The organism is Bradyrhizobium sp. F1.13.3, from assembly GCF_040548265.1.
GTDB lineage: Bacteria > Pseudomonadota > Alphaproteobacteria > Rhizobiales > Xanthobacteraceae > Bradyrhizobium.
The window spans coordinates 849,803-960,694 of sequence record NZ_JBEPRI010000002.1 but is presented as its reverse complement, the minus strand read 5'-3'; the positions used below and the strand labels follow the sequence as shown (position 1 = coordinate 960,694).

Annotated in this window: 110 protein-coding genes, 2 tRNA genes and 2 pseudogenes (1 of these 114 running past the window's edge); 60 read left to right on the top strand and 54 right to left on the bottom strand. The window is 64.6% G+C overall.

What is annotated here, in order from left to right; all coding sequences use genetic code 11:
* Positions 1–106: 106 nt before the first annotated feature.
* The gene (locus ABIB66_RS09365; protein ID WP_354209660.1) at positions 107–637 is read left to right on the top strand and encodes a GNAT family N-acetyltransferase; all 531 of its coding nucleotides are present in this window, start codon (positions 107–109) and stop codon (positions 635–637) included.
* A gap of 116 nt (positions 638–753) precedes the next feature.
* Here the strand turns inward: ABIB66_RS09365 and ABIB66_RS09360 are convergent, their stop codons facing one another.
* The 3 genes from ABIB66_RS09360 to acnA form a co-directional block, all read right to left on the bottom strand.
* Complete coding sequence (locus ABIB66_RS09360; RefSeq protein WP_007598853.1) at positions 754–1,122, bottom strand: DUF2794 domain-containing protein; 369 nt, start codon at positions 1,120–1,122, stop codon at positions 754–756.
* A 531-nt stretch (positions 1,123–1,653) separates the two neighbouring features.
* The gene (locus tag ABIB66_RS09355; RefSeq protein ID WP_354209661.1) at positions 1,654–2,430 is read right to left on the bottom strand and encodes a DUF1223 domain-containing protein; all 777 of its coding nucleotides are present in this window, start codon (positions 2,428–2,430) and stop codon (positions 1,654–1,656) included.
* A 233-nt stretch (positions 2,431–2,663) separates the two neighbouring features.
* Positions 2,664–5,384: an aconitate hydratase AcnA gene (gene acnA / locus ABIB66_RS09350; protein ID WP_354209662.1), complete on the bottom strand. Its 2,721-nt coding sequence runs from the start codon at positions 5,382–5,384 to the stop codon at positions 2,664–2,666.
* A 243-nt stretch (positions 5,385–5,627) separates the two neighbouring features.
* Here acnA and ccmA point away from each other — a divergent pair, with 243 nt between their 5' ends.
* The 5 genes from ccmA to ABIB66_RS09325 all read left to right on the top strand — a co-directional run bounded on the left by ccmA (position 5,628) and on the right by ABIB66_RS09325 (position 8,774).
* The gene (gene ccmA, locus ABIB66_RS09345) at positions 5,628–6,230 is read left to right on the top strand and encodes a heme ABC exporter ATP-binding protein CcmA (protein ID WP_354209663.1); all 603 of its coding nucleotides are present in this window, start codon (positions 5,628–5,630) and stop codon (positions 6,228–6,230) included.
* Positions 6,231–6,462: 232 nt separating this feature from the next.
* The gene (gene ccmB / locus ABIB66_RS09340) at positions 6,463–7,131 is read left to right on the top strand and encodes a heme exporter protein CcmB (protein ID WP_106945554.1); all 669 of its coding nucleotides are present in this window, start codon (positions 6,463–6,465) and stop codon (positions 7,129–7,131) included.
* Between the two features lie 91 nt (positions 7,132–7,222).
* Positions 7,223–8,011 (top strand): heme ABC transporter permease, encoded by a 789-nt coding sequence (locus tag ABIB66_RS09335; RefSeq protein WP_354254717.1) that lies wholly within the window; start codon positions 7,223–7,225, stop codon positions 8,009–8,011.
* Positions 8,008–8,193 (top strand): heme exporter protein CcmD, encoded by a 186-nt coding sequence (gene ccmD / locus ABIB66_RS09330; RefSeq protein ID WP_354209665.1) that lies wholly within the window; start codon positions 8,008–8,010, stop codon positions 8,191–8,193. The genes ABIB66_RS09335 and ccmD overlap by 4 nt, the downstream gene beginning before the upstream one ends.
* Entirely contained in the window at positions 8,190–8,774 is a 585-nt protein-coding gene (locus ABIB66_RS09325; protein ID WP_354209666.1) for a DsbE family thiol:disulfide interchange protein, read from the top strand. The genes ccmD and ABIB66_RS09325 overlap by 4 nt, the downstream gene beginning before the upstream one ends.
* Positions 8,775–8,878: 104 nt before the next feature.
* Here ABIB66_RS09325 and ABIB66_RS09320 read toward each other — a convergent pair whose 3' ends face one another.
* Together ABIB66_RS09320 and ftsY are read right to left on the bottom strand one after the other, a co-directional pair.
* Positions 8,879–9,481, bottom strand: a complete 603-nt coding sequence (locus ABIB66_RS09320; RefSeq protein ID WP_007598838.1) for a septation protein A — start codon at positions 9,479–9,481, stop codon at positions 8,879–8,881.
* A 3-nt stretch (positions 9,482–9,484) separates the two neighbouring features.
* Positions 9,485–10,432, bottom strand: coding sequence for a signal recognition particle-docking protein FtsY (ftsY, locus tag ABIB66_RS09315; protein ID WP_247284929.1), 948 nt, complete (start codon positions 10,430–10,432; stop codon positions 9,485–9,487).
* Between the two features lie 60 nt (positions 10,433–10,492).
* Between ftsY and ABIB66_RS09310 the strand changes: the two genes are divergently transcribed.
* Together ABIB66_RS09310 and ABIB66_RS09305 are read left to right on the top strand one after the other, a co-directional pair.
* Positions 10,493–11,194, top strand: a complete 702-nt coding sequence (locus ABIB66_RS09310) for an RluA family pseudouridine synthase (protein ID WP_275174219.1) — start codon at positions 10,493–10,495, stop codon at positions 11,192–11,194.
* Positions 11,195–11,413: 219 nt separating this feature from the next.
* Positions 11,414–12,523 (top strand): DUF2336 domain-containing protein, encoded by a 1,110-nt coding sequence (locus tag ABIB66_RS09305; RefSeq protein WP_354209667.1) that lies wholly within the window; start codon positions 11,414–11,416, stop codon positions 12,521–12,523.
* Positions 12,524–12,657: 134 nt separating this feature from the next.
* Here the strand turns inward: ABIB66_RS09305 and mtaB are convergent, their stop codons facing one another.
* Positions 12,658–13,911 (bottom strand): tRNA (N(6)-L-threonylcarbamoyladenosine(37)-C(2))-methylthiotransferase MtaB, encoded by a 1,254-nt coding sequence (mtaB, locus tag ABIB66_RS09300; RefSeq protein WP_354209668.1) that lies wholly within the window; start codon positions 13,909–13,911, stop codon positions 12,658–12,660.
* Entirely contained in the window at positions 13,911–14,786 is an 876-nt protein-coding gene (gene dapF / locus ABIB66_RS09295) for a diaminopimelate epimerase (protein ID WP_354209669.1), read from the bottom strand. Before dapF ends, mtaB begins: the two co-directional genes overlap by 1 nt.
* A 221-nt stretch (positions 14,787–15,007) precedes the next feature.
* Here dapF and ABIB66_RS09290 point away from each other — a divergent pair, with 221 nt between their 5' ends.
* Together ABIB66_RS09290 and ABIB66_RS09285 are read left to right on the top strand one after the other, a co-directional pair.
* Positions 15,008–15,799, top strand: coding sequence for a GyrI-like domain-containing protein (locus ABIB66_RS09290; RefSeq protein WP_354209670.1), 792 nt, complete (start codon positions 15,008–15,010; stop codon positions 15,797–15,799).
* Positions 15,800–15,804: 5 nt separating this feature from the next.
* Positions 15,805–16,521: an SIMPL domain-containing protein gene (locus ABIB66_RS09285; protein ID WP_354209671.1), complete on the top strand. Its 717-nt coding sequence runs from the start codon at positions 15,805–15,807 to the stop codon at positions 16,519–16,521.
* 193 nt (positions 16,522–16,714) lie between these two features.
* Here the strand turns inward: ABIB66_RS09285 and ABIB66_RS09280 are convergent, their stop codons facing one another.
* Entirely contained in the window at positions 16,715–17,779 is a 1,065-nt protein-coding gene (locus tag ABIB66_RS09280; protein WP_354209672.1) for an MBL fold metallo-hydrolase, read from the bottom strand.
* Between the two features lie 444 nt (positions 17,780–18,223).
* Here ABIB66_RS09280 and ffh point away from each other — a divergent pair, with 444 nt between their 5' ends.
* From ffh to ABIB66_RS09245, 7 genes are all read left to right on the top strand, one after another.
* Positions 18,224–19,771 (top strand): signal recognition particle protein, encoded by a 1,548-nt coding sequence (ffh, locus tag ABIB66_RS09275; RefSeq protein WP_354254716.1) that lies wholly within the window; start codon positions 18,224–18,226, stop codon positions 19,769–19,771.
* An 86-nt stretch (positions 19,772–19,857) separates the two neighbouring features.
* Positions 19,858–20,190 (top strand): 30S ribosomal protein S16, encoded by a 333-nt coding sequence (gene rpsP / locus ABIB66_RS09270; RefSeq protein WP_007598827.1) that lies wholly within the window; start codon positions 19,858–19,860, stop codon positions 20,188–20,190.
* 9 nt (positions 20,191–20,199) lie between these two features.
* Positions 20,200–20,778: a ribosome maturation factor RimM gene (gene rimM / locus ABIB66_RS09265; protein ID WP_354209673.1), complete on the top strand. Its 579-nt coding sequence runs from the start codon at positions 20,200–20,202 to the stop codon at positions 20,776–20,778.
* 117 nt (positions 20,779–20,895) lie between these two features.
* Positions 20,896–21,651, top strand: a complete 756-nt coding sequence (trmD, locus tag ABIB66_RS09260; protein WP_354209674.1) for a tRNA (guanosine(37)-N1)-methyltransferase TrmD — start codon at positions 20,896–20,898, stop codon at positions 21,649–21,651.
* A gap of 110 nt (positions 21,652–21,761) precedes the next feature.
* Positions 21,762–22,148, top strand: a complete 387-nt coding sequence (rplS, locus tag ABIB66_RS09255) for a 50S ribosomal protein L19 (protein WP_354209675.1) — start codon at positions 21,762–21,764, stop codon at positions 22,146–22,148.
* A 325-nt stretch (positions 22,149–22,473) separates the two neighbouring features.
* A complete protein-coding gene (leuC, locus tag ABIB66_RS09250; RefSeq protein ID WP_275174624.1) occupies positions 22,474–23,880 on the top strand; it encodes a 3-isopropylmalate dehydratase large subunit in 1,407 nt (468 codons plus the stop codon).
* Between the two features lie 95 nt (positions 23,881–23,975).
* On the top strand, positions 23,976–24,185 hold the full coding sequence (locus tag ABIB66_RS09245; protein ID WP_275174623.1) for a hypothetical protein: 210 nt from the start codon (positions 23,976–23,978) through the stop codon (positions 24,183–24,185).
* 123 nt (positions 24,186–24,308) lie between these two features.
* Here ABIB66_RS09245 and ABIB66_RS09240 read toward each other — a convergent pair whose 3' ends face one another.
* The 3 genes from ABIB66_RS09240 to ABIB66_RS09230 form a co-directional block, all read right to left on the bottom strand.
* Positions 24,309–24,860, bottom strand: coding sequence for a hypothetical protein (locus tag ABIB66_RS09240; protein ID WP_354209676.1), 552 nt, complete (start codon positions 24,858–24,860; stop codon positions 24,309–24,311).
* Between the two features lie 152 nt (positions 24,861–25,012).
* On the bottom strand, positions 25,013–25,273 hold the full coding sequence (locus ABIB66_RS09235) for a hypothetical protein (RefSeq protein WP_354209677.1): 261 nt from the start codon (positions 25,271–25,273) through the stop codon (positions 25,013–25,015).
* Positions 25,274–25,315: 42 nt separating this feature from the next.
* Positions 25,316–25,597, bottom strand: a complete 282-nt coding sequence (locus ABIB66_RS09230) for a hypothetical protein (RefSeq protein ID WP_354065026.1) — start codon at positions 25,595–25,597, stop codon at positions 25,316–25,318.
* A gap of 155 nt (positions 25,598–25,752) precedes the next feature.
* Between ABIB66_RS09230 and ABIB66_RS09225 the strand changes: the two genes are divergently transcribed.
* The 4 genes from ABIB66_RS09225 (at position 25,753) to ABIB66_RS09210 (ending at position 28,427) form a co-directional block, all read left to right on the top strand.
* Positions 25,753–26,154 carry a metallopeptidase family protein gene (locus tag ABIB66_RS09225; RefSeq protein ID WP_275174620.1) on the top strand — a complete coding sequence of 134 codons (402 nt, stop codon included), beginning with the start codon at positions 25,753–25,755 and terminating at the stop codon, positions 26,152–26,154.
* 88 nt (positions 26,155–26,242) lie between these two features.
* Positions 26,243–26,848 carry a 3-isopropylmalate dehydratase small subunit gene (leuD, locus tag ABIB66_RS09220; protein WP_018459795.1) on the top strand — a complete coding sequence of 202 codons (606 nt, stop codon included), beginning with the start codon at positions 26,243–26,245 and terminating at the stop codon, positions 26,846–26,848.
* 80 nt (positions 26,849–26,928) lie between these two features.
* Positions 26,929–27,714 carry a glycosyltransferase family 32 protein gene (locus tag ABIB66_RS09215; protein ID WP_354209678.1) on the top strand — a complete coding sequence of 262 codons (786 nt, stop codon included), beginning with the start codon at positions 26,929–26,931 and terminating at the stop codon, positions 27,712–27,714.
* Positions 27,715–28,007: 293 nt separating this feature from the next.
* Positions 28,008–28,427, top strand: coding sequence for a hypothetical protein (locus ABIB66_RS09210; RefSeq protein ID WP_354209679.1), 420 nt, complete (start codon positions 28,008–28,010; stop codon positions 28,425–28,427).
* Positions 28,428–28,434: 7 nt separating this feature from the next.
* On the opposite strand, the gene ABIB66_RS09205 is transcribed toward ABIB66_RS09210, so the two are convergent.
* Both ABIB66_RS09205 and ABIB66_RS09200 read right to left on the bottom strand, forming a co-directional pair.
* Positions 28,435–29,208 carry an N-acyl homoserine lactonase family protein gene (locus ABIB66_RS09205; RefSeq protein WP_354209680.1) on the bottom strand — a complete coding sequence of 258 codons (774 nt, stop codon included), beginning with the start codon at positions 29,206–29,208 and terminating at the stop codon, positions 28,435–28,437.
* A gap of 11 nt (positions 29,209–29,219) precedes the next feature.
* Positions 29,220–30,113, bottom strand: a complete 894-nt coding sequence (locus ABIB66_RS09200) for an AraC family transcriptional regulator (RefSeq protein ID WP_354209681.1) — start codon at positions 30,111–30,113, stop codon at positions 29,220–29,222.
* Positions 30,114–30,304: 191 nt separating this feature from the next.
* On the opposite strand from ABIB66_RS09200, the pseudogene ABIB66_RS09195 reads away from it, so the two are divergent.
* Positions 30,305–31,061 (top strand): annotated as a pseudogene (locus ABIB66_RS09195) (SDR family NAD(P)-dependent oxidoreductase).
* 180 nt (positions 31,062–31,241) lie between these two features.
* Here ABIB66_RS09195 and ABIB66_RS09190 read toward each other — a convergent pair.
* Complete coding sequence (locus ABIB66_RS09190) at positions 31,242–32,918, bottom strand: methyl-accepting chemotaxis protein (protein WP_354254714.1); 1,677 nt, start codon at positions 32,916–32,918, stop codon at positions 31,242–31,244.
* Positions 32,919–33,418: 500 nt separating this feature from the next.
* Between ABIB66_RS09190 and ABIB66_RS09185 the strand changes: the two genes are divergently transcribed.
* Positions 33,419–34,390: a helix-turn-helix transcriptional regulator gene (locus ABIB66_RS09185; RefSeq protein ID WP_354209683.1), complete on the top strand. Its 972-nt coding sequence runs from the start codon at positions 33,419–33,421 to the stop codon at positions 34,388–34,390.
* A 54-nt stretch (positions 34,391–34,444) separates the two neighbouring features.
* Here ABIB66_RS09185 and ABIB66_RS09180 read toward each other — a convergent pair whose 3' ends face one another.
* Positions 34,445–35,326 (bottom strand): HpcH/HpaI aldolase/citrate lyase family protein, encoded by an 882-nt coding sequence (locus ABIB66_RS09180; RefSeq protein ID WP_354254712.1) that lies wholly within the window; start codon positions 35,324–35,326, stop codon positions 34,445–34,447.
* A gap of 110 nt (positions 35,327–35,436) precedes the next feature.
* On the opposite strand from ABIB66_RS09180, the gene ABIB66_RS09175 reads away from it, so the two are divergent.
* Positions 35,437–36,096 carry a carbonic anhydrase gene (locus tag ABIB66_RS09175; protein WP_354209685.1) on the top strand — a complete coding sequence of 220 codons (660 nt, stop codon included), beginning with the start codon at positions 35,437–35,439 and terminating at the stop codon, positions 36,094–36,096.
* A 96-nt stretch (positions 36,097–36,192) separates the two neighbouring features.
* Here ABIB66_RS09175 and ABIB66_RS09170 read toward each other — a convergent pair whose 3' ends face one another.
* A complete protein-coding gene (locus ABIB66_RS09170) occupies positions 36,193–37,227 on the bottom strand; it encodes an aspartate-semialdehyde dehydrogenase (RefSeq protein WP_275174609.1) in 1,035 nt (344 codons plus the stop codon).
* Between the two features lie 116 nt (positions 37,228–37,343).
* Here ABIB66_RS09170 and ABIB66_RS09165 point away from each other — a divergent pair, with 116 nt between their 5' ends.
* A complete protein-coding gene (locus tag ABIB66_RS09165; protein ID WP_354064737.1) occupies positions 37,344–38,132 on the top strand; it encodes a hypothetical protein in 789 nt (262 codons plus the stop codon).
* Between the two features lie 156 nt (positions 38,133–38,288).
* A complete protein-coding gene (locus ABIB66_RS09160; protein WP_199198455.1) occupies positions 38,289–38,675 on the top strand; it encodes a hypothetical protein in 387 nt (128 codons plus the stop codon).
* A gap of 179 nt (positions 38,676–38,854) precedes the next feature.
* On the opposite strand, the gene leuB is transcribed toward ABIB66_RS09160, so the two are convergent.
* On the bottom strand, positions 38,855–39,967 hold the full coding sequence (gene leuB / locus ABIB66_RS09155; RefSeq protein ID WP_085348446.1) for a 3-isopropylmalate dehydrogenase: 1,113 nt from the start codon (positions 39,965–39,967) through the stop codon (positions 38,855–38,857).
* A gap of 264 nt (positions 39,968–40,231) precedes the next feature.
* On the opposite strand from leuB, the gene ABIB66_RS09150 reads away from it, so the two are divergent.
* Complete coding sequence (locus ABIB66_RS09150) at positions 40,232–41,431, top strand: YbfB/YjiJ family MFS transporter (protein WP_354254710.1); 1,200 nt, start codon at positions 40,232–40,234, stop codon at positions 41,429–41,431.
* A 132-nt stretch (positions 41,432–41,563) separates the two neighbouring features.
* Here the strand turns inward: ABIB66_RS09150 and ABIB66_RS09145 are convergent, their stop codons facing one another.
* From ABIB66_RS09145 to ABIB66_RS09130, 4 genes are all read right to left on the bottom strand, one after another.
* On the bottom strand, positions 41,564–42,346 hold the full coding sequence (locus ABIB66_RS09145) for a molybdopterin-dependent oxidoreductase (RefSeq protein ID WP_354209687.1): 783 nt from the start codon (positions 42,344–42,346) through the stop codon (positions 41,564–41,566).
* 15 nt (positions 42,347–42,361) lie between these two features.
* Complete coding sequence (locus tag ABIB66_RS09140; RefSeq protein ID WP_354209688.1) at positions 42,362–42,991, bottom strand: cytochrome b/b6 domain-containing protein; 630 nt, start codon at positions 42,989–42,991, stop codon at positions 42,362–42,364.
* A gap of 182 nt (positions 42,992–43,173) precedes the next feature.
* Positions 43,174–43,728 (bottom strand): fasciclin domain-containing protein, encoded by a 555-nt coding sequence (locus ABIB66_RS09135; RefSeq protein WP_354209689.1) that lies wholly within the window; start codon positions 43,726–43,728, stop codon positions 43,174–43,176.
* 388 nt (positions 43,729–44,116) lie between these two features.
* Complete coding sequence (locus ABIB66_RS09130; protein WP_027514954.1) at positions 44,117–44,878, bottom strand: SDR family oxidoreductase; 762 nt, start codon at positions 44,876–44,878, stop codon at positions 44,117–44,119.
* A 126-nt stretch (positions 44,879–45,004) separates the two neighbouring features.
* Between ABIB66_RS09130 and ABIB66_RS09125 the strand changes: the two genes are divergently transcribed.
* Positions 45,005–46,534 (top strand): malonate--CoA ligase, encoded by a 1,530-nt coding sequence (locus ABIB66_RS09125; RefSeq protein WP_354209690.1) that lies wholly within the window; start codon positions 45,005–45,007, stop codon positions 46,532–46,534.
* 126 nt (positions 46,535–46,660) lie between these two features.
* Here the strand turns inward: ABIB66_RS09125 and ABIB66_RS09120 are convergent, their stop codons facing one another.
* Positions 46,661–47,521, bottom strand: coding sequence for a sulfite exporter TauE/SafE family protein (locus ABIB66_RS09120; protein ID WP_354209692.1), 861 nt, complete (start codon positions 47,519–47,521; stop codon positions 46,661–46,663).
* Positions 47,522–48,039: 518 nt separating this feature from the next.
* Here ABIB66_RS09120 and sdhC point away from each other — a divergent pair.
* The 11 genes from sdhC to ABIB66_RS09065 all read left to right on the top strand — a co-directional run bounded on the left by sdhC (position 48,040) and on the right by ABIB66_RS09065 (position 60,550).
* On the top strand, positions 48,040–48,438 hold the full coding sequence (gene sdhC, locus ABIB66_RS09115; RefSeq protein ID WP_354209693.1) for a succinate dehydrogenase, cytochrome b556 subunit: 399 nt from the start codon (positions 48,040–48,042) through the stop codon (positions 48,436–48,438).
* Positions 48,435–48,851 (top strand): succinate dehydrogenase, hydrophobic membrane anchor protein, encoded by a 417-nt coding sequence (gene sdhD / locus ABIB66_RS09110; RefSeq protein ID WP_275174734.1) that lies wholly within the window; start codon positions 48,435–48,437, stop codon positions 48,849–48,851. The genes sdhC and sdhD overlap by 4 nt, the downstream gene beginning before the upstream one ends.
* Before the next feature lie 3 nt (positions 48,852–48,854).
* Entirely contained in the window at positions 48,855–50,690 is a 1,836-nt protein-coding gene (sdhA, locus tag ABIB66_RS09105) for a succinate dehydrogenase flavoprotein subunit (protein WP_354209694.1), read from the top strand.
* 42 nt (positions 50,691–50,732) lie between these two features.
* Complete coding sequence (locus tag ABIB66_RS09100) at positions 50,733–51,515, top strand: succinate dehydrogenase iron-sulfur subunit (protein WP_354209695.1); 783 nt, start codon at positions 50,733–50,735, stop codon at positions 51,513–51,515.
* Positions 51,516–51,704: 189 nt separating this feature from the next.
* Positions 51,705–53,897, top strand: a complete 2,193-nt coding sequence (locus ABIB66_RS09095) for an ATP-binding protein (protein ID WP_354209696.1) — start codon at positions 51,705–51,707, stop codon at positions 53,895–53,897.
* A 53-nt stretch (positions 53,898–53,950) separates the two neighbouring features.
* Entirely contained in the window at positions 53,951–55,906 is a 1,956-nt protein-coding gene (locus ABIB66_RS09090) for an ABC transporter ATP-binding protein/permease (protein WP_354209697.1), read from the top strand.
* A 212-nt stretch (positions 55,907–56,118) separates the two neighbouring features.
* On the top strand, positions 56,119–56,943 hold the full coding sequence (locus ABIB66_RS09085) for an FkbM family methyltransferase (protein ID WP_354209698.1): 825 nt from the start codon (positions 56,119–56,121) through the stop codon (positions 56,941–56,943).
* Positions 56,944–56,963: 20 nt separating this feature from the next.
* The gene (locus ABIB66_RS09080) at positions 56,964–57,350 is read left to right on the top strand and encodes a VOC family protein (RefSeq protein ID WP_354209699.1); all 387 of its coding nucleotides are present in this window, start codon (positions 56,964–56,966) and stop codon (positions 57,348–57,350) included.
* A gap of 72 nt (positions 57,351–57,422) precedes the next feature.
* A complete protein-coding gene (locus tag ABIB66_RS09075; RefSeq protein WP_354209700.1) occupies positions 57,423–57,908 on the top strand; it encodes a pyridoxamine 5'-phosphate oxidase family protein in 486 nt (161 codons plus the stop codon).
* The gene (locus ABIB66_RS09070) at positions 57,908–58,150 is read left to right on the top strand and encodes a hypothetical protein (RefSeq protein WP_007604217.1); all 243 of its coding nucleotides are present in this window, start codon (positions 57,908–57,910) and stop codon (positions 58,148–58,150) included. The genes ABIB66_RS09075 and ABIB66_RS09070 overlap by 1 nt, the downstream gene beginning before the upstream one ends.
* A 186-nt stretch (positions 58,151–58,336) precedes the next feature.
* Positions 58,337–60,550, top strand: coding sequence for an OmpA family protein (locus ABIB66_RS09065; protein ID WP_354209701.1), 2,214 nt, complete (start codon positions 58,337–58,339; stop codon positions 60,548–60,550).
* 162 nt (positions 60,551–60,712) lie between these two features.
* On the opposite strand, the gene argG is transcribed toward ABIB66_RS09065, so the two are convergent.
* The 6 genes from argG to ABIB66_RS09035 all read right to left on the bottom strand — a co-directional run bounded on the left by argG (position 60,713) and on the right by ABIB66_RS09035 (position 66,691).
* Entirely contained in the window at positions 60,713–62,050 is a 1,338-nt protein-coding gene (gene argG / locus ABIB66_RS09060; protein WP_354209702.1) for an argininosuccinate synthase, read from the bottom strand.
* Positions 62,051–62,143: 93 nt separating this feature from the next.
* Entirely contained in the window at positions 62,144–62,920 is a 777-nt protein-coding gene (locus ABIB66_RS09055; protein ID WP_275169131.1) for a phosphatase PAP2 family protein, read from the bottom strand.
* A gap of 157 nt (positions 62,921–63,077) precedes the next feature.
* The gene (locus ABIB66_RS09050) at positions 63,078–63,572 is read right to left on the bottom strand and encodes a hypothetical protein (protein WP_275169157.1); all 495 of its coding nucleotides are present in this window, start codon (positions 63,570–63,572) and stop codon (positions 63,078–63,080) included.
* Between the two features lie 123 nt (positions 63,573–63,695).
* Positions 63,696–64,889, bottom strand: a complete 1,194-nt coding sequence (gene rlmN / locus ABIB66_RS09045; RefSeq protein WP_354209703.1) for a dual-specificity RNA methyltransferase RlmN — start codon at positions 64,887–64,889, stop codon at positions 63,696–63,698.
* A 182-nt stretch (positions 64,890–65,071) separates the two neighbouring features.
* A complete protein-coding gene (locus ABIB66_RS09040) occupies positions 65,072–65,734 on the bottom strand; it encodes an invasion associated locus B family protein (RefSeq protein ID WP_275169127.1) in 663 nt (220 codons plus the stop codon).
* Between the two features lie 117 nt (positions 65,735–65,851).
* On the bottom strand, positions 65,852–66,691 hold the full coding sequence (locus ABIB66_RS09035; RefSeq protein WP_354209704.1) for an SDR family oxidoreductase: 840 nt from the start codon (positions 66,689–66,691) through the stop codon (positions 65,852–65,854).
* A 267-nt stretch (positions 66,692–66,958) separates the two neighbouring features.
* Here ABIB66_RS09035 and ABIB66_RS09030 point away from each other — a divergent pair, with 267 nt between their 5' ends.
* Positions 66,959–67,933, top strand: a complete 975-nt coding sequence (locus ABIB66_RS09030; protein WP_354209705.1) for an NADPH:quinone oxidoreductase family protein — start codon at positions 66,959–66,961, stop codon at positions 67,931–67,933.
* Between the two features lie 157 nt (positions 67,934–68,090).
* Here ABIB66_RS09030 and ABIB66_RS09025 read toward each other — a convergent pair whose 3' ends face one another.
* Both ABIB66_RS09025 and ABIB66_RS09020 read right to left on the bottom strand, forming a co-directional pair.
* Complete coding sequence (locus ABIB66_RS09025; protein ID WP_354209706.1) at positions 68,091–68,480, bottom strand: YkvA family protein; 390 nt, start codon at positions 68,478–68,480, stop codon at positions 68,091–68,093.
* 89 nt (positions 68,481–68,569) lie between these two features.
* Entirely contained in the window at positions 68,570–68,872 is a 303-nt protein-coding gene (locus ABIB66_RS09020; protein ID WP_354209707.1) for a 4a-hydroxytetrahydrobiopterin dehydratase, read from the bottom strand.
* A gap of 151 nt (positions 68,873–69,023) precedes the next feature.
* On the opposite strand from ABIB66_RS09020, the gene ABIB66_RS09015 reads away from it, so the two are divergent.
* Positions 69,024–70,469, top strand: coding sequence for a TAXI family TRAP transporter solute-binding subunit (locus ABIB66_RS09015; RefSeq protein ID WP_354209708.1), 1,446 nt, complete (start codon positions 69,024–69,026; stop codon positions 70,467–70,469).
* Between the two features lie 97 nt (positions 70,470–70,566).
* Positions 70,567–72,108: an alkaline phosphatase D family protein gene (locus ABIB66_RS09010; protein ID WP_354209709.1), complete on the top strand. Its 1,542-nt coding sequence runs from the start codon at positions 70,567–70,569 to the stop codon at positions 72,106–72,108.
* Between the two features lie 10 nt (positions 72,109–72,118).
* Here ABIB66_RS09010 and ABIB66_RS09005 read toward each other — a convergent pair whose 3' ends face one another.
* Complete coding sequence (locus ABIB66_RS09005) at positions 72,119–72,520, bottom strand: response regulator (protein WP_354209786.1); 402 nt, start codon at positions 72,518–72,520, stop codon at positions 72,119–72,121.
* A gap of 157 nt (positions 72,521–72,677) precedes the next feature.
* Between ABIB66_RS09005 and ABIB66_RS09000 the strand changes: the two genes are divergently transcribed.
* The 7 genes and pseudogenes from ABIB66_RS09000 to ABIB66_RS08970 form a co-directional block, all read left to right on the top strand.
* A complete protein-coding gene (locus tag ABIB66_RS09000; protein WP_354209710.1) occupies positions 72,678–73,442 on the top strand; it encodes a Crp/Fnr family transcriptional regulator in 765 nt (254 codons plus the stop codon).
* A 79-nt stretch (positions 73,443–73,521) separates the two neighbouring features.
* The gene (locus tag ABIB66_RS08995; RefSeq protein WP_354209711.1) at positions 73,522–74,238 is read left to right on the top strand and encodes a prolipoprotein diacylglyceryl transferase; all 717 of its coding nucleotides are present in this window, start codon (positions 73,522–73,524) and stop codon (positions 74,236–74,238) included.
* Complete coding sequence (locus tag ABIB66_RS08990; protein ID WP_354209712.1) at positions 74,219–75,649, top strand: radical SAM protein; 1,431 nt, start codon at positions 74,219–74,221, stop codon at positions 75,647–75,649. Before ABIB66_RS08995 ends, ABIB66_RS08990 begins: the two co-directional genes overlap by 20 nt.
* A complete protein-coding gene (locus ABIB66_RS08985; protein WP_275169109.1) occupies positions 75,646–75,915 on the top strand; it encodes a hypothetical protein in 270 nt (89 codons plus the stop codon). Before ABIB66_RS08990 ends, ABIB66_RS08985 begins: the two co-directional genes overlap by 4 nt.
* 256 nt (positions 75,916–76,171) lie before the next feature.
* On the top strand, positions 76,172–77,998 hold the full coding sequence (gene typA / locus ABIB66_RS08980; RefSeq protein ID WP_354254707.1) for a translational GTPase TypA: 1,827 nt from the start codon (positions 76,172–76,174) through the stop codon (positions 77,996–77,998).
* 173 nt (positions 77,999–78,171) lie between these two features.
* Positions 78,172–79,419 carry a flavin monoamine oxidase family protein gene (locus tag ABIB66_RS08975; protein ID WP_354209714.1) on the top strand — a complete coding sequence of 416 codons (1,248 nt, stop codon included), beginning with the start codon at positions 78,172–78,174 and terminating at the stop codon, positions 79,417–79,419.
* 90 nt (positions 79,420–79,509) lie between these two features.
* Positions 79,510–79,917, top strand: a pseudogene (locus ABIB66_RS08970) (DNA cytosine methyltransferase); the annotation flags it as partial.
* Here the strand turns inward: ABIB66_RS08970 and ABIB66_RS08965 are convergent.
* From ABIB66_RS08965 to ABIB66_RS08955, 3 genes are all read right to left on the bottom strand, one after another.
* Positions 79,871–80,293 carry an ATP-binding protein gene (locus ABIB66_RS08965; RefSeq protein WP_354213988.1) on the bottom strand — a complete coding sequence of 141 codons (423 nt, stop codon included), beginning with the start codon at positions 80,291–80,293 and terminating at the stop codon, positions 79,871–79,873. The pseudogene ABIB66_RS08970 and the gene ABIB66_RS08965 overlap by 47 nt on opposite strands.
* Before the next feature lie 101 nt (positions 80,294–80,394).
* Positions 80,395–80,802, bottom strand: a complete 408-nt coding sequence (locus tag ABIB66_RS08960; RefSeq protein ID WP_354209716.1) for a thiol-disulfide oxidoreductase DCC family protein — start codon at positions 80,800–80,802, stop codon at positions 80,395–80,397.
* 31 nt (positions 80,803–80,833) lie between these two features.
* Complete coding sequence (locus tag ABIB66_RS08955) at positions 80,834–81,721, bottom strand: alpha/beta hydrolase family protein (protein ID WP_354209718.1); 888 nt, start codon at positions 81,719–81,721, stop codon at positions 80,834–80,836.
* Between the two features lie 262 nt (positions 81,722–81,983).
* Here ABIB66_RS08955 and ABIB66_RS08950 point away from each other — a divergent pair, with 262 nt between their 5' ends.
* Entirely contained in the window at positions 81,984–82,493 is a 510-nt protein-coding gene (locus ABIB66_RS08950) for a GNAT family N-acetyltransferase (protein ID WP_007598725.1), read from the top strand.
* A gap of 177 nt (positions 82,494–82,670) precedes the next feature.
* Positions 82,671–83,213: an inorganic diphosphatase gene (gene ppa, locus ABIB66_RS08945; RefSeq protein ID WP_354209719.1), complete on the top strand. Its 543-nt coding sequence runs from the start codon at positions 82,671–82,673 to the stop codon at positions 83,211–83,213.
* Positions 83,214–83,250: 37 nt separating this feature from the next.
* On the opposite strand, the gene folD is transcribed toward ppa, so the two are convergent.
* The 3 genes from folD to ABIB66_RS08930 are packed head-to-tail and all read right to left on the bottom strand — an operon-like array spanning position 83,251 to position 84,801.
* Positions 83,251–84,135: a bifunctional methylenetetrahydrofolate dehydrogenase/methenyltetrahydrofolate cyclohydrolase FolD gene (gene folD / locus ABIB66_RS08940; RefSeq protein WP_354209720.1), complete on the bottom strand. Its 885-nt coding sequence runs from the start codon at positions 84,133–84,135 to the stop codon at positions 83,251–83,253.
* 10 nt (positions 84,136–84,145) lie between these two features.
* Complete coding sequence (locus ABIB66_RS08935; protein WP_027566322.1) at positions 84,146–84,490, bottom strand: DUF167 domain-containing protein; 345 nt, start codon at positions 84,488–84,490, stop codon at positions 84,146–84,148.
* 20 nt (positions 84,491–84,510) lie between these two features.
* Positions 84,511–84,801 carry a YggT family protein gene (locus ABIB66_RS08930; RefSeq protein WP_007598721.1) on the bottom strand — a complete coding sequence of 97 codons (291 nt, stop codon included), beginning with the start codon at positions 84,799–84,801 and terminating at the stop codon, positions 84,511–84,513.
* 188 nt (positions 84,802–84,989) lie between these two features.
* On the opposite strand from ABIB66_RS08930, the gene ABIB66_RS08925 reads away from it, so the two are divergent.
* A tRNA-Ala gene (locus ABIB66_RS08925) sits at positions 84,990–85,065 on the top strand.
* A gap of 122 nt (positions 85,066–85,187) precedes the next feature.
* On the opposite strand, the gene ABIB66_RS08920 is transcribed toward ABIB66_RS08925, so the two are convergent.
* The 7 genes from ABIB66_RS08920 to ABIB66_RS08890 all read right to left on the bottom strand — a co-directional run bounded on the left by ABIB66_RS08920 (position 85,188) and on the right by ABIB66_RS08890 (position 92,966).
* Positions 85,188–86,000: an enoyl-CoA hydratase gene (locus ABIB66_RS08920; RefSeq protein ID WP_354209722.1), complete on the bottom strand. Its 813-nt coding sequence runs from the start codon at positions 85,998–86,000 to the stop codon at positions 85,188–85,190.
* A 123-nt stretch (positions 86,001–86,123) separates the two neighbouring features.
* The gene (locus ABIB66_RS08915) at positions 86,124–86,918 is read right to left on the bottom strand and encodes a glutamine amidotransferase (RefSeq protein ID WP_354209724.1); all 795 of its coding nucleotides are present in this window, start codon (positions 86,916–86,918) and stop codon (positions 86,124–86,126) included.
* A 127-nt stretch (positions 86,919–87,045) separates the two neighbouring features.
* Positions 87,046–87,825, bottom strand: a complete 780-nt coding sequence (locus tag ABIB66_RS08910; protein WP_354209725.1) for an SDR family NAD(P)-dependent oxidoreductase — start codon at positions 87,823–87,825, stop codon at positions 87,046–87,048.
* Positions 87,826–88,053: 228 nt separating this feature from the next.
* Complete coding sequence (locus ABIB66_RS08905) at positions 88,054–88,542, bottom strand: tellurite resistance TerB family protein (protein ID WP_275169090.1); 489 nt, start codon at positions 88,540–88,542, stop codon at positions 88,054–88,056.
* A gap of 194 nt (positions 88,543–88,736) precedes the next feature.
* On the bottom strand, positions 88,737–90,146 hold the full coding sequence (locus tag ABIB66_RS08900) for an adenylate/guanylate cyclase domain-containing protein (RefSeq protein ID WP_354209727.1): 1,410 nt from the start codon (positions 90,144–90,146) through the stop codon (positions 88,737–88,739).
* Between the two features lie 50 nt (positions 90,147–90,196).
* On the bottom strand, positions 90,197–91,564 hold the full coding sequence (locus ABIB66_RS08895; protein ID WP_354209728.1) for a cytochrome P450: 1,368 nt from the start codon (positions 91,562–91,564) through the stop codon (positions 90,197–90,199).
* A gap of 34 nt (positions 91,565–91,598) precedes the next feature.
* Entirely contained in the window at positions 91,599–92,966 is a 1,368-nt protein-coding gene (locus tag ABIB66_RS08890) for a hydrolase (protein WP_275169085.1), read from the bottom strand.
* Between the two features lie 162 nt (positions 92,967–93,128).
* On the opposite strand from ABIB66_RS08890, the gene ABIB66_RS08885 reads away from it, so the two are divergent.
* Positions 93,129–94,817, top strand: coding sequence for an MFS transporter (locus ABIB66_RS08885; RefSeq protein WP_275169083.1), 1,689 nt, complete (start codon positions 93,129–93,131; stop codon positions 94,815–94,817).
* Between the two features lie 71 nt (positions 94,818–94,888).
* Here ABIB66_RS08885 and ABIB66_RS08880 read toward each other — a convergent pair whose 3' ends face one another.
* Positions 94,889–95,101, bottom strand: coding sequence for a hypothetical protein (locus ABIB66_RS08880; RefSeq protein ID WP_275169082.1), 213 nt, complete (start codon positions 95,099–95,101; stop codon positions 94,889–94,891).
* 196 nt (positions 95,102–95,297) lie between these two features.
* Positions 95,298–95,609, bottom strand: a complete 312-nt coding sequence (locus tag ABIB66_RS08875; RefSeq protein WP_354209787.1) for a hypothetical protein — start codon at positions 95,607–95,609, stop codon at positions 95,298–95,300.
* 253 nt (positions 95,610–95,862) lie between these two features.
* On the opposite strand from ABIB66_RS08875, the gene ABIB66_RS08870 reads away from it, so the two are divergent.
* On the top strand, positions 95,863–96,909 hold the full coding sequence (locus ABIB66_RS08870) for a polysaccharide deacetylase family protein (protein ID WP_354209729.1): 1,047 nt from the start codon (positions 95,863–95,865) through the stop codon (positions 96,907–96,909).
* Between the two features lie 76 nt (positions 96,910–96,985).
* On the opposite strand, the gene ABIB66_RS08865 is transcribed toward ABIB66_RS08870, so the two are convergent.
* The 5 genes from ABIB66_RS08865 to ABIB66_RS08845 all read right to left on the bottom strand — a co-directional run bounded on the left by ABIB66_RS08865 (position 96,986) and on the right by ABIB66_RS08845 (position 101,675).
* Positions 96,986–97,381, bottom strand: a complete 396-nt coding sequence (locus ABIB66_RS08865; RefSeq protein WP_354209730.1) for a hypothetical protein — start codon at positions 97,379–97,381, stop codon at positions 96,986–96,988.
* A gap of 218 nt (positions 97,382–97,599) precedes the next feature.
* Positions 97,600–97,675 (bottom strand) — tRNA-Thr (locus ABIB66_RS08860).
* Between the two features lie 100 nt (positions 97,676–97,775).
* On the bottom strand, positions 97,776–99,575 hold the full coding sequence (locus ABIB66_RS08855) for a heme biosynthesis HemY N-terminal domain-containing protein (protein ID WP_354209731.1): 1,800 nt from the start codon (positions 99,573–99,575) through the stop codon (positions 97,776–97,778).
* A gap of 36 nt (positions 99,576–99,611) precedes the next feature.
* On the bottom strand, positions 99,612–100,859 hold the full coding sequence (locus ABIB66_RS08850; protein WP_354209732.1) for a COG4223 family protein: 1,248 nt from the start codon (positions 100,857–100,859) through the stop codon (positions 99,612–99,614).
* A 69-nt stretch (positions 100,860–100,928) separates the two neighbouring features.
* Complete coding sequence (locus ABIB66_RS08845) at positions 100,929–101,675, bottom strand: uroporphyrinogen-III synthase (RefSeq protein WP_354209733.1); 747 nt, start codon at positions 101,673–101,675, stop codon at positions 100,929–100,931.
* A gap of 164 nt (positions 101,676–101,839) precedes the next feature.
* On the opposite strand from ABIB66_RS08845, the gene tsaD reads away from it, so the two are divergent.
* From tsaD to ABIB66_RS08830, 3 genes are read left to right on the top strand one after another with little or no spacing between them, the layout of a single operon-like run.
* Positions 101,840–102,913: a tRNA (adenosine(37)-N6)-threonylcarbamoyltransferase complex transferase subunit TsaD gene (gene tsaD, locus ABIB66_RS08840; RefSeq protein ID WP_275169071.1), complete on the top strand. Its 1,074-nt coding sequence runs from the start codon at positions 101,840–101,842 to the stop codon at positions 102,911–102,913.
* Positions 102,914–102,915: 2 nt separating this feature from the next.
* Complete coding sequence (locus ABIB66_RS08835) at positions 102,916–103,896, top strand: NAD(P)H-dependent glycerol-3-phosphate dehydrogenase (RefSeq protein WP_354209734.1); 981 nt, start codon at positions 102,916–102,918, stop codon at positions 103,894–103,896.
* Positions 103,897–103,898: 2 nt separating this feature from the next.
* Positions 103,899–104,312 carry an EVE domain-containing protein gene (locus ABIB66_RS08830; RefSeq protein WP_354209735.1) on the top strand — a complete coding sequence of 138 codons (414 nt, stop codon included), beginning with the start codon at positions 103,899–103,901 and terminating at the stop codon, positions 104,310–104,312.
* An 88-nt stretch (positions 104,313–104,400) separates the two neighbouring features.
* Here the strand turns inward: ABIB66_RS08830 and ABIB66_RS08825 are convergent, their stop codons facing one another.
* Positions 104,401–105,495, bottom strand: coding sequence for an adenylate/guanylate cyclase domain-containing protein (locus ABIB66_RS08825; RefSeq protein ID WP_354254705.1), 1,095 nt, complete (start codon positions 105,493–105,495; stop codon positions 104,401–104,403).
* A gap of 101 nt (positions 105,496–105,596) precedes the next feature.
* On the opposite strand from ABIB66_RS08825, the gene ABIB66_RS08820 reads away from it, so the two are divergent.
* Positions 105,597–106,052 carry an SRPBCC family protein gene (locus tag ABIB66_RS08820; protein ID WP_354209736.1) on the top strand — a complete coding sequence of 152 codons (456 nt, stop codon included), beginning with the start codon at positions 105,597–105,599 and terminating at the stop codon, positions 106,050–106,052.
* Positions 106,053–106,065: 13 nt separating this feature from the next.
* Here ABIB66_RS08820 and ABIB66_RS08815 read toward each other — a convergent pair whose 3' ends face one another.
* Positions 106,066–107,235 (bottom strand): DNA topoisomerase IB, encoded by a 1,170-nt coding sequence (locus ABIB66_RS08815; protein WP_354209737.1) that lies wholly within the window; start codon positions 107,233–107,235, stop codon positions 106,066–106,068.
* 400 nt (positions 107,236–107,635) lie between these two features.
* On the opposite strand from ABIB66_RS08815, the gene acs reads away from it, so the two are divergent.
* Positions 107,636–109,582: an acetate--CoA ligase gene (gene acs, locus ABIB66_RS08810; RefSeq protein WP_354254703.1), complete on the top strand. Its 1,947-nt coding sequence runs from the start codon at positions 107,636–107,638 to the stop codon at positions 109,580–109,582.
* A gap of 437 nt (positions 109,583–110,019) precedes the next feature.
* Entirely contained in the window at positions 110,020–110,535 is a 516-nt protein-coding gene (locus ABIB66_RS08805; protein WP_275169062.1) for a L,D-transpeptidase, read from the top strand.
* A 55-nt stretch (positions 110,536–110,590) separates the two neighbouring features.
* Here the strand turns inward: ABIB66_RS08805 and ABIB66_RS08800 are convergent, their stop codons facing one another.
* Positions 110,591–110,892 carry the 3' portion of a thermonuclease family protein gene (locus ABIB66_RS08800; RefSeq protein ID WP_275169060.1) on the bottom strand. Its footprint extends 286 nt past the window's final position, so the window shows 302 of its 588 coding nt (coding positions 287–588); its start codon lies beyond the right edge, outside the window — the gene reads right to left on this strand; the stop codon is at positions 110,591–110,593.

The window sequence follows — 110,892 nt, the reverse complement described above, 5'->3', positions numbered from 1 at the left end:
TCCCTCCACGGACGCATTTCTGGATTGCTTCGCTTCGCTCGCAATGACGACGTGGGAAGGCCGTTCGCCTCTTCCAGCCGTCCCGGGAAGGCTCTAATCTTGGCCCATGTCCGCACCCGATATCAGGCCTACTCTTGAGGCCGACCTTCCCGCCATCACCGCCATCTACCAGCAGGCTGTCCGCGAGGGCACCGCGACGTTCGAGCTGGAGCCGCCCGACCTCGCCGAGATGACGCGCCGCTACCGCACGCTGATCGACGGCGGCTATCCCTATTTCGTCGCCATCCTCGACGGGCGCGTCGCCGGATACGCCTATGCCGGCGCCTACCGGCCGCGGCCGGCCTACCGCTTCACGGTCGAGAACTCGATCTATCTCGATCCAGCATTCCACCGCCGCGGCATCGGGGCGCTCCTGCTGGAGCGGCTGATCGTCGAATGCGAGGCGCGCGGCTTCCGCCAGATGATCGCCGTGATCGGCGATTCCGCCAATGCGGGTTCGGTCGGCGTGCACACCAGGGCCGGCTTCAAGATGATCGGCACGCATCCCAGCGTCGGGCTGAAATTCGGCCGCTGGCTCGACACGGTGATGATGCAGCGGGATCTTGGTGAGGGCGCCAAGAGCGTGCCGGAGAAGTAATCGTCGCCGTCATTCCGGGGCGATGCGCAGCATCGAACCCGGAATCCAGAAGTTGTCAGCGGCTCGAGATTCCGGGTTCGCGACTTCGTCGCGCCCCGGAATGACGACCAAGGTCGTCACACCACCGCCAGCTTGCGATCGATCACCAGGAGCACGCGCTCGAGCTCGTGGCCACGGCGCAGGATCAGACCCGTCGCCGAGATCACGCTGTACATGCCCTGCTTGCGCGCGAGGCGCGGATCCTTCTCGATACGATAGATCGGCACTTCCGAGGCGCGGCGAAAGACCGAGAACACGGCGCGATCCCTGAGGAAGTCGATGGCGTAGTCGCGCCACTCGCCGTCCGCGACCATCCGGCCGTAGAGATTGAGAATACGGTGCAGCTCGAGCCGGTTGAACGTCACGCGGCTCAGCTGCGCATTTGAAGCGGCGGGGCGCGCCGCCGCGCGCTGTTCGCTCGGATCGGCATCCTCCGACAGACTCATAGGCCGCCTCCTGTCGCATCAGCATGACCGCGTCCGCGAAGACCGTCCCCGGAACCGCGGATCATGACAGTTGCATGATCGCGCCAACTGTTCCCCACTGCAAGGCCCCTCGAATCAGAAGCAATCCGCCCACACGCCGCGGTGGAACTCTCTCGCGGCAAACCGTCACGGGATCGTTAGCAGGAATCATAGTGTCGCCGCTTTTCCGCCAAGCGACTGCCGCCCTGCATTGCGAAAAGAAGGATGTGCGTTGACCCGGTCCTTTCGGTTCCGGATTCCTCAGCCCCCAGCCCCCCGGGGCCGTCAGGATCGGGTCTGTTCGCATACAAGGAGGGCCAACGCGAGTTGGTCCTTTTTTGTTGGGTCGGGATGTTTCTCACTCGCTGTCATTCCGGGGCGCGCCTCTTGGCGCGAGCCCGGAATCCATTTCTCAGCTCGGATGGTGGATCGATGGATTCCGGGTTCGCGCTTCGCGCGCCCCGGAATGACGAGAGACAAGTTGTCTTGAGATGATCTTGAGCGCGCTGCGAATCAGTGCAGCGACGTGTACGCCGCGCCCAGCATCGGCCCCGGCTTTTCCCGGCTGCCGTCCTGGACATAGACCACGGCACCGTCGACGCCGTCGCGCGTGAGGTTCTCGATCGGGACCGTCCAGCTTTCCGGACGGCCGGTCCAGTCGCCGACCTTGAGCAGGTTGCGCACCACGTTGTGATAGATGACCTGCTGTCCGCGATTTTCGCCGCGGCTGATCGCGATCGGCACAGACTTCGCAATCGAGCAGATCCAGACCTCGCCGTGGGACGCCGTGGGCTCCTTGCTCGCGGCCACCGAGACGTTGATCTGCTTGCCCGCGAGCGACATCGTCACCGGCACGCTCATCACGCCCGTGCCCTTGTCGTTCCTGCCGATGGCGCTTTCGATGCCGGTGCGGTCGCTTCCGACGACATGCGTGGAGCCGTTGACCACGACCTGCGGCGTGTAGACTTCGCGGTCGCCGCGCATGCGCGAATAGGCACGCTGCCGTGCAGAGAAGCGCGAATCGGCCAATGTGTCCTTCCAGCCGAGATAGTCCCAATAATCGATCGGCATGCTCAGCGCGATGATCGAGGGATCGCGGGAGAGATCGCCGATGATCTTGTCGGCCGGCGGGCAGGAGGAGCAGCCCTGCGAGGTAAACAATTCGACAACGGCGCGGGGATCAGCCTCGGCAGGACGAATGACGGCGACGATCGCACAGAGACCAAGAGCTCCCGACCAGAGGGCGCCGGACCAGCGTGAAACCAGATGAGAAGCCGTCATTGTTGTCATGTCGAACGCCGCACACCATTGCTCGTGAGAGGGAAATCTTACCGCCGGATGGTCACCGTAGTCTTACGGGCCTCGCACATTCGTCCGCCAAAACACCGTCCAAAGCGTGAGCTTCTCCGCAGGGCGGGGCCCATCTGAAGCCTACCGCGAACGCACGAAGGCGGCCTGTGATAGGCCGCCTTCGTGTAACCTACTACTCACTTCGCAGTGAGCCACCGTTCACAAATCCGCGCTTACGCCGCGAGCTTGCGCAGCACGTAGTGCAGGATGCCGCCGTTGCGGTAATATTCGAGCTCGTCCAGCGTATCGATGCGGCAGAGCAGCGAAACCCGCTGCAGCGAACCGTCGCCGGAGACGATCTCCGCGGTCAGCTTCTGGCGCGGCTTGAGGTCGCCGACGAGGCCGCGCAGCGTGACCTTCTCGTCGCCCTTCAAACCGAGCGACGACCAGGAGGTGCCGTCCTCGAAGGTCAGCGGCAGCACGCCCATGCCAACCAGGTTGGAGCGGTGGATGCGCTCGAAGCTCTGGCAGATCACGGCGCGCACGCCGAGCAGACGCGTGCCCTTCGCGGCCCAGTCGCGCGAGGAGCCGTTGCCGTATTCGGCGCCGGCGAACACCACCAGCGGCACCTGCTCCTGCTGGTACTTCATCGCGGCGTCGTAGATCGACATCTGCTCGCCGTCGGGCCAGTGCTTGGTGAGGCCGCCTTCCGGAATATTGCCGTCGGCGCCCTTCAACATGAAGTTCTTGATGCGGATATTGGCGAAGGTGCCGCGCATCATGACTTCATGGTTGCCGCGCCGCGTGCCGTACTGGTTGAAGTCGGCCGGACGCACCTGGTGCTCGCTGAGATATTTGCCCGCGGGCGAGGTGAGCTTGATCGAACCGGCCGGCGAGATGTGGTCGGTCGTGATCTTGTCGCCGAACATGGCGAGAATACGTGCCTCGACGATGTCGGTGACCGGCTCCGGCTCCTTCTTCATGCCTTCGAAATAGGGCGGGTTCTGCACATAGGTCGAGCTCATGTTCCAGCGATAGGTCTCGCTCTCGACCGTCTTGATCTTGCGCCAGTTGGTGTCGCCCTTGAACACGTCGGCATATTTCTTCTTGAAGATCGCCGCGGTCACGAACTTCTTCATGAAGGCGTTGATCTCCTTGGTCGTCGGCCAGATGTCCTTCAGATAGACCGGCTTGCCGTCCTTGCCTTCACCGAGCGGTTCGACCGCGAGATTCTTGGTGACGCTGCCTGCGAGCGCGTGGGCGACCACGAGCGGCGGCGAGGCCAGATAGTTCGCCTGCACGTCCGGCGAGACGCGGCCTTCGAAGTTGCGGTTACCGGAGAGCACGGCAGCCGCGACGATGCCGTTGTCGTTGATCGACTTCGAGATCTCCTCGGGCAGCGGACCGGAATTACCGATGCAGGTGGTGCAGCCGAAGCCGACCAGGTTGAAGCCGACCTTGTCGAGATCGGCCTGCAGGCCGGAATCGGCGAGATAGGCCGCCACCACCTGGCTGCCCGGAGCGAGCGAGGTCTTCACCCACGGCTTTGCCTTGAGGCCCTTCGCCGCGGCGTTGCGCGCCAGCAGACCGGCACCGATCAGCACGCTCGGGTTCGAGGTGTTGGTGCAGGAGGTGATCGCGGCGATGACGACGTCGCCATGGCCGATGTCGAAGTTCTTGCCGTCCACGGCAAAGCGCTTCGCCGGCTCCTCGGCCTTCTTGTATTCGGTGGCGAGGGCGAGCGAGAAGCCTTCGGCCACGGACGGCAGCGCAATGCGGCCTTCGGGGCGCTTCGGGCCGGCCATCGACGGCACGACGTCACCGAGGTCGAGCGTCAGCGTCTCCGTGAACACCGGATCGGGCGACTTGGCGGTACGGAACAGCCCTTGCGCCTTCGCATAGGCCTGCACCAGCGCGACGCGCGCCGAGGCGCGGCCGGAGGTCTTGAGATAATCGAGCGCGGCGGCGTCGACCGGGAAGAAGCCGCAGGTCGCGCCGTATTCGGGAGCCATGTTGGCGATGGTCGCCTTGTCGGCGACCGAGAGATGGTCGAGCCCGGGGCCGAAGAACTCGACGAACTTGCCGACCACGCCGAGCTTGCGCAGCATCTGCGTCACCGTCAGCACGAGGTCGGTCGCGGTGACGCCTTCCTTCATCGCGCCCTTCAGCTTGAAGCCGACGACGTTGGGCAGCAGCATCGACAGCGGCTGGCCGAGCATGCAGGCTTCCGCCTCGATGCCGCCGACGCCCCAGCCGAGCACGGCGAGACCGTTGACCATGGTGGTGTGGGAATCGGTGCCGACCAGCGAGTCGGGATAGGCGACCTCGAAGGTGCCGGTCTTCTTGCCGACCGTCATCTTCTCCTTCTTGGTCCAGACCGTCTGGGAGAGATATTCGAGATTGACCTGGTGGCAGATGCCGGTGCCCGGCGGCACGACGGAGAAGTTCGAGAACGCCTTCTGGCCCCATTTCAGGAACTCGTAGCGCTCCTGGTTCTGCTTGTATTCCTCGGTGACGTTCTTGCCGAAGGCCTTGTTGTCACCGAAGAAGTTCACGATCACGGAGTGGTCGATGACGAGATCGACCGGCACCAGCGGATTGATCTTCTCGGCATCGCCGCCGAGCTTCTGCATCGCATTGCGCATCGCGGCGAGATCGACCACGGCGGGCACGCCGGTGAAGTCCTGCATCAGCACGCGCGCCGGGCGGAAGGCGATCTCATGCTCCAGCGACTTCTTGCGCAGCCACTTCGACACCGCGACGATGTCTTGCTTCTTGACCGAGCGGCCGTCCTCGTTGCGGAGCAGGTTCTCGAGCAAAACCTTCATCGAATAGGGGAGTTTCGAAATTCCCTTCAGACCATTCTTCTCGGCCGTGGGCAGGCTGTAATAGACATAGGTCTTGGCGCCGACCTTGAGGGTCTTTTTGCATTTGAAGCTGTCGAGCGAGGTCATGTAGGAAATCCCAATTGTCAGTTATACCCGGCAGGGTATTTTAACACCGTCAGCGTAGGCAGGCTGAGTCGCTTGCGGGGGGCAGGTTGAGTTGCTGCATCAAGTAGTTCCGGGCTTATAGAAGCTTTCTAACCGCGCCGCCACAGCCACAATCGCGCCGCGGCAATCCGCGAGCCAAAAATTCCCATGCGCTACCCCAAGATTTCCTGAGGCCTGGCTTTGAGCGGATCGATACGAGGCAAGATGCAGCTTTCCGGACGCGGGGTCATTTGCGTGCGGGGCGGGCGCGAGGTGTTTTCCGGGCTCGATTTCGAGGCCGGCTCCGGCGAAGCCGTGGCAGTCGTCGGCCGCAACGGATCGGGCAAGACGTCGCTGCTGCGGCTGATCGCGGGCCTGCTCATTCCGGCGGGCGGCACGATCGCGCTGGACGGAGGCGACGCCGAGCTGACTTTGCCAGAGCAATGCCACTATCTCGGCCATCGCGACGCCCTGAAGCCGGCCCTGAGCGTGGCGGAGAATCTGACATTCTGGGCCGATTTTCTCGGCGGCGAGCGTTTTGAGGCCGGCGAGAGCCTCGCCACCGTCGGGCTCGACCATGCCGCCGATTTGCCAGCGGCCTTCCTGTCCGCCGGCCAGCGCCGCCGGCTCTCGCTGGCCCGGCTATTGACCGTGCGCCGCCCGGTCTGGCTGTTGGACGAGCCGACCAACGCGCTGGATGTCGCCGGACAGGACATGTTTTCCGGATTGATGCGCGAGCACTTGGCGCGCGGCGGCCTGATCGTCGCTGCCACCCACGCCCCGCTCGGGATCGATTCGCGGGAGCTGCGGATCGGGGGGATGGCGTGATTCCGATGGACCATCAGTTTTCCAAGCGGCCGGGTGCCGCTCTCGCACCCGGGACGCAGTCGTCGCCGCGGGCTCCCTCGCCTCTCCCGCTTGCGGGAGAGGTCGGCGCGCAGCGCCGGGTGAGGGTTCTCTCCTCTGGGGGAATCTTCGTTATCGAGACACCCTCTCCCCAACCCTCCCCCGCAAGCGGGGGAGGGAGCGCACCGTGCCTGAGGCACAATGGGAGCCCCCCATGACCGCCCTGTCCGCCCTCATTCGCCGGGACATCCGGATCGCGCTCCGCGTCGGCGGCGGGGCGTTGATTGGCGTGCTGTTCTTCCTGACCGTGGTGGTGCTGATGCCGTTTGCGGTGGGGCCGGATCTGGCGCTGCTGTCGCGGCTCGGGCCGGCGATCCTGTGGCTGGGGGCGCTGCTGGCGAGCCTGCTGACCCTGGACCGGCTGTTCATGGCCGACCACGAGGACGGCTCGCTCGACCTGATCACAATGAGCCGGACCCCGCTGGAACTCGCCTGCGCGGCGAAAGCGCTGGCGCATTGGCTGGCGGCGGGCCTGCCGCTGATCGTCGCAACCCCAGTGCTCGGCCTCCTGCTCAACCTCGACATGGTCGCAACCGGCGCCGTGGCGCTGACGCTGCTCGCCGGCACCCCGGCGCTGACGTTTACCGGGATGATCGGTGCGGCGCTGGCGGTGACGCTGCATCGTGGCGGCCTGTTGATGGCGGTCCTGGTGCTGCCGCTGTCGATCCCGGTGCTGATTTTCGGCGTCGCGGCCTCGCAGGCGGCGATCGTCGGACCCATGACCTTCGGCGCGCCATTCTCGATCCTCTGCGCGCTGTCGCTGGTCAGCCTCGTGATCGGCCCCTTCGCGGCTGCGGCGAGCCTGAAGCATGGACTGGACTGAGATGGACTGGATTGACCTTGACCCCGATCAATTTTCGCTGCGGACTTTCGTGCTGATTGCGTGAGCGCTTACCTGTGATTATCAGGATACCATGACGCTGATCGACCTCGCCAATCCCACACGGTTCCTCGCGCTGACGGCGCGGCTGTTGCCATGGCTTGCGGCCGCGACAATCATCCTGCTCGCGATCGGGCTCTATCAGTCCGCCACCGCGCCCGACGACTATCAGCAGGGCGCGACGGTGAAGATCATGTTCATCCACGTACCCAATGCATGGCTGTCGATGTTCGTGTGGGGCGTGATGAGCATCGCCTCGCTGGGCACGCTGGTGTGGCGGCATCCGCTCGCCGACGTCGCCGCCAAAGCCGCAGCGCCGATCGGCGCCGCGTTCACCTTCCTTGCGCTGCTGACGGGCTCGCTGTGGGGCCGGCCGATGTGGGGCACCTATTGGGAATGGGACGCACGGCTGACCTCGGTGCTGATCCTGTTCCTGATGTATGTCGGCCTGATGGCGCTGTGGCGCGCGGTCGACGAGCCCTCGCGCGCGGCGCGCGCCGCCGCCGTGCTGACCCTGGTCGGCGCGATCAACCTGCCCATCATCAAGTTCTCGGTCGATTGGTGGAACACGCTGCACCAGCCGGCCTCGGTGATGCGGATGGGCGGCTCGTCGCTCGACAGATCGTTCCTGATTCCGCTGCTGGTGATGGCGGTCGGATTCACCCTGCTGTTCGTCACGCTGCATATCGCGGCGATGCGCAACGAAATTTTGCGCCGGCGCGTGCGATCTCTGCAGATGATGCAGGCGAGCCGTGTGGCGTTTTCAGAAGCCGGTATCAGTTCGCGTGAAGACAGCACGTCAAAAGAAGTTGGGGCTGCATGATCATGTCGCTCGGCCCCTACGCGTCTTTCATCGTGACATCCTATGCCGCGGCCGCGCTCGTGGTCGTGATCCTGATCGGCTGGATCGTGCTCGATTATCGCAGCCAGACACAGCGCCTGCGCGAGCTCGAGCGCAGCGGCGTGACCCGCCGCTCCGGCCGTAGCGCGACGGACACACCATGAGCGATCAATCGACCTCAGCTCCGCCGCAGCGCCGCACCTTCCTGATGGTGCTGCCGCTGATCGCCTTCATCGGCCTGGCGCTGCTGTTCTGGTTCCGGCTCGGCAGCGGCGATCCCTCGCGAATTCCTTCCGCGCTGATCGGACGCCCCGCGCCGCAAACCATGCTGCCGCCGCTCGAGGGATTGCAGGCCGACAACGCGCAGATCCCCGGCCTCGATCCCGCTGCGTTCAAGGGCAAGGTCAGCCTCGTCAATGTCTGGGCGTCCTGGTGCGTGCCATGCCACGACGAGGCGCCGCTCCTGACCGAATTGGCAAAAGACAAGCGCTTCCAGCTCGTCGGCATCAACTACAAGGATGCCGCCGACAATGCGCGGCGCTTCCTGGGGCGCTACGGCAACCCGTTCGGCCGCGTCGGCGTCGATGCCAACGGCCGCGCCTCGATCGAATGGGGCGTCTATGGCGTGCCGGAGACTTTCGTCGTTGGCCGCGAAGGCACCATCGTCTACAAGCTGGTGGGACCGATCACGCCGGACAATTTGCGGACGGTGTTGTTGCCGCAGATGGAGAAGGCGTTGAAATAGCCACCGTCATTGCGAGGAGCCCTTGCGACGAAGCAATCCAGCATCCCTCCGCGGAGACATTCTGGATTGCTTCGCTTCGCTCGCAATGACGAGTTGAGAGAGCGTTACCCCTTCCGCACGTCGCCCGCCTCGGCCTCGCTCGCTTCCAGCGACGCCGGCTCGAGGTGATAACGCTTGGTCAGCGGCATCTGGGCGATGGCGAAGATCATGGTGATCGGCGTGACGCCGAACACCTTGAAGTTGACCCAGAAGTCCGTGCTCTGGGTGCGCCAGACGATCTCGTTCAACACCGCCATGCCGGCGAAGAACAGCGCCCAGCGCAGCGTCAGGATGCGCCAGCCCTGCGGCGTCAGATTGAACATCTGGTCGAACATGACCGCGATGAAGGAGCGGCCGAACAACAGGCCGCCGCCGAGGATCGCGGCGAACAAAGCGTAGATGATGGTCGGCTTGAGCTTGATGAAGGTCTCGTCGTGCAGCACCAAGGTCAGCGTGCCGAACACCAGCACGATGACGCCTGTCACGATCGCCATGATCGGAATGTGGCGCGTCACCACATAGGAGGCGATCATCGCCGCGACGATCGCGACCATGAAGGCGCCGGTCGCGGCGAACAGGTTGAACTTGGCATTGACGAAGAAGAACACGAGCAGCGGCCCGAGCTCGGTCGCAAGCTTGAACAGCGGGTGCGGCTGGGTCTTGTCCATTCTTCAGCTTTCGATTCCGGCGATGGCGCGGGCGAAATCACGCGCAGTGAACGGCGCGAGATCGTCGACGCCTTCGCCGACGCCGATGAAATGCACCGGCAATTTGAATTTTTCGGCAAGCGCCACCAGGATGCCGCCGCGTGCAGTGCCGTCGAGCTTCGTCATCACGAGACCGGTGACCCCGGCGGTGCGATGGAACGCCTCGACCTGCGACAGCGCGTTCTGGCCGACGGTGGCGTCCAGCACGAGCAGCACCGCATGCGGCGCTGTCGCGTCCACCTTGCGGATCACGCGCACGACCTTTTCGAGCTCGTTCATCAGCTCGGCCTTGTTCTGAAGCCGCCCGGCGGTGTCGATCAGGAGCACGTCGATGGCCTGCTCCTTCGCCGCCGTCAGCGCGTTGAAGGCGAGGCTCGCTGAATCCGAGCCCTGCGCGCCTGATATGACGGGGGTCCTGGTGCGCTCGCCCCAGACCTTGAGCTGCTCGATCGCTGCGGCGCGAAACGTGTCGCCGGCCGCCAGCATCACCTTGCGGCCTTCGGACGCGAATTTTTGCGAGAGTTTCCCGATGGTGGTGGTCTTGCCGGAGCCGTTGACGCCGACCACGAGGATGACGAACGGCTTCTTGCCGGCGTCGATCTCGAGCGGCTTCGCCACCGCCGCCAGCACCTTCTCGACCTCGGTCGCGACGACGTCCTTGACCTCGTCCGCCGAGATCGCCTTGTCGTAGCGCCCGGTGCCGACGGCGTCCGCGATCCGCACCGCGACCGAGGTGCCGAGGTCGGCGCGCAGCAGCACGTCCTCGATGTCGTCGAGCATGGCGCGGTCGAGCTTGCGCTTGGTGACGAGGTCGGCAACCGCGGTCCCGAGCGAGGACGAGGTGCGCTTCAGCCCGTCGGACAGGCGGCGCCACCAGCTCAGCTTGGGGGTCTCGGGGGTGGTATCGTTCATGATGGCGGTGTGTTAGCCGTTCCGGCTCCCAAACGAAAGTCTTGACCGAAAGTCCTGCAATTGCTCGATGTTCCCGAATTGACCGCCGACGAAATCCTGGCGCGCGTGCTCCATCGCGACGGATTGATGCTGGTCATCGACAAGCCGGCCGGGCTGCCGGTGCATCGCGGACCCAAGGGCGGCGCCAATCTGGAAACCTCCTTCGACGCGCTCCGTTTCGGCCTGCCGCGGCCGCCGGTGCTGGCCCACCGGCTGGACAAGGACACCTCCGGTTGCCTCGTGCTCGGCCGCCATCGCAAGGCGACGGCCTCGCTCGGCCTGCTGTTCAAGCATGGCAAGATCGGCAAGACCTACTGGACCATCGTCGAGGGCGGCCCCACCGAGGACGAAGGCACCATCGACATGCCGCTCGGGCGGCTGAACGCCGAGCGCGGCTGGTGGCAGAAGCCCGATCCCGAGGGCCAGAAGGCCATCACCAACTGGAAGGTGATGGGCCGGGGCCATGGCCTGACCTGGCTCGCCATGGAACCGGTGACCGGGCGGACCCATCAATTGCGGGTGCATTCGTCCGCGACCGGCTGGCCGATCTTTGGCGATAACATTTACGGCAACGGCCCGCGCTTCGGCGAGCCGAAGCTGCACCTGCATTCCCGCGAGATCGTGGTGCCGATCTCCCGCAACAAGGAGCCGGTCCGCGTGGTGGCGCCGGCGCCGCCCCACATGCACGAGCGGCTCCGCGCCTGCGGGTGGAATGGAGAATAATCCTGTCAGTCCCTCATGGTGAGGAGGCCGCGTAGCGGCCGTCTCGAACCATGCAGGGCCGCATCTCGCTTGCGGCCATTCTTCGAGACGCCCGCTTTGCGGGCTCCTCAGGATGAGGGTCATCGCTCGATGGTTTACGAAACGTTCAGTGCTCGTCGCTAATGATAATTGTTGCTTAGAACAAGCTTCCGTCAATCTGCTCAGGACGAGCTGCGCGTCATGTCCACGGCCGAATTATCGATCATCGACGAGGTCGAGTCCGCGCTTCGGACAGGCTCCGCGGAAAAGGGCCTGGCAACCGCCCGCCGCGTCACCGACCTGTTCCTGTCCTCCGCCGGCAGTTTCGACGACGAGCAGATCGCACTGTTCGACGACGTGCTCGATCGCCTGATCGGCACCATCGAGCTCCGGGCCATCGCCGACCTGGGGGCGCGCGTAGCGCTCGCCGAGATCAGCGCGCAGCTCGCGCCGATCGCGCAGGCGCCGCCCTCGGTCATCCGCCGCCTCGCCAACAATGACGAGATCCGCATCGCCGGTCCCGTGCTGCAGGAATCCGCGCGCCTCGACGACGGCGCGCTGGTGCAGATCGCCTCGAGCAAGGGCGAGCCGCATCTGCTCGCGGTCGCAGGACGCTGGTGGCTGAAGGAGATCGTCACCGATGCATTGCTGGCGCGACGTTATCCCAGCGTCAGCCGGCGGCTCGCCGCCAATCCCGGCGCGCGCGTGTCCGGAAACGGATTTGCCGTCATCGTGGGACAGGCCGAGGCCGACCCCGAGCTCGCGGTCAGCGTCGGCGTCCGCGTCGATCTGCCGTCAGACCTGCGCCGTCAATTGCTGCGCTCGGCGAGCGATGCCGTGCGGACCCGCCTGTTGTCGCGCGCGCCGCCGCATCTGTTCGAGGAGATCCAGACCGCGATCGCCGCCGTCACCGTCGGTGTGGAGCGCGAGATGTCGGGCGTCCGCGATTTCGAAGGTGCCAAGCGCGCCGTCGCAGGCCTCAAGGCGACCGGCCAGCTCAGCGAGGCGACGTTGCTCGGCTTCGCCACGCAGCGGCGCTATGAAGAAGCGGTTGCCGCATTGGCCGCCTTGTCGGGATCGACCGTCGAAGTGATCCGCCCGCTGATGCAAAGCCTGCGCGAGGACGGCCTGCTGGTGCCGTGCAAGGCGGCGCAGCTCAGCTGGGAGACCACCGCCGCCGTGCTTCAGAGCCGCTTTGCGACCGGCGCGATGAAGCCGGCCGATATCGCAAGGGCTCAAAGCCATTACGCGCGCATGACCCCGGAGAATGCGCGGCGGACGCTGCGGTTCTGGCAGGTGCGGGCGTTGTAGGCGCTTGCTGCGCACCACACGCACCGGTGTCATCACCCGCGAAAGCGGGTGATCCAGTATTCCAGAGACGTTAGTGGGACACGGAGTAGCCGCGGCGTACTGGGTCGCCCGGTCAAGCCGGGCGACGACACTGGTTATGTGGTGAGACGCTCGCCATCATTGCCGACGATCCTGACCGGCACCACACTCCCCATACGCTCGCCCGCAATCGCCACCGGCAGATAATGCTCCGTCCGCCCCTGCTCCTCGCTCTCGATCAGCACCTCACGCGTGGCGCCGATGTCGGCTTGCAGCCGCCGCAGAAGCGCAGCCTCACCGGCCGCACGTAGCCGTTTCGCCCGCTCCTTGATCGCAACGCCCGCGACCTGCGGCATCCGCGCGGCCGGCGTGCCGGGGCGTGGCGAATAGGGGAAGACGTGGAGGAACGTCAGGCCGCATTCCCCGACCAGATCGAGCGAACGCGAGAACATCTCCTCGGTCTCGGTCGGAAAGCCCGCAATGATGTCGGCCCCCAGCGCGATATCCGGGCGCAGGCGACGGACCTGGTCGCAGAACGCGATTGCGTCGCCACGCGTATGCCGCCGCTTCATGCGCTTCAAGATCATGTCGTCGCCGGACTGCAGCGACAGGTGCAGATGCGGCATCAACCGCGAATCCTCGGCGATGGCATCCAAGAGATCGCTGTCTGCCTCGATCGAATCGATCGATGAGATGCGCAGGCGCTTCAACTCCGGCACATGCCGCAAGATCTGCTTCGTCAGCATGCCAAGCTTGGGCGCGCCCGGCAGGTCCGAGCCGTAACTGGTGAGGTCGACGCCGGTCAGCACGATCTCGGCATGGCCGCGCTCGACCAATTCCCGCACCTGATCGACCACCGCGCCCATCGGTACCGAGCGCGAATTGCCGCGCCCGAACGGAATGATGCAAAAGGTGCAGCGATGGTCGCAGCCGTTCTGCACCTGCACGAACACCCGCGGCAGGCCGCTCGCAAAGCCGGCGATGAGATGCGGCGCCATCTCCTTCACCGCCATGATGTCGCTGACGGCGATTTTTTCGCTGGCACCGAGATCGAACGCCGCACGCGCCTCGCGCCATGCGGACGACCGCATCTTGTCGTCATTGCCGACGACGCGATCGACTTCGGCCATGTCGCCAAACATGCCGCTTTGCGTCTGCGCCGCGCAACCGGTGACGACGATGCGCGCTCCCGGCCGCTCGCGCTTCAATTTGCGGATCGACTGGCGCGCCTGCGCCACCGCTTCGTTGGTGACGGCGCAGCTGTTGATGACGATGGTATCTGAAAGGCCCGCGCCCTCGGCCTCGCGGCGGATCACCTCGGCCTCGAAGGCATTGAGGCGGCAGCCGAAGGTGACGACGTCGACGGTCATTAGCCGACCGGCGCGAACAGCGCCGGATCGAAACTGCCTTCATATTCGAAGGTTGCCGTGCCCGTCATCAGCACGTGATCGTCGCGCTCGCGCCATTCGATCCCGAGCTTGCCGCCAGGCAGCGTGATCTCGACATTGCGCTCGGCGCGCTTCAGCCGCGCGGCCGCAACCGCCGTGGCACATGCGGCCGAGCCGCAGGCCCTGGTCAGGCCGGCGCCGCGCTCCCAAGTGCGGATCGTGATGTGCTGGGGATCGACGATATGGGCGAGCGTGATGTTGGCGCGCTCCGGGAAGATCGGGTGATTTTCCAGCAGCGGACCGAAACGCTCGAGGTCGTAGGCATTGACGTCGTCGACCCAGAAGATCGCATGCGGATTGCCCATGCTGACCACCGAGGGCGAATGCAGGATCGGATTGTCGATCGGGCCGATCTGCAATTCGATGTAGCGGGTGTCGCGGAATTCCTGGTCGAGCGGAATGTCTTGCCAGGCGAATTTTGGCGCGCCCATGTCCACCGTATAAAGATCCGGCGCCGGACCCTGCCAGGCATTGAGCAGGCCCGCGGCCGTCTCGAACGTCGCATTGGTCTGGCCGGTCTTCTCGAAGATGCGGCGCACGACGCAGCGCATGCCGTTGCCGCAGGCGCCTGCCTCGGAGCCGTCACTGTTGTAGATGCTGATGAACGCTTCGGTGCCGTCGAAGCGCGGCTTCTGCAGCACCATGAGCTGGTCGTAGGGCACGCCGCCTCGCGCCGATGCCACCGCACGGGCATCGTCCGGGGTGACCTTTGAGGTGGAATCGCGCATGTCGACAACGACGATTTCGTTGCCGATGCCGTTCATCTTGGCAAATGCGTGGTTGGCCAGCGCGCTCATGAAAATTCCCGAATTTCGCCTGCCTTATATGGCGATCCTTGGCCCTCTTGGCCAGTGATTTGCCGACAAGAGCCAGGACGCTGCCATGACGCATCTGTCATGGGACGAATTCGGCGCTCGCGTGTTAGAACGGCGAAATTCGCGCGATCCGGGACATGCGGCCGGGGTTGAGGCTTCGGGGACGTAAGGCCTTGGCGGATAAGCTATTGGGGAGAATAAAAATGTTCAGGTTTCGTCGTCTCGCTTTGGCCGCGCTGATCCCGGCAGCGGCCTTGTCGTTTACTCTGTCCGCCACGCTGGCCCAAACGCCGAGCCCGGCGCCGGCCGCATCGGCGAGCCCCTCGCCGGCCCCGTCTGCTTCGCCCGCCCCCGCGGCAAGTGCCTCACCCGCACCCGTGGCTACGCCCTCGCCGGCGGCAAGCGCCTCACCAAGCCCCGCAACGTCCCCTGCCACGTCCCCTGCAACCTCGCCATCGCCCGCTGCCAGTGCCTCACCCAGCCCCGCCGCCCCGCCGCCCGCTGCGGCCGCGACGCCGGCTCCCGTGCAGAGCGCCGATCCCTTCGGCCAGGAGACCACGCTCGAGCCCAAGAAGGTCGTGATGGTCAAGGGCACTGCCAATTGGGACTCGGCCTTCGACACGCTGATCGACGCCTTCAAGGCGCTGAACACGCTTCTGGACAAGCAGGGCATCAAGCCCGCCGGCAATGCGATGATCGTCTACACCTCGACCGACGATACCGGCTTCACCTTCCTTGCCGAGATCCCGGTCGAGCAGGACCCGAAGAACCTGCCCAAGGACATGAGCGTCGGTAAATCGCCCGAGGGCAAGGCGCTGAAATTCGTCCATCGCGGCTCCTACGACAACATGGACAACACCTACGAGGCGATCACCAATCACCTCGACGACAAGAAGCTGGAAGCCAAGGACACCTTCATCGAGGAATACCTCACCGATCCTCTGAAGACGGCCGAGGACAAGCTCGTGATCAATGTTTTCGTGCCGCTGAAGTGAGACCCATGAACAAGCCTGCCATCCTTTTGACCTCCCTCGTTACGTCCTTTGCCGCCGCGCTGCTGGCAACGCCTGCGCTCGCCGACGATTTTCCGTCGGCGATTTCGGTGAGCGGCGAAGCCACGGTCTCCGCCGCGCCTGATCTCGCGCAGATCGACGCCGGCGTCGCCAACGACGCCAAGTCTGCGAAGGAAGCTTCCGACGCCAACAACGCCGCCATGGGCAAGGTGCTGCTGGCGCTGAAGGGCGCAGGCATTGACGAGAAGGATTACCAGACCTCGCGGCTGTCGCTGCAGCCGCAATACGGCCAGAACAAATCCACCGGCGCCTCGCCGGTGGTCGGCTTCCGCGCCTCTAACCGCGTCACCGTAAAGATCCGCGACGTGACCAAGGTCGCTGCCATCATCGACACGCTGGTCGGCGCCGGCGCCAACGACATCGGCAACATCTCCTTCGAGGTGACGCAGGCCTCGAAACTGCTCGACGATGCCCGCGAGAAGGCTGTCGCAGACGCCCGCCGCAAAGCGGAGATCTACGCCAAGGCCACCGGCGTCACGCTCGGCGCGCCGCTCAGCGTGTCCGAAGGCGGCGCCCCGATGCCGCTGTTCAAGGGACGCATGGCCGCAGCTCCCATGGCCGCACCGCAGGCCGCGGTCGCGCCGGGCGAAGAGACGCTGGCAGTGACGGTGAATCTGAGCTGGGCGATCAAGGCGGGGCCCTAGGCCGTACGAGGCACACTGCCGGCCACCACAACGGTGTCGTCCCGGCGCAGGCCGGGACCCATAACCACAGGGAGTGGTTGTGACGCGACACAGGTAACTCAGAATCTTCGCCAAACTTCTCCCTGCGGCTATGGGTCCCGGATCTGCGCTCCGCTTGTCCGGGACGACAGCGGAGATAAATCGCACGGAGGCGTCAGATCTCCACCACCTGCCCCGGCTTCATTGCCACGAACCGCTCCTGCGGAACCTTCGCGGCATCGAGCGCCTCGACCAGCGCCTTCGCCGGCGCATCGATCGCTTCATCGGTCAGCTGAAACGTGCCGTGGTGATGCCCGAGCGCTTCCTGCGCGCCGCAATCCGCCAGCGCCTTCACCGCATCTTCCGGGTTCATGTGCTGATCGCGCATGAACCAGCGCGGCTCGTAGGCGCCGATCGGGAGGATCGCCAGACGCAACGGCCCATGCTTCTCGGCGACGCGGCGGAAATGCCCGCCATCGCCATAGCCGGAATCGCAGACGACGTAGATTTTCCCCGCAGGCGTCTCCAGCACGAAACTCGCCCATAGCGCCTTGTTGCGATCGAACATCCCGCGCGCCGACCAGTGCCGGGTCGGCACCAGCGTCACGGCGATGCCGCCGCCGAGCTCGACGCGATCGTGCCAGTCGAACGCGTCCACCTTGATCGTCGCATCGGTACTGCGCATCGTGACGTCATTGCCGAGCGGGGTCACCACACGCGGGGCAAAATTCTTGGCGAGCCGCGACAACGTCGCCGTGTCGAGATGATCGTAATGGCCGTGCGAGACCAGCACGATATCGATCTTCGGCAAATGATCGAAGGCAATGCCGGGATCGTTGTGCCGCTTCGGCCCGGCAAAGCTGACGGGTGAGACCCGCGTCGACCAGACGGGATCGACGAGGATGTTGAGGCCGCCGGTCTGGATCAGCCAGCTGGCGTGGCCGACGAAGGACAGCCGCACCTTGTCGCCATCAACGCGGTCCGGCGGGGTGTCGGCATGAGGGCTCGGCGCCCAGTCCGGCCAGGTCGCGCGCTGCCGCTTGCCGCCGAATTGCCAGCGCAGGACCTCACGAAGCGATTTCGGCGGCGCGCCGTCCGGATCGAAGAAGTTCAGGCCGTCGAAATGGTCGGAGACCGGGCCGTCATAGGTTTTCATGCGGGACATCCAAAGGGAGGGTACGCCGACCAATGCGCTGGCACCGACGAGCAGTCCGAAAAGGCGGCGGCGGGTGATCGGCACGGATCTGGCTTCAGGGATGGTCGAAGGGGCAGGACATCAGCGCTATATGGGCGGGGCCTGCGGAAAAGGAACCCGCCGCCGGAAAGTTCATCTTTTCAAGGCTTTGCCTTCCAAAGCGGCCCCGGCCACCCTAACTTTCCTTGACTTTCGGGCGGGAGCGGCGTTTAACCCGGCCACTTTCTCGGAAAGGCTTTCTTTTCGACCCGCCCACTGGCCCCGGAGGCCAGAGGCCAACGCCCGACAGCGCTGTGCGCCCTCGGGCGTAAAGGTGTTTGGAAGATCGCTTCGCGAAGGTGTCATCCCGCGAAGGCGGGGGATCCAGTATTCCAGAGGCAGCTCGGCTTGAGCCGACGCGCCGCGGCGTACTGGATGCCCCCGGTCAAGCCGGCGCATGACGACGGTGAATACGGCAACCCTGCGTAGGCAGGACAAGGGACAACGGCATTGTTCGACAATCTGTCGGAACGGCTTGGCGGCATTCTCGATCGTCTGACGGGGCGCGGTGCGCTGACCGAAAAGGACGTCGACGCCGCGATGCGCGAGGTGCGCCGCGCGCTGCTGGAAGCCGACGTCGCGCTCGAAGTAGTGCGCAGCTTCACCGAGCGGGTCCGCGAGCAGGCGATCGGCGCTACCGTCGTCAAGTCGGTGACGCCAGGCCAGATGGTGGTCAAGATCGTCCATGACGAGCTGATCAACACGCTCGGCGCCGAAAGCCAGACCATCGATATCAATTCCGTGCCGCCGGTGCCGATCATGATGGTCGGCCTGCAAGGCTCCGGCAAAACCACCACCACCGCCAAGCTCGCCCGTCGCATGGTCCAGCGCGACAAGCGCAAGGTGCTGATGGCCTCGCTGGACATCTACCGTCCCGCGGCGATGGAGCAGCTGGCCGTCCTGGGCCGCGATCTCGACATTCCGACGCTGCCGATCGTCGCAGGCCAGCAGCCGGCGCAGATCGCGAAGCGCGCGCTGGAGGCCGGCAAGCTCGGCGGCTACGACGTCGTGCTGCTCGACACCGCCGGCCGCACCACGCTCGACGAAGAGATGATGGCCGAAGCAGCGGCGATCAAAGCCGCCGCCAATCCGCATGAAGTGCTGCTGGTGGCAGACAGCCTCACCGGCCAGGACGCCGTCAATCTCGCCCGCGCCTTCGACGAGCGCGTCGGCCTCACCGGCATCGTGCTGACCCGCGTCGACGGCGACGGCCGCGGCGGCGCCGCGCTGTCGATGCGTGCAGTGACAGGCAAGCCGATCAAGCTGCTCGGCACCGGTGAAAAGACCGATGCGCTGGAGGATTTCCATCCCGACCGTATCGCCGGCCGCATCCTGGGCATGGGCGATGTGGTGTCGCTGGTCGAACGCGCTGCCGCCAACATCGATGCCGAAAAGGCCGCACGCACCGCCGAGCGGATGCGCAAGGGTCAGTTCGACCTCAACGACATGCGCGAGCAGCTGTCGCAGATGGCCAATATGGGCGGCATCAGCGGCCTGATGGGCATGATGCCCGGCATCGCCAAGATGAAGAACCAGATCGCGGCCGCCGGCATCGATGACAAGATCTTGAAGCACCAGGTCGCGGTGATCGATTCCATGACGCGCGACGAGCGCCGTCATCCCGATCTGCTCAAGGCCAGCCGCAAGAAGCGCATCGCCGCAGGTTCCGGCCAGAGCGTCGAGCAGGTCAACAAGCTGCTGAAGATGCACCGGAACATGGCCGATATGATGAAGGCCATGGGCTCCGGCAAGCGCGGTCCGCTCGCGGGCATTGCGCAGGCGATGGGCTTTGGCGGCGGCATGAAGCCGCCTTCGCCGGAAGAGATGAAGGCGCTGCAGGAGAAGATGCAGGGCGGCGGCGGACAAGGTCTGCCCAGCCTGCCGAAGGATTTGCCGCCCGGGCTGCGCCAGGGTCTGCCGAATGTTCCGGGCCTGACCGGGCTGAGCGGCAAGCCGATGCTGCCGGGTCTCGGCGGTTTTCCGGGCAAGAAGAAATGAGGAATTCGTCGCGGGAGATCGCAACGGTCTCGCGCAACGCGGAATACCAATCAACCGAACAAAACGTACTTTGAAGGAGAACTTAGATGTCCGTCGTTATCCGTCTCGCCCGTGCAGGCACCAAGAAGCGCCCCGTCTATCACGTCGTCGTCGCCGATTCGCGCTTTCCCCGCGATGGCCGCTTCATCGAGCGTCTCGGTTATTTCAACCCGCTGCTGCCGAAGGATAACGAGACCCGTCTGAAGCTCGACATGGACAAGGTGAAGGCCTGGCTCGCCAAGGGCGCGCAGCCGTCCGACCGCGTGTCCCGCTTCCTCGACGCAGCCGGCGTCAAGAAGCGCGAAGTGCGCAACAATCCGGAGAAGGCCGTGCCGCGCAAGGAGCGCAAGGCGCAGGCCGAAGCCGCCGCGAAGGGTTAAGGCCAGATCATGCCGGCGCTGGTCTGCGTCGCGCGGATCGGCGCCGCGCATGGCGTGCGCGGCGCGGTCAAGCTGTGGACCTTCACGGAAGATCCATTTGCCGTGCGGACTTACGGTCTGCTCTCGTCCAAGGACGGCAAGCGCCAGTTCGAGGTCGCAACGGCGCGCGCGGCCAAGGATCATCTGGTTGCGACGTTCAAGGGCGTCACGACCCGCGATGAGGCCGAGCGCCTCAACGGCATCGAGCTCTACGTCGCGCGCGAAAAGCTGCCCGCGACGGACGAGGGCGAATATTACCACACCGATCTGATCGGGCTCGCCGCCGTCACCACGGCGGGCGATGCGCTCGGCCGCGTGCTCGCGATCCACAATTTCGGCGCCGGCGACATCATCGAGATCGCGCCGCCCAAGGGCACCACGATGCTGCTGCCGTTCACGGACGCGGTGGTGCCGGAGGTCGACATCGCCGGCGGCCGCGTCGTGATCGCGCTGCCGCAGGAGATCGAGGCAGAAGACACGGAGGAGGATTCCTCCCCGAGTCGTCCCGGCCTAGTGCGCAACTTGCGCACGGAGGGCCGGGACCCATAACCACAGGCCAGAATTTTTAGCTAAGCTGATCGCTCCAGCCGTCGCAAAACGAAATGCGGTGGTTATGGGTCCCGGATCTGCGCTCCGCTTGTCTGGGACGACAATAACTGAGATCCGATGACCAATCCCTCACCCTGGCGCGCGACCGTGCTGACGCTGTTTCCGGAGATGTTTCCGGGGCCGCTGGGCGTGAGCCTGGCCGGCCGGGCGCTGGCTGGCCGGCTCTGGGAGCTGGAGGCGCGGGACATCCGGGCCTCGGCCAAGGACCGCCACCGCAGCGTCGATGACACCCCGGCCGGCGGCGGCCCGGGCATGGTGCTTCGGGCCGATGTTCTGGCGGCCGCCATCGATGCCGCCGAAAGCGAGCAGAACCGGCCAAAATTGCTGATGAGCCCGAGGGGGCGGCCATTGACCCAGGCCCGCGTCCTGGAACTGGCCAAGGGCCCGGGTCCCCTGATCGTCTGCGGACGGTTCGAGGGGGTGGACCAGCGCGTGATCGACGGGCGGGGCCTGGAGGAGGTCTCGATCGGGGATTACGTGCTCTCCGGCGGGGAAATCGCGGCCCTGGCCCTGATCGACGCCTGTGTTCGGCTGCTGCCGGGCGTGATGGGCAAGGAGGCCTCGGGAACCGAAGAGAGCTTCTCCGACGGCCTGCTCGAATACCCCCAATACACCCGGCCGCAGCTGTTCGAGGGGGTTCCGATCCCGGAGATTCTGACCTCCGGTGACCATGCCAAGGTCGCCAGCTGGCGGCGGGCGGAATCCGAGGCCCTGACGGCGGCCCGGCGACCGGATATGTGGGCCCAAATTCCGAGCAAAGTCCCGAATCGGGCCGGACGCCAAAAAACGCCAAAAAACAAGACAGACGGGTGACAAACGCTCCGGCTTGCCTTATAGCAGCGGCCACATCCGCAATGGCTGGATAAACGAATTTCGCGCAGCCCCCGTTTTCCAAGGCTGGGCGCGCCGATGGAGATTTACCCATGAACCTGATCCAACAGCTCGAAAAAGAGCAATTCGACAAGCTCTCCGCCACCAAGGAGATTCCGGAGTTCGGTCCCGGCGACACCGTGATCGTCAACGTGAAGGTCGTCGAAGGCGACCGCACCCGCGTGCAGGCCTATGAAGGCGTTTGCATCGGCCGTTCCGGCGGCGGTCTCAACGAGAGCTTCACGGTACGCAAGATTTCGTACGGCGAAGGCGTGGAGCGCGTGTTCCCGGTGATGTCGCCGATGATCGACTCGATCAAGGTGGTGCGCCGCGGCAAGGTGCGTCGCGCCAAGCTCTATTATCTCCGCAACCTTCGCGGCAAGTCGGCCCGCATCGTCGAGAAGAAGCAGGACCGCCCGGCTGCTGCCGTCAACGAGTAAGCTCCGCTTACAGGCGAGTTACCGAGAGCGCGGGGCCAAACCCCGCGCTTTTTTGTTGCGTCAGCCGTGCGCGTCAAAGCCCTCGCGATTCCAATTCGGCCTGCTATATATTCTTGGAATGTTTCCAGATTTGACCAGCCCCTCGCCCGTCAAGCGCGTCGTCATCGACGATCGCTCGCGGCTGCCCGGCCGGTTCTTCGGACGCTTCGCGACCTCGGCAACGTCAGAGCTTACGCGCGCAGCCTAAAAGCTGCGCTGACGATTTTGTTGCCCCGCGCGCCAGCCGCGCAACCCGCTCTACACAACATTCCTGGAGCTGATGCTCATGTCCAAGCCGACCACATTGTACGACAAGATCTGGAACGACCATCTGGTGCACGAAGCCGAGGACGGCACCTGCCTGCTCTATATCGATCGCCATCTGGTGCATGAGGTCACTTCACCGCAGGCGTTCGAAGGCCTGCGCGCCACCGGGCGCAAGGTCCACGCTCCGGAGAAGACGCTGGCCGTCGTCGATCACAACGTGCCGACCACGGACCGCACCAAGCCGAACCCCGACCCTGAAAGCATCGAGCAGATCAAGGCACTGGCCGACAACGCCAAGGAATTCGGCATCGAATATTATGACGAGTTCGACAAGCGTCAGGGCGTCGTCCACGTCATCGGACCCGAGCAGGGATTTACGCTGCCCGGCACCACCATTGTCTGCGGTGACAGCCACACCTCGACGCATGGTGCGTTCGGCGCGCTCGCGCACGGCATCGGCACCTCGGAAGTCGAGCACGTGCTGGCGACGCAGACGCTGATCCAGAAGAAGGCAAAGAACATGCGCGTCACCGTCGACGGCAAATTGCCGGACGGCGTGACGGGCAAGGACATCATCCTCGCGATCATCGGCGAGATCGGCACCGCGGGCGGCACCGGCTACGTGCTCGAATACGCCGGCGACGCGATCCGCGCGCTCAGCATGGAAGGCCGCATGACGGTCTGCAACATGTCGATCGAAGGCGGCGCGCGCGCCGGCCTGGTCGCGCCGGATCAGAAGGCGTTCGACTTTCTGCGCGATCGTCCGAAGGCGCCGAAGGGCGCGGATTGGGACGCGGCGATGCGTTACTGGGAGAAGTTGCGCTCCGACGAAGGCGCGCATTTCGACCACGAGCTGCGGCTCGATGCAGCGAAGCTGCCGCCGATCGTGACCTGGGGCACTTCGCCTGAGGACGTCATCTCGGTCACCGGCAGCGTGCCGGATCCCGACAAGATCGCGGACGAGGCCAAGCGCCTGTCGAAGCACCGCGCGCTGAAATATATGGGCCTGACCGCGGGGACGAAGATCACCGACATCAAGCTCGACCGCATCTTCATCGGCTCCTGCACCAACGGCCGTATCGAGGACTTACGCGCCGCCGCCAAGATCGCGGAAGGCAAGCAGGTCGCAGGCGGCGTCAACGCCATGGTCGTGCCGGGCTCCGGCCTCGTGAAGGAGCAGGCCGAGGCTGAAGGTCTGGACAAGATTTTCATCAAGGCCGGCTTCGAATGGCGCGAGCCCGGTTGCTCGATGTGCCTCGCGATGAACCCGGACAAGCTGGCTCCGGAGGAGCGCTGCGCCTCGACCTCGAACCGCAATTTCGAGGGCCGCCAGGGCTTCAAGGGGCGGACCCATCTGGTGTCGCCGGCGATGGCCGCAGCCGCGGCGATCGCGGGTCACTTCGTCGATATCAGGGAGTGGCGGTAAGCTGCTCGCTGCAATTTGAGCGATCGCGGCAAACCGCCGTTAATCGGCAGCGCCGACACTGCGTCCTCGCGAGGGTTTCGCGAGGACACGAGCTCATGGCCGGCAAACCTGAATATGTCGATCTGATCAGCGCGGCGACGCCCCAGCATCGGCGGCGCGCGGCACCGCTGCGGATGATCGCCAGGCCCGAGGTCGAGGAGGCCTCGAAGCTCAGCCGCTGGCCGCCGGCGATGTTCAAGCAGTGGAAGCTGGAGAACCTCACGCGCTGGACGTCGGCGACGTGGAAACTGAAGGATTGGCTCTAGCCACATCCTCCGTCATGGCCGGGCTTGTCCCGGGCATCCACGAACTTTCTGCACAAGCCCGGAGAACGTGGATGGCCGGGACAAGCCCGGCCATGACGCGTGCGGAGCTAGCAGCAACTCACATTACCAATAGCGATACGGATGGTGCCAGCGATGCCAGCGGCAGACGCGGCGCGGGCCGTAATAGGTCCAGATGACCCGGCAGCGGCGCGGATGGCTGTAATAGGGATAGTAGCCGCCATAGTAGCGCCGGTGGAAATGGCGATGGCCGTAATAGGCGGGGCGATAGATGCCGTAGCGATGGAATCCGCCTCCGCCATAGTGGCGAACTCCGCCGTAGCGATAGCCGCCGCCATGAAAGGCGGGCGCGGCGCGGAAGCCACCCGCGTGGAAACCACCGCTGCGGAAGCCACCGATATGCCCTCCGCCGCCGTGGAAGCCGCCTCCACCATGGAAGCCGCCGCCATGACCGCCGCCGCCGTGTCCGCCGCCGCCACCGTGGCGAACCGGGATCATGTCGTCGCTTGCGGCCTTTGCCGCCGGCAACGCCGTCGGATTGATCGGGGTCATCGCTTCAGCAGGACGCGTGGTCCCGGCCGACAGCATCAGCGTCGCGGCGGCCGCAATCCCGAGCAAGCGCATCGGGCTTGCCCTGAGACCCAATATTCTCAGCATGGACTTCTCCCTGAATCTGGACAGCGGAGTTGCGACGCTCGTTTCCGGCGCGCGTCATCCCTGTTCATTGGCGGTCGCTCCCAAGATTAAATTCGGGACAGCGACGTGAATGCCTCATGAATGAACGACGGGTCCGGTGTCGTGTCGCGATGTCACCACCACGGCCCGAAGCCCAGCACGAACGGTGCGGGCACGCCGTAAGCATAAGGGCGGTAGTAGACAGGCCGCGCGTAGTAATGCGGATCAGGACGCGGAGCGTATCGCACGACGTCGGACCGCACATGTCGGCGCCCGTCGAACACCGCGCGCCCGGCCGACGCATCGGGCAGCTTCGTCACCCTGTGCGCTGCGGACGCGTGAGGCAGGCCTGCGGCAAGCCCGACGGCAACCGCCAACGCGAACCATCTCGTCATGACGACCTCCGCCTCAGGCGCGCGACGGGCACGGCGTTCGTATCAGCCCCGGCGCCAGTAGCAGCTCATATGCGGCACGATCACCGTGCCGCTGGGGCGATATTCCTGCACATAGGTGGCGTTGCACTCGCGGACCGCATCGGGACCCGGGTTGTAGCGCGGATAGACGCCATCCGGAGTGTAATAGGGCGTGACGCGCAGGCGCGCCGGGGGCCGCTTGCGCGGCGCCGGGAGATCGTCTCGCGAGGCTGCCTGGGCCAGCCTGATCCCGGGAGCCGCGGTCTGGGCCTCCGCGCCAACGCAAAACTGCGAAAACAACCCCATGCACAGTAGCGTCAGCGCTGTTTTCGCTCGCATTTTTCCGCCCATTTGAACGTCCACTTCGAGGCCCTACGCTCCCCGTTTTGACGGCGCCCGTCAACCTCGCCGCGCTTATAAAGCCGGATGCATCGCCGCGAAACCCACGCTATGAGAAGCCCATGTGGACGGAATTGAAAGCGCCCTCGCTGGCCGAGATGGAAGCGATGGCGCACGAAGTGTTCGAACGCCTGCCGGCGGGGTTTCGTAGGCTGTGCGAGGGCGTGATCATCCGCGTCGACGACTTCCCCACCGAGGAGGTCCTGGACGAGATGGCATGCGAGAGCGAGTTCGACCTGCTCGGCCTGTTCCAGGGCGTCGGCCTGCCGCAGCAGAGTTTCGGCGACGTGGCGCGGCTGCCCAACATGGTCTGGCTCTACCGCCGGCCGATCCTGGATTACTGGGCCGAGCACGACGAAAGCCTCGGCCATATCGTCCGCCACGTCCTGATCCACGAGATCGGCCATCATTTCGGCCTGTCGGACGACGATATGGCCGCGATCGAGGCTCAAGAGCCCGGTTAGACAGACGAGATCTGCCGAATTCGGCCTAGGATTCGGGCCCCGATCGCGATAAATACCGGTTCCTAGACCACCCCGGGAAAGCGCAACCATGGACAAGTTCACCACGCTGGAAGGCGTCGCGGCGCCGCTGAAGATCATCAATGTCGACACCGACATGATCATTCCGAAGCAGTACCTCAAGACCATCAAGCGCACCGGCCTTGGCAAGGGGCTCTTCTCCGAGCAGCGCTACAAAGACGACGGCAGCGAGAATCCCGATTTCGTCCTCAACCAACCCGCCTATCGCAATGCGAAGGTGCTGGTTGCCGGCGACAATTTCGGCTGCGGCTCGAGCCGCGAGCACGCGCCCTGGGCACTGCTCGACTTCGGCATCCGCTGCGTGATCTCGACCTCGTTCGGCGATATCTTCTACAACAACTGCTTCAAGAACGGCATTCTGCCGATCCGCGTGGCCCAGGAAGACCTCGACAAGCTGTTCGACGACGCCGAGCGCGGCGCCAACGCGACGCTGACGATCGACCTGCCGAACCAGGAGATCCGCGGCCCCGACGGCGGCAAGGTCAAGTTCGAGATCGACCCGTTCCGCAAGCACTGCCTGATCAACGGCCTCGACGACATCGGCCTGACGATGGAGAAGAAGGCCTCGATCGACACCTATGAGGACAAGCTCAAGCGCGAACGCGCCTGGGCCTGATCTCAAGTTTTGTTCGAGCCCCGGTGCTGACAGCGCCGGGGCTTTTTCTTTGCCAGCGTTGTCCTCTATAGCTTGCGCCCATGTTGCCCGACATCGTCACCTTCTGGCACGGCCCAATGGACGCCCTGCGCCAGACCTGTCTGCGCTCGCAGCTGGCTGCCGGCCATAAGGTCACGGTCTACAGCTTCGACACCATTCCCGGCCTGCCCGCAGGCATCGCGAATGCGGATGCCGAGGCGATCCTGCCGCATGCGTTCTCCGAACGATTGCGACCGCCGCAGCCGGACGGCAGCTGGCGCGACTGGACCACGCTTCAGTTCAGCGACTTCTTCCGCATGAAGCTGATGGCGAAGGGCCTCGGCCTCTGGCTCGACGCCGACGTGCTGCTGCTCAGGCCGGTCGAGATCGATCCGGCAAAGCCCTACTTCGCGTGGGAGCGGCCACGCCAGCTCGGCAACTCCGTGATTTACCTTCCGCCCGAACACGGCATCGTTGCCGCCTTCGAAGAGCTGATGGAGCAGGAGGAGCTGACGCCGAATTGGCTGTCGTTGCGCCATCGCGTCACGTTTGCGATGCGCCGCCTGCGCGGCGGCTCGAACCGCCTCTCCGACATCCGCGTCGCGATCTTCGGGCCGGCAGCACTCACCGCGCTCGCGCGTCGGACCGGCGAGCTGCAAAACGCACTGCCGAAGCAATCGTTCTACGCCGTGCATGCCGAGCCAAAGCTGTTCTTCGATCCCTCGAGCTATCTCGGCCTCGTCACCGACCGCGACATCATCGGCCTGCACATCTCGCCCAAGGGCCGCGGCGGCGAGAAGCCGATCCCGGGCAGCCTGTATGCGTGGGCGGCGGAGCGGTTTGGGTAACTCTCCCCTGTGCCCTGGGGAAACCGCGTAGAAACTTCGTAAAAGGTCGTCATGCCCGGGCTTGTCCCGGGCATCCACGTTCTTCGCGCTACCCGGTAAGGCGTGGATGGCCGGGTCAAGCCCGGCCATGACGATGTGGAAGGATTTGCGCCTGACAGGCGATCACGTTGCACCCGTCGCCGACACGCTGCAGCGCGTCCGGGACACTGGATTTCAATTTGATCCAGCGCAACGCGCACCTGCACCATTGTGCCTAGTCTTGCTCCAATTCCGCCGTTCGAATGGAGCTTCGCATGAGCACCGCAACCAGGCCTTATCCCATTGTCCAGGACCTCATCGAGTCCTTTGCAAGCTGGCTGAAGCATCGCCGCGAGCTGAACGAGATCCGGCAGCTCGACCGGGCCGATTTCGACCGGATCGCGCAAGACTTGCGGATCGCGCCTGACGATCTGGAGGAGCTGGTCCGTCACGGCAAGCACTCCGCCGACGAGCTGCCGAAGATGCTCGAGCAGCTCGGCATCAGCGCCGAAGGGCTCGGCCGCGCGCATCCGCTGCTGCTGCGCGACATGGAGCGGGTGTGCGCACTTTGCAGCCACAAGGCCCAGTGCGATCGCGAGCTGGCCGACGGCACCGCCGTGGAGAACTACCACGGCTTCTGCGCCAATGCCTCGACGCTGGAATCGCTCGATCGTGCCGCGATCGTGCCGCGGTGACGCGCGCTTACACGATCCAGTCTGGCGCGTGAGGCAGCTCGTCGCTCTCAGCCGTATCGTGATTGATCCAGATCTCGGCATTCTCGGAGCGAAGCAGCTCGACCACTTTGGCCACGGACGCGACCGTTGCCTGCGGGTCGGCATTGAAGGACGGCACGCGCATGTGCCGGAGGTTCTCGCGATTGTGCGCGACGTCGCCGCTCAGCAGCACAGCGCCGCGCCGCGGTAGCCTCACCATCAGCGAGCAATGCCCGAGGGTATGGCCCGGCGTGAAGATCATGCGCACAGCGCCGTCGCCGAATACGTCGTGGTCACCATCGACGATCTCGTAAGGCCGCTGCTTCAACGCTTTGTAATGCTGTAGCGAATAGCCGAATTCTTCAGGGTCCGGTCCGAACATGGCCTCGAATTCAGCCCGCTGGGCGATCCATCTTGCATTCTCGAACAGATCGACATTTCCGATATGATCGAAATGCGCGTGGGAAAGCAGGATCGTGCTGATATCGCGGGGCCTCACCCCGATTTCGTCCAATTGATCCGCGATGGGACGACGCACGATGCCGCGTATGCCATGGGCGATGATGCGTCCTTCCGGATGCTTCGATAGCTCATCCTCGATTCCCGTATCCCAGATCAGCCATTCGCCACGATGACTGACGAGATAGGCATTGCAGCTCAACGTCATGGGGACGCCGACATTGACGCCCGGAGAATAGATCGAACCGTCCGAGACCTGCGCAATGCCGCCGTCGAGGATGTAGAGTCTGTCAACCGTCGCCATTGGGGAACTCATCAAGCCGCCGATTCAATCCGCCGCTTCGCCTCGCGCATGTCGCGCCCAGGCGGCATGCCGAACAGCCGGGAATATTCTCGCGTGAACTGCGTGATGCTTTCGTAGCCGACCTGATGAGCCGCGGTCGCTATCTGCGCACCGTCAGCCAGCATCGCGCGGCGGGCTTCGATCAGGCGAAGCTGTTTCTGAAACTGTAGCGGAGTCAGCGAAGTGACGCTCCGGAAGTGCGCGTGAAATGCCGATGGGCTCATCGCCGCGGCCTTGGCCAATCGATCGACGCGCAACGGCTTGGCATAGCCGGCACGAATGAGCGCAACCGCGCGGCCGATCCGCTGTGCATGGCTATCGGCAATTCCGAGCGCCCTGATGGCTCCACCGTGGCGGCCGGCCAACAGCCAATAATGAAGCTCTCGCATCAGCTGGCCGCGCAAGATCGGCAAAGCCGAGGGACGGTCGATCAGGCGCAACAGCCGGAGCGCTGCGTCCGCGAGTTCCTGCTCTGTCGGCTCGACCCGCAGCGGCCGGGACGGAATGAACGGGAGCGAACCCATCTCGACCACCAGCCCCTCGATGATTGTGGGGTCGAGCTCGACGACGAGCGAAAGATAAGGCGCGGTCGCCGTCGCGCGCGTGATCTGGCTGACCGTCGGCACATCACTCGCAATCAACAAGGAATCGCCTGCACCGAAGTCGAAGGACGTCCGGCCGGTCGCCACACGTTTGGCGCCTTGCAAGACCAGTGCGACCAGAGGCCTGGAGATTGCGTACAGGAGCGCACTCGGCGCGGTCTCGCGGATGATCGAGACGCCGGCGAAGGGCCTGGAGGCGATGCCCTTGTCGTCGGCGTGAGCCGCGGAATAACGACTGGCGATCTGGAGCAGCGTTTCGGTCACGCGCCAATTTTAGGCCGAGCCCGGCGCCCAAGCAATCGGCACCGGCCGTTCAGGCAGAAAATCAGGAGTTTTGGGCAAGTCCGCCGTCGCCGGATCCCGGAGTGTTGGGCAAGACACTCCGAGGATCCGGCAACACCGGAGGGTCGATCGCAGGCAAACGGAGATCACCGCAACGCTTCGAGGAATTTCCGATGCCCACCATTTCTCTCGTCACCGGCGCCAGCCGCGGCCTTGGCCGCAACACCGCCATCGCCGTCGCACGTCACGGCGGCGATGTGATCGTGACCTATCGCAGCGGGGCCGCCGCAGCACGCGACGTCGTCGCAGAAATCGAAGCGCTCGGCCGCAAGGGCCGTCGCGCTGGAGCTTGACGTCACTGCCGTGTCGAGCTTTCCCGCGTTCGTCACAAAAGTTCGATCCGCGTTGGCGGAGCATTGGCGCGCCGAGAGATTCGATCACCTCGTCAACAATGCTGGCCAGGGCGAGATGGCTGCAATCGCAGAGACGACGGAGCAACAATTCGACGCCCTGTTCGCCACGCACGTCAAAGGACCATTCTTCCTGACGCAGGCCTTGCTACCCTTGCTCGCCGACCAGGGCCGGATCATCAACTTCTCCAGCGGGCTGACGCGCGTCTCGTTTCCGGGATTTTCCGCCTACGCGGCTGCGAAGGGCGCCATCGAGGTTCTGACCGTCTACATGGCCAAGGAATTTGGTGGACGCGGCATCACGGCCAACGTCGTTGCGCCGGGCGCGATCGAAACCGATTTTCTCGGCGGCGCGGTTCGGGACATGCCGGATTTGAACAACCAATTTGCGCAGATGACCGCACTGGGCCGCGTCGGTTTGCCCGACGATATCGGACCGATGGTCGCGAGCCTGCTCGGTCCCGACAATCGTTGGGTCACGGCGCAGCGGATCGAGGTGTCCGGCGGCCAGACGATCTGAGCGAGGCGCGATTGGGCTAAGAAGCGGGCGCGTCCCCGGCGCCGCTGCCGCCCGCAACATCGCCTTTTGATTCCCGCACGGCTACTGCGCCAATGCGTCGACATTGGACTCGCTCGATCGTGCCGACCATGCCGGCCTTGCAAATCCCGTAGCAGACCGTCAACGCGGTCTGCGCGAAGATCATGCACCAGCGGCCATCGCGGCGGCTTCCGCTGCGGCGCGCTGCATGCTGGTCGACATCTCGTTGGTCACCGTGCTTTGCTCTTCGATTGCCGCGGCCGTCGACGTCACATATTCGCTGACGTTGTTGATAGCCGTTTTGATCGAAGCCAAGGCGGTGACGACGTCGCCGGAGATGCCGTTGAGGCTGCCGATCTCGGCACCGATCTTGTCGGTCGCCTGCTTGGCCTGGTTAGCGAGGCTCTTGACCTCCGAGGCGACCACCGCGAAGCCGCGACCGGCTTCGCCGGCGCGGGCAGATTCGATGGTGGCGTTAAGTGCCAGGAGGTTGATCTGCCCGGTGATGTTGTTGATGAGCTCGACGATCCCGCTCATCGCCAGCGCCGCTTCAGTGAGGCGCTGGGCCTGGGCGTCGGCGGCGGCGACCTGATCGACCGCGCTCATCGCCGTCTCGCGCGATTTGGTCATGGCCTCGGAGATCTCCCGCACCGAGGCGTTCAGCTCCTCGGAACCCGCGGCGACCGATTCCATCATGCCGCGAACGCGCTCGTTGCCCATGCGGACCAGCACCTGCTTCGTGACATCGGTCGCATATTTCACGACCTTGAACGGCTTGCCGTTGAGATTCATGATCGGGTTGTAGGAAGCCTGGATGTAGACCTCTTTGCCGCCCTTGCCGATGCGCTTGTATTCGGCCGCCTGGTACTGACCGCGGTTGAGCGCCGCCCAGAACTCGCGATAGCCATTGCCATCGCGCTCCGACGACTCGACAAACATGCCGTGATGCTTGCCCTTGATCTCGGCCAACGAGTACCCGAGCGCGCTCAGGAAGTTGGCATTCGCGGTGATGACCGAGCCGTCCATGTTAAACTCGATCACCGCCTGCGCCTTCTCGATCGCCGCGATCTGACCGGCGAGATCGGCGGTCTTCAGCTTCTCGGCCGTGACGTCGGTGGCGAATTTGGCGACGCCGAAGGGTTTGCCGTTCTCATCGAGGAGCGGATTGTAGGAGGCGAGGATCCAGACCTCACGACCGCCCTTGCCGATGCGCTTGAACTCGCCGGCCTGGTATTCGCCACGGTTGAGCGCGGCCCAGAACTCGCGATAGGCCGTGCCGTCGCGCTCGGCCTGTGGCACGAAGAGGCTGTGATGCTTGCCTTGGATCTCGGTCAGCGAATAGCCGAGCGCGTTGCAGAAATTCTCGTTGGCGGTGACAATGGTGCCATCGAGCGTGAACTCGATCACGGCCTGCGCACGGCTGATGCCGGCGATCTTGGAAGCGTCCGCCATGCTGCGGATCTTCTTCCCGGTGATGTCGGTCGCAATCTTGGCGACCCTCACCGTCTTGCCGTTGTCGTCGAGCACCGGATTGTAGGATGCTTCGATCCAGACCTCACGGCCGCCCTTCGCGATCCGCTTGACCTCGCGCGCCTGATACTCGCCATGGTTCAATGCGGCCCAGAACGCCTTGTACTCGGCGCTATCGCGCTGGTCGGCGGGAACGAACATGGAATGATGTTTGCCCTGGATTTCATCGAGCCGATAGCCGAGGGCGTCGAGAAAATTCTTGTTAGCCGTGATGATCGTCCCATCAAGATTGAATTCGATCATGGCTTGCGACCGGCCGATTGCCTCAATCTGAGCTTGTGCATCGACACGGGATTTACGACCGAACATTTCATCGCTCCGAAATTGATGGCCCGTTTGCAGCGCGTGGGCTTGCAAGCGATCGCAGAATTCATGATCTCGCTCGGAATCTCACGAGGACCGACCGTTCGTCGGCTCCGCGACCCAGCACATGAACGAGCTATACGAATCGAATTATCAGAGTATTTGTCCGATCGAAGACACAATGGCCGGATTCCGCCAACGCGATTAGCCGGACAGAAACTTCCCGACCTTTGCTGACTCGCCGAACAGGCCATCGGCTTTGAATTGCGAAGAAAGGCCTAAAGATCGTTCTCGATAGTCGGCAATGCGGCCGGCAACGATCGATCACGAGTCCGTGGTCCCGAGGATCAGGTATGCGTATGGGGATCGGACAATTGGTCGCAGCCGACATGAGCGCGTTCATGCCTCCTCGAGTGATCCAGCCACGTCCGACAGCCGTTTCATTCAGTCTCGCATTGGCAGCGCCGGGGAGGCGATACGCTAGTCTCTGCGGGGAGGAATCTGATTTGGGCGGCGTCTCTTATCTCGACCGGTATCCTTTGCTTCAGTCGCGCGACAGCGAGTTCGCGCGCGACCGCCTGTTCGCCGAATATGGCGCCGACCGCTTCGACAAGCACGGCGGCGAGTTCGGTATCCACGCCAATTTTGCTCGCTTGCAATCGATCGGCCTCGCGTTCTGCGGCTACGACGGTGCGGCGTCGCTCTCCTTTCCAGAATCGCAGATTCTCCGCCAGTTCTTCTCCATCCAGGGGGCTGCGAGCTTCAGGACCAATGGGAGCAGCGAGCTGATTGAGGCCTTCAGTCCGATCATCTCCGGAGACGCCAGGCTGGATCTCGAGTTTGCGCCGGGCTATCGCCAATTGGTGCTGAGGATCGATGCCGGCGCACTCGAGCGGTTGCTCAAGACAATCCTGGGCGATGATAGCGACACGGAGCTGCGTTTCGCCCCGGGCGAAGCTGATCCGTCGGTGATGACTCATGTTCGTCAGGACGTCTTTAGATTCGCGGAGGAGTTGGACAGGTTCGGCCAGGATTACTCCCCCATAGCCATCGGCGAACTTGAGCGGGCGCTGATGGTTCGAATTCTTCTGGCGCACCGGCACAATTTCACTGACCGGTTTCAGGGCCCGGCACCGGGCGCCAACCGATCCGTCATCGACATCGTCGAATCCTACATCGAGGCTCATTGGGACGAACCAATCGATCTGGAGAAGATGGCCGCAATCGCCAACGTCAGCGTGCGGACGATTTATCGGGAATTCTCCCTGGCGGGGCGGGGATCACCGGGTCAGTTCGCGCGGCGCTTCCGGCTGCAGCGGGCGACGGAGCTCTTGCGCCATCCCGATGAGCAGACCAGCGTAGTTGCCGTCGCGTTCAAATGTGGCTTCCAGAATCTTGGGCGCTTTGCATCGGAATATCGGCGAGCGGTCGGTGAGCTACCATCCGAAACCTTAAAGAATGCGAGACGAAGGCAGTGACGCGACGACGCAGTTCCTGAATTCGCAGCAAAGCGCTGTCGCAAGCGGCGAACCTCAACCCTTGCCCATCGCCGCAATCGCATCCGCGATCTCGATCGTGCGCCGCGCCATGTCGGCGTGCAGGCGCTCCACCATGGCGCCGTCGAGACGGATCGCGCCGCGCGAGACGTTCTCCGGCAATTCGAACGCGGCGATGATCTTTCGGGCGCGCGCGACTTCCTCTTCGGGCGGGGTGAAGATCGCGTTGCAGGCTTCGATCTGCGCGGGATGGATCAGCGTCTTGCCGTCAAAACCGAGATCGCGGCCTTGCGCGCATTCGGTGGCGAAACCGTCGGAGTTGGCGATGTCGCTGTAGGGGCCGTCGAGGATTTCGAGGCCATGGGCGCGCGTTGCCAGGATGCAATGGGTGATCATCGGGACCATCGCGGCGCGGCCGGGCAGCATCTTGATGCGCGTCTCGCGCGAGATGTCGTTCGGGCCGAACACGAAGCCTGACAGGCGCCGCGCGGGATCGCGCCCCGCGGCCGCCAGCTCTTCGGCATGCAGCACCGCGCGTGCGGTCTCGATCATGGCCCAGACCTTCACGGTCGGCGCCGCGCCGAGTTCGGCGAGGCGGCGACCGATCGTGTCGAGGTCCTCCACGCTTGAAACCTTTGGAACCAGGATGCCGTCCGGCGAGGCCTTCGCCGCCATCGCGACATCGTCGGCCCACCACGGCGTGTCGAGACCGTTGGTCCGGATCAGGATCTCGCGCTTGCCGAACCCTTTGGCGGCGATCGCGGCGGCGATGCCGTCGCGCGCCACGGCCTTGGCATCGGGCGCGACGGAATCTTCCAGATCAAGGATCAGGCCGTCGGCGGCGAGATTACGCGCCTTTTCCAGCGCGCGGGGGTTGGAGCCGGGCATGAACAGATGGCTGCGGCGCGGGCGGGTCATGCAAGCGTTCCTTCCGTTTCCTCGTCTCACTTCCGACCGAAGCGGATAGCATCTGGCCTGCCTATTCGAAAGGCTTGTTCGCCCCAGCGGTATATGATTAGGCATAAGCCATGACCACATTCCCAGAGCATTTGCTGGAAGGCTACAAGGCCTTCGCCACCCAGCGGCTGCCGACCGAGCAGACCCGCTACCGCGAGCTGTCGGTGAAGGGGCAGTTCCCTGAAGTGATGGTGATCGGCTGCTGCGATAGCCGCGTCTCGCCCGAAGTGATCTTCGACGTCGGACCGGGCGAACTCTTCGTTGTCCGCAACATCGCCAATCTGGTGCCGGTGTATCAGCCCGACGGCAACGCGCATGGCGTCTCGGCGGCGCTGGAATATGCCGTGACGGTGCTGAAGGTGAAGCACATCGTGGTGCTCGGGCACGCCCAGTGCGGCGGCATCCGCGCCTTCGTCGACAAGATCGAGCCGCTCACGCCGGGCGACTTCATCGGCAAATGGATGCAGATGTTCATCAAGCCGGGCGAGGTGGTGGAGCAGCGCGACCACGAGACCATGGCGCAATTCGTCGAGCGCATCGAAAAGGCCGCGGTGTTCCGCAGCCTGGAAAACCTGATGACCTTCCCGTTCGTGCAGAAGGCGGTCGAGAGCGGCCAGATGCAGACCCACGGCGCCTATTTCGGCGTCGCCGAGGGATCGCTGTTCGTGCTGGACAAGGACGCGAAGGAATTCAGGAACGCGCGAAGCGTGGCTTGCATCCGTGGTTCGTAGGGTGGGTTAGCCGAAGGCGTAACCCACCGCTTCTGTCGCCGCGGAGCCGAAAGAGGTGGGTTACGCCTTCGGCTAACCCACCCTACGGCGGCGGAGTTACGCCGCCTTCTTCTTCGCGCTGATCAGCTTGCGGTTGATCAGGACTTCCGCGATCTGGATCGCGTTGAGCGCGGCGCCCTTGCGTAGATTGTCCGACACGCACCACAGCACGAGGCCGTTCTCCACCGTCGCGTCCTCGCGGATGCGGCTGATATAGGTGGCGTCCTCGCCGGCGGCTTCATACGGTGTGGCGTAGCCGCCAGGCTCATGCTTGTCGATGACGAGGCAGCCCGGCGCCTTGCGCAGGATGTCGCGCGCTTCGTCCACGCTGATCGGATTCTCGAACTCGATGTTGACGGCCTCGGAATGACCGACGAAAACCGGCACGCGCACGCAGGTCGCGGAGAGCTTGATCTTGGGATCAAGAATCTTCTTGGTCTCCGCCATCATCTTCCACTCTTCCTTGGTGTAGCCGTCCTCCATGAAGACGTCGATCTGGGGAATGACGTTGAAGGCGATGCGCGCGGGAAACTTGTTATTGACCAGCTCCTGGTTGGTGTAGACGGCCTTGGTCTGCGAGAACAATTCGTCCATCGCATCCTTGCCGGCGCCCGACACCGATTGATAGGTCGAGACCACGACGCGCTTGATCGTCGCCTTGTCGTGCAGCGGCTTGAGCGCGACCACGAGCTGCGCGGTCGAGCAGTTCGGGTTGGCGATGATGTTCTTCTTCTTGAAGCCGGCGGTCGCGTCCGCATTCACTTCCGGTACGATCAACGGCACGTCCGGATCCATGCGCCAGGCCGAGGAATTGTCGATCACGACCGTGCCGGCGGCGCCGATCTTCGGCGACCATTCCTTCGACACCTCGCCGCCGGCCGACATCAGGCAGATGTCGACGTCGGAGAAGTCGTAATGCTCGAGCGCTTTGACCTTCAGCGTGCGGTCGCCGTAGGAGACCTCGACGCCCATGCTGCGGCGTGACGCCAGGGCCACAACCTCGTCCGCGGGGAATTTGCGCTCATCGAGGATGTTGAGCATTTCCCGTCCGACATTGCCGGTCGCGCCGACGACTGCGACTTTGTAACCCATCGTTCACTCTCCGACGAAAAAGCTCGTTCCTGAAGCTGAGGCTTAAACAGGAAGAGCAGCGCTTCTATGCGAGAACCGGCCTCAAGACAACGTTGGACCATGCCTTAGGGACGTGAATGCAGTCGCCCGAGGCCAGCTCGGCCGCAAACCCCACCCAGATCCATCTGGCGCTTGCAGCCTTCGCCGACGAGGTCGTCGGCACGCTGGCACGCTTGTTCGCCTATGTGGGGGCTTTGGTGCTGTTTGCCATCCTCGGCCTGGCGGCACTCGGCCAGCTGCCAAACTTGCGCGACGACGAGCCGGCGCTGAAACCGAATTGGAGCGTGGCCGACCGGTCGCCTCCGGCCTTCGCCCTCAGCCGGCTCGATTCGTCAGAAAAAACAGCCTCTTACACCATCCTCAGGCACCCCGAAGGCGGCCGCAGGGACGTGATGCGCTGGGCGGGCGAGGCGGACGAGGCCGTGGCCGAGCTCGAGATTTACCGGGAAGGCGGCGAATTCGACGTGGCGCGTCCGGCAACGATGGACCTGGCCGTCCGGATGGGACTGGGCACCGCGAACCCGCTGGAGCAAGCCGGCCTGATCGACACGAAGTTCGGCCCCGTCGCCCTGTTCCGGCCGACCGGCATCCCGGAAGGCACGCGGGCCTGCCTCGGCTACCTCAAGCGCAGCGAGGAGCCGGCGCTCCAGATCTCCGGATTTTCCTGCCAGGGCGACAGCCTGCCCGCCCGGCGCGCGGCGATCGCCTGCACGCTGAACCGGCTGACGCTGTTGACCTCGGGCAACGAGCCGAAGCTGGCCGAATTGTTCGCCCATGCGGAGCTGAAGCGCCGTCCCTGCGCACCGCCGGGATCGTCGGACTGGCTGCTCGGCGCCGCCAATGCGCAATTGCGCGGAGCGCTTTGACCGGCATCAAGCTCAAGTGGCTGTATCCATGCAACTTTTGCCGGCGCGCACGATTATTCAGCGCTGGTGTGACCCAATAGACCTAGTTGCAGCCGCCCCGGCCGGGTTAGTATGAGGGTGAAATTGATTGGCGGCTTGCCGCCTGAAGGGGACGTGATGAGCTCGAATTTCTCTGCCGCGAACAAACTGGCGATGTGGCTTGCGGCCGGCGCCGTGATTGCCATGTCCTCAGCCTTCGCGACACCCGCCTCGGCCGATACCAAGAAGCAGCGCTATGACAACGGCCGTCCCTATTACGGTCCGAGCGGCCCCAACGCGACCTATCAGCAGGGCCGCACCCGCATCTATGTGAGCAAGCGCTCCTGGCTCGACGGCGGCACCGAGGTCAATCCGGGCGACCGCAAGTTCTCCGACTACGCCTTCCCGCCGGCGGTGGGCTATCCGACCTTCGCGCGCGAAAATCTCAACCGCCCGATCGATCGCCAGCCGCTGAGTACGCCGCAGGATGTTGGCGGCTATCCGCAGAATTTCCCGCTGTACTGAGGCGGACATATCGACCGAATCAAAATGGCCGGGCTCGCGCCCGGCCATTTTTGTTTCGTGCCACACCGTCATTCCGGGGCGGCTCGAAGAGCCGAACCCGGAATCTCGAGATTCCCCGGTGCGCAATTGCGCACCTGTGGTCTGGTGCTACGCACCATCCCGGAATGACGGCACTCATGTTACGCGTGCAGCTTCTGCAATTCCTTCAGGATCGCTTCGCCCATCTGCGTGGTCGAGGCGGCAGTGGTGCCTTCCGACTTGATGTCGGCGGTGCGCAGGCCGCTGGCCAGCACGGCGGCGATCGCGGCGTCGACCTTGTCGGCGAGCGCGCCCATGTCGAAGGAGTAGCGCAGCGCCATGCCGAAGGACGAGATCATCGCGATCGGATTGGCGAGGCCCTGGCCTGCGATATCAGGCGCCGAGCCGTGCACGGGCTCGTACAGCGCCTTGCGCTTCTTGCTCTTGACGTCGACCTCGCCGAGCGAGGCCGAGGGCAGCATGCCGAGCGATCCCGTCAGCATCGCAGCGATGTCGGACAGCATGTCGCCGAATAGATTGTCGGTGACGATGACGTCGAACTGCTTCGGCCATTTCACCAGCATCATGCCGCCGGAATCGGCGAGCTGATGCTCGAGCGTGACATCGGGATATTCGCGCTTGTGGACCTGGGTCATGACCTCGTTCCAGAGCACGCCCGATTTCATGACGTTGCGCTTCTCCATCGAGGTCACCTTGTTCTTGCGCTTCTTCGCAAGCTCGAAGGCGACGCGGCCGATGCGCTCGATTTCATAGGTGTCGTAGACCTGGGTATCGATGGCGCGCTTCTGGCCATTGCCGAGATCGGTGATGGTCTTGGGCTCGCCGAAATAGACGCCGCCGGTGAGCTCGCGCACGATCATGATGTCGAGGCCCTCGACCGCCTCGCGCTTGAGGCTCGAGGCCTCCGCGAGCGCCGGGTAGCACACGGCGGGACGAAGGTTGGCGAACAGACCGAGGTCCTTGCGCAGACGGAGCAGGCCGGCTTCGGGGCGCACCTCGTAGGGCACCGCGTCCCATTTCGGGCCGCCGACCGCGCCGAAGATGATCGCGTCGGCGTCCTTGGCCTTGGCCATATCGCCTTCCGAGATCGACACCTTGTGCGCGTCGTAGGCCGAACCGCCGACGAGGCCGGTGTCGGTCTCGAACTTGGCGATTCCCGCCGAATTGAGCCAGTCGATCAGCCGCTTCACCTCGCCCATCACCTCGGGGCCGATACCGTCGCCGGGAAGCAGCAGCAGTTTGTGGGTCGCCATGGTCGTTCTTCCTCCGTTTCGTCATGGCCGGCATAGCCGGCCAAAGGACGGCGTCGCTTCCGCTCGCCTATGTCCCGGCCGTCCACGTCCCTGCTTATGGCGCGAAGAACGTGGATGCCCGGCACAAGGCCGGGCATGACGGCATCTCGTGAATTTCGGCCGGAGTGCTAGAGCGGCGTTGCGTGCTTGGCAAGACACCATTGCCGCTTCGGTTCTGTGCAAGGCGGGCAGGGCCTGCCACACTGCGCATGCCGGAGTACCCCCTTGCACGCACCTGACTTCCCCCCGCCCGCCCACCCCGCGCGGCTGATCCTGACCCTGTCGCTGGCTGCGACGGTCGGGCTCGGCATCGGCCGCTTTGCCTATGCCCTGGTGCTGCCGGACATGCGGGAGGACCTCGGCTGGTCCTACTCGGCGGCCGGTTTCATGAACACCATCAACGCCGTCGGCTATCTCGTCGGCGCCCTGGTGGCATCCCGGTTGATCGAACGGGTCGGCTGGTCGGCCGCGATCCGCGGCGGAACCCTGGCCTGCGTCGCGGCGCTTGCGACTTGCGCGCTGACCGGGAATTTCGTTGCGCTGAGCCTGGCCCGTCTCGTGCTGGGCGTTGGCGCCGCAGCCGGCTTCGTCGCCGGCGGCGCGCTGGCCGCTTCCATCGCGCAGTCGCGGCCGGAGCGGGCCAATTTCCTGCTCAGCCTGTTTTATGCCGGGCCCGGCATCGGCATTCTCGCCTCAGGGCTGATCGCCCCGTTCACGCTGCAATATTTCGGGCCGGGCTCGTGGTGGGTGGTGTGGTGGGCGATGACCCTGCTGTCCGTTGTGATGACCGTGCCGCTGTTCCTGGTCCGCATCGAGAGCGGCGTGCGTTTCTCGCAAGGCAGCCACGGCGCTTTCGAGATTCTTCCGGTGCTGATCTATCTCGCCGGCTACTTCCTGTTTGGCGCGGGCTACATCGCCTACATGACCTTCATGATCGCCTATGTGCGCGACGGAGGCGGCGGGGCCGCGGCGCAGGCGGCGTTCTGGAGCCTGATCGGCTTGAGCGCCTTCGTCACGCCGTGGGCCTGGCGCCGCGTGCTCGCGCTCGATCGCGGCGGACTGGCCACCGCCATCATCCTCGGCACCAACGCGCTCGGCGCCGCCCTGCCGATGCTCGGGCATTCGCCGGCATGGCTCGCGGTGTCAGCCGTCGTGTTCGGCGTCGCGTTCTTCGCCGTGGTCGGCTCGACCACCGCCTTCGTGCGCTTCAACTATCCGCCCGAGGTGTGGCCGGCCGCGATCGCGGCGATGACGATCTCGTTCGGCGTCGGCCAGACGCTCGGCCCGATCGTGGTCGGCGCGATCACGGATGCGCTGGGGAGCCTGAGTTACGCGCTGAATGTGTCTGCAGCGCTACTGGCGCTGGGCGCTCTAGCAGCGCTGTGCCAGCGGAAGGTGGGGCCCGCCAAAAAAACGGTTCAGTAGGGTGGGTTAGCCGAAGGCGTAACCCACCACGTCTGTCGCCGCGGAAACCAAAGAGGTGGATTACGCCGAGCAGATGCGCTTCGCGCATCTGCAGGGCTAACCCACCCTACTGCAGCTTCGCCGGAGCGACGATCAGCTCCCGCTGAACGAATTGTACCCCTGGTCTTCCCAGTAACCGCCCTTGTAGTCGTTGGTGACTTCCATCGACACCACGTATTTCGGGTTCTTGAAGCCGAGCTTGGTCGGCACGCGGATCTTCATTGGAAACCCATACGCGCGCGGCAGGATTTCGCCGGCGTATTTGAACGTCATCTGGGTCTGCGGATGCAGCGCAGTGCGCATGTCGAGCGGAGAGTTGTAGCCGTCCTTATCGGCACACTGGAACCAGACGTATTTGGCGCGGGTGTCGGCGCCGATCAGCTTGAGGAAGTCGCGCATCGGCGTGCCGGTCCAGCTGCCGATCGCGCTCCAGCCCTCGACGCAGATGTGACGGGTGATCTGTGTGACCTGCGGCAGCTTGTACAATTCCGGAAGCGTCCATGACTTCTTGTTGTCGACGAGACCGCGAACTTCGAGCTTCCAGTCGGCACCGTCGACATCGGGCGCGTCGTCGAGATCGTAATAGGCGTTGAACGGAAACGGTTTTGTGATCGCGCTCTCAGGAAACGTCGGCGCCAGGGCGTCGGGATTGAAGATGAAATCCTGCACGGCATCGTTGAACTTCGAGACACTCTTCAGCATCTCCTCGGCGGAGGAGGAGTCGATCACGTCGCAGCCGGTGAGCAGCGTCAGCGCCCCTAAGCTGGCGCCGCCCGCGATGAAGCGGCGGCGGCTGACCTCTGGCATCGTCTTGATGGAGTCCTTGATCAGCAGCCGCTTGTCGACGCCGGGGATCAGGAATGAGCGCTTGGCCATGGTTCTTGCTCCGCTCTAGCGGCCGATGATCATCGCACGCAGGCTCTTCGGCACCAGCAGCGCGAGTAAAACGTGAATGACGAGGAAGGCGCAGATGGCGGCCATGCAGAAGAAATGGATGTAGCGCGCGGTTGGATAGTCGCCGAACAGGCTCACGAGCCAGTGCAATTGCACCGGCTTCCACATCCCCAGCCCCGACAGCACGATGATCACGCCGACCAGGATGATGCCGGCATAGAGCGTCCGCTGCACGTAATTGTAGACGGTGAGATCGGCATGGCCGAGCTTGAAGGTCAGGGCAGCCCTGACATCATGGAGCACGCCGGACGGGGTGATCGGCAGCAGTTTCTTGCGGAAGCGGCCGGTGGCGAAACCCGTGACGAGATAGGCAAGGCCGTTGATCATCAAGAGCCACATCGCCGCAAAGTGCCAGAGCAGGCCGCCGCCGAGCCAGCCGCCGAGCGTGTACTCGCGCGGAAAGCTGAAACCGAACAGCGGCGAGGCGTTGTAGATCTGCCAACCCGACAGGATCATCAGGATCATGGCGAGGGCGTTGATCCAGTGCATGACCCGGACCCAGGCCGGCTGGATCACTTTGACCGGGGTGGCGCTGACCTGCTCGTCGGTGACAGTGAGGCTCGACATGGCGGTTCCGTCCTGAACATCGTCTGACAGCAATTATACGCCGATGCGTCCGCTTTCGTTACGCCCTGCCCGGCATCGAATCCATACCGGCGGTCTATCGTGGTCACAATAAAGCGAGCCGGGTGCCCCCGGCTCGCCATTTCGTCGCATCCGGCTCGGGGATGAAGCCGGACTGCGCGGTGTTACGTCGCCGGCATCAGCACGGTGTCGACCACATGGATCACGCCGTTCGACTGGTTGACGTTGGAGATCGTCACCATCGAGGTGCCGCCCTTGGCATCGACGATCCAGACCTTGCCGTCCATCTTCTTCACCGTCAGCTCCTCGCCTTCGGCGGTCTTCATCTTCTTGCCGTCGATGAGATCGGAAGCCTCGAGCTTGCCGGGCACAACATGGTAGGTCAGGATCCTGGTCAGCGTCGCCTTGTTCTCAGGCTTGACCAAGGTATCGACGGTGCCGGCCGGCAGCTTGCCGAAGGCGGCGTTGGTCGGCGCGAACACCGTGAACGGGCCCTTGCCTTCCAGCGTCGGCACCAGGCCGGCCGCCTTCACCGCCGCCACCAGCGTGGTGTGGTCCTTCGAGTTGACGGCATTCTGGACGATGTTCTTGGACGGGAACATCGCGGCGCCGCCGACCATGACGGTCTTTTCCTCGGCGCGAACAGGCGCGACGACGGTCGCGGTGATGGCCAGCGCGCTGAAAGCTGCAGCGGTAAGATAGGCAATGCGCTTCGACATGGAGAGTCTCCCGATTGGATGGTGACCGGCGGTCGCCGGCGTTGGTTGGGCAACAACGGTGGCTGCGACCTGTGAGCGTGAAGCAGCAGCGACGTCGTTGGCTCGAATTACGGGAGGGTTTGCGAAGCGGTTTCGGATTAAACTTCTTTGTGATGCGTGAAACTAAGTGCGGGTTTGCTCGTGGGGTGAGGCGAGCGCACCACACACTCCGCTGTCGTCCCGGACAAGCGAAGCGACGATCCGGGACCCATAGCCACAGGGAGACATTTGGCGAAGACTCGGAGTGACCGTCTAGCGCGACAACTTTTCCCTGTGGTTATGGATCCCGGGCTCGCGACTTCGTCGCGCCCCGGGACGACGAGGAGAGATTGCGGCGGCGCGCTACACCTCAATCCCTGTTGTGCGGCGTCTGAATGAACCCGCGATTATGCGTCGGGCTGATCAAGAGCTCGTTGATGCACACTCGCGCCGGCATGCTCGCGATGAACGCGATGGTGCGGCCGAGGTCCTCGGATTGCAGCATCCTGGCCTGCTCCTCCTCACTCGGCACCACCGGGCGCAGCTTCAGGATCGGGGTCGCCACCTCGCCCGGCATCAGGCAGCAGGCGCGCAGACCGTTGACGCATTCGTCCATGTTGAAGGAGTGGGTCAGAGCCAGCACCGCATGCTTGGTCGTGGTGTAGGCGGGGCCCGGCATTTTCGAGACGTGGCGGCCGGCCCATGACGAGACGTTGATGATGGAGCCGTCCTGCTGCTTGCGCATCGTCGGCAGCACTGCGCGCATGCAATAGAGCACTCCGTTGAGATTGACCTGGACCAGTTGGTCCCAGCCCTCCAGTTCCATGTCCTTCCAGCTGCGCTTGGGGACATTGATGCCGGCATTGTTGACCAGCAGGTCGATCCGGCCGTGCTTCGCGACGATTTGATCGGCCGCCTTCTGGGCCGCGGCGGCGACGGACACGTCCAGTGCGATGGCCTCGGCGGCCCCGCCCGCCCCAGTGATCTTCGCGACCACGGTATCCAGGGCGTCCTTGCGCCGGCCGGAGACCACCACCGTCCAGCCGTCGGCCGCGAGCGCCTCGGCGCCGGCCTCCCCGATCCCACTGCCCCCGCCTGTCACCCAGGCCACGCGTTTCCCGTTTTTGGTCATGCAAACTGTCTCCGTTGCTTCATCGGGGCGGTTTTTGCTAATCCAGCCCTCGGTTTTGACCGGCTTTGTATGACGAGCCTTGCTTATGAGCCTTGCGGTCAATCCTTGCGGTCGAGGAAATCTTGCATGAACCAAGCTGCCAACGCCAATCTGTTTTCCCGCCTGTTCGACGGCCTCGACGATCCCAAGCGCCTCGCGATCGAGACGCATGACGGCGAGCGCATCAGCTATGGCGACCTGATCGCCCGGGCCGGACAGACGGCCAATGTGCTGGTCGCGCGCGGCGTGAAGCCCGGCGACCGCGTTGCGGTTCAGGTCGAGAAATCCGTGGCCAACATCGTGCTGTATCTGGCGACGGTGCGGGCCGGCGCGGTCTACCTGCCGCTCAACACCGCCTATACCCTGAACGAGCTCGACTATTTCATCGGCGATGCCGAGCCCTCGCTGGTGGTCTGCGATCCCGCCAAGGCGGAGGGCCTCGCCCCCATCGCCGCCAAGGTGAAAGCGACAATCGGGACGCTCGGGCCTGACGGCAAGGGCTCGCTGAGCGAAGCCGCCGACAAGGCGAGCAGCGAATTCACAACCGTGTCGCGCGCAAACGACGATCTCGCCGCGATCCTCTACACGTCCGGCACCACCGGCCGCTCCAAGGGCGCGATGTTGACCCACGATAATCTGGCGTCGAACTCGCTCTCGCTGGTCGGCTTCTGGCGTTTCACCGACAAGGACGTACTGATCCACGCACTGCCGATCTACCACACCCACGGCCTGTTCGTGGCGACCAACGTGACGCTGTTCGCGCGCGCGTCGATGATCTTCCTGCCGAAGCTCGACCCGGATCTGATCATCAAGCTGATGGCGCGCGCCACGGTGCTGATGGGCGTGCCGACGTTCTATACCCGCCTGCTCCAGAATGCCGCGCTGTCCCGCGAGACCACAAAGCATATGCGGCTGTTCATCTCGGGCTCGGCGCCGCTGCTGGCCGAAACCCATCGCGAATGGTCGGCGCGGACGGGGCATGCCGTGCTCGAGCGTTACGGCATGACCGAGACCAACATGAACACCTCGAACCCCTATGACGGCGAGCGCGTGCCCGGTGCGGTCGGCTTTCCGCTTCCCGGCGTCTCCGTGCGCGTCACAGATCCCGAGACGGGCAAGGAGCTGCCGCGTGACGAAATCGGCATGATCGAGGTCAAGGGCCCCAACGTGTTCAAGGGCTACTGGCGCATGCCGGAGAAGACCAAGGCGGAATTCCGCGACGACGGCTTCTTCATCACCGGCGACCTCGGCAAGATCGACGCCAAGGGTTACGTCCACATTCTCGGTCGTGGCAAGGATCTCGTCATCTCCGGCGGCTTCAACGTCTACCCCAAGGAAATCGAGAGCGAGATCGACGCCATGCCCGGCGTGATCGAATCCGCCGTGATCGGGGTGCCCCACGCCGATTTCGGCGAGGGCGTCACGGCCGTGCTGGTCTGCAACAAGGGCGCCGATGTGACCGAGGCCGCGGTGCTGAAGGCACTCGACGGCCGGCTGGCAAAGTTCAAGATGCCCAAACGCGTCTTTGTAGTCGACGAGCTGCCGCGCAACACCATGGGCAAGGTGCAGAAAAACGTGCTGCGGGATATTTACAAGGATCTTTACGCGAAGAAGTAGGGGCTGTTGTTCGCAGCACTCTCGTCGTCATTGCGAGGAGCCCTTGTGACGAAGCAATCCAGACTGCCGCTGCGGAAAGACTCCTGGATTGCTTCGCTTCGCTCACAATGACGGAGTTTGGGGCGCTCACTGCCCGCCTAACAAACTCAGCACAAACCGGCTGCCGACAATAAACAGATAACACCCGAACGCCAGTTCCAGCGTCCGCTTCGACATCGCGTGCGCGGCTCTCACGCCAAGCGGCGCGGTCACGAGGCTCATCGGCATTACCAGGACCGCACCGATCAGGGAGACGTAGCCAAGCGCGAACGGCACTTGCAGGGCTGCAACGCCGGGATAGCTGGCCGCCGCAGGCCAGCCGGCGTAGATGTAGCCGAGCGCGCCAGGGATCGAGATCAGCACTGCGAGCGCCGACGATGTCGCCACTGCCTGATGGATCGGGCGACCGTAGAACGTCATCAGCAGATTCGAAAACAGGCCACCACCGATACCCATCAAGGTCGACAGAATGCCGACGCAGAAACCGTAGAATCGCATCAGCGGCCCCTTTGGCAAGTCATCGCCGAGCTTCCAGCTCTCGCGCGCGAAGATCAGCCGCACCGCGGCCGACCAGGCGACGGCGACGAACACGATCTTGAACAGCCGCTCCGGCGCGTAGCGCGCGACCACGCTGCCGGCGACGACGCCGATCAGGATCGGCAGCCACCAGACCCGGAGGATCGCAAGATCCACGGCGCCGCGCTTGTAATGCGCCTGGAACGAACGGATCGAGGTCGGAATGATGACGGCGAGCGAAGTGCCGATACAGAGCGGCATCCGCACCTCGAGCGGCACACCGGCGATGCGGAAGCACTCGTAGAACACCGGCACCAGAATCGCGCCGCCGCCGATGCCGAACACGCCGGCCAAAAATCCGGAGAGCGCGCCGGTTGCGATCAGCAGCAGCGCGAGTTCGACGATCTCCTTGATATCAAGTCCTGCAATCACCCCTGACCTGCCCCGGCGATGGCTCGCAACTCCTCCGATGCATCGCTCGGACAGCTGGCCGCAATGCTCTAGGCGATCTGATTTGTCGGGTCGACCGGTGGGTTGCCGTTCTGGGGTGGGATGCAGGCTGCGCATATCCGCCCGTCTCGCGAAAAATCGGTACACTTGGCGGAAATTGGCGATTGCTCGCCCACATCCCTGCCGGTTCGAGCGTCATGAACCGACTGGTTCGAACCCTGGCCGGCCCGCGGCGGCTTAGAGCCGTTCCAATAGTAATTTCAATGCGTCTCGGCTCTCGTACAAAATATGAATTTAAGTTCTTTCTTTCGTCGGTGCGCCATCGCCCTGGTATACCAAGCCGCTGATTGGCCTTGTTACATCAAGGGCCTAGAGCTGAACCCAGGTTCGATTGATGGCGATTTGGTGATTGCGCAGGTGAAATCGACTCCGTAAATAGAGCCGACCTTTCGCGATCCCCGCGCGCCCCATGCTGGGCCGCAATAAAGCAATCGAAGCCCATGACCGCACGGATCGACCGACCGCTTTCGCCGCACATTCAGACCTACCGTTGGACCCTGACGATGGCGCTCTCCATCGTCCATCGCGCCACCGGAATTGCCCTCTACGCCGGAACGCTGCTTCTGGCCTGGTGGCTGATTGCGGCGGCCTCCGGCCCCGCCGCCTATGGCCACGTCCAGGCCTTCACCGGCAGCATCATCGGCCGGCTGATCGTGTTCGGCTACACCTGGGCGCTGATGCACCACATGCTCAGCGGCATCCGGCATTTCGTCTGGGACCTCGGCTACGGCTTCAAGGCCAACGAGCGCGAAGCGTTGACCTGGGGCGCGTTGATCGGCGGCATCGTGCTGACCGTCCTCGTCTGGATCATCGCCTACGCGATCGGAGGCGGACGATGAGTTTCGACGAATCCCACGGCTCTCCGAAGGGCTCCTCCATGCGCACCCCGCTCGGCCGCGTCCGCAATCTCGGCGCGGCGCATTCGGGCACGTCCGATTTCTGGCGCCAGCGCATCACCGGCGTCGCCATGACGCTGCTGATGATCCCGGTGATCGTGATCGTGATGATGCTGCTCGGCCGCAACCAGGCCGGCGCCGCACAGATCCTCGGCTCGCTGCCAATCGCGGTGATCCTGCTGCTCTTCATCTTCGCCAGCGCCTGGCACATGAAGATCGGCATGCAGGTCGTGATCGAGGACTACATCCATAACGAGAAGCTGAAGCTCATCTCGATCATGCTCAACAACTTTTTCTCGTTCGCCGTGGCGCTGGCCTCGACCTACGCGATCCTGAAACTTTCCTCCGGAGTGTAAGCCATGGCCACAGACACCAATGGCAAGGCCAACGGCGCTCCCGCCACCAACGGCAAAGCCTATCCGATCGAAGACCACACCTACGATGTCGTCGTGGTCGGGGCCGGCGGCGCGGGCCTGCGCGCCGTGGTCGGCTGCAGCGAAGCCGGTCTTCGGACCGCCTGCATCACAAAGGTGTTTCCGACCCGCTCGCACACCGTCGCGGCGCAGGGCGGCATCTCGGCGTCCCTCGGCAACATGCACAAGGACGACTGGCGCTGGCACATGTACGACACCGTAAAGGGGTCCGACTGGCTGGGCGACCAGGACGCGATCGAATACATGGTGCGCAACGCGCCCGAGGCGGTCTACGAGCTCGAGCATTGGGGCGTGCCGTTCTCGCGCACCGAAGACGGCAAGATCTACCAGCGCCCGTTCGGCGGCATGACGCTGGACTACGGCAAGGGCCAGGCGCAGCGCACCTGCGCCGCCGCCGACCGCACCGGCCACGCCATGCTGCACACGATGTACGGCCAGTCGCTGCGCCACGCGGCCGAGTTCTTCATCGAGTTCTTTGCCATCGACCTGATCATGGACGACCAGGGCACCTGCCGCGGCGTCATCGCGCTCAAGCTCGACGACGGCACGCTGCACCGCTTCCGCGCCCAGACCGTGATTCTGGCGACCGGCGGCTATGGCCGCGCCTATGCGTCATGCACCTCGGCGCACACTTGCACGGGCGATGGCGGCGGCATGGTGCTGCGTGCCGGCCTGCCGATGCAGGACATGGAGTTCGTGCAGTTTCACCCAACCGGCATCTACGGCTCGGGTTGTCTCGTCACCGAAGGCGCGCGCGGCGAGGGCGGCTATCTCGTCAACTCGGAGGGCGAGCGCTTCATGGAGCGCTATGCGCCCTCCGCGAAGGATCTGGCCTCGCGTGACGTCGTCTCGCGCGCGATGACCATCGAGATCCGGGAGGGGCGCGGCGTCGGCAAGAAGAAGGACCACATCTTCCTGCATCTCGACCATCTCGATCCTGCGGTACTGGCCGAACGCCTGCCGGGCATCTCGGAATCCGCAAAGATCTTCGCCAATGTCGACGTGACGCGCGAGCCGATCCCGATCGTGCCGACCGTGCACTACAACATGGGCGGCATCCCCACGAACTATCACGGCGAAGTCCTGACCAAGAAGGACGGCGACGACAACGCCATCATCCCAGGCTTGATGGCGATCGGCGAAGCCGCTTGCGTCTCCGTGCACGGCGCCAACCGCCTCGGCTCCAACTCGCTGATCGATCTCGTCGTGTTCGGCCGCGCCGCGGCGTTGCGCCTCGCCGAGAAGCTCACGCCGAACGCCAGCCAGCCGGAGTTGCCGGCGAACTCGTCCGATCTGGCGCTCGGCCGGCTCGACCACTACCGCTACGCCTCCGGCGGCACGCCGACAGCCAAGCTGCGCGAAGGCATGCAGCACGTGATGCAGAATAATTGCGCGGTGTTCCGCACCGGCGACATCCTGAGCGAAGGCCAGAACCTGATCGAGAAGGTCCACAGCGGCATCACCGACATCGCCGTGTCCGACCGCTCGCTGGTGTGGAATTCCGACCTGATCGAGACGCTCGAATTCGACAATCTGATCGCGCAGGCGGTGGTGACGATGAACTCGGCCGCCAACCGCACCGAGAGCCGCGGCGCGCATGCCCGCGAGGACTTCTCCGACCGCGACGACAAGAACTGGATGAAGCACACGCTGGCCTGGCTGGAAGATTCCGGCAAGGTCAAGATCGAGTACCGCCCGGTTCACGACTACACCATGACCAACGACGTCCAGTACATCCCGCCGAAAGCTCGCGTTTACTAAACGGCGCGCGTGTCCTGAGCGAACAGCGAAAGCTTTATCGAAATGGTTGAATTCGCACTTCCGAAGAACTCCAAGATTTCAGGCGGCAAGACCTGGCCGAAGCCCGCGGGCGCGACTGAAACTCGCGAATTCCGCGTCTATCGCTGGAATCCCGACGACGGCAAGACTCCGAGCGTCGACACCTATTACGTCGACACCCAGGATTGCGGGCCGATGGTGCTGGACGGCCTGATCTGGATCAAGAACAACATCGATCCGTCGCTGACCTTCCGCCGCTCCTGTCGCGAAGGCGTCTGCGGCTCCTGCGCGATGAACATCGACGGCCAGAACACGCTGGCCTGCACCCGCTCGATGCACGACGTGAAGGACGGCGCGGTGAAGATCAATCCGCTGCCGCACCAGCCTGTCGTGAAGGACCTCATCCCCGATCTCACCAATTTCTACGCGCAGTACGCTTCGGTCGAGCCGTGGCTGAAGACGACTTCGCCGACGCCGCAAAAGGAATGGAAGCAGAGCCACGAGGACCGCGAGAAGCTCGACGGCCTCTACGAGTGCATTCTCTGCGCCTGCTGCTCGACCTCGTGCCCGAGCTATTGGTGGAACAGCGAGCGCTATCTCGGTCCCGCCGCGCTGCTCCAGGCCAACCGCTGGGTGTCGGATTCGCGGGATGAGGCGACCGGCGAGCGGCTCGACAATCTCGAGGACCCGTTCCGCCTCTATCGCTGCCACACCATCATGAACTGCGCCAAGGCCTGCCCGAAGGGCCTCAACCCGGCGGAAGCCATCGCCGAGCTCAAGCTCAAGATGGTCGAGCGCCAGATCTAGGCGTCATTCATGCTGCGATCCCCGGCCGGCACGGCCGGGGCATTCTACGGCAGGCTCCTGTTCGAGTAGATTTTGCCTCCGCCCCTGCACGGGCAAGCCGGCAGGTTGCAACCTCTGGTTCCAGCTACAAGCCGCTTCCTTCCCGGCGCGAAATTCAAGTAAGCTCTCCGGCGTGGGACCGGAGCGACCGTGCAGGGCGCACAACGCAATTCGCTGAGATTGCTGCAGTGGATGATGGCTGCGTCCCTGGCGCTGCCGATTGCGCTGTTCGCAATCGCCTCCTCGATCTCCTACAGCTCGACAAAAGATATCGCCGACCGCGAGATCCAGCGCACCCTCGATGTCGCGCATGAGCATGCGCTCAAGGTGTTCGAGACCATCGACCGCAGCCTCGCCGAGATCAACGAGGTGGTGCGCGGCATGCCCGACGAAATTATCCGCTCGCGCGAACCGGCCCTGCACCGCCGCCTGAAGCAGCTGACCGATTCGCTGCCGCAGCTCAAATCGGCATGGATCTTCGATGCGGACGGAAAGTCGCTGGTCAACAGCCTGGCCTCGCCGCCGCCGGCGCAGAGCTTTGCGGACCGTGACTACTTTGCGGCCCATGTCGACCAGACCATCGGCAGCTACATCGGTATTCCCCTGACGCCGCGCCAGCCTTATCAGGGCGCGCGCTTCTTCGGGGTCAGTCGTCGCCGCAGCTCCGATGACGGCAGCTTCATCGGCGTGATCCAGGCCTCCGTCCTGCCGGAATATTTTGAGAACTTTTACGCCAGGATCGGCTCCGATCCCGGCAGCTTCCTCGCGATGGGACGCACCGACGGCGTGGTGCTGGCGCATCTTCCGCGGCTCGATCGCGACATCAGGCTCGATCCTAACGGGCCGGTCGGCCAGAGCATCGCAGCTCAGCCCGAGCATGGCCTCATCACCATCGCCTGGCCATCGGACGAGGTCGAGCGGCGCATCGGCTACCGACGCATCGCCGAATACCCGATCTATGTCAGCGCGGGCTTGGAGACCTCGGCGATCCGCGCGCGCTGGTTCGCTACCATGGGCCAGCATCTGGTGTTCGGCATTCCCGCCACCGCGTTGCTGTTTCTGCTGCTGGCGTTCGCGTTCCGGCGCACCCAGCATCTCCAGGCCGAGGCCGCCGCGCGGCGCGAAGCCGAGGAGGCGCTCAAGCACAGCCAGCGCCTGGAGGCACTCGGGCAGCTCACCGGCGGCGTCGCGCACGATTTCAACAACCTCCTGACCGTGATTCGCGCCTCCGTCGACCTGCTGAACCGGCCGCAGCTGAGCGAGGAGCGCCGCCAGCGCTACATCACCGCCATCGCGGAAGCGGTCGGACGCGCGGCCAAGCTGACCTCGCAGTTGCTCGCCTTTGCACGGCGCCAGACCTTGAAGCCGGAGGTGTTCGACGTCGGCGCGCGAATGCAGTCGCTGCACGACATGCTCGCGACGCTGCTCGGACCCGCGATCGAAATCGCGATGCGGCTGCCGGCCGAGCCCTGCCTCGTCAATGCCGATGCAAGCCAGTTCGAGACGGCGTTGATCAACATGGCGACCAACGCGCGCGATGCCATGCACGGTAAGGGCAGGATCGTCTTCAACGTCGAGGCCGCGGCGACCATTGCGAACACGCGGGCTCCCGTCTCCGGCAACCATGATCTTTCAGGCAACCATGATCTTTCAGGCAAGCATGACCTTGCTGACAAACACGGCTTCATCGGCATTGCCGTCAGTGACACCGGTATCGGCATTCCGGCTGCGCGGCTCGAGCGCATCTTCGAACCGTTCTTCACCACCAAGCAGGTCGGCCAGGGCACCGGTCTCGGCCTGTCGCAGGTGTTCGGCTTCGCCCGGCAGTCCGGCGGCGAGGTGACGGTCACCAGCAAGGTAGGCCAAGGCAGCACCTTCTCGCTCTATCTGCCACGCGTGGCGCCGCATTTGCTGCCGCAGCGGCAGGCACCGAACACGGCCCCGGCCATAGCCGGCAGCGGCATGTCAGTGCTGCTGGTCGAGGACAACATCGAGCTCGCCAATTTCGCAGCGGACGGCCTCACCGAGCTCGGCTACAGCATCACACTGGTCGACAATGCAACCGACGCCCTCGCCGAGCTGGTCATGGATTCCGATCGCTTCGATGTCGTTTTCTCGGACATCGTGATGCCTGATATGACCGGGCTCGATCTCGCGCAGGCGGTCCGCGACCGCGGCATCGGCGTGCCGGTCGTGCTGACCACCGGCTACAGCGAGGCGCTGTCCCAGGACGGCAAGATCGATTTCGAGCTCGTGCAGAAGCCCTATGCGATCGATCAGCTGTCGCGCGTGCTGCACCGGGTCGCACGGCTGCGCCGGGTGCGCGACGGCGCCGCTGAATGACCCGGCACTGGGAACTCGTAGGAACCTTTTGATTTATCTTGCGTTATCCGGCCATGCAAAAGCCGGCCGCAAAGCGCGAAAAGAGCAAGAAGCCGCCCATCGTCGAGATCGTAGGCGAGGCCGGCGAGGAAGTGGCTCCGCCGCCGCCCGAGCTGGTCGAGCCCGATCCGGAGCTGTCGCCGGAAGAGGCCGAACAGGCCCGCAAGGACTATCTCCTCACCCGCTTCTGGATCAGCGCGCGCGGCTTCTGGGGCCGCAACGGCGACCGGCTGGCGTGGCTTTATTCCATCGGCCTCGGCGTACTGATCGTCCTGACTGTCGGCTTTCAATACGGCATCAATGTCTGGAATCGGGCGATCTTCGACGCGATCGAGAAGCGCGAGGCGTCCACCGTCTTCCATCTCACCGCGGTGTTCTTCCCGCTCGCGATCGGCAGCATCGTGCTCGGCGTGGCGCAGGTGTTCGCGCGCATGGGCATCCAGCGGCGCTGGCGAGCCTGGCTGACGGCAAGCGTGCTGACCCGCTGGCTCGGCAACGGTCGCTATTACCAGCTCAATCTCGTCAGCGGCGACCACAAGAATCCGGAATACCGGATCGCGGAGGATCTGCGCGTGGCGACCGATTCGCCGGTGGATTTTCTCGCCGGCGTGACGTCCGCGCTGCTGTCGGCCGCGACCTTCATCGTCGTGCTCTGGACCATCGGCGGCGCGCTCACCGTCACGCTTGCGGGATCGTCGGTGACCATTCCCGGATTCCTGGTGATCGCCGCGATGCTTTATGCGGGAATTGCATCGGGCTCGATCCTGGTGATCGGCCGCCAATTCGTGCAGGTCTCTGAGGACAAGAACCAGGCCGAGGCCGATTTCCGCTACACGCTGACGCGCGTGCGCGAGAACGGCGAGAGCATCGCGCTGCTCGGCGGCGAGGAGGAAGAGCGCGACGGCATCGACCGCAATTTCACGAATGTACTGCGGCAATGGGCGCGGCTCGCGGGTCAGCACATGCGCACCACGTTGGTGTCGCAGGGATCGAGCCTCGTTGCGCCGGTCGTGCCGCTGCTGCTCTGCGCGCCAAAATTCCTCGACGGCAGCATGACGCTGGGGCAGGTGATGCAGGCGGCTTCCGCCTTCACCATCGTGCAGAGCGCGTTCGGCTGGCTGGTCGACAATTACCCGCGGCTCGCCGACTGGAATGCCTGCGCGCGCCGCATCGCCTCGCTGATGATGTCGCTCGACGGCCTTGAGCGCGCCGAGCAGGGCGACGGCTTCGGACGCATCAAGCGCGGCGAGACCAGTAACGACGCCATGCTGGAGCTGACGGACCTCTCCGTCACGCTTGACGACGGCACGGCCGTGGTCGGCGAGACCGAGGTGGTGGTTGAGCCTGGCGAGCGGCTGCTGGTTGCCGGCGAATCCGGCACCGGCAAGAGCACGCTGGTGCGCGCCATCGCCGGGCTCTGGCCATGGGGCGGCGGCAGCGTCAATTTCCGTCCCGACCGGCGGCTGTTCATGCTGCCTCAGCGACCCTACGTGCCCTCCGGCTCCCTGCGCCGTGCGGTCGCCTATCCCGGCGCGGAAGACGACTGGACCGTGGAGGAGATCGGCGAGGCCCTGCACAAGGTCGGTCTCGACCATCTCAAGGAGAAGATCGAGGAAGAAGCACCCTGGGACCAGACCCTGTCCGGTGGCGAGAAGCAGCGCCTCGCCTTCGCGCGGCTCTTGCTGCACAACCCCGACATCATCGTGCTGGATGAGGCGACCTCGGCGCTCGACGAGAAGAGCCAGGACAAGATGATGAAGATGGTCACCGACGAGCTGCCGAAGGCGACCATCGTCAGCGTCGCGCATCGTGTCGAGCTGGAGGCCTTTCACAGCCGCAAGATCGTGCTGGAGCGCCGCAAGGGCGGCGCAAAACTCGTCAGCGACATCGACCTGATCCCGCGCAAGGGCAAGCGCAAGCTGCTCGGCCGCTTCCTGCGCCAGCGCAAGGCGCCGAAAAAGGCGGCGTGACGTTCTCTCCGTCGTCCGGGACAAGCGAAGCGCAGATCCGGGACCCACACCCATAGCGAGCAGTTTGGCGAATACCCGGAGTGGGAGCCTCGTGTCACACTTCTGCCTGTGGTTATGGGTCCCGGGCTCGCTTCGCGCCCCGGGACGACACTGAGATTGGAGTCCCCGGCAAAACCGGCTATGCATGCGCCGCTTGCAATGAGGACTCCCGCTTGACGCCCGACAATGCCCCTCCGTCAGCGCCGTTCGGCGCGTTTGCGCCGAACGCGGCGCAGGCCGCGATCATTCGCCTCGCGACACAATCGGGGCTGAAGCGCGGCGCGTTCCGGCCGTGGATGTCGCGGCTGGTGAACCTGCTGCGCGGTGGTCCCGTCGACGTCCAGTACCAGGGCGCATCGTTTCGCTTCTATCACCAGGGCAGCGCGACCGAGCGCGGCGCGCTGTTCAATCCCGACTATAATCTCGACGAGCTCGACTTCCTGCGCCAGCACACTCCGGAGGGCGGCGTGTTCGTCGACGTCGGCGCCAATGTCGGCACCTTTGCGCTGGTGATGGCGCGACAGGCCGGAGCATCAGGGAAAGTAGTTGCCATCGAACCGCATCCGATGACGTTTGGACGGCTCTCGTTCAACCAGGCCGCATCGAAAGCGACGCAGGTGCGCCTGGTGCAGGCGGCTGCCGGCGACAGCGACGGCGAGCTGATGATCGAGAGCGGCGGCGGCAATCTCGGCGCCACGCACGTCGTCACCGGCACAGCCAGCGCGGAGGCGATCAAAGTGCCCTCGCTGCGGTTGACGCGCATTCTCGACGAGGCCGGCGTCACGCGCGTCGATTCGATCAAAATCGACGTCGAGGGCTTCGAGGATCGCGTGCTGATCGGCTTCTTCCGCGACGCGCCGCAATCGCTATGGCCGCGCGCGGTGGTGATCGAGCATTTGTCACACAAGGAATGGCGGGAAGATTGCATCGCTGACATGGTCGCGCGCGGTTTTGTGGTTGCGCGCAAGACGCGGAGCAATACGTTCCTGTCGCGCTGACGACGAACGACGGAGTTACGATGATCGACCATATGGGCTTCCCGGTCTCCGACTATGAGCGCGCCAAGGCGTTCTACGCCAAGGCATTGGCGCCGCTCGGCTACAGCCTGATCATGGAGGTCACGCAGGAGCAGACCGGACACGATCCGGCCGCCGGCTTCGGCGCCGAGGGCAAGCCGGATTTCTGGATCGGCGGCGAGGGCGCGCTGAACAAGCCGGTGCATGTCGCGATCCTGGCAAAGGACCGCGCCACGGTGGACGCGTTCTACAAGGCGGCGATGGCGGCGGGCGGGCGCGACAACGGGCCGCCCGGCATCCGTGCGCACTATCACCCGACCTACTACGGCGCCTTCGTGCTCGACCCTGACGGCCACAACATCGAGGCGGTTTGCCACGCGCCGGAATAGATAAGTTCCATCCTTCGGCCGGAACCTCGTTCCGCGCGAGCCGTTGTCGTCCCTTGCAAGAAGGAGCACGACATGGCCAACGACAATGCCCGCGACGTCGACCGCGTATGGGATCTGATGAAGTCGATCGGATTTGCGATGCTGGTGACGCGCGATGGCGACAAGCTCCGCGCGCGGCCGATGAGCGCCTATCTCGATCGCAACGCGGACACGATCTATTTCCTCACCGACGCGCGGCGTCACAAGGACGAGGAGATCGCGCGCAATCCGTCCATCAACCTGTCGTTCGCGGATGCGGGCAGCCAGAAATACGTGTCGCTGACGGGCACCGCCGTCGTCTCCAACGACCGTGCGAAGATCAAGGAGCTGTTCTCGACGCCCGCCAAAGCATGGTGGGATTCTGCGGAAGATCCCAACATCCGCGTGCTCAAGGTCACGCCTGACGATGCCGAGTTTTGGGACTCGCCGGGCACCGTGATCTCCTATGTGAAGATGGCGGCCGCGGCAGTGACGAACACGCGGCCCGATTTCGGCGACAACCGCAAGGTCTCCATGTAATGCCGATCGAGCCGCCCGAGATTCCGCCGTCAACGCCGGGCACGCCGACCGAGCCGCCGCCGGGGATTCCGCCGGGCAATCCGCAGCCTGAAATCGCGCCGCCGGTGCGCGAGCCCGGCTCGCCAGCACCGCCCGACGAATTGCCGGGCCGCATGCCTGAAGAGATTCCATCACGCGGACCGAACGGCCCGCTCACGCCGAATCCCGCGACGGACGCAAGTCCGCCGCGGGATCGCGCATGAGGCGACGCATCACATCCGAGGCAATTGCAACCTGCGTCTGAATGCGCAATGAACGTCACCATAGTGAGGTGATTTGCGTGCAGAAATAAATCGGGCCGCGTCCGCTTCGCCCGCCACAATCCGGCCTAACGCGTAGCTGTTCATCCCAACACTTCGTCAAAGAACCTTCCGGGGAAGTTCACCATCATGACCAACCTTCGTTTCGTGCTGCTTGCCACCACGGCTCTGACCGCGATGCAATTCGCAAGCTCCGCATCGCATGCGCAAAGCGCGCCGCCGCTCGTCGTCGCGCAGGCGCAGCCACAAGAGACCGGCCCTGACGGAAAACCGAAGCAGCCGCCGAAGGGACCGCCAGCGGCCGCGCCGCCTGCGGCGCCCGCGCGCCCGGCCGCACCGCCGCCCGCAGCTGCACCGCCCCATCCGCCCGCGGCACCCCCTCCGGCTGCCGCACCGCCGCGTCCAGCGGCACCGCCGCCGCCTCCGCCGCCACCTGCAGCCCGTCCGGCACCGCCGCCGCCCCCGCCGCCACCTGCGGCCCGTCCGGCACCGCCGCCGCCCCCACCACCGCCTGCCGCCCCGAAGCAGCCTGCGCCGCCCCCGGCTGCGGCTCCGCAACAGCATGCGCCCCCTCCGGCACCGCCTGCCGCGCGCCCGGCTCCCACGCCGCCAGCACCGCCGCCCGCCGCAGCTCCGCAGCAGCACGCACCAACACCGCCGCCCGCGGCTCGCCCAACGACTCCGCCGCCGCCGGCAGCAACTCCTCAGGGCCGTCCCGCGCCGGCGCCCACGGCGACACCGTCACCTGCGCCTGCGGCACCAACGGCGAGACCGGGCGCGCCCGCGCCGGCCGCCACCCCTGCACCTACAAACACACCTTCACCGACAGCGACTCCTGCGCCGACCGCGACGCCGGCTCCGGGCAGCCCGCCCGCCGGACGCCCCGGTACGCCCCCGCCCGGTCGTCCCGGCGCGCCTCCGGCCGCGGGATCACCAACACCGGCTCCGGGTGCCACGCCCGCTCCAACGCCGACACCGGCGCCAGGGGCCACCCCGACGCCGCCCGCCGGGCGTCCCGGTCCCGCACCGGGCGCAACGCCCGCGCCCGGCGCAACCCCCGCTCCGACAGCGACACCAGCTCCCGGCGGCGCTGGCACGCCGCCGCCTGGGCGCCAGGGTGGAGCTCCTCCTGCTGGCGCACCCGCTGCCGGAGCTCCGCCGACCCAGCCGCAGGCAGGTGCCCCGCCCCAGCCACCGGCTCCCCCCGCCGGCGCTGCGGCACCGAGCACCGTCCCGGGCTCCGCGGCCGCAACGCCTCCGCCCAACAGGGCGCAATACGCGCCGCCGACGGTTGCGCCGGCCTTCCGAACCGCGCCGACGGTCGCAGCACCGCTGCCGCCAGCACCACGTCCGCCGCAGCGTGACCTCACGCCGCTCGCGATCGGTGCTGGCGTGGTGGCCGGCGCCGTGATTGGAGCCACCATCGCCGACCTCCACAATCAGCGGCGCGAATCCGTCGAAGGCGGTCGTACCGTCTACACCGAGCCGGACCGCATCATCATCCGCGATCCCGGTGGGCAGACCTACGTCCGCGGCAACGATCTCTATCGTTTCCGCTATGGCGCCCGCGACATCCGCACCGAGACTGTCGGAGCCGATACCCGCACCGTGGTGATCCGTCCCGACGGCAGCGAGATCATTACTGTTGTCGGTCCGGACGGTCGGCTGCTGCGGCGAATTCGCAGGGATTCTCGCGGCCGCGAGCTCATCATCATCGACAACAGCTATCGCGATCCGCAGTCGGTCGGCGGCTTCTATGTCGACGCGCCGCCGCCGGTCGTGAACATTCCCTACGACCGCTATATCGTCGATGCCCAGGAGGCGTCGCCTGACGTGATCTACCAGACCATGCGGGCACCGCCGGTGCAGCGGATCGATCGGCGTTATACGCTCGACGAAATCCGCTACAGCCCCAATGTTCGCATGCAGATGCCCAGCATCGACGTCAACTCGATCACCTTCGAGACGGGGTCGTGGACGATCCCACCGGATCAGGCGGCGAAGCTACAAGTGATCGCCGACGGTCTCAATCAGGCGATCCAAGCCAACCCGCGTGCGGTGTTCCTGATCGAGGGACACACTGACGCGGTCGGCAACGACGTCGACAATCTGTCATTGTCGGATCGTCGCGCGCAGTCCGCGGCCGAATTGCTGACACAGCAATTCAGTGTGCCGGCTGAGAACCTGACCTCGCAGGGCTATGGCGAGCAGTACCTGAAGGAGCAGACGCAAGGGCCGAGCGCGATCAACCGTCGCGTCACCGTCCGCAACATCACGCCGCTGCTCAACGGTGGGCAGGCTTCGCTGCCGCCGCCCCCTCCCGGCACCGCGCCGCCGCGGTAGCGGCACCCATAAATGCAAAATGGCCGGGAGCAATCCCGGCCATTTTTTTTCGTCATTGCGAGGCGCGAAGCGACGAAGCAAATCCAGACTATCGCTGCGGAAAGATTCTGGATTGCTTCGCTTCGCTCGCAATGACGAATGAGGCAGCAATCCCTGAGCGCATCAGCTCTTGTCGCTCTCCAGCCGGAAGATCTGCGAGCCTTCGCTGCCCGAGAGCAGGCCCGTGTCGCTGTAGAGCTTCAGCTTGGCGCGGGTGTCGTTGATGTCGAGGTTGCGCATGGTGAGCTGACCGATGCGATCGGCCGGCGTGAACGCCGCGTCCTCGACCTTCTCCATGCTGAGCCGCTCCGGCGCATAGGTCAGGTTCGGGCTTTCCGTGTTGAGGATCGAGTAGTCGTTGCCACGGCGCAACTCGAGCGAGACTTCGCCGGTGACGGCGCGGGCCACCCAGCGCTGCGCGGTCTCGCGCAGCATCAGGGCCTGCGAATCGAACCAGCGGCCCTGATATAGCAGGCGACCGAGACGCATGCCGCTGATGCGGTACTGTTCGATGGTGTCCTCGTTGTGGATGCCGGTAACGAGGCGCTCATAGGCGATGTGCAGCAGCGCCATGCCGGGCGCTTCATAGATGCCGCGGCTCTTGGCCTCGATGATGCGGTTCTCGATCTGGTCGCTCATGCCGAGGCCGTGGCGGCCGCCGATCGCGTTGGCTTCGAGGAACAGCGCGACGGGATCAGAGAAGGTCTGGCCGTTCAGCGCGACCGGCTGGCCTTCCTCGAAACGCACCACGACCTTCTCGGCCTTGACGCTGCAGTCGTCACGCCAGAATGGCACGCCCATGATCGGGTTGACGATCTTGATGCCGCTGTCGAGGCTCTCGAGATCCTTGGCCTCGTGCGTCGCGCCGAGCAGATTGCTGTCGGTCGAATAGGCCTTCTCGGCACTCATCTTGTAGGCAAAGCCCTGCGCCGTCATGAACGCCGACATCTCGGCGCGGCCACCGAGCTCATCGATGAACTGCTGGTCGAGCCAGGGCTTGTAGATGCGCAGGCCCGGATTGGTCAGCAGGCCGTAGCGATAGAAGCGCTCGATGTCGTTGCCCTTGAAGGTCGAGCCGTCGCCCCAGATGTTGACGCCGTCCTCCTTCATCGCCGCGACCAGCATCGTGCCGGTGACGGCGCGCCCCAATGGCGTGGTGTTGAAATAGGTGATGCCGCCGGTGGAGATATGGAAGGCGCCGGACTGGATCGCGGCGATGCCTTCATGGACGAGCTGCGTGCGGCAATCGACCAGCAGCGCTTTCTCCGCCCCGAACTCCATCGCCTTGCGCGGAATCTCATTGTAGTCGGCTTCGTCGGGCTGACCGAGATTGGCGGTATAGGCGTAGCAGCGCGCGCCCTTCTGCTTCATCCAGAGCAGCGCCGCGCTGGTATCGAGGCCGCCCGAAAAAGCGATGCCGACTTTCTCACCCTTGGGCAGGCTTTTCAGGATCGTGGTCATGGGGCTTCCAATCGGTCTCGAAGGGCTGATGTCGTTTCACGGCTTGACCGCGCGAATATCAAATTTCGCGGGGCTCGGCACCCCTTTAATGGCTCAAACGGACGGCTCGGCACTCGTCTTGCGGCCGAACAGGCGCTGGCGAAGCCGGTAGGCGGGCATGTTCAGCCGGGTCAGGGCGGCATCGACCGCCTCGTCCGAAAACCGGGTCCGCGGCCAGCGGTAGATCAGCGCGTAGGCAAACCAGATCACGACGAAGGTGACGAGGCCGGCGATCGACACGTCGGTGAAGAAGTGGCCGCCAAAGGCCATCCGCAGCCCGCTGGTCACGAGGCCGAACACCACGGCTCCGGCATAAGCGAGCGGCCGCCACGGCGGCGGTGCCAGTGCGGCGGGCGCCAGCGTCCAGAACGCGGTCGCGCCCTCACCCGAAAAGAACGAGCAGTTGCGCGCGCAGCCACCGCGCGGATCCCACCACGGCACGAATTGCTGATCGCCGGCAAACTGCGTCACGACCACCGGGCGCGGCCGGCCCCAATAGGTCTTGAAGGCGAGATTGGTGAGGATGCCGGCCGACATGATGATCGTGACCAGCAAGAAGACGATCGCGCGCCCGGATACCATCAGCGGGCGGTCGGGCCGGACCATCTTGACCACAAGCGCGACCAGCGCAGGCAGCACGAACGCCCACGCAACCCACATCGCGGCATCGCGCGCGAAGCTCGCCCAATCGTTCAGCTTGAGCGGAAACGTCTTCGTCGCGGGGTCGAAGAACAGCGCGGCGAGCTTGAGATCGAGCTCGGGATAGAGGCCGAAAACGACGCCGATCACGAGCCACAGCGCCAGGGCGATGAAGAGTCCAGTCCGGTTCATGGCGCGCGGTTTAGCCGAGTGGGAAGGGGATGAAAACCCTTGGGACCGTCATTCCGGGGCGGTGCGCAGCACCGAACCCGGAATCTCGAGATTCCCCGGTGCGCAATTGCGCACCTGTGGTCTGGTCCTTCGGACCATCCCGGAATGACGGCGCAAGCTACCGCGCATCCGGTCTTGAATTCGACGGCAGTGGCGGAGGCGGATTGCGCGGCAGCGGCGGATTGCGCCAAGCGCCGGCATTGCGGCCGGCGATCAGCCAGTAGACGACACCGGCGACAATGCCCGCGCCGGTCATGATCTCCAGGTGCCGCCGCACGATGCCTTCGAATTGCAGCGTGTCGGAATGAAACGGGACCAGGCCGAGATAGCAGGCGAGCCCCACGACGCCGCCGCCCACGGCATAGGCGAGCGCGCTGCGGATGTAGAGCGCCTCGGTGATCGCGACGATCACCGCCGCCGGCACCAGCGCAAAACCGGAGACGAAGATGAAGCCGAACCCGAGCACGATATCGATCGTGCCCTGGTCGACGGGACCGGCGCCGAGATCGGCGAACTCCGGAAACAACAGCGCGACAACGACGATCATGCCGCCGATGAAGCAGGCGGCCAGAAAGCCGATGAAGATGACGATGAGGCGGCCGATCAGGGACATGACGTCACCCTCGCCGTCATTGCGAGCGTAGCGAAGCAATCCAGTCTGCCTCTGCGGAAAGACTCTGGATTGCTTCGCTGCGCTCGCAATGACGAGGATGCGAGAGCACGTGCGCGCATCAGCTCAGTCCGTCATCGCCATGGCGCGTAGCGTCTGGCGTTCCCTGGCGGAGAGTTTTTCGGTCTCCGACTTGAGCTGGCCGCAGGCGGCGAGGATGTCGCGGCCGCGCGGCGTGCGCACCGGCGAGGAGTAGCCGGCGTTGAAGACGTACTCCGAGAATTTTTCGATCTGGTCCCAGTCCGAGCATTCATAGGCGGTGCCGGGCCAGGGGTTGAACGGGATGAGATTGATCTTGGCGTGAATGCCCTTGAGCATCTTCACCAGCAGCTTGGCGTCGTCGAGCGAATCATTGACGCCCTTGAGCATCACATATTCGAAGGTGATGCGCCGCGCGTTCGAGGCGCCCGGATAATCGCGGCAGGCCTGCAGCAATTCCTTGATCGGATATTTGCGGTTGAGCGGCACCAGCTCGTTGCGCAGCTCGTCGCGCACCGCATGCAGCGAGATTGCGAGCATCACGCCGATCTCCTCGCCCGCGCGCACGATATTCGGCACCACGCCCGAGGTCGACAGCGTGATGCGGCGGCGGGAGATGCCGATGCCTTCATTGTCGCCGACGATGAGCAGCGCGTCGCGCACCGCGTCGAAATTGTAGAGCGGCTCGCCCATGCCCATCATGACGATGTTGGTGACACGACGCGTACCGTCCTCGCGATCGGCCCAATCATTCAGACGATCCCGCGCGACCATCACCTGTCCGACGATCTCGCCGGCGGTGAGGTTGCGCACCAGGCGCTGCGTGCCGGTGTGACAGAAGGAGCAGTTCAGTGTGCAGCCGACCTGAGAGGACACACACAGCGTGCCGCGATCGGTTTCGGGGATGTAGACGCACTCGACTTCATGCGCCCGCTCGACATTGTCGCCGCTCGGCAGCCGCAGCAGCCATTTGCGGGTGCCGTCATTGGAGATCTGCTCGGCCACGACTTCGGGCCGGTCGACGGTGAAATGTTGCTCGAGATCGGCGCGAATGCCCTTCGAGACCGACGTCATCTCTTCGAAATTCTGGGCGCCACGGAAATACATCCAGTGCCACAGCTGCTGCACGCGCATCTTGCGTTGCGCCGGTGCAACGCCGATCTCGCCGAGGCGATCGGCAAGCTCGGTGCGCGACAGGCCAATCAGCGAGGGTTTCGCCGGCGGCACATAGGTTTCGAGCGGAGTCTTCTCCACCAGTGTTGCGTTGTGCGGCTCGGTCATCGGTTGCCTGAGATTGCTGCTGCTGTCTCGTCATGCCCGGGCTTGTCCCGGGCATCCACGTTCTTGTCCGCCCGTAGCCAGCGCGTGGATGGCCGGGACAAGCCCGGCCATGACGGCTGTACCTTTGGAATAGCCCTATATAGCAACCGGAACCGCCGATTGCGACCTTATCGACCGCAGCCTTAACGCCTGCAATCCTGGGAGATCCGGTCAAGCGCCTGGGCGAGGCCCTTCAGCGAAAAAGTGTCGGTCGTCTCGGTCCCCTTGGACGAGACGCCCTTGACCACGAGATCGGCGGATTTGCGCATGGCCTCGACCATCCGCTCTTCCTCGGCCGCGTTCTTGATCCAGAGACCGTCACCCTGCGAGTACATGGCGAAAGCGGCGCCGCCGACCTCGACCGAGGATTCAGAGCCCGGCTTCAGCGCGTAGCCGATCATGACCGAGACTTCGTTGTTGACCTTCTCCGCCGGGCGGGTGGAGACGAAGGCATAGGCAGGATCGCGCGGCCGATTCGGCGGGTTGGTTTTCGACGACGACGGCTTGGCCAGCGCGAAGCAGACCTTTTTGCCATTGGGCGCGGCCGAATAGGCGCCCCAGGTGCCGAACTGACCGATCAGGGTTGGCTCGGCGCCGCCCGCAACCGCCGCGTGCGGGGCCGTCGGCTTGCTCTCGGGCTTTGCAGCTGTCTTTCCGGTCGTATTGGCCGCCGGCGCAGCCGATTTCGGCGCGGCCTCTTTCGGTGCAGTTTTGGGCGCAGGTTGCGCCGTCTGCGCCCGCGCGGAATCGGTGATTCCACAGGCCGCCACGCCCGTCATCAAAGCTAAAATCAGCACCCGCCACATGCTGGAGTGGTTCCCTCAATATTGTGACTGGAAGATGGCCCGGCCGCGCGTTGTCCCCGAGCAGGGATAGCCGGGAAAGTCCAATTTGGGAAGGCAGTTAGCGAAGGGCCGCGGCGACTAGGCCCTGGATCGTGCCGCGCGCTGCTCCGCCCATTGCGCATCGGTCCAGCGCAACAGATCCTCGGCGCCGGAGCTGCGCAAATGCGCGCCACCGTCGATCACCACCATCTCCCCGTTGATGTAGCCGGCACGGTCGGAAACCAGGAAGCTGGCGAGGTCGGCAAGCTCGCGGTGCTCGCCGGCGCGTCCCATCGGGTTGCGCGCGGCCCACCCTTCGTCGCGACCCTCGGGGCGGAGCTGACCCGAGGCGCCCGCGGTCGGGAACGGTCCCGGCGCGATCGCGACGGTGCGAATGCCCTTCGGGCCCCATTCCACCGCGAGACTTTTAGTCATCGCCAGCACGGCCGACTTCGCCATCGCCGACGGCACGGTGAAGGCGCGGCCGGTGATGGTCGAGGTCGAGAGGATCGAGAGCACGACGCCGTCATGCTTGCCGTCGATCCAGCGCTTGCCGACGGCAAGCGTGCAATACATCGCACCATGCAGCGTCGGCGCGAGGATCGCATCCGCGGCGCGGAATGAGAGATGCTCGCTCTGCGCAATGAAAGTTGCAGCCGCATTGTTGACGAGAATATCAAGCGGCGCCTCGCGCCAGATGGCGTCGATCATCGCTTCGACGGCGGTGCCATCGCGGATATCACAGGCGATCGTCGTGACCTTGCCGCCGGTCTCTTTGCGCATCTCGCTCGCCGCCGCCTCGAGCCGATCGAGCTTGCGGCCGCAGATCACGAGCTCGGCGCCGAGCACGAGGAATCGGTGCGCCATCGCAGCACCGAGACCCGAACCGCCACCGGTGACGAGGATTCGCTTGTCCTTGAGCAGGCCTGTTTCAAACATCGTTTGAATCCTCCGTTTCTTTCTTTCCGTCATTGCGAGCGCAGCGAAGCAATCCAGGCTATTTCCGCGGCACGGATTCTGGATTGCTTCGCGGAGCCTGTCATCGGGCCCCGCTTCGCGCGGACCCGTTGGCTCGCAATGACGAGGATAGGGCCGAATGCAATTTCAGACAAAGAAACCGGATTGTGGGACCGCGCTAAATCCGGCAGAACCAGCCCAACGATAAATCTGCCTCGAAACGCCAAGTGCTCTCAAGAAGGTGCCGCCATGAAAGCCATCCTCTGCTCGCAATATTGCCAGCCCGACGATCTCGTTCTGGCCGACGTGCCGGACCCAGTGGCCGGTCCCGGCGAAGCCGTGATCGCGATCAAGGCTGCGGCGCTGAACTTCTTCGACATCCTGATGATCCAGGGCAAGTACCAGATCAAGCCGCCGTTCCCGTTCTCGCCGGCGGCCGAAGTCGCGGGCATGATCGAGAGCATCGGTCCCGGCGTGACCGATCTGAAGGTCGGCGATCGCGTCGTCGCCTCCTGCGGCCACAACGGCGCGCGCGAAAAGATCGCGCTGCCGGCCACATCGATCGTGAAGATCCCCGACAATCTCGATTATGATCGCGCGGCCGGCATCATCATCATCTACGGCACCGCGCTGCATGCGCTGGAAGATCGCGCGAGCCCGAAGCCGGGCGAGACGCTCGCGGTGCTCGGCGCCGCCGGCGGCACCGGACTTGCCGCGTGCGAGCTCGGCAAGCTGATGGGCCTGAAGGTGATCGCCTGCGCCTCGTCGGACGAGAAGCTCGAATTCGCGAAGGCGCACGGCGCAGAACTCACGCTCAATTACGGCAAGGAAGATTTGAAGGAAGGCTTGCGCAAGCTCACCGGCGGCAAGGGCGTCGACATCATCTTCGATCCCGTGGGCGGCGCCTATGCCGAGCAGGCACTGCGCTCGATTGCATGGGAAGGCCGCTTCCTCGTCATCGGCTTTGCCGCCGGCGACATTCCAAAGATGCCGCTGAACCTCGCACTGCTGAAAGGCTGCGACATCCGCGGCGTGTTCTGGGGCGCATGGACGCGGCTCAACCCGGAAAAAAATCGGGCCAATCTCGAGAAGCTGGTGAAGTGGACAGCGGAAGGAAAGATCTCCTCGCATGTCGATCGCGTCTTCCCGCTGGCGCAGACGGCGGATGCGCTCAAGGTGCTCGCGGGACGTCAGGCCATGGGCAAGGTGATTTTGCATCCGTGAGGGTGCTGGCGACAGAGCAAGGTCGCCGCTACGCACTCAACTGTCGTCGCCCGGCTTGACCGGGCGATCCAGTACTCCGTGACGAGTGTTGTTGAATCGATAAGCCGCGGCGTACTGGATTCCCCGCCTTCGCGGGGAATGACAGCGGAGTGTATGGCTACTGCGTGGCTTCCACATCCACCTCATCCACGCCGCGCTTCAGCGCGGCGCGGGCGGCTTCGCGATGCTCATTCGTGATGTGGCTGGCGACCATGCGAATGGCGGTGGCGAGCACGGCGGCGTCATCGGTGAAGCCGAGGATCGGCATCACGTCGGGAACGAAATCAAACGGCAGGATGAAATAGGCGATCGCCCCGAGCAGCGACGCCTGGACATGGCGCGGCGTCTGGCGGTCGAAGGCGCAGTAATAGGCGGCGAGCAGATCCTCCGCGAACGGCAGTTGCGCGGCGACGCGCTTCAGCTTGCGCCAGAAGCGGCGGCGCACGCTGTCACGATCTTCCGCAAGCCGGTCGGCCGGCTCGAAACCGACGCTGTGTTCGGCAGCCATGTTCGCAACTCCCCGTTCCAGCCGGGGTGGCAGATCGCCGCATCCCCTGCTGATCACAAGATGGGGACGCGGCCGGTCCCCGCAAGACGTCAGCCTGGTGTCAGCTTGGCGATGGCGTTCATCGCCCTGGCGAGCTCGATGTCGAGCGCGGTGACGCCGCCGGCGTCATGGGTCGACAGCACCACCTCCACCGTCTTGTAGACATTGCGCCATTCGGGATGGTGGTCCATCTTCTCGGCGACCAGTGCCGCGCGGGTCATGAAGCCGAACGCCTCGTTGAAATCCTTGAAGACAAAAGTCTTCCCGATCGCCTCGCGTCCCTGAACCTCGGTCCAACCAGGTAGTCCGCCCAGCGCCTGTCCGCGCGCCTCCGCCGAGAGCCGTTCTGCCATTGTCGCCTCCGTCCTTCAGGGGAACTTTACCCTAACACCCCGCCGACGCCCCGGGTTCACGGGATTAGACCCCATCCGCTAACCATGACGGAGATGTAACCCTGCCGGACAAGAAATTTGCTACACTTGCGGGCGTAAATCGCCGGCCAAGATGAAACTGAGCCTCAAGCGACTGTTCGGGAGATCGATGACCGGGGGATTGGACCTGGCCGAAGCGCCCACCCCGCCCTCGCCGCGATCATCGGCGCGGAAGACGGCGCTCGTGACTCTCGCGCTGGTGCTCGCGATCGTTGGCGCGCTCGCCGGCGGCTACTACTTTGCCATGCGGTCGGAGACGCTGAAGATCGCGGTCGGCCCCGCCAACAGCGATGATGTCAAGGTCGTGCAGGCACTGACCCAGGCCTTCGCGCAGCACAAGAGTTCCGTGCGGTTGCGTCCGATCCAGACCGACGGCGCCACCGCCAGCGCCAATCTGCTGGCGGAGGGCAAAGCCGACCTCGCCATCGTGCGCGGCGATCTCGACGTGCCGAAAAACGCGCAAGCCGTTGCGACCCTGCGCAAGAACGTCGTGGTGCTGTGGTCCGTACCTGGCAAGGGCAAGAAGAAGGGCGCGAAGATCACCAAGATCGCGCAGCTCGCCGGACATCGGGTCGGCGTGGTTGGCCGTACCCAGGCCAACGTCAATTTGCTCAAGGTGATCCTGCAGCAATACGGCGTCGATCCCGCCAAGGTCGAGATCGTGCAATTCCCGGCCAATGAAGTTGCCGAGGCGATCAAGTCCCAGAAGGTCGATGCCTATCTCGCGGCCGGTCCCGTCAACAGCAAGATCACTTCGGACGCGATCGCCACTTCCGCCAAGGAGTTCGGCGCGCCGACTTTCCTCGCGATCGATTCTGCCGACGCGATTGCGCAAAATCATCCGGTCTATGAAGCGGCCGAGATTCCCGCGGGCACTTACGGCGGCTCGCCCGATCGTCCCGATGACGAGGTCAAGACCATCAGCTTCTCGCACCACATCGTGGCGCGCAAAGCCGTCTCCGAGACCACCATCGCGGCGTTCACGCGTCAGCTTTTCGCCGTGCGCCAGCAATTGGTGACGGAATTCCCGCTGGCGGCGAAGATCGAAACGCCCGACACCGACAAGGATGCGGTGATTCCCGTGCATCCGGGCGCCGCCGCTTTCGTCGATGGCGAAGAGAAGACCTTCCTCGACAAGTACAGCGATTACATCTGGTGGACCCTGATGGCGCTCTCGGCCATGGGCTCGATCGGCGCCTGGTTCGCGGGCTATCTGAAGAAGGACGAGCGCGACAACAACAGCCATCTGCGCGAGCGGCTGCTCGACATGATCACCGCCGCTCGAAAGAGCGAGACCACCGAAGATCTCGATCAGATGCAGACCGAGGCCGACGAGATCCTGCGCGACACGCTGCGCTGCTACGACCACGGCGCGATCGAGGAAGGTGCTCTCACAGCCTTCAACATCGCACTCGACCAGTTCCATGCGGCGGTTGCCGACCGTAAGGCGGTGCTGTTCAGCCTGCCGCAGAACCTGCAGCGCGCCGGTGCGCAATTCCGGGCCGCCGGCAGCGCGTAATCGCGTAATCGCTGCGTCACATTGTCTCCATATAGCGTCGGGCTTCACCGTGGCGGCCGCTCTGGGCGATCGCCTCACGCGATATCGAGACCATCCCATGAACATCAAATTCTCCCGTCGCCGTTTCCTGACGACCAGTGCCGGCGCGCTCGGCGCGGTCGCAATGCCCCATCTCTCCCGCGCGGCCGACCGGCCGGCGGTGACCCATGGCTTGCAGTCGGGCGACGTCACCGTCGACGGCGGCGTGGTCTGGGCGCGCACCGATCGGCCTGCGCAGATGCTGGTCGAAGTGGCGACGACGGAGTCGTTCAAGGAGGCCCGCGCACTGCCGCCGATCGCGGCGCTGCCCGAGAGCGACTTCACCGCGAAGATGCTGATCGAAAACCTGCCTAGCGGACAGGACATCTTTTATCGCGTCCGCTTCCGCGATCTCTCGCACACCGCGGTGGAGGGCGAGCCGGTGACCGGCCGCTTCCGCACCGCGCCCGCCGACCGCCGCGACGTCAGCTTCGTCTGGGGCGGCGACGTCGCAGGACAAGGCTGGGGCATCAACCCCGATGACGGCGGCATGTTCACCTTCTCGGCGATGCGCAAGCACCGTCCGGATTTCTTCCTGCACTCCGGCGACACCATCTATGCCGACGGCCCTATCCAGTCCGAGGTGAAGCTCGCGGACGGTAAGACCTGGAAGAACGTCACGATTCCCGAGAAGGCCAAGGTCGCCGAGACGCTGGACGAGTACCGCGCCGCGCACAAATACAATTTCACCGACGACAATCTTCGCGCCTTCAATGCCGAAGTGCCGATTTTCGTGCAGTGGGACGACCATGAGGTGACCAACAACTGGTCGCTGTCGAAGGAGCTGCCGGCGACCTACAAGGAGCGCGACATCACGCTGCTTGCGGCCCGCGCAGGCCGTGCCTTCCACGAGATGTATCCGATGCGCGAGAGCATCGTCGAGCCCGGCCGCGTCTATCGCCAGATCTCCTATGGTCCTCATCTCGACGTGTTCGTGCTCGACGAACGCAGCTATCGCGGCCCGAACGGCCCTAACCTCGAAACCGCTTACGGCCCGGCCAGCTATTTCCTCGGCCCGAACCAGATCGCCTGGCTCAAGCGCGGCCTCTTGAGTTCGCGCGCGACCTGGAAGGTGATCGCCTCCGACATGCCGCTCAGCCTCGTCGTGTCGGACACGCCGAAGGGTGGATCGGAAGCCATTGCGCAGGGCGACGGCCCGGTGCGCGGCCGCGAGCTCGAGATCGCCGACATTCTGCGTTTCATCAAGATGGCGCCGGTCAGCAACACCGTATGGCTGACGGCGGATGTGCATTACGCCGCCGCGCACTATTACGATCCCAACAAGGCGCAATTCCAGGATTTCGAGCCGTTCTGGGAGTTCGTGTCGGGCCCGCTTCACGCGGGCACATTCGGTCCGAACGCGCTCGACAATACGTTTGGGCCCGAGGTGCGTTTCGTCAAGGCGCCGGGGAAAGACAACCAGAACCTGCCGCCGTCCGCCGGCATGCAGTTCTTCGGTCACGTCAAGATCGACGGCGCTTCCGGCCAGATGACGGTGACCTTGCGCGACCGCGCCGACGTGGCTCTGTGGTCGACCACGCTCGATCCGAAGCCGGCCTGACGCCGTATCGCTAGTCTGCCGCGCGTACGTGGAGCGCCGCCTCAAGCGCGTCGCTCGAACACGGCTTCTGCAGACGCGGCTGCGTGGCGAATTCCGGCGGGATGCGCGCGTCAGCGCCGTAGCCGGTGACGAAGACGAACGGAATTTTCAGGGCCGCGAGCCGTCCGGCGACCGCAAAGCTGGTCTCGCGACTCAATCCGACGTCGAGCAAGGCGAATTCGGGGGTGCGCGCCGCGATTGCGGCCAGCGCCTGCGCCACTGAACCTACCGTGCGCACGCTCTTCACGCCAAATCCGAGCAGGCGATCTTCGAAGTCGATCGCGATGATCGGATCGTCTTCGACGATGAGAACATCGGCGGGACAGTTTGAACCATCGGAAACGGCGGGTGCCATCATCGTAACTTGGAGCATGAGGTTTCTCTGACTGGGATACCGGGTCACGACGCCTGCACCCAGCGCGGAGGGTTCCCGGAACGAAACCACCACATCACAGTTGTCAGGTCTGTCCACTTGTGCACACAGGACCTCGACGGAACTCGCTAATGTGGAGGCGGATGGGAAGTTTAAGATGGACGCGCGGACTAGCAACGCCACCGAGATCGACAGCCGGCCGACCAACAATCTGCTGCGGCGCTTGAGCCCGGCCGACTTCGCCCTGCTTGCGCCACATGTCATGCTCGAAAGCGCAGCGGCGAATGAACTGCTCTACAACCCCGGCGACGACGTTCAGGTCGTCCATTTCCCCTGCGGACCGTCGCTAGCGACCTTCCTCGTTCCCAATGAGGACGGCCGCGACGTCGAGACCATCCTGGTCGGTCGCGAAGGCGCGGTGGGCGGCATCGTCAGCGAGGGCTATCTGCCGGCCTATACCCGGATCTGCGTGAAATTCGGCGGACCGTTTGCGCGCATTCACGTCGGCAAGCTGGAGGCCGCCAAGCAGCGCTCGCCATCGTTGCGTCATGTCTTCGCTCGCTACGCCGACTGCATGCTGGCGCAGATCTTCCAGTCCACCGCCTGCAACGCCATTCACTCGATCGAGCAGCGCACCGCCAAATGGATGCTGGCGGCGATGGAGCGGACCGGCGACGAAAGCAGCGTGCCGCTGACCCACGAACAGCTCGCGACGCTGCTCGGCGTCGGCCGCAGCTATGCCAGCCGCGTGCTCCAATCGTTCAAGGCGGAGGGCGTGCTCGACACGCGGCGCGGGTCGATCCTGGTCCGCAATCGCGAGGGCCTGCGCCTGCGCGCCTGCCTGTGCAACGAGGCCGTGAAGTTGCACTTCGAAGAGGTGCTGCGCGGCGTCTATCCGACCGAAGAGCGGCAAGCCGGCTAGCCGCCTGCCTCGCTCCTCTTCGGGGATAAGAAGCGGCCGCACTATCCCGCCGGGCGGGAACCTGGGCTAATGTCCCCACATGAGCGGGGCTTTCCTTCACACTCTCTTCGACGTCGGGGCTTGGCTGGCTGCGGCCGTGGCGCTCTACTGGCTGTCACGACAGGGCTTGCGGTTTCCGCCGCAATCCTTCGAGCGGTCCTACCTCGCCGCTTTGGTGTTCGGTGCGGGCCTCGGCGCCTATCTGTTCGGCTCCGCCAATCTATGGCTGTCGGGCCAGAGCGGCATTGCGCGCTCGGTCGAGGGGGCGCTCGCCGGCGGCATCGTGGCGATCGAGCTCTACAAATGGTCCGCAGGGATCGCAGTACGAACCGGCGCCCGGTTTGCTTTGCCGCTGGCGATCGGCATCGCGATCGGCCGGCTCGGCTGCTATTTCGCGGGCCTCGACGATTTCACCTACGGCACGCCGACGGCATGGCCCTGGGCCCATGATTTCGGCGACGGCGTCCTTCGCCATCCCGTGCAGCTCTACGAAAGCGTCGCGATGGGGGTATTCGCGCTGCTCTACGTGGTGGCGGTCTTGAACCGGAGCGCGTTTGTGATCACCAATGGTTTCTACCTCGTCCTCGTCTACTATGGCGCACAGCGCTTCCTGTGGGAATTCCTCAAGCCCTACGGCACGCTGATCGGCCCCTTCACGCTGTTTCACCTGCTGTCGCTCTCCATCCTGCTCTACGCCGTCGTCATGCTGACGACGGCGCCCAAAGCGAGACCCATGCATGAACGCGCCGTTGCGTAAGTCGCGCCCCTATATCTTCTGGGGCCAGACCCAATCTCTCTGCGAGACCTGCCTGAAGCTGGTGCCGGCCAAGATCCAGATCCTCGACAACGAGGTCTGGTACGAAAAGCGCTGCAAGGAGCATGGCGTCCAGTCCACGCTTGTGTCGACGGACGCAGCCTATTGGCGCCTGTGCAAGGATTTCATCAAGCCCGGGGACCGGCCGCTCGCCTTTCAACGGCATACCGAATTTGGCTGCCCCTATGATTGCGGCCTGTGCCCCGACCACGAGCAGCATTCCTGCCTGGCCCTGATCGAGATCACCGAGCATTGCAATCTGACCTGCCCGGTGTGCTTTGCCGATTCCTCGCCGGCGCGGACCAGCTTCACGCCGCTGGCCAAGATCGAGCGAATGCTGGACGCGCTGGTCGCGAGCGAAGGCGAGCCTGACCTGGTGCAGATCTCCGGCGGCGAGCCGACGCTGCATCCGGATTTCTTCGCGATCCTCGATGCGGTGCGCGCGCGCCCGATCCGCCATGTCATGATCAATACCAACGGCCTGCGCATCGCCCGCGAAAAAGATTTCGTGGCGCGGCTCGCCGAGAACAAGCGCGGGCTCGAGGTCTATCTCCAGTTCGACTCGCTCGAACGCGACGCGTTGATCAATCTGCGCGGCGCGGATTTGCGCAAGATCCGCCAGCAGGCGCTGGAAAATCTCGAGCATTACGGCGTCTCGACCACGCTGGTGGCAACCATCAAGCGCGGCGTCAACGATGCCGAGATCGGCGACATCGTCCGCCACGCGCTCACGTGGAAGTGCGTTCGCGGCGTCACGCTGCAGCCGGTGCAGGACGCCGGCCGCAACGAGAGTTTCGACAAGAACACCGATCGCATCATGCTGTCGGAGATTCGCAAGCGCGTGGTCGAAACCGGCGTATTCGGCGACAAGGACATGATCCCGCTGCCCTGCAACCCCGAAAGCATCTCGATTGGTTACGGCCTGCGCAACGGCGAGAAAGTGCTGCCGCTGACATCGCTGATCCCGCAGGAGCAACTCGTCGCATTGTTGCCCAATACGATAAGCCCGGAGAAGCATCCGGCGCTGAGGGAGAAATTCATCGATTTGTTTTCGCTGTCCTCGGGACCGCTGAACACGAGCGACCGCGTCTGCGAATTGCTGTGCTGCCTGCCGAGCTTCGAGGTACCGCAAGGTATCACTTATGAGAACGTATTCCGCGTCACCATCGTGCAGTTTCTCGACCGCTTCAATTTCTGCGTCGGCAACGTCAAGCGCAGCTGCATCCATTTCGTCACCGAGAACGGCGCGATCATCCCGTTCGACACCTACAATCTGTTCTACCGGAACGGAAAGATCGACGGCATCCGCGCCGAACTGGCGGCGCAGTCAACCGAAGGAGTCCTGCAGGCATGAGCATCAGCGACCCGCCGCCGCCAGCCCCTCCGGGACCGCCTCCTGCCCCGACGAACAAGCGCAGCGGCTGCCTGACCGCGGTCATGGCGATCTTCGGGATCCTCCTGCTGCTGCCCGGTGCCTGCGCAATCCTGTTCGGCGGCATTTCGATATCCGACAGCGGCCGGATCGGCTCCGACGTCGCCCCGCTGGTGTTCCTGGGCCTGGTCGTGGGGCTGGGCGGGGTCGCCCTGATCTGGGCCGCCATCAAGGGCCGGCGCGGCTGAGCCCGGCTTTTCGCCTAACCCCCGGGAATCCCCGGACAAAATTCAATCAACCAATGGCCAAAGAACACATTGTTTTTTGGCCGTTTTTGCCTATATTGCGCCGCAACGCGTAGGGTGCCCGGTCGATATGCCGGGCTTTCCCTTTTGGGCGGAAAGCGCCCCGTTTCCAGTCTTCAAGCGTTGTTTCGAGAAGAGGTCCCGGTCTGACCGGCGAGATCGCGCTTAACCCATTGTCCGACCGCAAAGAAGCCCACTCATGAACCTTCGCAACATCGCCATCATCGCCCACGTCGACCACGGCAAGACCACGCTCGTCGACCGCCTCCTCCAGCAATCCGGCACCTATCGCGAGAACCAGAAGGTGACCGAGCGCGCCATGGACTCCAACGATCTGGAGCGCGAGCGCGGCATCACCATCCTGGCCAAGGCGGCCTCGGTGCAGTGGAAGGACACCCGCATCAACATCGTCGACACCCCCGGCCACGCCGATTTCGGCGGTGAGGTCGAGCGTATCCTCAACATGGTGGACGGTGCGCTGGTGCTGGTCGACGCCGCCGAGGGCCCGCTGCCGCAGACCAAATTCGTGGTCTCCAAGGCGCTCAAGGTCGGTTTGAAGCCGATCGTCGTGATCAACAAGGTTGACCGTCCCGACGCGCGGGCGACCGAAGTCATCAACGAGGTGTTCGACCTGTTCGCGGCGCTCGACGCCAGCGAGGAGCAGCTCGACTTCCCGATCCTCTACGGGTCGGCCAAGCAAGGCTGGATGGCCGAGAGCCCGGATGGGTCGCAGGAAGCCGGCATGCAGCCGCTGTTCGACCTGATCGTGCGCCATGTCGCGCCGCCGACCGTCGAGGAAGGCCCGTTCCGCATGATCGGCACCATTCTGGAAGCCAACCCCTATCTCGGCCGTATCATCACCGGCCGGATCTCCTCGGGCTCGATCAAACCGAACCAGGCCGTGAAGGTGCTGGGCGCCGACGGCAAAACCATCGAAACCGGCCGCATCACCAAGATCCTCGCCTTCCGCGGCATCGAGCGCACTCCTCTCGACGAAGCCGAGGCAGGCGATATCGTCGCGATCGCCGGCCTAACCAAGGGCACCGTCGCCGACACCTTCTGCGATCCGTCGGTCGACACCCCGCTGGTGGCGCAGCCGATCGACCCGCCGACCGTGTCGATGTCCTTCATCGTCAACAACTCGCCGCTCGCCGGCACCGAAGGCGACAAGGTGACCAGCCGCATGATCCGCGACCGCCTGCTGCGCGAGTCCGAGGGCAACGTTGCGCTGCGGGTCGTCGAAGCCTCCGACAAGGATGCGATGGAAGTTTCGGGCCGCGGCGAATTGCAGCTCGCGATCCTGATCGAGACCATGCGCCGCGAGGGCTTCGAGCTCTCGGTGTCGCGTCCTCGCGTCGTATTTCAAAAGGATGAGGCCACCGGCGCCACCCTGGAGCCGATCGAGGAGGTCGTCATCGACGTCGACGAGGAGCATTCCGGCGTCGTCGTGCAGAAGATGAGCGAGCGCAAGTCCGAGCTGATCGAGATGAAGCCGTCCGGCGGCAACCGTCTGCGGCTGGTGTTCTACGCGCCGACCCGCGGCCTGATCGGCTACCAGGGCGAACTGCTCACCGACACGCGCGGCACCGCGATCATGAACCGTCTGTTCCACAGCTACGCGCCGTACAAGGGCGAGATCCAGGGCCGCCGCAACGGCGTGCTGATCTCCAACGACCAGGGCGAAGCGGTGGCTTACGCGATGTTCAAGCTGGAAGATCGCGGCCCAATGATGATCGAGCCGGGCTGGAAGGTCTACAAGGGCATGATCGTCGGCGAGCATACCCGCGACAACGACCTCGAAATCAACGTGCTCAAGGGCAAGCAGCTCAGCAACATCCGAACCACGTCGAAGGATGAAGCGGTGCGCCTGACCCCGCCGATCCGCATGACGCTGGAAAAGGCGCTGGCCTATATCGAGGACGACGAGTTGGTGGAGATCACGCCGAAGTCGATCCGCCTGCGCAAGCGGCACCTCGACCCGAACGAGCGCAAGCGCGCGGAAAAGTCCAAGGAAGCGGTGGCTTAGGCTACCGCTCTCAACGCTGTCATGCCCCGGCTTGACCGGGGCATCCAGTACGCCGCGGCTTATCGGTTCAATAACAAATGTCTCTGGAATACTGGATCACCCGCCTGCGCGGGTGATGACAGCTGTGCTTGCGGCGGCTTCAGCACTCTTCGCGAACATGCTAGAGCCCGCCCATGAGCTCCCTGCCCTCCTCCGTCGACGTCGCGATTATCGGTGCGGGCGCCGCCGGCCTCGGCGCGGCGCATGCGCTGGCAGGCTCCGGCTTCGCCGTGATCGTGCTGGAGGCGCGCGACCGGCTCGGTGGCCGGGCCTGGACGGTGCAGGCCTCGCCCGACGTCACCTTCGACGTCGGTTGCGGCTGGCTGCATTCGGCGGACAACAACTCCTTCGTCGCGATTGCAAAACAGCTCGGTTTCGAGGTCAACAAGGACCTCCCGCCCTGGCGCGAGCGCACCTATGGCAACGCATTTCCGAAAGCCGAGCGCGATGATTTCATGCACGCGATGGACGCCTTCTATCAGCGGCTGTGGGAGGCGGCCCAGAAGGGCAAGGATGTCCCCGCCAGCCTGAGCCTGGAGCCCGGCAATCGCTGGAACCCCATGATCGACGCGATCTCGACCTACATCAACGGCTGCGAACTGAAGGACATGTCCACACTGGACTGGCACGCGTATGAGGACAGCGACCTCAACTGGCGCGTCCGCCGTGGCTACGGCGCTCTGATCGCGGCCTATGGCGCGCCCTGCCCGGTGGCGCTGAACTGCAACGTCACGCTGATCGATCATTCGGACAAGCGCATCCGCATCGAGACATCGCAGGGCACGCTGAGCGCGGACAAGGTGATCGTCACCGTGCCGACCAATCTGATCGCCAACGAAGCCATCCGGTTCTCGCCTGCCTTGCGCAACAAGGTCGACGCCGCGGCCGGCCTGCCGCTCGGCGTCGACGACAAGATCACGCTGGCGCTCGACGATGCCGAGGCCTTCCCGAAGGAAGGAAACCTGCGCGGCGCTACCATGCGCACCGACATGGGCACCTATCATATCCGCCCGTTCGGCCAGCCCTGCATCGAAGGTTTTTTCGGCGGCAGCTTTGCGCGCGAACTGGAAGATGCCGGCGACGGCGCGATTGCCGCGCAGGGCATCGACGAGATCGCAGGCTTTCTCGGCAACGACATCAGGCGAAAGCTGAAGCCGCTCTACGAGTCCCGCTGGGCGCACGACCCCTTCGCACGAGGCTCATACTCGCACGCGCTGCCGGGCCACGCCGGTGATCGCGCCGTGCTGGCGGCACCGGTGAATGGGCGGCTGTTCTTTGCGGGAGAAGCGACGTCGCCGAACTTCTTCACGACGGCGCATGGAGCGAGGGACTCAGGGGAGCGGGCGGCGAGGGAAGTGGTGGCGGCAACCGACAGCAAGTAACTCGGCTTGACGGAACATACCATGAACAACTATACATTCTGGGACGAATCGATGACAAGCTGTCAGTTGATTGTCCCAAGATGAAAAGTCATGCCCCGCTCGCATCATTCGGTCGAATTCGAAGCCCTTCGACTGAAGACGGGGCTATCCAAGGCTGAGACGGCCAATCTTCTTGGCGTTACGGAGCGGACGGTCATCCGATACGAAAATGGCGATTCTCGCCCTTCTCCAATGGCGCTCAAATGGCTGCAAGAGTATCTGGACCGATTGCCAGAGAGGCGACGTCGGCCAGCGGCTTTCAAGTTCATCGACTTGTTCGCGGGGATTGGCGGCCTGAGGATTGGCTTTGATGCCATTGGTGGGCAGTGCGTATTCACGTCTGAATGGGACAAGTATAGCCAAATCACCTACCGCGAGAATTTTGGCAACGACCACCCGATCGCGGGAGACATCAGGAACTATTCAAAAGATCCCGCACAAATACCCGCGCATGATGTCTTGCTTGCCGGCTTAGGGCCATCTTCGAGCCAAGTTTCGCTGCCGCAAATCGTCCGATGCCTTTCGATCCCATCATCCGTCGGTTCCGCAAAGCCGAACGGCGCGTGGTTGTCTTCGATGCGGTAGCCGGCTCCATCCACTTATTCTCGATATCGGCGAGTGTCATACCCACACCATCGTCGGTGAATACTATCCTGCCTTTTCCGATCTGCAGCGGGGGTATGAATTTAATCAAGGCGAACGAGGCGTCGGCATCGTATGAGTTCTTCACCAACTCAATCACTGCAGCCTCTGGCCCGCTGATTAGTTGGTCGCCAATCGTTCTGATGATTCGTGCGCGAGGCCGAAATCGAAGCTTTCTTTCATCGTCTGTCATATTGAATCCAGCCTACGAAACTTGAGGAGTAACAATAGATAAGCGACTTATCTATTCTACTTTTGATTGCATCAAACGCAAACCGACGCTGTGGGACCTGACTATTCTATCACCCGTGCCCTTAAATCAGTATCCGGCACGAAGCACGCATCGTACTTGCCGAAAATGCGATAGCGATTGCGCGCAATGAGGCTGTACACCGGGTCGCGCAACGCTTTCGGCACGGCGAATAGCGCGTGGACCCAACCCCAGCCTTGGAGATTCGACAGCACAGTCAGCGCAGCGTCCGACTTCATGAACACCTCGCCGCCATGAACCACGGCATTGGTGTCAGGATCAGCGGGATCGATGCCGAAGGTGCGCGCCAGCCGGGCGCCATAATCCGACTGGATCGGCGTGAAGCGAAATCGCTTCGCCGTGTCGCGCGCGGCGACGAATCGGACCCAGCGCGAGCAGAAGATGCAGACGCCGTCGAACAGGATGACGTCATCGTCAGGCCATTTGCCCATCAGCGATTGTCCAACATCAGGAAATACAGCGTCATGGCTTTTTGCCAGCCGGCTTCAGCGCGCGATCGAGTTCTGCACTCGCGGCTTTGACGCCGGCCTCGCTTTCGATCATCCAATGCCCCTCGCTACCCACCGCCGGCAGCGCACGGAAGTCGACCTTGCCGCCGCTGCGCCGAAACCCCTCGACCAACGCAAGCGAAAATGCCGGTGCAAAGTAGCTGTCGTTGGCCGCAACGAGCCACGTGACGGGGATGCGCGCGGCCTTGCCGAATTCAGCCGCCGCCGCGAGAAGCGTATGCGGCGCGCAGATCCGGTTCGGCTCGTCATTGGCATGGCCGCCGCGGCCCGGCGCAATGGCGATGATGGCGGAGATCGCCTTCGGATCGGCATTCGCGAGCGCCAGCGCGCCCCAACCACCGGCGGAATGTCCGATCACGATCGCGGCGTCCTTGCGGATAAAATCCTGCTTTCGCAAATCCTCCAGCGCAAGCGAGATTTCGTCGGCCGTTGCGCGGCCCGAGCGCACATAGTCCGCTTCGTCACAGCCACCCTGGTCCTCGACATAGCGGCCCCCGGTCGCGCCATGGCCGAGCCGTTCCGGCACCAGCACGGCGAAACCGCGCGCAATGAGGAACGCAGTGAGTGCGCGGTATTCCAGCTGCGGCGTTTGCGCGCGCCGCAAGCCATTTTGCGTCGAAGCATGCGCGATCACCGCAAGCCGGAACGGGCCGGCACCCGGCGGGCGAAACAGCAGGGCATAGGCGGCGATGTCGGTATCTGGCGACGGCACGCGCCATTGCTGCCGGCGAAACGGATCGCCCTCCGCTCCGGACGAACCAAACGTGACCTGAGCGCACACGGGCGGCGCAGTCAGCAAGGCCAACAGAGGCAGAAGCACGAGGAGTTTGAGGAGCCGCATGAATTGCCGGAGGCGAGAACAGCAACGGCCAGACTAGTAGGAACGAATCAATATCGGCAGACTTTCTGCGTTGCGATTGCCGTTCATTCGTTGCCGCAAAGCAGTTTTGCACCGACGCATGGCACTCCGGTGCCACTCGAATCGGCGTCTTGTCTTTTTTCGGTACAACATGGTTCAAATACTGATGCAGAAAGTCCACACGTTAACCGATAATTAACGATAGGTCTTGCCGCCGGCGCGGCGACTTGGTTTGATCACGTCCATGAGCACAACCCTGATCGAGGTCCGGCCGGCCAAAGCCGCAGATGCAACTGCGGTGGCGTCCACCCATGACGAAGCCTGGCGCTCCGCCTATCAGGGCATCATTCCCGGCGCCGAACTGGAAAAGCTGATCAACCGCCGCGGTCCGCAATGGTGGGACAGCGCGATCCGCAAGGGCAGCCGCGTCAGTGTGCTGGTGTTCGGCGACAAGATCGCAGGCTACGCCAATTACGGCCGCAACCGCGCCCGCAGCCTGCATTTCGACGGCGAGGTCTACGAGCTCTATCTGCGTCCCGAATTCCAGGGCCTGGGCTTTGGCCGCCGCCTGTTCACCGCGGCCCGCCGCGACCTGATGCAGAGCGGCCTGAAGAGCATGGTGGTGTGGGCGCTCTCGGACAATGATCCGGCCACGGAGTTCTACCGTGCCTTGGGCGGCCGCATGGTGGCACGTTCCTCGGAGCGTTTCGGGCCCAAATCGCTCGACAAGGTTGCCTTCGCTTGGACCAATTGAGCTGCTGAAGTCCAGCCGGCAGTGTTTCCCTTCCGTCGATACCGTTGCCTTTTGAGCCGGTGATCGCCGGATTCATTATTTCACAAAAACGCGATGGATCAGCGGGCCAAGCCCGCGTATGACAGCGCCAAAATCGCTGCCGGGTGCGATTTAACCTCGGCAACAACGGAGCCTTGAATGCGTATCGATGCGGTCTCGATCGGGAAAAACGTACCCAACGACGTCAACGTCATCATCGAAGTCCCCGTGGGCGGCGAACCGATCAAATACGAGATGGACAAGGAAGCCGGCACGCTGGTGGTCGACCGCTTCCTCTACACGCCGATGCGTTACCCCGGTAACTACGGCTTCATCCCGCACACGCTGTCCGACGACGGCGACCCCTGCGACGTCCTCATCATCAACACCCGCGCCATCATCCCAGGCGCGGTCATGAGCGTGCGCCCGGTCGGCGTTCTGTTCATGGAAGACGAAGCCGGCGGCGACGAGAAGATTCTGGCGGTGCCGTCGTCCAAGCTCACCCAGCGTTACGACAAGGTGAAGTCGTATTCCGACCTGCCGGACATCACGCTCCAGCAGATCCAGCACTTCTTCGAGCACTACAAGGATCTCGAACCCGGCAAGTGGGTGAAGATCCTGCGCTGGGGCGGCCCCGAGGATGCGCACAAGCTGATCCTCGAAGGCATCGATCGCGAGAAGAAGAAGAAGAAGAAGGCCTGAGCTCTGCTCCCTCGCTCCGCAAGCGGGGCGAGGTGAACTACACCGCCGGTTTCGGCAGCCCTGCAATCGCGCAGGCCGCGCGCAACGTGTTCACCAGCAGGCACGCGACCGTCATCTGACCGACGCCGCCCGGCACCGGCGTGATCGCGCCGGCCACGGCGAGCGCTTCCTGATAGGCAACGTCGCCGACGAGACGCGTCTTGCCGTCGTCCTTCGGGATCCGGTTGATGCCGACGTCGATCACGGTCGCCCCCGGCTTCAGCCAGTCGCCGCGCACCATCTCGGACTTTCCAACCGCGGCGTAGACGAGGTCTGCGCGCTTGACGAGCCCGGGCAGGTCGCGCGAGCGCGAATGCGCGATGGTCACCGTGGCGTTCTCGTTCAGCAACAGCTGCACCAGCGGGCGGCCGACGAGATTGGAGCGGCCGATGACGATGGCGTTCATGCCTTCGAGCGACGCATGCACGCTCTTGGTCAAAATGATGCAACCGAGAGGCGTGCAGGGCGACAGCGCCTCGAAACCGCCGGCGAGGCGGCCGGCATTGTTCGGATGCAGCCCGTCGACATCCTTGGCGGGGTCGATGGCATTGACGACGGCCTCGGTGTCGAGGCCCTTGGGCAGCGGCAATTGCACCAGAATACCGTGCACGGCGGGATCGCGGTTGAGTCTAGCAACCAGCGCCAGGAGATCTGCCTGCGAGACGTCGGCCGGCAGCTTGTGCTCGAACGAGGCCATGCCGGCGGCCTGGGTCTGGGTGTGTTTGGAGCGGACATAGACCTCGCTCGCCGGGTCGCTTCCGACCAGGACCACCGCGAGGCCCGGCACGAGATTGTGCTCGCGCTTGACGCGTGCGACCTCGTCGGCGACGCGGGCGCGAAGTTCCGCGGCGATGACTTTTCCGTCGATGATCCTGGCGGTCATGTCAGTTCCCTCAGTCTGTCGATTTGGCTGATGCGAGCTGGCGCAGGGCTTCGCCGAGCCGCGCCGGATCGCCGTCGACCGCGATCTGCTTCAGCCGCGAGGTCGCTCCCGACAGGAGTTTTACGCTGGCCTTGGGCACGCCCAGCGATTTCGCCAGCAGCACCAGAACGGCCTTGTTGGCCTCGCCGCCATCGGCGATAGCGCGCACACGCACCTTGAGCACGCTGCGGCCATCGGAGAGCTGCTCGATCCCGTCGATGTCGTCGCGGCCGCCGCGGGGCGTTACCCGCAGCGCGATGCTGATTCCTGCGGCCCCGTAACGCCAAGGTTCCTTGATGACAAGGTTCTTTGGCAACCCAGGGCGCTCCAGCCTGCCTAGATCACGTTCGGGTAGATGTAATACAGGATCACCCGCTCGATGAACATGATGAGCAGGATCAGGATGATCGGCGAGATGTCGAGGCCGCCGAGGCTGGGCAGGAAATTGCGAATCGGCGCCAGGACCGGCTCCGTGATTCGGTACAGGAACTCCGCCACCGCCGAGACGAACTGGTTGCGGGTGTTCACGACGTTGAAGGCGATCAGCCAGGACAGGATCGCGGACGCGATCAGCAGCCAGACGTAGAGGTCGAGCACGATGATGACGATGTCGAGAACGGCACGCATGGCTTTTAAAAACTCTGGCTTCGGTCGGGATTGACGTCTTTTGCTAGATATCGGTTCCCCCCGGTCCAAACAAGGGAAGTCGGTGCCGGGATGGCTAAAACCGGGTTACACCCGTCCTTGACTTGACCTTGGCGGGGACTTAAATGGCGCCCGGTTGTCGGCCGCATTGACCAGAGCGGCCTACAAAAGGGGCCATAGCTCAGCTGGGAGAGCGCGTCGTTCGCAATGACGAGGTCGGCGGTTCGATCCCGCCTGGCTCCACCAGCCTTCGCTCGCTTCGCGAGCTTCGGCTCGGCAAGCCCGGACAGTCCCTCGTAGCGAAACGAGCGAAGGCTGCCGCGGCGTAGCCCGAAGGGCGAAGCCGGGCTCCATCCGAAATCTCCCCCCTACTTCCCCGTAAACCTTGGCGGCCGCTTCTCCATGAAGCTCGCGACCCCCTCCCTGAAATCGCTGCCGTTCAGCGCCACCATCATGTCGCGGTTGGCCGCGATCGTCGCCTCCGCCAACGTCTGGAACGGCACCTCGTAAAGCTGCCGCTTGATCACGGCCATCGCGCTCGGCGAGACGAAATCGGCAAGGTCGCGCGCATAGGCATAGGTCTCCTCGCGCAGCTTCTCTGGCGAGCAGAGCCGGTTGACCAGCCCGATCCGCAATGCCTCGTCGCTCGAAACGCGGCGCGCCGAGAGCAACAGATCCATCGCGTTGGCATGGCCGACGATTCGCGGCAGCATCCAGCTGATGCCGTGCTCGGCGATCAATCCGCGCCGCGCGAAGGCGGTGGTGAACACGGTGTTGTCGGCGGCAAAGCGCAGGTCGCAATAGAGCGCGTGGACGAGGCCGATGCCGGCGGTTGCGCCGTTGAGCATGGCGATGACAGGCTTTCCGATCGACGGATAGAAGCCATAGCGCGTCTGCCAGTCGGGCCGCCGGTTCATGTCGAAGGGCGGAAGGTTCGACGCGCGCCTGACATCATCGGGGTCGAGCCCCTTCAATGCGTCCATGTCGGCACCGGCGCAGAAAGCGCGGCCCGCGCCGGTGATGACGATGACGCGGACATTGTCATCAGCGCTCGATGCTTCCATCGCATGGCGCACGTCGCGCTCCATGATGGGGGTCCACGCATTCATGCGGTCGGGACGGTTGAGCGTGATGGTCGCGACCTTGTCGCTGACGTCATAGAGAATGTGTTCATAGCCCATGGCGCTCTCCCTTTGTTTGCCGGCACGCGTTCGCGCGCGCTCGTTGGCAGCGAGCTTAGCATATCAAGGGATGAGACAAGGGCTTGCGCCAAGGACCTGCGTTAAGGACCTGAGAAGGCGCGATTACTCGGCGGCTTGCGCCAGCACCGGCCGGCGCACCAGCCAGCCGTCGATGAAATGATCGAGCCAGGCGCGTTCCGCGGCATCGTAGACGGCACGGTCCGCGAAATGGTGATGCCGCTGCCGCGCGCCGGGCGCGCTGAGGCCGTCATAGCCGCGCGTGGTCCAGCGATGCATCATCGCGTAGGTCACGTCAGGATGAAACTGCACGCCGAAAGCGTTGCCGGTGCGGAACGCCTGCACGGGAAAATCATCACCTTCCGCAATCAGTTCAGCGCCAACCGGCAACTCGAAGCCTTCGCGATGCCAGTGATAGACCCGCGCCGGCCAGTGCGGGCACAGCCCGTGGCCCGCGGGTGTCGGGCGGATCGGGTAGTAGCCGATCTGGGTCAGTGCATCCGCATGCGGCGCGACGCGAGCCCCTAACCGCTTCGCCAGCATCTGCGCGCCGAGGCAGATGCCGAGGAACGGCCGCTGTTCGCGGAGCGGAATTTCGATCCAGTCGATCTCGCGGCGGATGTAGTCGTCGGGATCGTTGGCGCTCATGGGACCGCCGAAGACCACAGCGCCGGCATGCCGGTCGAGGGTCTCGGGCAGCGGATCGCCGAAGCGGGGACGGCGGATGTCGAGGCGATGGCCGAGCGCGCGCAGCGCATTGCCGACGCGGCCGGGCGTCGATGATTCCTGATGCAGGATGATCAGAACCGGCAACCGAGTTTCGGAGGCAGCGACGTTCGGCGTCCTTCTGGGGAAGGGCACCACTTCTGCGCCACCAAACCTGTTCGTCCGGAACGACATGGTCTCTGCGAGTGCTATCGGTTCAGACCGCCAGCATAACTAAGCGATCGTTAATTTCGTGTGAGTTTGCGCACACACACGCCCGATAGAAAGCAAGCTCCGGGACACTACGGACCGAGAGCTCTCTTCAGTATCTTTGCCTCTGAAACCGGCTGGTGGCGGACAGGATGAAGCCACGGGGGAAGAAGCGCAGGGCGAATGGCACAATCTTGATGCCCAGACCGGGGAGCACTGCCCGCTTGTTGGCCATCAGGCCGCGATAGGCCTGCCGTGCGACCTCGGCGGCAGGAACATTGAGAAGGGCCGTATCATGCCCCGACCCCACGCCGGCGCGCGCCTGGAATTCGGTGGGCACCGGGCCCGGGCAAAGTACGGTGACGCGAACGCCGTGCGGTGCAAGCTCCGCCCGCAAGGCCTCGGTGAAGGAAATCACATAGGCCTTGGACGCGTAGTAGACGGCCATGCCGGGGCCGGGCAGAAAGCCGGCGACCGATCCGACATTGAGAAGACCGCCCTTGTTCCTGATCAACTGATCGGCAAAGCGCAGCGACAGATCCGTCAGAGCCCGGACGTTGACATCCACGATGCCGAGCTGCTCGACCCGGTCACGCTCGATTGCGTCACCGAATACGCCGAAGCCGGCATTGTTGACGAGATGATCGAGCTCGACGCCTTCGGCAGCGAGCGCGGCGGCGATCTTCTCGCCGACATCCGCATCCTCAAGATCGCAGGCGATCACGATCGGCTTCTTGCCGCCCTTGGCGGCGATCTCGTTCGCGAGCGCCTCGAGCCGGTCTGCGCGTCGCGCCGTCAGCGCAAGACGGTGTCCGTTCGCGGCGAACACACGCGCCAGCTCCGTGCCGATGCCCGCCGAGGCACCGGTGATCAGTGTTACCCGCTCAGTCACGATCGAGATCTCTTGATGTAAGTTTTTTGGCCCCGCAATGCTGGAACGAGAGCATAGGCCGAGCGCGACAGGCAAGCGGCGTCCGCCGCATAGCCACTTGAACGGGAAACGGGGAAGCAGGAAACCCGCGGATTTACAGCGGAAATCCGGAACCCGGGCAGCCCAGAGGCTACATTAAAGTTTCGTCATGTGATCTGCACAACCGTCAATTGGCGGAGTCGGCAGGGATCACCCACCGACCGCGTCGTCCTTGACCTGGCCGCCGGCGCGGTCTGCGACCGCGTGCTTCAGGTCGATCCGGTCGCGCTGGGCGATCCCGAGCAGGTCGGAGGCGCGCCAGACGACATTGTCCTCGAACTCCGTGACCTGGCCATCGGCGTAGACCAGCTCCCACATCATCTGGACGACCCGCTTGCGGCCCTCTTCGTCGAGCGAGCGCATCATGACGCTAGTGAAGTGATAAAGGTCGACCGCTTCGCCCTCGACTTCTGTCGCATCCGCGATCAGACGATCGGCAGTGCCGCGATCGAGCCCGAAGTGGCTTTCGATCAGGCTGTGCAATTTGCGCTGCTCGGCAGCCGTCGGCTGGCCGTCCAGCGAGATCACGTGAACCAGCAGCGCGGTCGCCGCCAGCCGGTAGTCGCTGTCATCAAATGCGCGGTCCTGGGCATGGGGAGCAACAATGTCGGCGATGAATTGGCGCAGGCCGTCGAGCATAAGGTCCTACCGAAATCGATGAAGCCGCGGAAGCGCGGCCGCTACCAGCATTATATGAGCAGGAAACTCAACCGGCGCAACGTGTGTCAGTTCCGCGCACTGCATTACGTTTCGGCAATCCAAAGTCCGTGATTTTGGAGTAGGACAAGCCAAGTGCGCACATGTCGTCCCGGCGAAGGCCGGGACGACACCAATTACGGTATCTCGTACACCACCATCTTGTCGGCGATGCCGCGCAGTGCGGCCTGCTTCTGGATCGGCATGATTTCGCGCTGCTTGAGGACTTCGGCGACCGCCGGCGCATCCAGCACTGGGCCGGTGATGTGGATCTCCTGCGCGGTCGAGAGGCTCTGCACGCGGGCGGCGATGTTGACGGTCTGGCCGAAATAATCCTGCCGCTCGTTAAGCATCACCGCGAGGCACGGACCTTCATGGATGCCGATCTTGACGACGAGGTCGGCGGTGCCGCGCTTTTTGTTGAGCTCGTCCATCGCCGCGCGCATCCGCAAACCCGCCGCGATCGCATGCTCGGGACGGATGAAGGTCGCCATCACGGCGTCGCCGATGGTCTTCACCACCGCGCCCTTCTCCGACGAGATGATCTCGAGCAGCGCGTGGAAATGCGCGCGCACGAGGTCGAAGGCGGCGAGATCGCCGACGCGCTCATAGAGCGCGGTCGACCCCTTCAAATCGGTGAACAGGAAGGTCAGCGATGTGATCTGGAGCCGCTGGTCGAGACTGAGATTATCCGCTTTGAACACATCGCGAAACGTCTGGTTCGACAGCATCCGCTTGGCGGTGAGAAACGGCTTGCGCTTGCCTATGAGGTGATGGAGCGCCTCGGCCGCGATGAAGACCGACGGCAGCACGCGTACGCCGGCCTGGTTCTCCAGCGACAGCCGCAGCGGGCCCGGCCGCATGGTCGTGGTTCCCGTCGGCGCCTGCACCCTGTTGTACATGATGGCGAGCTGCTGACGGTCCTTGGTCGGCTCGCCCTGCACGTCGATGAAATGGGCCGCGTGCGTCACCGGTTCGAAGATGATGATGAAATCGTTCGGCAGTTGCAGCGACATGGTCGCCTTCTCGCCGGCCGGCAGCTCCATCGTATCCAGCGTCACCTCGTTGGCGAGCGTCGCAAACGATTCCTTGTTGAAGTCGACGCCGGAACTCCAGAACACCTGCTTGAAGTACTCCCACACCGGAAGCGTATCAGGATCATGCGCCGCAATGCGCCGGACGCGTGAATTGACGGTGAAGGAGACTTCGACCTGATCATCGACGGAGGCCTTGTAGCCGCATGCGCACAGCGCACAATGATAATCGTCGGGCTTGAGCGCCTTCAGGGTCGAGTGCGCCCCTAACACGCCGCCGCAGCCCGGGCACAGCACATTCCAGCCCAGATCGAACAGGCCGAGCCGCGCCGAATGCAGGAATGCCGAGATCGCGTGCTCTTCATCGAGGCCGTGCTGTTTCGCGAAATCGAGGACATTGACGCGGTTGAGCTCGTGATCCTCGCCGTCCTCGATCAGCCGCGAGATCGCGTCGACCACTTTCGCATCGGCGGTCTGCTTCAGAACAGACAACTGGGCCTGGATATCGCTCATGGCGTAACTCTATCTGGTGTGGATCACGCCGTCGGCCAGGCGAACGCCCGTCACCGACGCGTGATGCGGAACAGGGGCGAACGGTCCGGCTGGGTCGTGACGACGCCGAGGGGAATGACAGGGCTGGTATCGGCAAGCTCGACACGGAACGCGCCGATCAGCCGGGCCAGCGCCAGCACGGATTCGGCTTGCGCAAACGGGGCGCCGATACAGACGCGCGGACCCGCGCCAAAGGGCAGATAGGCAAACCGATCGGGCGCTTCCGTCGACATGAAGCGTTTCGGGATGAACGCGTTCGGCTGATCCCACAGCTTCTCGTGCCGGTGCAGCAGCCACGGTGCGATCATGATGATGTCGCCCTTGCCGATGGCGACGCCGGCCGCGTTGTCCTTCTCGCGCGCGGCCCGGGCGATCAGGAAGGCCGGCGGATAAAGCCGCATGGTCTCCTCGATCGCGGCACGGGTGAACTTCTGGCGATCGATGTCAGCCATGCTGTCGAGATGTTCGCCACGCGTCTCGGAGGCGATCTCCTCCTGCGTATCGGGATCGAGCGCGAGCAGATAGAGCGCCCAGAACAGCGCGGTCGCCGTGGTCTCGTGACCAGCGAGGATCATGGTCGCGACTTCGTCCACGAGTTGCTCGTCCGAAAAGCCCTTTCCGGTTTCGGGGTCGCGCGCCTCGTCCATGAGGTCGAACAGGTCGCGTGGCGGCGCGCCGTCTTTCTTGCCCATCTCCCGCCGCTCGGCGATCAGCATCGCGACGAATTCGGTCCAGCGCTTGCGGAAACGGGCACGGGCAAAATCCATCGGACTCGGCCAGGACAGGGGCAGCACCATGTCGAGCAAGTACGGTCGCCCAAGCCGGGCTCCATACTCCATGACGAAGTTGCGCAAGGCCGGACCATGCCGGTCCATGCCGAACGAGAACATGGTGCGTCCGGCGATCTCCAGCGTCATCCGCTGCATGACCTCGCGCAGGTCGACTGGCTCGCTCGTTCGCGCGTCGAGTTTCGCGATGGTCTCGTCGAGCACCGCCGTCATGTGCGGAACGAGATTTGCCGTCGCCCGCGGCGTGAACGCCGGCGCGAGGGTGCGCCGCTGAAACGTCCACGAATGGCCCTCCGCAATCAGAAGACCGTCGCCAAGCACGGGACGAAGCATGCGGATGCCCGCCGGGGTGCGCGAATAATTCTCGTAATTGCTGAGCAGCACATGCCGGATCGCATCCGGCCGGTTCAGGATAAAACTGTTGCGGAAGAAGAAGCGGCCCTCGATGACGTCTTCCTCATAGGCGCGCTGCCCCCAGGTCGCGATCATGTTCCGCTTGAGCACGGCAAGCCGGCCGAGGAACGACATGTCGTCGGGCGCACGCGGCGGGGTCGGAGGGACGATGGGCCGACGCACGCTGGCGATGTTCATGGCTCGCTCCCGCAGAGGTGACGCAGGCAATTAGCTAGTAAGTCAGCTCGGCAATCGCAATCCTGTTCTCTTGGGCAGGCCAGGCGCGTGCCACAATTCGTTCTTCGCCAAATTGGGCCACGATGTTACGCCCGATCTCGCCGGCCGGAAGGCGCAATGTTGCTGTCGAATCAGTGGGCACACCCGATTTGACGTCCGCCGGCTCCTTGCCGTCGAGCAGCACCACGTCCCGCGGCAGGCCGAAATAGCCGCGCGGACGCGACATGATCACGACAACCCCGGCGTCCTTGTCCGCGGGCCCGAGCGGACGCGCGGCGCGCAGATGCACCACGTCCGACGAGCGCGGGAAGGGCGAGCGGTAGATATGCGTCGTCGGCGCATCCGGCGCTGCGAGGGCGAATTCGAGCGACCAGGAAGGCTCGACCTGCGCCGGTCCCCAGCGGCCGTCGGCGCCGGTCTTCGCACTGTACACGGCGCTGCCCTTGCGCTCACCGGTTTCAGGATCGACGCGAAAGACATCGACGGTTGCACCGGCCACCGGCCGGTTGGTCGGCGTGCCGCCCGGTGTGCCCGTCACGAGGCCGCTCAGCCTGACGCTCTGCTCCGGCACGATCGCGACGCGCGCGGGCTCGCGGGCGGCGATGAACTTATAGATCTCGCGGAAAGCTCGGGGGTGGAATGCCACTTCGCGATGATCGAGTGCGCCGAGCACGAGGTTGGTGGCCCCCTTCAACTCCGGACCTTCGACGTTGACGCCGGTCGGCGTACCGGGCTTGCCGATGAAGCGGCCATCGGCCTGCGCGTATTTGTCCATGCCGTCGCTGCGCAAGGTGAGAAAGGCGACACCCGGCGTCACCTCGCTCTCGCCATCGTTCAGGCCGCGCAGGAACGCGCCGCGGCCGTTGAACTCGCTGTTCGGCTGGTCGTCGGTCGCGAACACGCCGTGATTGGGCGTGCCGCAGAGCACGGCGTGGCTGACATCGGCGGCGCCGCCGCTCTTGATGACGTTTCGGATCGCGTAGCCGCCGCGCGAACTGCCGACCAGCGCCACGCGGGATGCACCGGTCCGGCGCTTCAATTGAACGATGGCAGCGGCAAGCTCGCGGCGCTGGTCCTCGGTCGAGGAGCGGCCCGCCTGCTCGACCTTGTCGTCGCTTCGTGCATTGGGATCGGTGAAATTGATCGCGGCCATGCGGTCTCGCGCGATGCCGTTGGATTCCATCCGCCACAAGGTCGTCATCCAGAGCGCATCGTAATCGCCATTGCCGTGGACGAACAGGATCGGAGGCACCTCGCTCGGCGCAGCGGGTGCGGGTTGAGCCGATGCACCCGTCCGCAAGCTCGCAATTGCGAAGGGCAAGCTGCCGGCCCCTTGCAAGATCATCCGTCGCGACAGCTTCATATGTTCCTCCCCCGCCAAACCATCTCTTTGCACCGCTTATACCGGCCTAACCACTGGACAGCGAAGGACTTTCGCGGGCATCACTGAACTTGCCGGAATCGCCCAAAGACCACTCCAAGACAACCGTCAAGACAACTTCTGCCAGCCCAATTGGAAGGGGATATGACCGAGCAGACGAACCGTCAGAAAGTTGACGCCGACGGCATCATGGCGCCGCTGCGGTACACCGTGTTCAGGCGCATCTGGCTCGCCAGCCTGCTCTCCAATCTCGGCCTGCTGATCCAGGGCGTGGGCGCCGCCTGGGCAATGACGCAGATGGCGGCCTCGGCGGACAAGGTGGCGCTGGTGCAGACCGCCCTGATGCTGCCGATCATGCTGATCTCGATGCCGGCGGGCGCCATCGCCGACATGTATGACCGCCGTATCGTGACCCTGATCGCGCTCATGATCGCGCTGACTGGCGCGACCGCACTCACGGTCCTGGCCTGGCTCAACTACATTTCCCCAGAGACGCTGCTCATCTTCTGCTTCGTGGTCGGCAGCGGCAACGCACTGTTCGGTCCGGCCTGGCAGTCCTCGGTCAGCGAGCAGGTGCCGCCCGATGCACTGCCGTCGGCCGTCGCCCTGAACGGCATCAGCTACAACATCGCGCGCAGCTTCGGCCCGGCAGTCGGCGGCGTCATCGTCGCCGCGCTCGGCGCCGTCGCGGCATTTGCGTGTAACGCGATCCTCTATTTGCCGTTGCTGGTGGTGCTGCTGCTCTGGCGGCGCAACACCGAGCCCTCGCGCCTGCCGCGGGAGAAGCTCAACCGCGCCATGGTGTCGGGCTTCCGCTACATCACCAATTCGCCGCCGATCAAGATCGTGCTGTTGCGCACGCTGGTGATGGGCCTGATTGGCGGTGCCATCATGGCGCTGATGCCGCTGGTCGCGCGCGATCTGCTGCATGGCGGCGCGCAGACCTACGGCATCATGCTCGGCGCCTTCGGCATGGGCGCCGTAGTCGGTGCACTCAACATCCACGAATTGCGCAAGCGCATGAGCGGCGAAGCCGCGATCCGCGCCTGCACCATCTCAATGGCGTTCGCGATGGCTGCTCTCGCCGTGAGCACAGAGCCGGTGCTGACCGCGGCTGCGCTGGTGCTCGCAGGCGCGGTCTGGATGGCCGCCATCGCGCTGTTCAATATCGGCGTGCAGCTCTCGGCGCCGCGCTGGGTCGCCGGCCGCTCGCTTGCGGCGTTCCAGGCCTCGATTTCCGGCGGCATCGCGATCGGCGCCTGGGGCTGGGGCCATCTCACCGACTATGCCGGCGTCGAGGTCGCACTGCTGACGGCTGCAGGCCTGATGCTGATCTCGCCGGTGCTGGGGATCTGGCTCACGATGCCGCGCGTCGGCGCCCGCAACGAAGACGCCGACTTGCTGGCGGATCCGGAAGTCAAATTGTCGCTCACGGCGCGCAGCGGGCCGCTGGTGGTCGAGATCGAATACCGCGTCGCCCAAGAGAACGCGCGCGCCTTTCACAACGTGATGCAGGACGTGCAGCTCTCTCGGCAGCGCAACGGTGCCTATGGCTGGTCGATCGCGCGCGACATCGCCGATCCCGAATTGTGGACCGAGCGCTACCACTGTCCGACCTGGCTCGACTATTTGCGCCAGCGCAACCGCTCGACACAGTCCGAACGCGCGCTGCATCAGGAGGCGATCGATTTCCACATCGGCCCCGATCCGGTGCGGATCCGCCGCATGCTCGAGCGTCCGTTCGGCTCGGTGCGCTGGAAAGAGGAGACGCCGGACCAGGCAGCAAGTGAGGTGCTGCCCGTGGTCGCCACCGCGGCGGGAAGCAGCACGTAGGCCTCTGGCAGACTCCGCCGTCGTCCCGGCCTAGTGCGCAATTGCGCACTAGGCCGGGACGACAAATACAGTTACTGCCCGTGATCCGTCAGCACCTTGTCGCAGCCTTTGGTGAGCCGCGTACGGTTCTGCTTGAGGCAGGCGAGCACAGCCTGATCGCCATTGTTCATCACCGGGCGGCAGAAGCGCGTCACATCGCGCGCACAGGCGTCGTGACCGGGCTGCTGCGCTGACGCAGCCGATGCAAGCAGGATCAATGGAATGATGAAAAGAAATCTGGTCATCGCGTAATGCCTCTTACCCGGAAGATGTGCGGGCGAAGCTAGAGCGACGATCCCGAAGCCGCAACGGCTTTATTGAAAGGCGGGCTTGCGCCGCCGCGTGGCTCCGGCATTCACGCCGGGGCACATCGCGAGGGGAGCTAACTGACGCAACGACGCCATCGTTGCTGTTAGTGGCTGTCTCTTACTGACTGTCTCTTTACTGGCTGTCCTGGGCGTCAGCGACCTTGCGTGACGCGCCGCCTTTGGCGAGTTCCTTGTCCATCACGGTGCGGCAACCGGCGCTCAGATCCGAACGATGCTTCATCATGCACGCCGTGATCTTCGGAATGTTCGGGATTTCCGACGAGCACAGACGGAAGGCGTCGCCGGTGCACTGCTGCTGCGCTTCGGACGAGAAGGCGAAGCTCGAGCTGGTCGAGGCGATCGAGAGGATGGCGGCAAAGCCCAGAGCCAGGCTGGTGTCGCGGATCTTGCTACTCAAGGACTTGGTGTTCAGCGAGTTGGTCATTTGAAGCTCCCATTGGCACCGCTGGAAGCGGGCCCGTTGTTGATGGGATCGACAATGCTCCAGCAAAACAGTTTCCACTGTGATGACGGTCACGGGAGGCCCACCCTCTGTGACTTCGGTCACTTTGGCGCACCTCGCTGAAATTCCTCCCGATCGGCGGTCGTGTTGGTGTCACGTTAACCGATCCTTCGCATTAATGGCTCGTCGAGCGGGAAATTCCGCCGGTTTGGTTGCGTAATTGGAAAGAATGGCGATGCGTAATGCGTTGGGCCTGATGCTGGCCAGTGTAGTTGCGGCGGTCGTGATTGCCGCCGGCGGTTGGTTTTATTATTCCTCGCGCGCCGACCAGGCCGCTCCCAAGACGATTGCCGCCCGTGCCGCCGATCCATTGCCGGCACAGGCGAAGCTCGCCGCCAAGGACGACGTCGCGACCACGGCGGCGATTGCGGCGAAGCCGGCGGCACCTGCTCCGGCGCCCGCACCCGCGCCGGTGCCGGTGCAGCAGAAATCGACCTGCGCCAATCCCAACGCGCTCGGCGTCTCCCGCGTGGTCGAGATCGACACCACCGGCGGTCCGGGCTTCGGCTTCGATCATTTCAAGCAGTTCGACTTCCTCACCGACAAGGAGGTCGTGCTGACCTTCGATGACGGTCCCTGGCCGGTCAACACGCCCGCGGTGCTGAAGGCGCTCGCGGATGAATGCACCAAGGGCCTGTTCTTCTCGGTCGGCAAGCATGCGACCTATCATCCCGAAATCCTGCGCCAGGTGCTGGCCCAGGGCCATACGGTCGGCACTCACACCTGGTCGCACGTGAATTTGAACGGCAAGAAGATGACGGAGCAAATGGCCAAGGACGAGGTCGAGAAGGGCTTTAGCGCAGTGAGATTCGCGCTCGGCACCAACCCCGCACCGTTCTTCCGCTTCCCGCAGCTTCAGCACAATCCGGCGATCGTGAGCTATTTCGGCACCCGCAACGTCGCAATGTTCTCGACCGACATCGACTCCTTCGACTTCAGGAAGGGCGCGACGCCGGAGAAGATCATCGAGACCGTGATGACCAGGCTCGACAAGCTCGGCAAGGGCATCATCCTGATGCACGACTTCCAGAAGCACACGGGCGAAGCCATGCCGGCGCTGCTCGCGCGGTTGAAGGCCGGCGGCTACAAGATCGTGCAGATGAAAGCCAAGACGACCTTCCAGACGCTGCCGGAATATGACGAGGCGCTGCTGAAGGACCTGAAGGTGCCGACCTCGAGCGCGCGTCCGATCGGGAGCGTGGTGCAGACGGTTTCGCAATAACGCGTCCAGTCCGATCCAAAACTCTTGCGTCATGGCCGGGCTTGTCCCGGCCATATGCTTTTTGAGAGCAGGCGCCTTACCAGTAGATGCCGTGACGATGCAGCTCGCTGATGATGCGGCCTTCGGTCCAGCTGCGCTTGTGCTTCGGCTTGTCTGCCTTGGCCGTCGTCTTCGCAGCGGGTTGGGCCGTCGCCGCGGGCGCTGAGGCCATCGTGGTTGTGGGTGTGGTCGTTGGTTGAGCGGCCGCCGCAGGCGCCGTAAGCGAAACCGCCGGCGGGCGATCGAGATATTTCGGAGCTTCGACGGCTGGCGCTGCTTCGCTCACCTGCGTCGGCGCGGCAGCAAGCATCGGCGCCGTTTGCTGAACCGAAGCCGGCTCGCTCACCGCGGACAACGACAGGCTGCGCGGGCCTCCAGCCTGGGCAGATGCAGAGACCAGCACCATGGCGGCCACCAGAATGATCTTGCGCATATGAAATCTCCCCGTGTTTTGGCGTGAGCCGGACACTACGGAAGCCGATCGCGGGCTTATGTGATCGCGATCACTCAGGTTGGCGTGCGATATTGAATCCTTCTCCATCGCGGTGATGCAATGCTGCGCTCACCGGACTCATCTGTGCAGTGCGCTCATGGTGACCGAATGCGCCGGTCAGAACGCCTGGCTTGCGAGGATCAAATGAGCTTGGGCGCTGGTGCCGCAAGAGGGATTCGAACCCCCGACCCCGTCATTACGAATGACGTGCTCTACCAACTGAGCTATTGCGGCGAACCTTGCCGGGGCCCGCGCGAGGCCGGTCCCGTTACGCGCGCTCCTGATATCGGGCATGGCCCGAATTGGCAAGGTGGAGCCGGCTCCCAAATGCCGCTCACCCGCCCCAGCGAGACCAGAATCCGCGCCAGCCGCCGGCCTGGGCCTTTGCGTGGTCCCTGGGCGTGCCGATTTGTTCCGTAAATTCGTCGCTCGGACCCTCGTCGTCGATCCCTGGATCATCAGGGGCGCGAACGATCGGGATGACGGCGGGAATAGGCGCTGGTGTGGGCTTGCCGAGGTCGGCGCGGGTCCGGAACACCGGCGTTGCCGCCGCGGGCGATGATTCGGCGATCTCGGGGGCCGGTTGGACCGGCTCGGCGGGCGTGACGACCGGCTCTTCCTTGACGGTTTCTTTGGCGGTCTCCTTGGCGGCTTCCTCTAAGATCTCCTTGGCCTCGAGGGGCGGCGAATTGTCCTGTGGGGCAGGCACCGGATCCGGCGCCGTTACGGCCGGTTCCGCCGGGCTTTCGCTCGGGACCGCCGTCACCCGCTTCGGCGGCGGGGCCGCCAGCATGGCTTCCTCGAAGGCTGAGGATTCGATCATGGCGCCCTTGTCGGAAGGAAGATTCGCGACCGGTGTTTGCCACTGGAACGCGTCGAGGCGGCCGGTGACCGGGGAGACCGGACGCCAGCGGTCGCTGACATAACCGTCCGCGGTCCAGGCCGGATCATGGCGGGCGCGCACCGCGCGCAAGGTCCAGGCGCGGGCCCGGCCGCCGTCACCATGCTCGGTACGTTCGATCTCGGCCATCAGCAGCGCCACGCGCTGGGTCGGATCGTTGACATAAGGCGACAGCACCGCGCGCGCACGGGCGAACTCGGACGCATCGATCGCGGCGCGCGCGATCGCCAGCTGGCCCTCGACATAACCAGCCTTGTCGGCAGGAATCTTGGCCGCAAGCGTCTCGACCCGCTGCAAGCGCTGCCGCGCGGAATCGCCGAGCTTCACATGCGCATAGGCATCGGCGAGATCAGGATGCGGATTGGCGAGCCAGGCGGTTTCCACCAGCTTCATGGCGCGGCGCACCTGATGCGCCTCGCTCTCGAATTTTGCAGCGAGCACTGCGGCGGGAACCAGGGTCGGCGCGAGCTTGACCGCCTGCATCACGCTCTCGCGCGCGACGTCGCGGTCCATCGTTTCCAATTCCAGCGCGCGGGCGGCGAGCAGCACGCCGCGCTGGCGGCGATAGGCCTGCTTGTCGATCAGGCCCGCGGACAGATTCGAATCGAGGATCGCGAGCGCGCCACTCCAGTCACCGCGCGCGCAACGGAAGCCGAGCACCGCATGCGAAGCCCAGGTCGAGGACGGCGACAGCTTGATCGCTTCCTCGGCGATCATCACCGCGCCGACCGCATCGTCGGCGCGCTGCGCCTCGATGAACAGGCCGCGCAGGCCGAGCAGGCGCGTGTCCTCGCGCTCGGCCATGACACGGAAGACGCGCTGGGCCTCGTCGCGATTGCCGTCGAGCTGCGCCGATTGCGCATGCAAGAGAAGCGCGAGCGGATCGTTTGCGGCCAGCCGCCGCGCGGTATCGGCGTGGCGACGGGCAAGCGCGGTGTCGCCATGGCCGATCGCAAGCAGGCCGTGGGTGATGGCGTGGCGGCCGCGCGCATGACGCTTTTCGTGACGACGGCGGCGCAGACGCCCCGGAGCGCGCCAAGCCATCGTCAGCAGGCTCCAGACCAGCACGACCGCCGCGGCAAACAGGCCAAGCAAGAGCACGAATCTGGGAAGCGTCGTTGTGGCGCGGAAGGCGCCCGCGGTTAGGACGAGGTCGCCGGGCTGATCGGCAACCCAGGCCGCGCCGGCCGCCGCCAGCGCGATCAGGACGAGGAAGAGGACGATGCGAAGCATGACGATCCCTATACGCGCTGATTGTTGCGCGAACCTTTATTGACCAGGCTTGACGAGATCCGCCATGGCGCCGTCGGCGAATTTGCGTGAGGCGGCGAGCGCCGCGTCACGGGCATCGGCCTTGTCGAGCCAGGCTTGTGCCGGTGCACGATCGGCCTCGGGCAGCGTCTTCAACTCGCGCCGTGCCTCGACGAAATCGTTGCGCAACGCAGCCGACGTCACACGCGCGACGATGGCGCCGCGATCGTTGCCGACCCCGTCGGTACGCTCGATGCGGACGAGTTTTGACGCCCCCGCCTGAAGACGCTCGACGATTCCGGTGCCGCTGGCCGGGGCTTCCGCCGGCGGCGACAATTTTGGCACGATGTTGAGGAGCTCGCGACTCAACGCGACCGGCGTCGGAATGCCTGACGATGCAAAGGTGTCGAGCGGCTTCAGCATATCCGGCTTTGTTGCCAGCGACCGCGCTGCGGCGAGCTGAGATTCGTAAGCGTCGCCGTGGCGAACAGCGACGTCGAGCAGGGCCGCCGCCACCACGTGGCGCAGCGGCTTGTCGTCCATCGCCTTGGCGTCGGCGATCTTCTCGCTCTGCTGCGCAAGTTCGGCACGTTCGGTCTTGCTGGCGCGCTCGAGCTGCGCGAGGCGGTCGTTGAGAGCGGCGAGATCGGGCGCGGCGGCACTCGGCGCGGATTTTGCGTCGTTCATGGCACTCGCGGTCTTGTCGGACTGTGCGCGCAAATTGGCGATGTCGCCGCGCAGGCTCGTTGCGGATTTCTCCAGCGCGTCGATCCGCGCCACCATGGCCGGATCGGCGGCAGGCTTGCCCGCCTTGGCTTCGACTGCGGCCACGCGCCCGCTCAGCGCCTCGACGGTTGCGCCCGTCACTTGCGGAGCAGCCGGCGGCGCCTGCACCGCAGGCCAGCCCAGCATCCAGCCGACGGCGATCACAATGGCGGCTGCAACGGCGCCAGAGAACGGAGCGATAACCCAGGGTGAAATCGACGGCGATACCGACGCGGCCGCAACGGAAGATTCTTCCTCGGCAGGCTCGGGCTGCGGCTCGGCATCGGCCTGTTCGGAGTTGCCCTCTTCAGACTTGCCCTCTTCAGATTTGGCTTGCTCATGCACGGCCTGTTCGGTCGCTGCCTCAGTCTCAGGCGCGCCCGCCACCTCCTGCGGCTGGGTCGAGACTTCGGTTGCCTCGAGGTCGATGGTGGGCGGGGTGCGCCTGGCACGGCTAGACTCGGGAGCCGATCCTGCGTCTTCAGGCTTGTCGTCGGCCATCGTGACGGTTCCTCACACTTACCTGCCCTGAACGAACGGATCCGATTACCTCGGATTCGGCCCGACCTCTTACGCCAAACGGGTGCGCAAAGCACGCTCCAAGGTGTCGAATAAGGCATTTTCGTCCGGCGTCGCGGCCACCAGAACCTGCGCGGCACCGGCCTCGCGCAGAACGCCGGCGACGGTCTCGGACAGGCAGCATTGCGGGATCGCCAGGGCCGAGATTTCGACACCTTCGTCCCGCGCGGCTTCCAGGAAAGCCCGCGCGCTGCGCCGGGAGTAATGCAGCACCGCCTCGATCCCATGGGCGGCAAAGCCCTCACAGACATCACGCGGCAACAGCTTGACCGGCGCCATGCGATAGGTCGTCTGCGTGACGACGTTGAAGCCTTCGGCGCCCAGCTCACCGCCGAGGTCGCGCGACAGATCCGCGCCCGCGAGATAGAGCAACGTGCTCTTCTTGTTGAGCCGCTTGTCGCGCGCGCTCTGCATCACCTTGTCGCGCAAGGCCGCGGCATCGCCGCCGGCGACGACCACCTCGGCAAAGCCGGCATCGCGCGCGGCGGCGGCCGTGTGCTCGCCGACCGCGAACAGCGGCAGTTCCAGGAGACCAAGCTCCTGCAATTGCGGCGCGACACCACGAATCGCATTGGCCGACGTGACAATGACGGCGCTGTAGCTCGTTTCACTCTCGTCATGGAAGGCGACCGGCTCGCACTTGAGCACCGGCGCGAGCAGCACCACATGACCCCGTGCACGCAGATTTTCCGACGTCGCTTCATTGTCGGGATGCGGCCGTGTGACAAGAATGGACATCGCTTGTGTTCCCGAACCACGTGGCAGTGGCGCTTTGACGAGGGACGGCCGCGCGTGACGATTGCGTTGGCCGACCCCGGAATGCTACCGGACGTACCAGAACTCTGCTTTGCGGATGAGCGCAAGGGGGGCGAGAAGGGCGCAAATTGGATAACAATTCGCCAATGCTGGTACTGGGCATCGAAACCACCTGCGACGAGACCGCCGCGGCGGTGATCGAGCGTGCTCCTGACGGCAGCGGCAAGATCCTGTCCAATATCGTGTGGTCGCAGGTCGAGGAGCATGCCCGTTTCGGCGGCGTCGTACCGGAGATCGCGGCCCGCGCCCATGTCGACCTGCTCGACGGCATCATCGACCGCGCCATGACTGAGGCCGGCATCGACTTCGCCCAGCTCGACGGTGTCGCGGCCGCCGCGGGCCCGGGACTGATCGGCGGCGTCATCGTCGGGCTCACCACCGCGAAGGCGATCGCGATGGTGCACGACACACCGCTGGTCGCCGTGAACCATCTGGAAGCGCATGCGCTGACGCCGCGCCTGACCGACGCACTCGAATTTCCCTATTGCCTGTTTCTCGCCTCGGGCGGCCATACCCAGATCGTCGCCGTCACCGGCGTTGGTCAGTATGTGCGCCTCGGCACCACCGTCGACGATGCGATCGGCGAGGCCTTCGACAAGGTCGCGAAAATGCTGGGACTTCCCTATCCGGGCGGGCCGCAGGTCGAGCGCGCGGCAGCCAGCGGCGATCCCGCGCGATTTGCGTTTCCGCGGCCGCTGCAGGGACGCCCCGACGCCAACTTCTCGCTGTCGGGATTGAAGACGGCGGTGCGCAACGAAGCGAGCCGGTTGGCCGAGATCACGCCGCAGGACGTCAGCGATCTCTGCGCGAGCTTTCAGGCGGCCGTGCTCGACTCCACCGCCGACCGGTTGAGCGTCGGTCTGAAACTTTTCCGCGAGCAGTTCGGTGCGCCGCGTGCGCTGGTGGCGGCCGGCGGCGTCGCCGCCAATCAGGCGATCCGCGGGGCGCTGCATGACGTTGCGAGAAAGGCCGGAACACAATTGATCATGCCGCCGCCGGCGCTCTGCACCGACAACGGTGCGATGATCGCCTGGGCCGGCGCCGAACGTCTCGCACTCGGCATGACCGACACGATGGAAGCACAGCCCCGTGCGCGCTGGCTGCTCGATGCGAACGCGACGGCACCGGCCGGATACGGCAAGACGCGCGCGGGATTCTAGCAATGGCCGCATTCCACTCCGTGGCGGTGATCGGCGCGGGCGCCTGGGGCACGGCGCTGGCGATGGTGGCGGCGCGGGCCGGACGGAACGTGACGCTGTGGGCGCGCAATCCCGAGCACGCGACGCGAATCGCATCGACCCGCGACAATCCGCGGCTGCCCGGCGTGCGGCTTGCGCCGGAGATCATCGTCACGAGCGACCTGGCCCTCGCCGCGCGCGCGGACATGCTGCTGATCGCAGTGCCCGCGCAGCATCTGCGCGGTGCTGTCAACATGCTCGCCTCGCACCTGGAAAAGCCGGTGCCGATCATTGCCTGCGCCAAGGGCATCGAGCACGGCACCCATAAATTCATGACCGACGTGATCGCCGAGGCCGCGCCTCACGTCCAGCCGGCGATCCTGTCGGGGCCGAGCTTTGCCGACGATGTCGCGCGCGGCCTGCCGACGGCAGTGACGCTGGCGTCAAAGGACGACGCCTTGGCGAGCCACCTGGTGCAGGCGCTGGGCTCGCCGACCTTCCGGCCCTATCATTCCACCGATGTCCGCGGCGTCGAGATCGGCGGCGCCGCCAAGAACGTGCTGGCGATCGCGGTCGGCATCGCGGTCGGCCGCAAGCTCGGCGCTTCCGCCCAGGCCGCACTCACCACCCGCGCCTTTGCCGAGCTGACACGCCTCGGGCGCGCGCTCGGCGCACGCAGTGAAACACTCACGGGCTTGTCTGGACTCGGCGACCTGATCCTGACCTGCTCGAGCCCACAATCGCGCAATTTCGCGCTCGGCCTGGCGCTTGGCCGCAGCGAGCAGCCGCCCGCCGGCAAGCTTGCCGAAGGCGAATTCACCGCGCCGGTCCTGATCGAGCTCGCGGCTTCGCAAAACATCGAAATGCCAGTATCGGAAGCCGTCGCATCGATCCTGACCGGCAGAAGCACGATCGACGCCGCGATCTCGGGGCTCATGACGCGACCTTTCAAGGCAGAGGAATGAACATGGCGTACTGGCTGGTGAAATCCGAACCATCGGTGTGGTCCTGGGACCAGCAGGTGGCGAAAGGCGCCAAGGGCGAAGCCTGGACCGGCGTGCGCAATTACACCGCGCGCCAGAATCTCGTCGCCATAAAGAAGGGCGACAAGGCGTTCTTCTATCATTCCAACGAGGGCAAGGAGATCGTCGGCATCGCGGAAGTTATCAAGGAAGCCTACCCCGATCCGACCGACAAGACCGAAAGATTCGTCTGCGTCGACATCAAGGCCGACAAGCCGTTGAAGACACCGGTGACGATGGCGGCGATCAAGGCCGAGAAGAAGCTCGCCGACATGGCGCTGGTGAAATATTCCCGCCTGTCGGTGCAGCCGGTGACGGCCGAGGAATGGAAGCTCGTCTGCAAGATGGGTGGGATGTAGGCTTGCTGCCGTAGCCCGGATGGAGCGCAGCGCAATCCGGGAAAATCCCATGTGGCACGATCCCGGATTACGCTCCGCTCCATCCGGGCTACGATATCCGAGCTTGCGTCTCCGGCAGCGCAAACACCTCGCATGGCACGGCGATGCCGCGCAGCGAATGCGATCCAAGCGCGATCAGAGGCATGTCCGTCTCGGCGGCGAGCGCGCCCGACACCAGCACGGTTCTGCCGAGCGGCTTGCACAATCCTTCGAGCCGGCTGGCGAGATTGACGGCGGGACCGATCGCCGTGAAATCGAGCCGGTTGGCGGCACCGATATTACCCCACAGCATCTCGCCGAGATGCAGCGCCGCGCCGAACGCGAGCGGCGGCAGACCTTGTGCACGGCGCTCCGCGTTGAGATACGCCATCCCCGCTTCAGCCGCGCTCGCGGCACGCAGAGCCGCATCGCACGCGTGGCGCGGCGACGCCCCAAGCACCGGAAAGATCGCGAGCACGCCGTCGCCGATGAATTTCAGCACCTCGCCGCCGAACGCGTGAACCGCGCCGGCGATGCGATCGAACCAGGCATCGAGCGCCGCGATGACGTCGGCAGGCGGATTGGTTTCCGACAGGAGCGTGAAATTGCGCAGATCGGCATAGAGCAGCGCGGCCTGAATGGTCTCGCCGAGATCGCGCCGCAGGGGTGCGGCCAGCACCCGCTCCGCGCTGCGCTTGCCGAGATAAGCATCCAACGTCGCGCGCAACGTTGCACGCGCGGCAAGCACCGCAAGGGGTGTCGCGGCAAAGCGCGCGGCCTGGCGCAATTGCTCGGTCTCGTCCGCGGTGAACGGACGCGGCCCGATCCAGCCGAGCAACGGCCCGTCGGGGCGTCCGACCACGTCCTCGTGCACCCCACCGTCCGCGATGTCGCGCAGCCAGCGGCGGCCGGCATCGTTGGGCGGGTCGGGCGCGAGGCCGCCTGGTGCGAAGCCGAGCGCTTCGATCACCCGGCCGTTGTTCGCGCGCCACAACCAGGTCCGTTTCGCGATCAGCGGATGTGGCACCTCCAACGTCAGGCTGCCTGCCGCAAGCGGCACGCCGTCAGCGACCAGATGCGCGCCGAGGTCCGCGAGCAGACGGTCGGCCCCGGCGCTATCGGCGGCGGCATCGACAAGCCAGGCGAGCGTCGGCGAGAGGTACATGGCCCGATCATGACGATGCCAGGACCTCTTTGTCACGGGCAATCCTTGACGGGCCGCTCGCGCACCGCCATGTCCCACAGTCAGCCCAGGGATGATCGCCGATGACCGAACCGTTCATAGTGCGACGCGAGACCCAGATCGCCGCCCCGCGTGCCACCGTTTTCGCTTACCTGACCGACCCCGAGAAGATTTTGAGCTGGATGGGTTCCGACGCGTCCACGGAGCCGCATCCCGGCGGGCTATATCTGCTCAAAGGCATCGGCCCCCGCGGCGGCGTTGCCCGCGGCGCGTTCCGCGAGGTCGTGCCGGTGCATCGGCTCGCCTACACGTTTGGATGGGAAGGCGGCCAGGAAGTGCCGCCCGGCTCGAGCCTGATCGAGATCGACCTGATCGAACGCGACGGCGGCACATTGCTGCGCATGACCCATAGCGGGCTGCCGACCGAGGAACAGGCTGCCGCGCACGCGACGGGATGGGCGCACTATCTGGGACGGCTCACGGCGGCAGCCGCGGGCGGCGATCCTGGTCCCGACAACGGCGTTTCCAACAAGGCGTAGCGACGGGAGAGGATCAGACCGCCGCGGTCGCCACCACCTGCTGCAAAAGCTGCTCGCGCCTGGCCTGCGAGCGCTGGCCCTTCATGGTCGCGGCGAAGCGTTCGAGGATGCCGTCCTCGAACGCGGTGACGATGGTGTCGTGAACATAGCTCTTGCGGCAGATCGCCGGCGTGTTGGACAACTGATCGGCAGCGCCGCGGATGGCCTCCAGCACCTGCTTCTTGCGGCCACGCTGGCTGGTCGCCGGCGTGATCCGCGACAGCGATTCCACGACGACGGCAGAGGCCATCAGCGTGCGGAAATCCTTCAGCGAGATCTTGATGCCGGCGATCTCGCGCAGAAACGCGTTCACCTGCGTGGTGCTGACCGCGCGCACGATGCCATAGGGATCGCGATACTGGAACATGCGCTTGCCGGGAACGCCCTGCAAAATGCCGATGGCGCGCACGAGCTTGGCCGCGTCGCACTCCTTGCGCACCGCCTTGCCGCCCTTCGCCTTGAAGGTCAGCACGAAGCTGTCGTCTTCCAGCGAGACGTTGGACTTCAGCAGCGTGGTGGCTCCGCGTGTGCCGTTGAGACGGGCATAGGATTCGTTGCCGGGACGGATCGCGGTGCGCGCAATCAGTTCGATGACGGCCGAGAGCGCGAACTCGCGGGTCGGCTCGTCGCCCGACAGGAACGCCGAGACCTTGCGTCGGATCTTGGGCAGCGCGCCGACGAGCTTTTCCAGGCGATGCGCCTTGCGTTGCTCGCGGACCTTCTCCCAATCGGCGTGATAGCGATATTGCAGCCGGCCCGCGGCATCACGTCCCACAGCCTGGAGATGCGTGCTCGGATCCGCCGAGTAGCGCACCTCGCGATAGGCCGGCGGCACCGCCATAGAATGCAGCCGCCGAATAGTGCGGGCATCGCGGATGTGGACACCGTTGGGCCGCACGAACGAATAGCCCTTGCCGCGCCTGACGCGGCGGATGGTCAACTCATTCTGGTCGCCGAGCCGCAGGCCCAGCTCCTTGGCGAGGGCCTCGACCGTCGCCGCGGGCGCCGCGTCGAACACTTTTTTCGGGCTGGGACGGCCGGAACCGGCTGGTTTCGGCCATTGTCCGAGGGCTTTGGCCAGCGCAATGGCTGCAGGATCGGCTGAAGCGGGCCGCAAAGTCCCGAGATTCTGCTGATCCATCATAGTCTTATGCCTTAGCCTTGTTTGTTATCGGTCAATGCCGCTGTTCTGATTTTTGTTCCAAGGGGCCTCGTTGGACCCGGGTTGGCCATTTAGGGTGTTCCGAACCGCATTGCGAGTCCCGAATCAGTGAGAGACGGTTTCTAAATACCTCTGCGGGGTGCATGGCGCTCTGCGCGGGCCCATTCCGAAGATCTGGGTAAAGACCCGAAAGCCGCCCGTCGCCCTGTTTCAAAACTGCGACAGTCGCACGGAGCGGCTTGATCCTCCGCATGGCAGGCTGCTCGCCGAAGGTCCAGCTTGTGCACCTTGTCGGGTCCGGTTAGCCCGACGCATAATCGGTTCAACGATCAAGTCGGCTCGCCAGCGGTCTGTGCTCGGCTTGCCGTATGTGGAGGGAAGCATGTCCGAGAAGATCTACGACGTCCCCGCGGAATGGGCGAAGCGCGCCTGGGTCGACCAGGCCAAATACAAGGACATGTACGTCCGCTCGATCTCGGACCCGAACGCCTTCTGGGCGGAGCAGGCCAAGCGCATCGACTGGATGCACGCTCCGACGAAGATCGAGAACGTCTCCTTCGCGCCCGGCAACATCTCCATCAAATGGTTCGAGGACGGCATCCTCAACGTCGCCCATAATTGCATCGACCGGCATCTCCACAGCCGCGCCAACCAGACAGCGATCATCTGGGAAGGCGACGATCCCTCGCAATCCCGGCACATCACCTACAAGGAGCTGCACGACGAGGTCTGCCGGATGGCCAACATCCTGCGCACCCGGAACGTCAAAAAGGGCGACCGCGTCACCATCTACCTGCCGATGATCCCGGAGGCGGCCTACGCGATGCTGGCCTGCGCGCGGATCGGCGCGATTCACTCCGTGGTGTTCGCCGGCTTCTCGCCCGACAGCCTCGCCCAGCGCATCAGCGACTGCCAGTCCAAGGTGATCATCACCGCGGATGAGGGCCTGCGCGGCGGCAAGAAGGTGCCGCTGAAGGCCAATGTCGACGCGGCGCTCGCCAAGGCAGACGGCGTCGACTGGGTCGTCGTGGTCAAGCGCACCGGCGGCAAGATCGACATGAACCCGACGCGCGACCTCTGGTATCACGAGGCTGCCGCGATGGTGACGACGGAATGCCCGGTCGAGCACATGCACGCCGAGGATCCGCTGTTCATCCTCTACACTTCGGGCTCGACCGGCCAACCCAAGGGCGTGCTGCACACCTCCGCCGGCTATCTCGTGTTCGCCGCGATGACGCATCAATACGTCTTCGACTATCACGACGGCGACATCTATTGGTGCACCGCCGACGTCGGCTGGGTCACCGGACACAGCTACATTCTGTACGGACCGCTCGCCAACGGCGCGACCACGCTGATGTTCGAAGGCGTGCCGAATTACCCGGATAATTCGCGATTCTGGAACGTCATCGACAAGCACAAGGTCAACATCTTCTACACCGCGCCGACCGCGATCCGCGCGCTGATGCAGAGCGGCGACGCGCCCGTGAAGAAGACCTCGCGCGCCAGCCTGCGCCTGCTCGGCTCGGTCGGCGAGCCGATCAACCCGGAAGCCTGGGAGTGGTATCACCGCGTCGTCGGCGACGAACGCTGCCCGATCGTCGACACCTGGTGGCAGACCGAGACCGGCGGGATTTTGATCACGCCGCTGCCCGGCGCCACGAAGCTCAAGCCGGGCTCGGCAACTCAACCGTTCTTCGGCGTGGTGCCTGAGATCGTCGACGCCGACGGCAAGGTGCTGGACGGCGAGACATCCGGCAATCTGTGCCTGACGCGGTCATGGCCGGGCCAGATGCGCACGGTCTATGGCGACCACGCCCGCTTCGAACAGACCTATTTCTCGACCTACAAGGGCAAGTATTTCACGGGCGACGGCTGCCGGCGCGATGCCGACGGTTATTACTGGATCACCGGCCGTGTCGACGACGTCATCAACGTCTCCGGTCACCGCATGGGCACGGCGGAAGTCGAGAGTGCGCTGGTCGCACACGAGAAGGTCTCGGAAGCCGCCGTGGTCGGTTACCCGCACGACATCAAGGGCCAGGGCATCTACGCCTATGTGACCCTAATGGCCGGCGTCGAGCCGAGCGACGAACTGCGCAAGGAGCTCGTCACCTGGGTGCGCAAGGAGATCGGCCCGATCGCTGCGCCCGACCAGATCCAGTTCTCGCCAGGCCTGCCCAAGACCCGCTCCGGCAAGATCATGCGCCGCATCCTGCGCAAGATCGCCGAGGACGAGCCGGGCAGCCTGGGCGACACCTCGACCCTGGCCGATCCCGGCGTGGTCGACGACCTCGTCAAGAACCGGCAGAACAAGAAGTCCGCGTAAGGCAGTCCCGTGCCCCGGACGCAGTGCAGCGCTCCTTCGCGGTGCGCTGCTGAGCCGGGGCCCATGCAACGGCAGACTCTGTGGCTTTCTATGCCCCGGCTCTGCGTCGCACCGCTTCGCGCTGCGCCGCGTCCGGGACACGAGACCGCATCTCCGCGTTAGCGCCTCCCGGACAACGGCCGTTCACATCCTCACGCACTGGTCAGGCCGCGCCCCGGCGCCCGGGCATCTTTCCGGGCGAGTGTTGTTTTCAGGTCATTTACTTTGTTTCGAACATTTCCTTTGTTCCCCCTGCTGGCTGGCCCTTGGCGGCCGTGCGTGGAAACCATCCGGTTAACAGGCGCGGTTAAGAATGTCCCCTAACGAGGACTTGGTGAGCCGGAGATTGCCGGTTTTGCGTAATTTTGGACGGTCCGTTCGGGGCAAGGGGAAAATCGATGTCGATGAGGATTGCTGTGGCGCTGGCCGCCACCATTGGGGCTGGGGTGATGATGTCGACGGCGGCGCAGGCGCGGCCGGAAATGGTGGGGACGCACCTGGCCGACTATTCGCCGGGCACCATCGTGGTCAAAACCAACGAGCGTCGGCTCTATCTCGTCCTCGATAATGGCCACGCCGTGCGCTACCCGGTCGGCGTCGGCAAGTCCGGCAAGCAGTGGGCCGGCACCACCCGCATCGACGGCAAGTACCGCAATCCGGCCTGGTCGCCGCCTGCCGAGGTGAAGCGCGACAAGCCGAGCATCCCGGACGTCATCCCGGGCGGCTCGCCGCGCAACCCGATGGGCGTCGCGGCGATGACGCTGTCCGGCGGTGAGTATGCCATCCACGGCACCAACGTGCCGGGCTCGATCGGCGGCTTCGTCTCGTATGGCTGCATCCGCATGCTCAACGACGACATCACGGATCTCTACAGCCGCGTCTCGGTCGGCACGACGGTGGTCGTGACGCGCTGATCGCCGGCATCAGGGCGAGACGGCAAGAGCCGCGTCTTTCGACGCGGCTTTTTTGTTACCAGAAGCGCCAGCTCCGCGCGCACCAGCCGTCGCGATGGCCGCCATTGTAGTTCCGCGCGTAGCCGCCGGCGAGCAACGCCGCCGAGACATTGGCCGTGCGTTTGGTCGCGACGTCAGCGAGAACGCGTCCGTATTTATCGGAGCCGAGATTGGTGATCACCACGCCACCCTGGCCGAGCAGATCGCGCAATGCGCGGGCCGCGGCTTCGGCCTTGTCCAGTTCCTCCTGGCAGGAGGCTTTCATCTCGGGTGCATCGATGCCGCGCAGGCGAACGCGCACCACGAGATCGCGGCCGT

What these genes read in the sequence shown, in the direction of transcription:
- folD (WP_354209720.1), bottom strand. Translation starts at nt 84,135, where the DNA reads ATGACCGCCAGGATCATCGACGGAAAAGTCATCGCCGCGGAACTTCGC.
- ABIB66_RS09015 (WP_354209708.1), top strand. Translation starts at nt 69,024, where the DNA reads ATGAAACTGAGCCTCAAGCGACTGTTCGGGAGATCGATGACCGGGGGA.
- rplS (WP_354209675.1), top strand. Translation starts at nt 21,762, where the DNA reads ATGAACCTGATCCAACAGCTCGAAAAAGAGCAATTCGACAAGCTCTCC.
- ABIB66_RS09235 (WP_354209677.1), bottom strand. Translation starts at nt 25,273, where the DNA reads ATGACGAGATGGTTCGCGTTGGCGGTTGCCGTCGGGCTTGCCGCAGGC.
- ABIB66_RS09325 (WP_354209666.1), top strand. Translation starts at nt 8,190, where the DNA reads ATGAGCGATCAATCGACCTCAGCTCCGCCGCAGCGCCGCACCTTCCTG.
- ABIB66_RS09130 (WP_027514954.1), bottom strand. Translation starts at nt 44,878, where the DNA reads ATGACCAAAAACGGGAAACGCGTGGCCTGGGTGACAGGCGGGGGCAGT.
- ABIB66_RS08850 (WP_354209732.1), bottom strand. Translation starts at nt 100,859, where the DNA reads ATGGCCGACGACAAGCCTGAAGACGCAGGATCGGCTCCCGAGTCTAGC.
- ABIB66_RS09305 (WP_354209667.1), top strand. Translation starts at nt 11,414, where the DNA reads ATGTCCACGGCCGAATTATCGATCATCGACGAGGTCGAGTCCGCGCTT.
- ABIB66_RS09075 (WP_354209700.1), top strand. Translation starts at nt 57,423, where the DNA reads ATGGCCAACGACAATGCCCGCGACGTCGACCGCGTATGGGATCTGATG.
- ABIB66_RS08895 (WP_354209728.1), bottom strand. Translation starts at nt 91,564, where the DNA reads ATGAACATCGCCAGCGTGCGTCGGCCCATCGTCCCTCCGACCCCGCCG.
- ABIB66_RS09245 (WP_275174623.1), top strand. Translation starts at nt 23,976, where the DNA reads ATGGCCGGCAAACCTGAATATGTCGATCTGATCAGCGCGGCGACGCCC.
- ABIB66_RS09070 (WP_007604217.1), top strand. Translation starts at nt 57,908, where the DNA reads ATGCCGATCGAGCCGCCCGAGATTCCGCCGTCAACGCCGGGCACGCCG.
- ABIB66_RS09065 (WP_354209701.1), top strand. Translation starts at nt 58,337, where the DNA reads ATGACCAACCTTCGTTTCGTGCTGCTTGCCACCACGGCTCTGACCGCG.
- ABIB66_RS08830 (WP_354209735.1), top strand. Translation starts at nt 103,899, where the DNA reads ATGGCGTACTGGCTGGTGAAATCCGAACCATCGGTGTGGTCCTGGGAC.
- ABIB66_RS08955 (WP_354209718.1), bottom strand. Translation starts at nt 81,721, where the DNA reads ATGCGGCTCCTCAAACTCCTCGTGCTTCTGCCTCTGTTGGCCTTGCTG.
- ABIB66_RS08855 (WP_354209731.1), bottom strand. Translation starts at nt 99,575, where the DNA reads ATGCTTCGCATCGTCCTCTTCCTCGTCCTGATCGCGCTGGCGGCGGCC.
- dapF (WP_354209669.1), bottom strand. Translation starts at nt 14,786, where the DNA reads ATGAGCGCGCTGGCCAACCACGCATTTGCCAAGATGAACGGCATCGGC.
- rpsP (WP_007598827.1), top strand. Translation starts at nt 19,858, where the DNA reads ATGTCCGTCGTTATCCGTCTCGCCCGTGCAGGCACCAAGAAGCGCCCC.
- ABIB66_RS09285 (WP_354209671.1), top strand. Translation starts at nt 15,805, where the DNA reads ATGAACAAGCCTGCCATCCTTTTGACCTCCCTCGTTACGTCCTTTGCC.
- ABIB66_RS09320 (WP_007598838.1), bottom strand. Translation starts at nt 9,481, where the DNA reads ATGGACAAGACCCAGCCGCACCCGCTGTTCAAGCTTGCGACCGAGCTC.
- ftsY (WP_247284929.1), bottom strand. Translation starts at nt 10,432, where the DNA reads ATGAACGATACCACCCCCGAGACCCCCAAGCTGAGCTGGTGGCGCCGC.
- ABIB66_RS08885 (WP_275169083.1), top strand. Translation starts at nt 93,129, where the DNA reads ATGACCGAGCAGACGAACCGTCAGAAAGTTGACGCCGACGGCATCATG.
- leuD (WP_018459795.1), top strand. Translation starts at nt 26,243, where the DNA reads ATGGACAAGTTCACCACGCTGGAAGGCGTCGCGGCGCCGCTGAAGATC.
- ABIB66_RS08985 (WP_275169109.1), top strand. Translation starts at nt 75,646, where the DNA reads ATGAGCATCAGCGACCCGCCGCCGCCAGCCCCTCCGGGACCGCCTCCT.
- ABIB66_RS08820 (WP_354209736.1), top strand. Translation starts at nt 105,597, where the DNA reads ATGACCGAACCGTTCATAGTGCGACGCGAGACCCAGATCGCCGCCCCG.
- ABIB66_RS08845 (WP_354209733.1), bottom strand. Translation starts at nt 101,675, where the DNA reads ATGTCCATTCTTGTCACACGGCCGCATCCCGACAATGAAGCGACGTCG.
- rimM (WP_354209673.1), top strand. Translation starts at nt 20,200, where the DNA reads ATGCCGGCGCTGGTCTGCGTCGCGCGGATCGGCGCCGCGCATGGCGTG.
- ABIB66_RS09360 (WP_007598853.1), bottom strand. Translation starts at nt 1,122, where the DNA reads ATGAGTCTGTCGGAGGATGCCGATCCGAGCGAACAGCGCGCGGCGGCG.
- leuC (WP_275174624.1), top strand. Translation starts at nt 22,474, where the DNA reads ATGTCCAAGCCGACCACATTGTACGACAAGATCTGGAACGACCATCTG.
- ABIB66_RS08870 (WP_354209729.1), top strand. Translation starts at nt 95,863, where the DNA reads ATGCGTAATGCGTTGGGCCTGATGCTGGCCAGTGTAGTTGCGGCGGTC.
- ABIB66_RS09170 (WP_275174609.1), bottom strand. Translation starts at nt 37,227, where the DNA reads ATGGGTTACAAAGTCGCAGTCGTCGGCGCGACCGGCAATGTCGGACGG.
- ABIB66_RS08920 (WP_354209722.1), bottom strand. Translation starts at nt 86,000, where the DNA reads ATGGGCTATGAACACATTCTCTATGACGTCAGCGACAAGGTCGCGACC.
- trmD (WP_354209674.1), top strand. Translation starts at nt 20,896, where the DNA reads ATGACCAATCCCTCACCCTGGCGCGCGACCGTGCTGACGCTGTTTCCG.
- ABIB66_RS09210 (WP_354209679.1), top strand. Translation starts at nt 28,008, where the DNA reads ATGAGCACCGCAACCAGGCCTTATCCCATTGTCCAGGACCTCATCGAG.
- ABIB66_RS09005 (WP_354209786.1), bottom strand. Translation starts at nt 72,520, where the DNA reads ATGCTCCAAGTTACGATGATGGCACCCGCCGTTTCCGATGGTTCAAAC.
- ABIB66_RS09180 (WP_354254712.1), bottom strand. Translation starts at nt 35,326, where the DNA reads ATGACCCGCCCGCGCCGCAGCCATCTGTTCATGCCCGGCTCCAACCCC.
- ccmD (WP_354209665.1), top strand. Translation starts at nt 8,008, where the DNA reads ATGATCATGTCGCTCGGCCCCTACGCGTCTTTCATCGTGACATCCTAT.
- ABIB66_RS08825 (WP_354254705.1), bottom strand. Translation starts at nt 105,495, where the DNA reads ATGTACCTCTCGCCGACGCTCGCCTGGCTTGTCGATGCCGCCGCCGAT.
- leuB (WP_085348446.1), bottom strand. Translation starts at nt 39,967, where the DNA reads ATGGCGACCCACAAACTGCTGCTGCTTCCCGGCGACGGTATCGGCCCC.
- ABIB66_RS09145 (WP_354209687.1), bottom strand. Translation starts at nt 42,346, where the DNA reads ATGGCCAAGCGCTCATTCCTGATCCCCGGCGTCGACAAGCGGCTGCTG.
- ABIB66_RS09040 (WP_275169127.1), bottom strand. Translation starts at nt 65,734, where the DNA reads ATGTGGCGGGTGCTGATTTTAGCTTTGATGACGGGCGTGGCGGCCTGT.
- ABIB66_RS08990 (WP_354209712.1), top strand. Translation starts at nt 74,219, where the DNA reads ATGAACGCGCCGTTGCGTAAGTCGCGCCCCTATATCTTCTGGGGCCAG.
- ABIB66_RS09025 (WP_354209706.1), bottom strand. Translation starts at nt 68,480, where the DNA reads ATGGCTGCCGAACACAGCGTCGGTTTCGAGCCGGCCGACCGGCTTGCG.
- ABIB66_RS09140 (WP_354209688.1), bottom strand. Translation starts at nt 42,991, where the DNA reads ATGTCGAGCCTCACTGTCACCGACGAGCAGGTCAGCGCCACCCCGGTC.
- ppa (WP_354209719.1), top strand. Translation starts at nt 82,671, where the DNA reads ATGCGTATCGATGCGGTCTCGATCGGGAAAAACGTACCCAACGACGTC.
- ABIB66_RS09100 (WP_354209695.1), top strand. Translation starts at nt 50,733, where the DNA reads ATGGTTGAATTCGCACTTCCGAAGAACTCCAAGATTTCAGGCGGCAAG.
- ABIB66_RS09335 (WP_354254717.1), top strand. Translation starts at nt 7,223, where the DNA reads ATGACGCTGATCGACCTCGCCAATCCCACACGGTTCCTCGCGCTGACG.
- ABIB66_RS09030 (WP_354209705.1), top strand. Translation starts at nt 66,959, where the DNA reads ATGAAAGCCATCCTCTGCTCGCAATATTGCCAGCCCGACGATCTCGTT.
- ABIB66_RS08865 (WP_354209730.1), bottom strand. Translation starts at nt 97,381, where the DNA reads ATGCGCAAGATCATTCTGGTGGCCGCCATGGTGCTGGTCTCTGCATCT.
- ABIB66_RS09035 (WP_354209704.1), bottom strand. Translation starts at nt 66,691, where the DNA reads ATGTTTGAAACAGGCCTGCTCAAGGACAAGCGAATCCTCGTCACCGGT.
- ABIB66_RS09355 (WP_354209661.1), bottom strand. Translation starts at nt 2,430, where the DNA reads ATGACAACAATGACGGCTTCTCATCTGGTTTCACGCTGGTCCGGCGCC.
- ABIB66_RS09190 (WP_354254714.1), bottom strand. Translation starts at nt 32,918, where the DNA reads ATGTTCGGTCGTAAATCCCGTGTCGATGCACAAGCTCAGATTGAGGCA.
- ABIB66_RS09135 (WP_354209689.1), bottom strand. Translation starts at nt 43,728, where the DNA reads ATGTCGAAGCGCATTGCCTATCTTACCGCTGCAGCTTTCAGCGCGCTG.
- ABIB66_RS09240 (WP_354209676.1), bottom strand. Translation starts at nt 24,860, where the DNA reads ATGCTGAGAATATTGGGTCTCAGGGCAAGCCCGATGCGCTTGCTCGGG.
- ABIB66_RS09215 (WP_354209678.1), top strand. Translation starts at nt 26,929, where the DNA reads ATGTTGCCCGACATCGTCACCTTCTGGCACGGCCCAATGGACGCCCTG.
- ABIB66_RS08960 (WP_354209716.1), bottom strand. Translation starts at nt 80,802, where the DNA reads ATGGGCAAATGGCCTGACGATGACGTCATCCTGTTCGACGGCGTCTGC.
- sdhC (WP_354209693.1), top strand. Translation starts at nt 48,040, where the DNA reads ATGACCGCACGGATCGACCGACCGCTTTCGCCGCACATTCAGACCTAC.
- ccmB (WP_106945554.1), top strand. Translation starts at nt 6,463, where the DNA reads ATGACCGCCCTGTCCGCCCTCATTCGCCGGGACATCCGGATCGCGCTC.
- ABIB66_RS08890 (WP_275169085.1), bottom strand. Translation starts at nt 92,966, where the DNA reads ATGAAGCTGTCGCGACGGATGATCTTGCAAGGGGCCGGCAGCTTGCCC.
- ABIB66_RS09290 (WP_354209670.1), top strand. Translation starts at nt 15,008, where the DNA reads ATGTTCAGGTTTCGTCGTCTCGCTTTGGCCGCGCTGATCCCGGCAGCG.
- sdhD (WP_275174734.1), top strand. Translation starts at nt 48,435, where the DNA reads ATGAGTTTCGACGAATCCCACGGCTCTCCGAAGGGCTCCTCCATGCGC.
- ABIB66_RS08875 (WP_354209787.1), bottom strand. Translation starts at nt 95,609, where the DNA reads ATGACCAACTCGCTGAACACCAAGTCCTTGAGTAGCAAGATCCGCGAC.
- ABIB66_RS08835 (WP_354209734.1), top strand. Translation starts at nt 102,916, where the DNA reads ATGGCCGCATTCCACTCCGTGGCGGTGATCGGCGCGGGCGCCTGGGGC.
- ABIB66_RS09205 (WP_354209680.1), bottom strand. Translation starts at nt 29,208, where the DNA reads ATGGCGACGGTTGACAGACTCTACATCCTCGACGGCGGCATTGCGCAG.
- ABIB66_RS09230 (WP_354065026.1), bottom strand. Translation starts at nt 25,597, where the DNA reads ATGGGGTTGTTTTCGCAGTTTTGCGTTGGCGCGGAGGCCCAGACCGCG.
- ABIB66_RS08905 (WP_275169090.1), bottom strand. Translation starts at nt 88,542, where the DNA reads ATGCTCGACGGCCTGCGCCAATTCATCGCCGACATTGTTGCTCCCCAT.
- ABIB66_RS08915 (WP_354209724.1), bottom strand. Translation starts at nt 86,918, where the DNA reads ATGTCGTTCCGGACGAACAGGTTTGGTGGCGCAGAAGTGGTGCCCTTC.
- ABIB66_RS08975 (WP_354209714.1), top strand. Translation starts at nt 78,172, where the DNA reads ATGAGCTCCCTGCCCTCCTCCGTCGACGTCGCGATTATCGGTGCGGGC.
- ABIB66_RS08995 (WP_354209711.1), top strand. Translation starts at nt 73,522, where the DNA reads ATGAGCGGGGCTTTCCTTCACACTCTCTTCGACGTCGGGGCTTGGCTG.
- acnA (WP_354209662.1), bottom strand. Translation starts at nt 5,384, where the DNA reads ATGACCTCGCTCGACAGCTTCAAATGCAAAAAGACCCTCAAGGTCGGC.
- ABIB66_RS09165 (WP_354064737.1), top strand. Translation starts at nt 37,344, where the DNA reads ATGCAGTCGCCCGAGGCCAGCTCGGCCGCAAACCCCACCCAGATCCAT.
- ABIB66_RS08930 (WP_007598721.1), bottom strand. Translation starts at nt 84,801, where the DNA reads ATGCGTGCCGTTCTCGACATCGTCATCATCGTGCTCGACCTCTACGTC.
- ABIB66_RS09090 (WP_354209697.1), top strand. Translation starts at nt 53,951, where the DNA reads ATGCAAAAGCCGGCCGCAAAGCGCGAAAAGAGCAAGAAGCCGCCCATC.
- ABIB66_RS08900 (WP_354209727.1), bottom strand. Translation starts at nt 90,146, where the DNA reads ATGAGCGATATCCAGGCCCAGTTGTCTGTTCTGAAGCAGACCGCCGAT.
- ABIB66_RS09050 (WP_275169157.1), bottom strand. Translation starts at nt 63,572, where the DNA reads ATGTCCCTGATCGGCCGCCTCATCGTCATCTTCATCGGCTTTCTGGCC.
- ABIB66_RS08805 (WP_275169062.1), top strand. Translation starts at nt 110,020, where the DNA reads ATGTCGATGAGGATTGCTGTGGCGCTGGCCGCCACCATTGGGGCTGGG.
- sdhA (WP_354209694.1), top strand. Translation starts at nt 48,855, where the DNA reads ATGGCCACAGACACCAATGGCAAGGCCAACGGCGCTCCCGCCACCAAC.
- typA (WP_354254707.1), top strand. Translation starts at nt 76,172, where the DNA reads ATGAACCTTCGCAACATCGCCATCATCGCCCACGTCGACCACGGCAAG.
- ABIB66_RS09020 (WP_354209707.1), bottom strand. Translation starts at nt 68,872, where the DNA reads ATGGCAGAACGGCTCTCGGCGGAGGCGCGCGGACAGGCGCTGGGCGGA.
- ABIB66_RS09055 (WP_275169131.1), bottom strand. Translation starts at nt 62,920, where the DNA reads ATGAACCGGACTGGACTCTTCATCGCCCTGGCGCTGTGGCTCGTGATC.
- ccmA (WP_354209663.1), top strand. Translation starts at nt 5,628, where the DNA reads ATGCAGCTTTCCGGACGCGGGGTCATTTGCGTGCGGGGCGGGCGCGAG.
- ABIB66_RS08965 (WP_354213988.1), bottom strand. Translation starts at nt 80,293, where the DNA reads ATGACAGACGATGAAAGAAAGCTTCGATTTCGGCCTCGCGCACGAATC.
- ABIB66_RS09010 (WP_354209709.1), top strand. Translation starts at nt 70,567, where the DNA reads ATGAACATCAAATTCTCCCGTCGCCGTTTCCTGACGACCAGTGCCGGC.
- ABIB66_RS09175 (WP_354209685.1), top strand. Translation starts at nt 35,437, where the DNA reads ATGACCACATTCCCAGAGCATTTGCTGGAAGGCTACAAGGCCTTCGCC.
- ABIB66_RS08815 (WP_354209737.1), bottom strand. Translation starts at nt 107,235, where the DNA reads ATGATGGATCAGCAGAATCTCGGGACTTTGCGGCCCGCTTCAGCCGAT.
- rlmN (WP_354209703.1), bottom strand. Translation starts at nt 64,889, where the DNA reads ATGACCGAGCCGCACAACGCAACACTGGTGGAGAAGACTCCGCTCGAA.
- ABIB66_RS09225 (WP_275174620.1), top strand. Translation starts at nt 25,753, where the DNA reads ATGTGGACGGAATTGAAAGCGCCCTCGCTGGCCGAGATGGAAGCGATG.
- ABIB66_RS09000 (WP_354209710.1), top strand. Translation starts at nt 72,678, where the DNA reads ATGGACGCGCGGACTAGCAACGCCACCGAGATCGACAGCCGGCCGACC.
- acs (WP_354254703.1), top strand. Translation starts at nt 107,636, where the DNA reads ATGTCCGAGAAGATCTACGACGTCCCCGCGGAATGGGCGAAGCGCGCC.
- ABIB66_RS09365 (WP_354209660.1), top strand. Translation starts at nt 107, where the DNA reads ATGTCCGCACCCGATATCAGGCCTACTCTTGAGGCCGACCTTCCCGCC.
- ABIB66_RS08950 (WP_007598725.1), top strand. Translation starts at nt 81,984, where the DNA reads ATGAGCACAACCCTGATCGAGGTCCGGCCGGCCAAAGCCGCAGATGCA.
- mtaB (WP_354209668.1), bottom strand. Translation starts at nt 13,911, where the DNA reads ATGACCGTCGACGTCGTCACCTTCGGCTGCCGCCTCAATGCCTTCGAG.
- argG (WP_354209702.1), bottom strand. Translation starts at nt 62,050, where the DNA reads ATGACCACGATCCTGAAAAGCCTGCCCAAGGGTGAGAAAGTCGGCATC.
- tsaD (WP_275169071.1), top strand. Translation starts at nt 101,840, where the DNA reads ATGCTGGTACTGGGCATCGAAACCACCTGCGACGAGACCGCCGCGGCG.
- ABIB66_RS09160 (WP_199198455.1), top strand. Translation starts at nt 38,289, where the DNA reads ATGAGCTCGAATTTCTCTGCCGCGAACAAACTGGCGATGTGGCTTGCG.
- ABIB66_RS08880 (WP_275169082.1), bottom strand. Translation starts at nt 95,101, where the DNA reads ATGACCAGATTTCTTTTCATCATTCCATTGATCCTGCTTGCATCGGCT.
- ABIB66_RS09080 (WP_354209699.1), top strand. Translation starts at nt 56,964, where the DNA reads ATGATCGACCATATGGGCTTCCCGGTCTCCGACTATGAGCGCGCCAAG.
- ABIB66_RS09125 (WP_354209690.1), top strand. Translation starts at nt 45,005, where the DNA reads ATGAACCAAGCTGCCAACGCCAATCTGTTTTCCCGCCTGTTCGACGGC.